89 protein-coding genes and 1 riboswitch (2 of these 90 cut by a window edge) are annotated in these 115,343 nt (G+C 49.0%); of the genes, 21 read left to right on the plus strand and 68 right to left on the minus strand.

Going from position 1 to position 115,343, the window contains the following annotated elements:
- From upp to DC345_RS09685, 15 genes are all read right to left on the minus strand, one after another.
- Positions 1-230: the beginning of a uracil phosphoribosyltransferase gene (gene upp, locus DC345_RS09615; protein WP_053782842.1), read on the minus strand. 400 nt of this gene lie to the left of the window's left edge; 230 of the gene's 630 nt are visible here — the first part of the coding sequence; the start codon lies at positions 228-230; its stop codon lies off the left edge, out of view.
- A 428-nt stretch (positions 231-658) separates the two neighbouring features.
- Positions 659-1,906, minus strand: coding sequence for a serine hydroxymethyltransferase (locus DC345_RS09620; protein ID WP_181586540.1), 1,248 nt, complete (start codon positions 1,904-1,906; stop codon positions 659-661).
- Positions 1,907-2,178: 272 nt separating this feature from the next.
- Complete coding sequence (locus DC345_RS09625; RefSeq protein ID WP_113052906.1) at positions 2,179-2,772, minus strand: TIGR01440 family protein; 594 nt, start codon at positions 2,770-2,772, stop codon at positions 2,179-2,181.
- A 139-nt stretch (positions 2,773-2,911) separates the two neighbouring features.
- A riboswitch (ZMP/ZTP riboswitch) is annotated at positions 2,912-2,993 on the minus strand.
- Positions 2,994-3,108: 115 nt separating this feature from the next.
- Positions 3,109-3,681 (minus strand): low molecular weight protein arginine phosphatase, encoded by a 573-nt coding sequence (locus DC345_RS09630; RefSeq protein WP_113052907.1) that lies wholly within the window; start codon positions 3,679-3,681, stop codon positions 3,109-3,111.
- Between the two features lie 127 nt (positions 3,682-3,808).
- Positions 3,809-4,369, minus strand: coding sequence for a manganese efflux pump MntP (locus tag DC345_RS09635; protein ID WP_113052908.1), 561 nt, complete (start codon positions 4,367-4,369; stop codon positions 3,809-3,811).
- Positions 4,370-4,541: 172 nt separating this feature from the next.
- Complete coding sequence (locus tag DC345_RS09640) at positions 4,542-5,690, minus strand: L-threonylcarbamoyladenylate synthase (RefSeq protein WP_258530599.1); 1,149 nt, start codon at positions 5,688-5,690, stop codon at positions 4,542-4,544.
- Between the two features lie 284 nt (positions 5,691-5,974).
- Complete coding sequence (gene spoIIR / locus DC345_RS09645) at positions 5,975-6,637, minus strand: stage II sporulation protein R (RefSeq protein ID WP_113052910.1); 663 nt, start codon at positions 6,635-6,637, stop codon at positions 5,975-5,977.
- Positions 6,638-6,937: 300 nt separating this feature from the next.
- Complete coding sequence (locus DC345_RS09650) at positions 6,938-8,497, minus strand: glycosyl hydrolase family 18 protein (RefSeq protein WP_258530600.1); 1,560 nt, start codon at positions 8,495-8,497, stop codon at positions 6,938-6,940.
- A gap of 757 nt (positions 8,498-9,254) precedes the next feature.
- A complete protein-coding gene (locus tag DC345_RS09655) occupies positions 9,255-10,475 on the minus strand; it encodes an FtsW/RodA/SpoVE family cell cycle protein (RefSeq protein ID WP_113052911.1) in 1,221 nt (406 codons plus the stop codon).
- A gap of 211 nt (positions 10,476-10,686) precedes the next feature.
- Positions 10,687-11,907, minus strand: a complete 1,221-nt coding sequence (locus tag DC345_RS09660; protein WP_113052912.1) for an FtsW/RodA/SpoVE family cell cycle protein — start codon at positions 11,905-11,907, stop codon at positions 10,687-10,689.
- Positions 11,908-11,992: 85 nt separating this feature from the next.
- Positions 11,993-12,877, minus strand: coding sequence for a peptide chain release factor N(5)-glutamine methyltransferase (prmC, locus tag DC345_RS09665; protein WP_113053329.1), 885 nt, complete (start codon positions 12,875-12,877; stop codon positions 11,993-11,995).
- Positions 12,878-12,902: 25 nt separating this feature from the next.
- Positions 12,903-13,970, minus strand: coding sequence for a peptide chain release factor 1 (prfA, locus tag DC345_RS09670; protein WP_063566965.1), 1,068 nt, complete (start codon positions 13,968-13,970; stop codon positions 12,903-12,905).
- A 390-nt stretch (positions 13,971-14,360) separates the two neighbouring features.
- A complete protein-coding gene (locus DC345_RS09675) occupies positions 14,361-14,960 on the minus strand; it encodes an SUKH-4 family immunity protein (protein WP_181586542.1) in 600 nt (199 codons plus the stop codon).
- Between the two features lie 221 nt (positions 14,961-15,181).
- Positions 15,182-16,282, minus strand: a complete 1,101-nt coding sequence (gene ychF / locus DC345_RS09680) for a redox-regulated ATPase YchF (protein WP_113052914.1) — start codon at positions 16,280-16,282, stop codon at positions 15,182-15,184.
- 192 nt (positions 16,283-16,474) lie between these two features.
- Entirely contained in the window at positions 16,475-16,945 is a 471-nt protein-coding gene (locus tag DC345_RS09685; protein ID WP_113052915.1) for a GNAT family N-acetyltransferase, read from the minus strand.
- A 166-nt stretch (positions 16,946-17,111) separates the two neighbouring features.
- Here DC345_RS09685 and DC345_RS09690 point away from each other — a divergent pair, with 166 nt between their 5' ends.
- Positions 17,112-17,543: a hypothetical protein gene (locus DC345_RS09690; RefSeq protein ID WP_113052916.1), complete on the plus strand. Its 432-nt coding sequence runs from the start codon at positions 17,112-17,114 to the stop codon at positions 17,541-17,543.
- Between the two features lie 301 nt (positions 17,544-17,844).
- Here DC345_RS09690 and fni read toward each other — a convergent pair whose 3' ends face one another.
- The 9 genes from fni to DC345_RS09735 form a co-directional block, all read right to left on the minus strand.
- Complete coding sequence (fni, locus tag DC345_RS09695) at positions 17,845-18,912, minus strand: type 2 isopentenyl-diphosphate Delta-isomerase (protein ID WP_113052917.1); 1,068 nt, start codon at positions 18,910-18,912, stop codon at positions 17,845-17,847.
- Between the two features lie 334 nt (positions 18,913-19,246).
- Positions 19,247-20,728, minus strand: a complete 1,482-nt coding sequence (locus tag DC345_RS09700) for a phytoene desaturase family protein (RefSeq protein ID WP_113052918.1) — start codon at positions 20,726-20,728, stop codon at positions 19,247-19,249.
- A complete protein-coding gene (locus tag DC345_RS09705) occupies positions 20,725-21,873 on the minus strand; it encodes a glycosyltransferase family 2 protein (RefSeq protein WP_113052919.1) in 1,149 nt (382 codons plus the stop codon). The genes DC345_RS09700 and DC345_RS09705 overlap by 4 nt, the downstream gene beginning before the upstream one ends.
- 2 nt (positions 21,874-21,875) lie before the next feature.
- Entirely contained in the window at positions 21,876-22,634 is a 759-nt protein-coding gene (locus DC345_RS09710; RefSeq protein WP_113052920.1) for a lysophospholipid acyltransferase family protein, read from the minus strand.
- On the minus strand, positions 22,603-23,370 hold the full coding sequence (locus DC345_RS09715; RefSeq protein ID WP_113052921.1) for a carotenoid biosynthesis protein: 768 nt from the start codon (positions 23,368-23,370) through the stop codon (positions 22,603-22,605). Before DC345_RS09715 ends, DC345_RS09710 begins: the two co-directional genes overlap by 32 nt.
- On the minus strand, positions 23,370-24,242 hold the full coding sequence (locus DC345_RS09720; RefSeq protein WP_113052922.1) for a phytoene/squalene synthase family protein: 873 nt from the start codon (positions 24,240-24,242) through the stop codon (positions 23,370-23,372). Before DC345_RS09720 ends, DC345_RS09715 begins: the two co-directional genes overlap by 1 nt.
- Positions 24,239-25,702, minus strand: a complete 1,464-nt coding sequence (locus tag DC345_RS09725) for a phytoene desaturase family protein (RefSeq protein WP_113052923.1) — start codon at positions 25,700-25,702, stop codon at positions 24,239-24,241. The genes DC345_RS09720 and DC345_RS09725 overlap by 4 nt, the downstream gene beginning before the upstream one ends.
- Positions 25,699-27,249: a phytoene desaturase family protein gene (locus DC345_RS09730; RefSeq protein WP_113052924.1), complete on the minus strand. Its 1,551-nt coding sequence runs from the start codon at positions 27,247-27,249 to the stop codon at positions 25,699-25,701. Before DC345_RS09730 ends, DC345_RS09725 begins: the two co-directional genes overlap by 4 nt.
- A 290-nt stretch (positions 27,250-27,539) precedes the next feature.
- Positions 27,540-28,658, minus strand: coding sequence for a MerR family transcriptional regulator (locus tag DC345_RS09735; RefSeq protein ID WP_258530601.1), 1,119 nt, complete (start codon positions 28,656-28,658; stop codon positions 27,540-27,542).
- 45 nt (positions 28,659-28,703) lie between these two features.
- Here DC345_RS09735 and DC345_RS09740 point away from each other — a divergent pair, with 45 nt between their 5' ends.
- From DC345_RS09740 to DC345_RS09775, 8 genes are all read left to right on the plus strand, one after another.
- Positions 28,704-30,179, plus strand: a complete 1,476-nt coding sequence (locus DC345_RS09740) for a phospholipase D family protein (protein WP_258530602.1) — start codon at positions 28,704-28,706, stop codon at positions 30,177-30,179.
- Positions 30,180-30,304: 125 nt separating this feature from the next.
- The gene (locus DC345_RS09745) at positions 30,305-30,928 is read left to right on the plus strand and encodes a TetR/AcrR family transcriptional regulator (protein WP_113052925.1); all 624 of its coding nucleotides are present in this window, start codon (positions 30,305-30,307) and stop codon (positions 30,926-30,928) included.
- Entirely contained in the window at positions 30,925-31,266 is a 342-nt protein-coding gene (locus DC345_RS09750) for a DMT family transporter (protein WP_024632750.1), read from the plus strand. The genes DC345_RS09745 and DC345_RS09750 overlap by 4 nt, the downstream gene beginning before the upstream one ends.
- On the plus strand, positions 31,266-31,580 hold the full coding sequence (locus DC345_RS09755; protein WP_113052926.1) for a DMT family transporter: 315 nt from the start codon (positions 31,266-31,268) through the stop codon (positions 31,578-31,580). Before DC345_RS09750 ends, DC345_RS09755 begins: the two co-directional genes overlap by 1 nt.
- 132 nt (positions 31,581-31,712) lie before the next feature.
- Positions 31,713-31,844, plus strand: coding sequence for a hypothetical protein (locus DC345_RS32110; protein ID WP_258530603.1), 132 nt, complete (start codon positions 31,713-31,715; stop codon positions 31,842-31,844).
- 303 nt (positions 31,845-32,147) lie between these two features.
- Positions 32,148-33,077: a TetR/AcrR family transcriptional regulator gene (locus DC345_RS09765; RefSeq protein WP_181586543.1), complete on the plus strand. Its 930-nt coding sequence runs from the start codon at positions 32,148-32,150 to the stop codon at positions 33,075-33,077.
- Between the two features lie 40 nt (positions 33,078-33,117).
- A complete protein-coding gene (locus tag DC345_RS09770; RefSeq protein WP_113052929.1) occupies positions 33,118-36,336 on the plus strand; it encodes an efflux RND transporter permease subunit in 3,219 nt (1,072 codons plus the stop codon).
- A gap of 373 nt (positions 36,337-36,709) precedes the next feature.
- Entirely contained in the window at positions 36,710-38,398 is a 1,689-nt protein-coding gene (locus DC345_RS09775) for a PucR family transcriptional regulator (protein ID WP_258530604.1), read from the plus strand.
- A 4-nt stretch (positions 38,399-38,402) separates the two neighbouring features.
- On the opposite strand, the gene DC345_RS09780 is transcribed toward DC345_RS09775, so the two are convergent.
- From DC345_RS09780 to DC345_RS09830, 11 genes are all read right to left on the minus strand, one after another.
- Entirely contained in the window at positions 38,403-38,630 is a 228-nt protein-coding gene (locus DC345_RS09780; protein ID WP_076287563.1) for a hypothetical protein, read from the minus strand.
- Positions 38,631-38,635: 5 nt separating this feature from the next.
- On the minus strand, positions 38,636-40,075 hold the full coding sequence (hydA, locus tag DC345_RS09785) for a dihydropyrimidinase (RefSeq protein ID WP_113052930.1): 1,440 nt from the start codon (positions 40,073-40,075) through the stop codon (positions 38,636-38,638).
- Positions 40,072-41,367, minus strand: a complete 1,296-nt coding sequence (gene preA, locus DC345_RS09790) for an NAD-dependent dihydropyrimidine dehydrogenase subunit PreA (protein ID WP_113052931.1) — start codon at positions 41,365-41,367, stop codon at positions 40,072-40,074. The genes hydA and preA overlap by 4 nt, the downstream gene beginning before the upstream one ends.
- Before the next feature lie 103 nt (positions 41,368-41,470).
- On the minus strand, positions 41,471-42,838 hold the full coding sequence (locus DC345_RS09795) for an NAD(P)-dependent oxidoreductase (RefSeq protein WP_113053333.1): 1,368 nt from the start codon (positions 42,836-42,838) through the stop codon (positions 41,471-41,473).
- Between the two features lie 60 nt (positions 42,839-42,898).
- Positions 42,899-43,780: a nitrilase-related carbon-nitrogen hydrolase gene (locus DC345_RS09800; protein ID WP_113052932.1), complete on the minus strand. Its 882-nt coding sequence runs from the start codon at positions 43,778-43,780 to the stop codon at positions 42,899-42,901.
- Positions 43,781-43,825: 45 nt separating this feature from the next.
- A complete protein-coding gene (locus DC345_RS09805; protein ID WP_113052933.1) occupies positions 43,826-45,106 on the minus strand; it encodes a M20 family metallo-hydrolase in 1,281 nt (426 codons plus the stop codon).
- A gap of 78 nt (positions 45,107-45,184) precedes the next feature.
- The gene (locus tag DC345_RS09810; protein WP_113052934.1) at positions 45,185-46,558 is read right to left on the minus strand and encodes an aspartate aminotransferase family protein; all 1,374 of its coding nucleotides are present in this window, start codon (positions 46,556-46,558) and stop codon (positions 45,185-45,187) included.
- Between the two features lie 164 nt (positions 46,559-46,722).
- Complete coding sequence (locus tag DC345_RS09815) at positions 46,723-47,787, minus strand: ABC transporter substrate-binding protein (RefSeq protein WP_113052935.1); 1,065 nt, start codon at positions 47,785-47,787, stop codon at positions 46,723-46,725.
- Positions 47,788-47,886: 99 nt separating this feature from the next.
- A complete protein-coding gene (locus tag DC345_RS09820) occupies positions 47,887-48,837 on the minus strand; it encodes an ABC transporter permease (RefSeq protein WP_258530605.1) in 951 nt (316 codons plus the stop codon).
- Positions 48,834-49,658 carry an ABC transporter permease gene (locus DC345_RS09825; protein ID WP_309304323.1) on the minus strand — a complete coding sequence of 275 codons (825 nt, stop codon included), beginning with the start codon at positions 49,656-49,658 and terminating at the stop codon, positions 48,834-48,836. The genes DC345_RS09820 and DC345_RS09825 overlap by 4 nt, the downstream gene beginning before the upstream one ends.
- A complete protein-coding gene (locus tag DC345_RS09830; RefSeq protein WP_258530606.1) occupies positions 49,627-50,442 on the minus strand; it encodes an ABC transporter ATP-binding protein in 816 nt (271 codons plus the stop codon). The genes DC345_RS09825 and DC345_RS09830 overlap by 32 nt, the downstream gene beginning before the upstream one ends.
- Before the next feature lie 599 nt (positions 50,443-51,041).
- Between DC345_RS09830 and DC345_RS09835 the strand changes: the two genes are divergently transcribed.
- The 3 genes from DC345_RS09835 (at position 51,042) to DC345_RS32335 (ending at position 55,491) form a co-directional block, all read left to right on the plus strand.
- Positions 51,042-53,210: a methyl-accepting chemotaxis protein gene (locus tag DC345_RS09835; RefSeq protein WP_309304324.1), complete on the plus strand. Its 2,169-nt coding sequence runs from the start codon at positions 51,042-51,044 to the stop codon at positions 53,208-53,210.
- Between the two features lie 119 nt (positions 53,211-53,329).
- The gene (moaA, locus tag DC345_RS09840) at positions 53,330-54,331 is read left to right on the plus strand and encodes a GTP 3',8-cyclase MoaA (RefSeq protein WP_113052939.1); all 1,002 of its coding nucleotides are present in this window, start codon (positions 53,330-53,332) and stop codon (positions 54,329-54,331) included.
- A gap of 323 nt (positions 54,332-54,654) precedes the next feature.
- Entirely contained in the window at positions 54,655-55,491 is an 837-nt protein-coding gene (locus DC345_RS32335) for a methyl-accepting chemotaxis protein (protein ID WP_113052940.1), read from the plus strand.
- An 87-nt stretch (positions 55,492-55,578) separates the two neighbouring features.
- Here the strand turns inward: DC345_RS32335 and DC345_RS09850 are convergent, their stop codons facing one another.
- A complete protein-coding gene (locus DC345_RS09850; protein WP_113052941.1) occupies positions 55,579-56,187 on the minus strand; it encodes a LysE/ArgO family amino acid transporter in 609 nt (202 codons plus the stop codon).
- A gap of 157 nt (positions 56,188-56,344) precedes the next feature.
- On the opposite strand from DC345_RS09850, the gene DC345_RS09855 reads away from it, so the two are divergent.
- On the plus strand, positions 56,345-57,832 hold the full coding sequence (locus tag DC345_RS09855; protein WP_113052942.1) for an aminotransferase-like domain-containing protein: 1,488 nt from the start codon (positions 56,345-56,347) through the stop codon (positions 57,830-57,832).
- A 113-nt stretch (positions 57,833-57,945) separates the two neighbouring features.
- Here DC345_RS09855 and DC345_RS09860 read toward each other — a convergent pair whose 3' ends face one another.
- The 6 genes from DC345_RS09860 to DC345_RS09885 all read right to left on the minus strand — a co-directional run bounded on the left by DC345_RS09860 (position 57,946) and on the right by DC345_RS09885 (position 66,179).
- On the minus strand, positions 57,946-58,773 hold the full coding sequence (locus DC345_RS09860; RefSeq protein ID WP_076287550.1) for a carbohydrate ABC transporter permease: 828 nt from the start codon (positions 58,771-58,773) through the stop codon (positions 57,946-57,948).
- Entirely contained in the window at positions 58,770-59,654 is an 885-nt protein-coding gene (locus DC345_RS09865) for a carbohydrate ABC transporter permease (RefSeq protein ID WP_064641854.1), read from the minus strand. The genes DC345_RS09860 and DC345_RS09865 overlap by 4 nt, the downstream gene beginning before the upstream one ends.
- A gap of 78 nt (positions 59,655-59,732) precedes the next feature.
- Positions 59,733-61,013: an ABC transporter substrate-binding protein gene (locus tag DC345_RS09870; protein ID WP_113052943.1), complete on the minus strand. Its 1,281-nt coding sequence runs from the start codon at positions 61,011-61,013 to the stop codon at positions 59,733-59,735.
- A 144-nt stretch (positions 61,014-61,157) separates the two neighbouring features.
- Positions 61,158-62,258 (minus strand): response regulator, encoded by a 1,101-nt coding sequence (locus tag DC345_RS09875; protein ID WP_113052944.1) that lies wholly within the window; start codon positions 62,256-62,258, stop codon positions 61,158-61,160.
- Positions 62,255-64,045 (minus strand): sensor histidine kinase, encoded by a 1,791-nt coding sequence (locus DC345_RS09880; RefSeq protein WP_113052945.1) that lies wholly within the window; start codon positions 64,043-64,045, stop codon positions 62,255-62,257. The genes DC345_RS09875 and DC345_RS09880 overlap by 4 nt, the downstream gene beginning before the upstream one ends.
- Before the next feature lie 130 nt (positions 64,046-64,175).
- Positions 64,176-66,179: a beta-galactosidase gene (locus tag DC345_RS09885; protein ID WP_113052946.1), complete on the minus strand. Its 2,004-nt coding sequence runs from the start codon at positions 66,177-66,179 to the stop codon at positions 64,176-64,178.
- 246 nt (positions 66,180-66,425) lie between these two features.
- Here DC345_RS09885 and DC345_RS09890 point away from each other — a divergent pair, with 246 nt between their 5' ends.
- Positions 66,426-67,400: an AraC family transcriptional regulator gene (locus DC345_RS09890; RefSeq protein ID WP_113052947.1), complete on the plus strand. Its 975-nt coding sequence runs from the start codon at positions 66,426-66,428 to the stop codon at positions 67,398-67,400.
- A 30-nt stretch (positions 67,401-67,430) separates the two neighbouring features.
- Here the strand turns inward: DC345_RS09890 and mobA are convergent, their stop codons facing one another.
- The gene (gene mobA, locus DC345_RS09895) at positions 67,431-68,039 is read right to left on the minus strand and encodes a molybdenum cofactor guanylyltransferase (RefSeq protein WP_258530634.1); all 609 of its coding nucleotides are present in this window, start codon (positions 68,037-68,039) and stop codon (positions 67,431-67,433) included.
- An 81-nt stretch (positions 68,040-68,120) separates the two neighbouring features.
- Here mobA and DC345_RS09900 point away from each other — a divergent pair, with 81 nt between their 5' ends.
- Positions 68,121-69,362 carry an MFS transporter gene (locus tag DC345_RS09900; RefSeq protein WP_397333654.1) on the plus strand — a complete coding sequence of 414 codons (1,242 nt, stop codon included), beginning with the start codon at positions 68,121-68,123 and terminating at the stop codon, positions 69,360-69,362.
- A 393-nt stretch (positions 69,363-69,755) separates the two neighbouring features.
- Here the strand turns inward: DC345_RS09900 and DC345_RS09905 are convergent, their stop codons facing one another.
- Positions 69,756-71,489, minus strand: coding sequence for a glutamine--tRNA ligase/YqeY domain fusion protein (locus DC345_RS09905; RefSeq protein WP_113053336.1), 1,734 nt, complete (start codon positions 71,487-71,489; stop codon positions 69,756-69,758).
- Positions 71,490-71,679: 190 nt separating this feature from the next.
- Here DC345_RS09905 and DC345_RS09910 point away from each other — a divergent pair, with 190 nt between their 5' ends.
- The gene (locus DC345_RS09910; protein WP_090808970.1) at positions 71,680-71,937 is read left to right on the plus strand and encodes a DUF2164 domain-containing protein; all 258 of its coding nucleotides are present in this window, start codon (positions 71,680-71,682) and stop codon (positions 71,935-71,937) included.
- Between the two features lie 31 nt (positions 71,938-71,968).
- Positions 71,969-72,517: a GNAT family N-acetyltransferase gene (locus tag DC345_RS09915; protein ID WP_076287542.1), complete on the plus strand. Its 549-nt coding sequence runs from the start codon at positions 71,969-71,971 to the stop codon at positions 72,515-72,517.
- Positions 72,518-72,696: 179 nt separating this feature from the next.
- On the opposite strand, the gene DC345_RS09920 is transcribed toward DC345_RS09915, so the two are convergent.
- Together DC345_RS09920 and DC345_RS09925 are read right to left on the minus strand one after the other, a co-directional pair.
- Positions 72,697-73,485: an SDR family oxidoreductase gene (locus tag DC345_RS09920; protein ID WP_113052949.1), complete on the minus strand. Its 789-nt coding sequence runs from the start codon at positions 73,483-73,485 to the stop codon at positions 72,697-72,699.
- Between the two features lie 24 nt (positions 73,486-73,509).
- On the minus strand, positions 73,510-74,013 hold the full coding sequence (locus DC345_RS09925) for a GNAT family N-acetyltransferase (RefSeq protein WP_113052950.1): 504 nt from the start codon (positions 74,011-74,013) through the stop codon (positions 73,510-73,512).
- Positions 74,014-74,251: 238 nt separating this feature from the next.
- On the opposite strand from DC345_RS09925, the gene DC345_RS09930 reads away from it, so the two are divergent.
- The gene (locus DC345_RS09930; RefSeq protein WP_113052951.1) at positions 74,252-75,415 is read left to right on the plus strand and encodes a methyltransferase domain-containing protein; all 1,164 of its coding nucleotides are present in this window, start codon (positions 74,252-74,254) and stop codon (positions 75,413-75,415) included.
- 126 nt (positions 75,416-75,541) lie between these two features.
- On the opposite strand, the gene DC345_RS09935 is transcribed toward DC345_RS09930, so the two are convergent.
- Complete coding sequence (locus DC345_RS09935; protein ID WP_113052952.1) at positions 75,542-78,943, minus strand: GH36-type glycosyl hydrolase domain-containing protein; 3,402 nt, start codon at positions 78,941-78,943, stop codon at positions 75,542-75,544.
- Between the two features lie 189 nt (positions 78,944-79,132).
- Positions 79,133-80,149 (minus strand): LacI family DNA-binding transcriptional regulator, encoded by a 1,017-nt coding sequence (locus DC345_RS09940; RefSeq protein ID WP_113052953.1) that lies wholly within the window; start codon positions 80,147-80,149, stop codon positions 79,133-79,135.
- A gap of 457 nt (positions 80,150-80,606) precedes the next feature.
- Here DC345_RS09940 and DC345_RS09945 point away from each other — a divergent pair, with 457 nt between their 5' ends.
- The 3 genes from DC345_RS09945 (at position 80,607) to DC345_RS09955 (ending at position 85,149) form a co-directional block, all read left to right on the plus strand.
- A complete protein-coding gene (locus DC345_RS09945; protein ID WP_113052954.1) occupies positions 80,607-82,256 on the plus strand; it encodes an ABC transporter substrate-binding protein in 1,650 nt (549 codons plus the stop codon).
- Between the two features lie 95 nt (positions 82,257-82,351).
- Positions 82,352-83,359, plus strand: a complete 1,008-nt coding sequence (locus DC345_RS09950; protein ID WP_113052955.1) for an ABC transporter substrate-binding protein — start codon at positions 82,352-82,354, stop codon at positions 83,357-83,359.
- A gap of 77 nt (positions 83,360-83,436) precedes the next feature.
- Positions 83,437-85,149, plus strand: coding sequence for an ABC transporter ATP-binding protein (locus tag DC345_RS09955; protein WP_113052956.1), 1,713 nt, complete (start codon positions 83,437-83,439; stop codon positions 85,147-85,149).
- Between the two features lie 145 nt (positions 85,150-85,294).
- Here the strand turns inward: DC345_RS09955 and DC345_RS09960 are convergent, their stop codons facing one another.
- The 20 genes from DC345_RS09960 to DC345_RS10055 all read right to left on the minus strand — a co-directional run.
- Positions 85,295-86,584 carry an ABC transporter substrate-binding protein gene (locus DC345_RS09960; protein ID WP_113052957.1) on the minus strand — a complete coding sequence of 430 codons (1,290 nt, stop codon included), beginning with the start codon at positions 86,582-86,584 and terminating at the stop codon, positions 85,295-85,297.
- The gene (locus tag DC345_RS09965) at positions 86,572-88,344 is read right to left on the minus strand and encodes a sensor histidine kinase (protein ID WP_258530607.1); all 1,773 of its coding nucleotides are present in this window, start codon (positions 88,342-88,344) and stop codon (positions 86,572-86,574) included. Before DC345_RS09965 ends, DC345_RS09960 begins: the two co-directional genes overlap by 13 nt.
- Positions 88,345-88,436: 92 nt before the next feature.
- Positions 88,437-90,086 (minus strand): type 2 periplasmic-binding domain-containing protein, encoded by a 1,650-nt coding sequence (locus DC345_RS09970; protein ID WP_113052958.1) that lies wholly within the window; start codon positions 90,084-90,086, stop codon positions 88,437-88,439.
- Positions 90,087-90,113: 27 nt separating this feature from the next.
- The gene (locus tag DC345_RS09975; protein ID WP_113052959.1) at positions 90,114-90,983 is read right to left on the minus strand and encodes a carbohydrate ABC transporter permease; all 870 of its coding nucleotides are present in this window, start codon (positions 90,981-90,983) and stop codon (positions 90,114-90,116) included.
- Positions 90,984-90,998: 15 nt separating this feature from the next.
- Entirely contained in the window at positions 90,999-91,964 is a 966-nt protein-coding gene (locus tag DC345_RS09980) for an ABC transporter permease (RefSeq protein WP_076287528.1), read from the minus strand.
- 226 nt (positions 91,965-92,190) lie between these two features.
- The gene (locus tag DC345_RS09985; protein WP_113052960.1) at positions 92,191-93,738 is read right to left on the minus strand and encodes a response regulator; all 1,548 of its coding nucleotides are present in this window, start codon (positions 93,736-93,738) and stop codon (positions 92,191-92,193) included.
- Between the two features lie 268 nt (positions 93,739-94,006).
- The gene (locus DC345_RS09990; RefSeq protein ID WP_113052961.1) at positions 94,007-94,921 is read right to left on the minus strand and encodes a class I SAM-dependent methyltransferase; all 915 of its coding nucleotides are present in this window, start codon (positions 94,919-94,921) and stop codon (positions 94,007-94,009) included.
- A 209-nt stretch (positions 94,922-95,130) separates the two neighbouring features.
- Positions 95,131-96,354 carry an MFS transporter gene (locus DC345_RS09995; protein ID WP_113053338.1) on the minus strand — a complete coding sequence of 408 codons (1,224 nt, stop codon included), beginning with the start codon at positions 96,352-96,354 and terminating at the stop codon, positions 95,131-95,133.
- Positions 96,355-96,548: 194 nt separating this feature from the next.
- Positions 96,549-98,612: a molybdopterin-containing oxidoreductase family protein gene (locus tag DC345_RS10000; protein ID WP_113052962.1), complete on the minus strand. Its 2,064-nt coding sequence runs from the start codon at positions 98,610-98,612 to the stop codon at positions 96,549-96,551.
- Positions 98,613-99,090: 478 nt separating this feature from the next.
- Positions 99,091-99,945, minus strand: coding sequence for a formate/nitrite transporter family protein (locus tag DC345_RS10005; protein ID WP_113052963.1), 855 nt, complete (start codon positions 99,943-99,945; stop codon positions 99,091-99,093).
- 217 nt (positions 99,946-100,162) lie between these two features.
- Positions 100,163-101,524 carry an FAD-dependent oxidoreductase gene (locus tag DC345_RS10010; protein ID WP_113052964.1) on the minus strand — a complete coding sequence of 454 codons (1,362 nt, stop codon included), beginning with the start codon at positions 101,522-101,524 and terminating at the stop codon, positions 100,163-100,165.
- Between the two features lie 370 nt (positions 101,525-101,894).
- Complete coding sequence (locus tag DC345_RS10015; RefSeq protein WP_076287522.1) at positions 101,895-102,377, minus strand: glutathione peroxidase; 483 nt, start codon at positions 102,375-102,377, stop codon at positions 101,895-101,897.
- Between the two features lie 188 nt (positions 102,378-102,565).
- Complete coding sequence (locus DC345_RS10020; protein WP_181586544.1) at positions 102,566-103,378, minus strand: ferric iron reductase; 813 nt, start codon at positions 103,376-103,378, stop codon at positions 102,566-102,568.
- A gap of 90 nt (positions 103,379-103,468) precedes the next feature.
- Complete coding sequence (locus DC345_RS10025) at positions 103,469-104,356, minus strand: ABC transporter ATP-binding protein (RefSeq protein ID WP_113052966.1); 888 nt, start codon at positions 104,354-104,356, stop codon at positions 103,469-103,471.
- A 433-nt stretch (positions 104,357-104,789) separates the two neighbouring features.
- On the minus strand, positions 104,790-107,957 hold the full coding sequence (locus DC345_RS10030) for a GAP1-N2 domain-containing protein (protein WP_146752122.1): 3,168 nt from the start codon (positions 107,955-107,957) through the stop codon (positions 104,790-104,792).
- A complete protein-coding gene (locus DC345_RS10035; RefSeq protein ID WP_024632789.1) occupies positions 107,957-109,216 on the minus strand; it encodes a TRAFAC clade GTPase domain-containing protein in 1,260 nt (419 codons plus the stop codon). The genes DC345_RS10030 and DC345_RS10035 overlap by 1 nt, the downstream gene beginning before the upstream one ends.
- 44 nt (positions 109,217-109,260) lie before the next feature.
- The gene (locus tag DC345_RS10040) at positions 109,261-109,908 is read right to left on the minus strand and encodes a beta-mannanase (RefSeq protein ID WP_113052968.1); all 648 of its coding nucleotides are present in this window, start codon (positions 109,906-109,908) and stop codon (positions 109,261-109,263) included.
- A gap of 20 nt (positions 109,909-109,928) precedes the next feature.
- A complete protein-coding gene (locus DC345_RS10045) occupies positions 109,929-111,212 on the minus strand; it encodes a vWA domain-containing protein (RefSeq protein WP_113052969.1) in 1,284 nt (427 codons plus the stop codon).
- 148 nt (positions 111,213-111,360) lie between these two features.
- Positions 111,361-113,892, minus strand: coding sequence for a transcription initiation factor TFIID (locus DC345_RS10050; protein ID WP_113052970.1), 2,532 nt, complete (start codon positions 113,890-113,892; stop codon positions 111,361-111,363).
- A gap of 1 nt (position 113,893) precedes the next feature.
- A protein-coding gene (locus tag DC345_RS10055; RefSeq protein WP_113052971.1) for a tubulin-like doman-containing protein crosses the window boundary here: on the minus strand, positions 113,894-115,343 show its end. Its footprint extends 1,940 nt past the window's final position; the window shows 1,450 of its 3,390 coding nt (coding positions 1,941-3,390); the start codon falls outside the window, past its right edge; it ends in the stop codon at positions 113,894-113,896.

Raw genomic sequence — 115,343 nt, forward strand, 5'->3', positions numbered from 1 at the left:
ATCGGAACCAGCCCAAGCATGCGTCCAGAAATTACTTTTCCTTGTGTTTCAGCTACTGGTGTCTGTACATCAATAGTCTCCAGCTCAACATCTCTTGTAATCTCATAAGCCATCAGTGTTGCCACTTCATCCACCAATTCACGAAAATCTTTCGTATTCGTACGCATGTCGCGTATAAACGTCAGTTTGTGTTGAATCAAAGGGTGATCACATATTACTAATTTTCCCATCTAATTTGTCCCTCCGGTATGTTCTTCATGTTCAGCATTACCAAATATGCCTAATCATCATTCATAGGCCCCGATAAATCCTGTATATTATATCATCACCTACACCGAATTACACCATCAAAGGGCACTCAATCATTACAGAAAACCGAATCCTATAAAAATAGGACCGGAAAAATGAGTCTTCCGGTCCTTTTTGCTCTCGCTGTTATGTCAGTTGAATGTTAAAAAATGTGTAAACACTATGAAGCTCCGCAAATCGAACGACCTTCTGATCGCTGTTATCCCCAGAATTCTTTTAATCCATTAATAAATGGTGGAATTCCGGTGATAAAGGCGAGCGCTACGCTTCTTCAGGTTCTTTCGGTTTGCTCCGTCTGCATGTTTACATGAAGAACATCTCAAATACAAACACCATGAGCAAGTTTTTTTTAGTATTTAAGGTCTGTGTAGAGTGGGAATTTGTCGGTAAGCGCCGTTACTTCAGCACGGGCTTCGTCCAATTTAGCTGCATCTTTAGGGTTTTTCAATGTTTTGGCAATGATCTTACCAATAGCTACCATCGCTTCTTCATTCATACCACGGGAAGTTGCTGCAGGTGTACCGATACGGATACCGCTCGTTACAAATGGGCTGGTTGGATCAAACGGAATTGCATTTTTGTTCACGGTAATGCCGATGGAATCAAGTACATGCTCGGCTTCTTTACCTGTGATATTCACGCTGCGTGTGTCGATCAGCATCAAGTGGTTGTCTGTACCACCGGATACGATGTTCAATCCTTCAGCGATCAATGTTTCAGCCAGAACCTGTGCGTTTTTCACGACATTCTCTGCATACGTTTTGAACGAAGGTTGCAATGCTTCACCGAATGCTACCGCTTTGGAAGCAATCACGTGCATCAAAGGTCCACCTTGGGAACCCGGGAATACCGCTTTATCAATCGCTGCTGCCCAAGCTTTGCGGCACAGAATCATACCACCACGAGGTCCACGCAGCGTTTTGTGTGTAGTTGTCGTTACGAAATGCGCATGTGGAACCGGGCTTGGATGCAAACCAGCAGCAACCAGTCCTGCGATGTGAGCCATATCCACCATGAACAAAGCGCCTACATCATTGGCGATGGAAGCCAGCTTTTCAAAATCAATGGTACGCGGATATGCACTTGCACCTGCAACGATCATACGAGGGCGATGTTTAAATGCCGCTTTGCGCACTTCATCATAATCAATCAGGAATGTATCTTCTTGTACACCGTATGCCACGAAATTGTACAGCAAACCGGAAGCGTTAACCGGGCTACCATGTGTGAGGTGTCCGCCATGTGCAAGGTTCATACCCAGAACGGTATCACCTGGTTTCAGAGCCGCAAGGTATACTGCCATGTTCGCTTGTGCACCGGAGTGAGGTTGAACATTCACATGTTCTGCTCCAAACAATTCTTTGGCACGATCACGCGCGATATCTTCTACGATATCAACATGCTCACAACCACCGTAGTAACGTTTGCCCGGATATCCTTCAGCGTACTTGTTGGTAAGTACAGATCCCATTGCCTCGATAACCGCTTCGCTTACGATGTTCTCAGACGCGATCAGCTCAATGTTGTTTTGTTGACGTTTCAGTTCAAGATTCATCGCTTCCAGTACTGCCGGGTCATTCTTGCGCAATTGTTCCATGATTAAATTCCTCCCAGGTATAAGTGAAGTTATAAAGCGAAACTACAGTGGTTACACTCCTGACTTCGATTGCATCACCATCTTCCGATCGCTGTTATCCCCAGATTTTTCTGAACTCCCTTATAATAAGGGGGAAATCATGGGGATAGCGTATGCTTCCGATGTAGCTTTCCTTCGGAAAGCTTTCAGGCGAACGCTTCGCTTCTTCAGATTGGTGTTGCACTCTCCGTTTTCGTGTAAAGTCTAATTTGGCTTTATATAGGTTGAAGATATCAGTCACAAAATGTCGAATCTGGTTGCTCTTCCATACGATACACTGCACGCTCGCCGCCAATCAACTTTGGACGAGTCAACGCTGTAGTTACACGGGCATCACCGATGTAGCGGAGTCCTGTGCGGAAGGGTACTGCCACACGCCGCAAGTGCATGCCAATCATCGTCTCCCCAATATCCAGTCCCGCATGGGCCTGCACATGTTCAGCCAGGCATGGATCGGTCAGTGAGCGATACGCTGCGGATGCCATGGAACCGCCTGCTTTGGGCACAGGTACTGCACCCACTTCAGTCAATCCAAGCCGTGTAAGCAGAGAACGCTCCATAACCAGTGCACGGTTCAGGTGCTCACAGCATTGGAATACAACATCAAAACCAAACTCCTGCTGCACCTCACGTATACCCGCAAGAAGCTGCTGCGCTACTTCAACCGCACCGCTTGTACCAATCCGTTTGCCTGCAACTTCACTTGTACTTGTACCGATCACAACGATCTGTCCAGTTCCAAGCTGTCCGGCAAGCGCCAGTTCACGCAGAATGGATGCGGTCTGTTCATGCAATCCGGGTTGTTCCGAATCTAACTCAATAGTCATCCTATCGCCTCCCGATAAAATCATGCCCGGCTTCCTCTTGGCTGCCCTTGGTATTCTTGCATGGCATTTCAGGTACTATTATAGCGAATAATCAGATGAAAGACGAAAAAAAGAGCAGTCTGCGGGTAACGCAGAATTGCTCTTTTGCCCAGGCGACCGGCCGTTTGTTCCGGTGCTCCATCGTGGTTATGTCCACTTCGTCGCCAGTTACACCGGATCCCTGTTTTCCCATCCATCATAAAACAACCTGCGTTTAAAATCAACGGGTAATTTACATCCCGTGTACGTTTTTTATATCGTAATCCACCGGTAGCTCGTATGATTAAACGAATCCAATTAACCCAGCTTGTCCAAAAGTCTGTCGAGCGCGGTCCGAATCTCTGCCGCAGCTATGTTGTAATCATCGCGACTGCCGCCAAACGGGTCGGAAATATCAAAGCTCGGAATCCGCTGTCTGATCTCGATTGCCCGTTCACGTTCAGATGCCAAAATCTCCTGACCTAGCGCACGTTTCATCTCCAATGTCGCAAACAGGCTGTCCAGTTCCTGAAGATCATTCAGGACTTGTTCGTCATTTTCCACATACTCTTTCAAGGTATAGGTCTTGTGTACAGAGTCGGGAAAAACCTGCATGACATGCTGTTTATGACTGCGTGTCAACGTGAGAATCAGATCGGCCCAACCGACCAAGTTGGAGCTAAGGAGCGTCGAATGAGGTGGTCCATCAACGTTGTGATCCCTTAATACGGCCTCCGCATGACGGGAAATCGGCATGCCCGTTGTTGCGGCTACACCTGCGGAACGAACATCCACCTGAATGCCCCGCTCAGACGCCAGTTTACGTAAAAGTCCCTCCGCCATGGGGCTGCGACATGTATTCCCTGTACATACAAACAAAATATGTTTCATTGTGGTTAGCCTCCCCATTTTGCAAATGTTGTCGAATCATGTTTGAAACACCATCTGAACCAATGATGAATCTCATAACTATATATTGAAGACTGCACTAGGCTGTAATCATGGTTAACGTCGTTTTTTAAAATATAAACAAAAGTCCAAAAGCGAGCAAGATCGCTCCGCCAACCGCTTCCCCGTAATCGCCCATATTTTGGCTCACACGCCGTCCCAACAACAGACCCATAACGGACATTATTCCACCACAGACACCAAAAGCCAGTACTGTTAACACCAAGTCACTGCTGAACATGCCGAGCGAGACTCCAACGGAAAACGAATCCACACTGACACTTAGTGAGAATAGAATCACACCGAGCAGAGATCGATGATCCACCAGTTTGGTGTCTCCCTCCCGGAAAGCGTTCAAAATCATATGGGCGCCGAGCAGGACCAGCAGACCGCCAGCTGCATACGTCGTAATGTCACCAAGCAGGGAACTGACGTATTTGCCCGTATACATACCGATGAGCGGCATGATGATGTGAAACAGGGCCGTTACGGTACTGATTCGCAATACGTCTCTCAGACGAATACCCTTCATGCCAATCCCGATGCCGAGTGAGAACGCGTCGAGTCCGAGAGCGACGGCCATAATCAAAATGGTTACCAACTGCCCTACATGGGCAGACACATCCCACATCCCCATACCCCCAAGTCACGTAAAGGTTCTTGTACACCATATGCGGACAAGAACATAAACATGACCTGAGAAGACTTTTTGCATTGCTGGCATTCAAAGAATGAATGGCTGTCGTGGCTGGAGGGCAGGTGCCAGAGGGAAATATTCATAACGATATTATGGAAAAAGGGAGCTATCGGTCACCGACCTGAATGAGTCGGTGACCTGCCGCCTTGAGCAGCCGGTTCATAACGGCTGCTCCCAGCCCTTCGCGCGAGCAGGCTTCAGCCACAATATATGTGGCCCCCTGCTCATCGCAGCTGCGCAGCGCGGCGTACAGCCGGCGCGCTGCTTCTTCCAGCTCGCTGGCTTCGCCCAGCGAGAACACGGCATCGGCGCGGTACTGCTCCGCGTGCTCGGCGAACGCCAGCACCGCGGTGCGCTCCCCGCGCTGCGCCGCCTCTGCGAGGGCGGCGCTGATCCAGGCCGCCACCGCTGCGGGCGGCCCCTCCACCACGCACAACGCACCTGTGGGCGCGTAGTGCGTGTACTTCATGCCCGGCGAGCGCGGCGCCGGGCTGTCATCGCCACCGGGCCCCTCGGCGAGCAGCGCCGGGTCCGTGGCGACACGGGCGGCAACGGCGGACAATTGTTCCGCCGTAATGCCGCCAGGGCGCAGGATGGTGACGGTACCGTCGTCACCGACCTGCACCACCGTGGACTCGACGCCCACCCCGGTGGGGCCGCCGTCCACGATGCCGCCGATGCGGCCTGCCAGATCCTCGCGCACATGTGCGGCGAGGGTCGGGCTTGGCCGCCCGGAGCGGTTGGCGCTTGGCGCGGCGACTGGGCATTCCGCCGCCGCGATCAACTGCAAGGCCACCGGATGATCCGGCATCCGCACGGCCACCGTGTCCAAACCGGCGGTAACCCGCGGGGATACCGCCCCTGGCCTAACCGGCAGCACAAGCGTAAGCGGCCCTGGCCAGAAGGCCGCCATCAGGGCCTCCGCTGTGCCATTCACTTCCGTGACCAGTGAATCCAACTGGTCACGCTGTGCAATATGAACAATCAGCGGATTGTCCGAAGGCCGCCCCTTGGCTGCAAATACAGCTTCCACCGCAGCTGTACTGCGAGCATCTGCACCCAGACCGTATACCGTCTCGGTTGGGAAGGCCACGGTTTGTCCTTGACGAAGACAGGCTGCGGCATCCTCCAAGTCAGCGAGCGCCTGCTTATACACACTTTCTTTTGCCACATTATCCGTGTTCTCATCGGTTACCAGTACATTGACATCCCACATACTCGTAACCATTTCCTCTGTATTTTCACCGTTCTCCATACCTTTCATGGTAGACTGATGCAATTGCTCGTTCTCTCTCGTCATATATCCATCATTCCTAAACTTCAGTAAGGTAGTTAATGCAAGTCATCCCGCTTCCGAGATGCTTTCTTCGCTTATGTTTTCTGATTACTGTAATTATAACATATCTGCTCTGCCCAAGGATGCGGTCTGAATCTTACCAGCGATTAACATCACATAGTCTTTGACTCGAACCCATAATAAAACAAAAGGGCACTTCCGTGAATCGAAGTCCCCTGATAAAGCTTATATCTAGCACCATATTATGCAAACAATCCCGATACCCAATCCCATAATTTGACCGCCATATCCCACAGGAAGAAACGAGCTTCCGGTGTAGCTGCCTGCACAGATGCTTGTTCGTCGCCAGGCTCAGCAGCTGCTGACGCTGTTGCTGTTGAAGGCTTCGCCAGTGCGTCACCTGTTCCTGCATCAATGAAACATAATGGTGGAAACAACACACACCACCAGTTTTGCCCTTCACCTTTACCCAGTGTTATCCGCACTGCTTCATAATCTCCAGCAGGATATACGGTACCGCCATATAATTTGGTTGGAAACGGAACCACTCCAAGTTCCACCTGATATGAATAGGTTAACCCACGATTGGCAAGCTCTTCTCCTACACGGTCCTCGATTTCAGATAGATGCTGACGAATGACCCCACGCGCTTCATCCAGACTTTGCGGATTCTCCAGTTCGGTTACCCACTCATTCATTTGGGCAACGACGGCGTCACGAATCTCGCGTTTGACCAACTGATCTCCTGCTGCATCCGAGTTCGCGAGAATACGCAAGCGAATGGATTGTTCCGGAATCGCTGTGGCCGCCACAGCTGCATCCGTTTTCTGACCTTCCCACATCATAATTATCATCATAAGACATACAATTATTAGTCCAATTTGTTTCACGATTTTTCTGCTCATTCCGTTCTCCCCCTCGGCTCCCGTGATCATGATCCCTGTAACTCTCTCATGTCTATCAGTATGCCCGGAAGAGACAGAAGTAAACCTGCTAGATTACAAATCTACTAAAATTTTAATAGGCGGGTAATACTTCAAACGAAAGGACTATTATCCCCTTCATGAAACTGACGAAAAGCAAAGAAGCGCCTGCCTATGGAACACTTGTCGGCTGGCACTTCCTTGATAAATCTAAAACGCTAACCTACCCTTATTGTTCCAATTAGCATGCTGCATAAACGCCCTTGCTTCTCGGCTTCTCGGTTATTTATTCACCCGGAAAGCTTCCCAAGCCCCGCCAACCGAATTGCGGCTCGCTACAAGCTTACCGCCGTTATTCAGATCACAGGTCACATACAGGTTATTGGCGAGAGCCTGCAACGCGATTGTTCCATCACCCAAATCTACACGATTGAACTTCTCCCATTGCTGAATGGTTGTGGCTTTTGCGATCAGGGCACCACCCAGATTAACATCTGCCGTGACATATTTATTATTGATTTTGGACTTGAGGGATACCGTCCCATCGGCGTTCGTGATCCATTCAAAAAGCTCCCAGTCTCCAGCCGTCGTCCGATTGGCGACAAGCTGGTCATTGCCTTGATTCTCGGCAGAGACGATTTGCTGATTGGCTTGAGCAACCAGATAGTTGTACCCACTTGGATTCGGAGGCTGCACCGTGCCCCCACCCATAACCTCTGAATATACGGCCTGAAGCAGCGCACCTGAACGGTCATTGCTGTACTCCCAGAACATGATGCCACCCAGATTGCTGTTTTTCACATATTGCACCTTCAGGCTGAGCGATTGTGGGTCATCATAGGAGATAAAGGTATTCCCATTAAACAGATAAGGAGCTTGGGCACTGCTGTCCCAGTACCGTGTATATCCGTTTTTATTCAAATATTGGCTGACAATAGTGTTGTAGTCGGGTTCAAAACCACCGGAACCAGGCCTGTCCAGACCATTGTTCGAATTCTGAACACCAGTCCAGGCCCGGCCATAAAAGGCTCCGCCAATGACCAGCTTGTTCGCGGGAACACCGCTATTTTTGAACAGATTAACCGCAGACGTTACACTAATATCTCTTCCGGACAGATTCGTATGATGACCTGTAGTTGCATCCCAGGTTCCATGAAAATCGTAAGTCATCAGATTGATCCAATCGAGCAGAGGCGTGATATTATTGATTTCCACACCGTTCAGATAACTGCTGCTCGCTCCGGCAGCAATGGTCAGCAGATATTGTTTGCCATTAATCTGTCCTTGAGCATTCAACTTCTCACGAACCTTCGAGAGCAGTTGTGTGAAGTTTTGTTTATCCTGCGGCCGTGCAGTTGTACCCGCAGCAGGGTTGGTCGGATATTCCCAATCCAGATCAACGCCATCCAGATTATTGGAGGTTACCAACTGCACAATGCTGTCCGCAAATGTTGTGCGTGAGGCGTCCGTTAGCGCAGCGTCTGAAAAACCGTTAGCTCCCCAACCACCAACAGACAATAACACCTTCAGGTCTGGGTTTCTGGATTTCAGTCCAACCATCAGTTGCAGTTTGGTACGATCTGAGTTTGTAATTGTTGCTTTGCCGTTGGATATGAGAGCGAAGGAATAATTGATATGAGAGAGCTGTTCTGCCTTGATATCATTCGCGGTCCAGTTGGCCCAACCAGCCACATAAGCAATAATTTTCTTTGGAAGAGGAGCTGCGTCAGCTTGTTTCGCTGGTCCGATGGCAAAAGTTGAAACGGTTAGTGCAAAAGATAAAAACAAGAGCATGAACACCTTTACAAATGAAGGGATCGTACCAACTCGATTTAGGTTCATCACATAACTCTCCTTTGGGGTTTTAATTTTGGAATTCAGCAGCAGCCTCACATTTTGGTTAGCAGGAGGATCACGCCCTGTACTCCCTACTGCTTGTCTCGTTAATGCTGCTGAAAGACTATGTTTGTTAATCCACATCGCCTTTTCACCCTTTCTGTTTCAATCAAACTCGAATTTAAGGAAGCGTTTACAATAAAATGTAATCGATTTCATTTATAGGAAAAGAAATCTGGGCCGCTGAAATTCATGGATGGAATAAATAGATTCGCAGAAAAAAGTAGGATAACTCAAAAAGGATCATAGTACGTTGAGCTGAAGGACAATGGGATATCAGAGGATCTTGGAAGCTGAACAATTTTGATAATCTAGGGAAGAGTACACCAGCGAATTACGGTTACTTTCATCATTGGCATGACTGGGTGTATGGATGAGGAGTAGGTATATAACCCACAATTTCAAAGTATTGATTAATGTCTAACGTGTAGAGTGTAAGTAGGCGGGTAAGTTACTGATATAATCTAGTTAAAATTAGGATAATACAGAATTGAAATATTTGTCAATAAAAATTAAATTTGTAATTCTTCCGAAGTTGAACATGTACACACCCTTAAAACAAAAAAAAGATCTTCACCTGACTGCTGCAGGCAAAGATCAGACTAGCACACAAATCATCTACTGCTCCATAACCTACTTCAACACCCTTCTGAATGGGAAGATGCATGTCCCTGACAGAGTTGAATCATACCAAAGTTTAAGATTACGCTGTTGTCTTTTCCTTTTTGACCATACTCCATAAACGTTCCAGCAAGGTAGGTCGTTGTTCTCCCATAAGAAGCTCATCCTCGTCTTCCTGACCATACAATTTAATGCTCATCACCAGCCCGATACATGCCATATTAATGAGCAACGAGGTGCCTCCATAGCTGATAAACGGCAGCGTAATGCCCGTAAGCGGCATCAGCCCGAGGAAAGCGCCAATATTTTCAAACACCTGATATAACAGCATGCCGATAATACCCACAATCACAACAGGTCCTGCCCGGTCTCTACAGTGTAAAGCGATTAACACCATGCGATGAATGAGGATAAAATACAGTAAGAGCAGCACAGAACCGCCTACAAAACCAAACTCCTCGGCAATAACCACAAAAATGGAATCCGAATATGTATACGGTACACGCCCCGATTGAACGGATGTGCCTTGCATGTAACCTTTGCCTGTTATACCTCCCGAGCCTATGGCAAGACCCGCATTTTTTGTATGCCAGGAGGCCTTCGACGTTGCTTTATCCGGTACAAGCCAGGGGTCAATCCGCTCGGCCCAGTGCTCCCGGTTCGCCTTTTCCAGAAAGGTGAAAATCTCATCGTGATACGACGTATATGCTTTGACGAATCCAAAAAAGGTGATGCCCACAATAACAAGCGCAATTAATGCATGAGACCACTTGATATTCCCTATCCATAACACAGCGACCAGAATCACGATGTATCCGAGAGCGTTGCCCAGGTCATTCTGAATCATTACGAGTGCAAAAGGAACGAACGTCCATAAACCAATGGGCACGATGTCTTTCCAGAAACGAAGCGTAGAATTTTTTCTTTTGACCAATACATGCGCCAGAAACAGAATTAATATCATTTTAAACAATTCTGCCGGTTGAAAAGAAAGATAATCATTAATCTTTATCCAGCCATTCGCATTATTGATCGTGCCCCCTATAAAATTAACAAGAATCAACAGGACAATCCCGAACCCGTAAATATAAAATGCATATTGAATATACAGTTTATAATTGACTAATCCAATACCAATGAGGGCTACGAATCCAATCCCGTAAAACTGCAAGGTTTTGATATGATGATTGCCCAATTTTGGATCGGACTGAATCGCACTGTACACCGTAAATACACTCATGACCATAAGCAGCAGCAACACAAACAGAATAACCCCGTCCATCTTCTTCAGCATTCTCAGCATGTTCCTACGAATCCTCCTGAGGCTCAATAACCCAATAATTATTTCCAGAAGTCTTTAATATTACCATTGTATAGAATTGGAAGACAAATTGGAAATCCGCCAAACAAAACAACAAAAAACCTGAAACCCACAGATCATCTTGCTCCGATCTGTTGATTTCAGGGTTGGCTTATATCGTATTCACTTGCAAAGAATCTGCCCAGGGTCAAAACTATTGCTCCTGCTGTGTTGATTTGCGTCTAAATAGTTTCAATACCAGTTCCGTAATGCTTGGCTGTTCTGCGGAACCGAGAATATCCTCGTTCTCTTCTGTATGCACTTTGATACTCATCACAAGTCCCATACTAAGCATGTTGAGAACAAGCGAGGTTCCCCCGAAACTGATAAACGGCAGTGTAATGCCTGTCAGCGGCATGAGACCAATGAACGGACCAATGTTGACAAAGATCTGGTAGAGCAGCATCGCTATAATACCGACAATCAGATATGGCCCTGCCCTGTCCTTACATTCCAGTGCAATCAGCACCAGCCTGTGAATCAAGATAAAGTAGAGCAGCAGCAGCACCGATGCCCCAACAAAACCAAATTCTTCACCAATCTGCACAAAGATCGAGTCCGCGTAGGCCAGCGGCACCCGATTCGACTGAATCGTGGTACCTTCCATGTATCCTTTACCGCTAATCCCTCCAGAACCTATAGCCAACTTGGCATTGTAGGTCTGCCAGAGCACGTCCCTTGACGTCTGATCCGGCACAAGCCAGGGGTCGAAACGATCTGCCCAGTGAGAGCGACCAATGTCCTTCAGAAACTTTACAATTTCATCATGATAATGAATGTAGGCTTGTGTCCCACCGATCAAAGCGGCCACCGCTATGACAAAACCGATCAGGGCATGCGTAAATTTGATATTGCCTATCCAGAGAAGCCCTACCAGGATAACGACATAACTCAACGCATTCCCCAAGTCATTTTGAAGCAAGACGAGCAGCAACGGGGGAAGCACACAGAGTGAGATCGGGATGACATCTCGTCCAAAAAACAACGGCCTGTTTTTCTTCCTGGCCAGAAGCGCTGACAGGAAAACAATCAGACATAGTTTGAACAACTCGGCAGGCTGCAAGCTGAGGCCAAATATGGATAACCATCCTTGAGCCCCGTAGTACTCCTGACCGATAAACATGACCAGGATAAGCAAAATCATGCCTACCGCGTAAATGTATAGATAATTTTTAATAATCACTTTGTAGTTGATCATGGACATCCCGAAAAAAACGATAAAACCTATAATGTAAAATATTACGGCTCTTTTGGGGAAGGCTTCCCATTTCGGTCTGCCGAAGGTAGTACTGTAGATCGACAAGATACTAATGACCATCAGAATGAGCAATATAAAAACAATCGAATAGTCTATTTTTTTGAATTTATGCAGCATGTAGTTATGTTCCTCCAAGCATTCAGCAATCTTCGGTATATCTCATTGTAGAGGATTTCACGGCAAAAAGAAAACCCGCAGAACCTTACATTTTCGTCACCTGTTCCGAAGTACGAACACCCAGTACATGCCGTTCAATGCCTGCAAGGTCCGGCACGACGATAATTTCCGGCCAATATCCGGCTGATTCAAGCAGGGCTGCGATGTCCCCGGCCTGTCCCTGCCCCAGCTCAAAACCGATGATCTGCGGCGGTGCAGGCAGCAGCGCCAACTGCTCCAGCATGATGCGGTACGGCCCCAGTCCATCCGGGCCGCCGTCCAGTGCCGTGCGCGGCTCATGATCGCGCACCTCAGGCTGCAACCCGGCGATATCTGCCGCCGGGATGTAAGGCGGGTTGGACACCAGGATGTCCACCCGTGCCCCGGCGAACGGGGCCAGCAGATCGCCTTCACGGAAGTCGATCTGTACCCCGTTCGCGGCCGCGTTCCGCGCGGCCACTTGCAGGGCAGCCGCCGAGATATCTCCGGCGCCTACCTGCCAGTGCGGGCGCTGCGAAGCCATCGTCACTGCGATGGCGCCGCTGCCCGTGCCAATGTCGACGGCGAGCGGAGCGCCGCCGGGAAACACGCGGTCGGCTTCGCGGAGCACAGCCTCGACCAGCAGCTCGGTCTCCGGCCGCGGAATCAGCACGGCCGGCGTGACCTCGAACGGCAGCCCGTAGAATTCCTGGCTGCCGATAATGTACTGCGCCGGCTCACCCGCAGCCTTGCGCGTGACGGCGTCTTCCCAGCGGCTGCGAAGCTCGCTGGGAAAGGGCTCCGGCTGCATCATATAGTACGCGGCCCCTTCGCGGCCGAGTACATGTTCCAGCAGCAGCCGGGCATTGTTGTGCGGCTCATACACGCCGCACTTCTCCAAAAAAGAGGAAGCCTCCACGAAGGCTTCCCGACAACTCTGTTCCGGCGTCATGACAAACTGCGCGCGGGTCACAGCATTATTCTCCTCTATCCATCATATCCGTCTGCTCGGCAATCGTCAGCGCAGACACGATATCAGCAATCTCACCATTCATGATTTGATCCAGCTTGTGCATCGTCAAACCGATCCGGTGATCCGTAACACGGCTTTGTGGGAAATTATAAGTACGAATCCGCTCACTGCGGTCGCCTGTACCCACTTTGCTCTTCCGTTCACTCGAAATTTTCGCTTCTTCTTCCTGACGCATCATATCGAAGATACGCGTACGCAGAACTTGCAATGCTTTTTCTTTATTCGAGTTCTGGGATTTACCATCCTGACAAGTAGCCACAATTCCCGTTGGAACGTGAGTTACCCGTACAGCCGATTTCGTGGTATTAACCGATTGTCCACCGGCACCACTGGAACAGAACGTATCTACACGGATATCTTTATCATGGATTTCGATATCGAAATCTTCGGCTTCAGGCATAACTGCTACTGTGGAAGTAGACGTATGAATTCGGCCGCCCGATTCCGTTGTAGGAATACGTTGCACACGGTGTGCGCCACTTTCATATTTCATTTTGCTGTAAGCGCCGCGTCCATTAATGAGGAATACAACCTCTTTGAATCCGCCCAGATCATTGGTGTTAACGTCCATCAGTTCGACGCGCCAGCCTTGGGTATCGGCATAACGTGTATACATCCGATAGAGATCCGCTGCAAACAGCGCCGCTTCATCCCCACCAGCTGCACCGCGAATTTCAACGATGACGTTTTTATCATCATTCGGGTCTTTGGGCAGCATGAGAACACGAATCAGATCGTCCAGTTCTTTCTGGCGAGTGCTCAGTTCATCAATTTCCATTTTGACCATTTCACGCATCTCGTCATCCAGCTTCTCGCCCTGCATTTCTTTGGCAGCTTCGAGATCCTGGCTCACTTGTTTGTACTCATTGTACGCCTCATAGGTAGGCTGCAAATCCGATTGCTCTTTGGAATACTCCCGCAGCTTCTTGTTGTCACTCGCTACATCCGGGTCACACAGCAGCTCGCTGAGTTTCTCGTAACGGTCGGCTAACGCCTGTAATTTATCAAACATGTATAGTCACCTCACGCGTTATTTTCGTTCCAGCATTTCAACATTCATTCGATTCCGATAGGCATTCATTCATTCATTCATGCATCATCAGATCATTTATATTTCACAAGGCACGGGGTTCTCAGAAATCCCTGACCGTAACATTCATTTTATGATCGACGTATAACATCGCTACAACGTCATCAAATCCTTTACTTTTAAGTTATATAAAAGAAATCGCGTACCCGGTATCAACCCGCTTCAACTCATTAAGCCGAGCGTGAAATTCAACATAGGTATACGACTCTTAATTATAGCATATTCTTATGTTTCTGAATAGCAACTGTTTGCGGATCCTGCATCCAAATTTTGATTTACTTATTCTAAGCAACCAAATTAATTTGCAAAGGACTATAAGAGCTCATCCTCCAGCTGCTCAAGCACAACACTCCACCACGCCTCCTCATTCAAGACACTCATTGGGTCCTTTTCCGCAAACGAGAAACGGAGCTGCTTTAGCACTTGTTCCCTCGCGGATTGAGAAGAAGATTGTTGTGGAGGCATAATCTCACCCCGCCGAAAAGCAGCCAGCTTCGCCTGTGCTTGCTCGAGCGTCATCATAGTTGGCTCGCAGCTCTCCGAATTCTCATTAATAAATGCAGCACACCTTTGCAAAAACTCGATAAATAGGCTCAGATTGGAGTTAATCAGGCTGTACTGTCCCGTTTGCACATCCACCCTGTAGAGCGTACCCACGTCCGTCTCGAGTCCCAATATAGCTGACGTCTCCTCATACTCATAGCCAATAGGAAGTAACGTTTTCCGATCATCCAGAGTCCGTATTAGGCCTTGTTCTGTCAGAGGTTTAAAATGTATACCGAACAAATCCTCATCATTCAAGCGGAACTGTGGCAAGCCGAATCTCAATAACAGTTCCTCCGTCTCCTCTGGCAAACGAGCTGTTTGCACAAGCGTTTGGTTATATCGAACGTACTTCGACTGTTTCTCCAAACTTGCCACCTCCCATGAGTCTCCTTCCTTTTATTATATCCAGAGCGAGTAAACAATCCAGTAGGATGTACAGGAGATACAGACAATTTTATTGTTGGATACCTTAGGCTTTTTGAAGAATATTCTGCGATATGTAAAAAGCCCTGCCATCTTCAAAAGAAGACGACAGAGCTGCTATACTCGTATATTCAAGTATGTTTTCTTATCTGGATTATCGATAATTAAACGTTGAAGCGGAAGTGCATAACATCGCCGTCGTTGACAACATACTCTTTACCTTCAAGACGAAGTTGTCCACGTTCTTTGGCACCGTTCATGGAGCCGGCAGCAACCAGATCGTCGTAGGAAACAACCTCTGCACGGATGAATCCGCGCTCGAAGTCGGTGTGAATGACACCCGCTGCGCCCGGTGCTTTGGTACCCTTACGGATTGTCCAAGCACGAACTTCCTGTACGCCTGCTGTGAAGTACGTGTACAGACCCAGCAATTTGTAAGCAGCTTTGATCAACAGGTTCAGACCGGAATCCTCGATACCGAGCTCTTCCAGGAACATTTGTTTATCTTCGCCTTCAAGCTCCGAGATCTCTTCTTCAACCTTCGCACTGATCGGTACCACTTCTGCATTTTCAGCAGCTGCGAATTCTCTTACTTTTTGCACATAAGCATTGTTCGCCACATCACCGATTTCGTCCTCAGCTACATTGGCTGCGTACAAAACAGGCTTCAGGGTAAGCAAGTGCAGATCGCGCACGATCAGACGCTCTTCATCTGTAAGCTCCATGCTGCGTGCTGGCTTGTCTTCGTACAGAACTGCCTTCACTTTCTCCAGTACTTCCACTTCCTGAGCAGCTGACTTGTTGCCGCCCTTCATGTTTTTCTTGGAGCGATCGATTTTTTTCTCGACACTCTCGATGTCGGCCAGGATCAACTCCAGATTAATCGTTTGGATGTCGCTTACCGGATCAATTTTGCCATCGACGTGTGTGATGTTCTCGTCTACAAAGCAGCGTACCACGTGTACAATTGCGTCTACTTCACGAATGTGGGCAAGGAACTTGTTACCAAGACCTTCGCCTTTGCTCGCACCGCGAACAAGACCTGCAATATCTACAAATTCAAACGCCGTTGGTACCGTTTTTTTCGGTACAACGAGTTCTGTCAATTTGTACAAACGCTCATCCGGTACTTCAACGATCCCCACGTTCGGGTCAATCGTACAGAACGGATAGTTTGCCGATTCGGCACCAGCTTGTGTAATTGCGTTAAACAGTGTGGATTTACCAACGTTAGGCAGGCCCACGATTCCAGCTTTCAAAGCCATGTATATGACAACTCCTCATTGATTACTTGTTCGGTATGGATAATCCTATACATTATATATGACAAACCCCAAGGCATCAAGGAACTTCGCCAATTCGACCAGAGTACTATCCACTTCCCGAAATCCCCGGTTACTGCGGATGATTCGTTTTGCGTAGATCATACGTTTGACTTAGATTATCCGTGTTTAGGTTTACCCTTTGATTTCCTTGTACATGGTTAGATCGGTTACCTCATACCCCATCTTGCGATACAGGCTGCTTGCCCGCACATTATGTCCAAACACATGCAGACCAATGCGATCTACGCCAAGACTCAAGGCTTCCCTTTCAAGTGCCTCCATCGTCTCTGTACCATAACCCTTGCCCCGATAGGCTTCTTCGACCACAATATCCAGCAAAAAAGCGTCTTTGCCACGGCGGTTATCCGTAATGTTAAACCAGATATAACCCACATTCCCGTCCACGGCATGTACCAGATTATAGAGGTAAGCACCCGGTGTATTCAGCCCTTCAGGCAAATATTTGTCGTAGGATGCCTCCGCAAGTCCCTGCGCCTCTTCCGCAGCCCAAGTACCCGCCTCCACTTTCTCTTCTGCAAAATCTTTAATCGAGCGAACACGGAAACTTGCATATTCTTCTTGATTCATTGGGATCAGTTCCATTGGTTTCCCTCCTAGTTCGAGTGTTCTATGTATGATCTTTTTGCACTCTATAGTATTGTATCTTTTTATACCATGGTCTGCATGGTGCAATTCCAGCCAAGTAATATACAACTTTTGGTTACCTCACTCTGTTTATATGTATATGAAAGAAAGGAGCAGACTACTTGTGAATACGCGTCGTCCCTTTTCAAAAAGGAAAATAATCATCCTATCTGCACTGATTCTCTTCATTGGATTAGTTATTTCTATGGGTTACCAGGCGTTGGAACCCTTTAGACATTTAAGGATTACGATTTATAATCAGTCCGACTATGATCTTTCAAATATCACAGCACGCGTGAGTAGCGGCATTGACTCGTCCAAGACAAACAATGAGGGTAAGATATACACCTTCAAGAAAGGTGTACCCAGGGGTGAACAAGTGAAGTTCGCTCCACAGCTGCGACTCTCCGGAGAAGGATCCATCTATCTGGAGTTTACGGACAGCCGTGGTGAAACCTATAACAAGACGGTTTGCGGTTATACCGAATACTTGTCTGGCAACTCCTATGTGACGGTAACCAACGAAAAGATAACCGTGAAAGAAGAATGTATGTAGCCCTTCTCTCTCTCGTCAAACAAAAAAAAGAGGCTCCCCAATACGCCAAGACCTGACGGGGTGCCTCTAATACGTTATAGCTATCAACTTGTAACGAATCACACACGTGCTATTAGATCCTAATTGCACAGATTCAGCGGGGTAACGAACCACAGACGCTTTATTCCTTCATTTCGCATGTCCCACCATACGTTTTACAGGAATAGCATGTCTACGGTTCGTTAGCCTATTCATCCCAAGCAAATTCACATAATAAGGTGCATCCGGTTCGTTAGCTCAGCTCACATATACAAATTCAAATTTATCGCCGCTCCATCAGACGTGGCGTCTGTTTCAAATCCGCAATCCGGCCTGTGCCAATGCCAAACATGACCGTACGCAGCTCGAATTCAACCTGCTCCAACCGCTCATTCAGCGCATCATCGGAAGCGACTGCGGATTCGAGCAAAGATCGGCCGAACCCGGCCAGATCTGCACCGAGCGCAAGGGCTTTGGCCGCATCAACGCCTGTGTACAGTCCACCGCTCCCAATCAAGGCACCCGCAGGATTTACCGCTCTGACTTCCTGAATACACTCCGCTGTCGGAATGCCCCAGTCTGCAAAAGCTTCTGCTGCTGCACGACGTACCGGATTCGAATTCCGGAACTTCTCGACCTGCACCCAGCTCGTGCCGCCTGCTCCAGCCACATCGATAAAAGCCACACCTGCTTCGTACAATCGCTGTGCTGTTACTCCATCAATACCAAAACCCACTTCTTTTACGCCAACAGGCACATCCAATTGCTGACACAAATCCTCGATTCGATGAAGTAATCCGCTAAAATCCGTATTTCCTTCGGGCTGGAAAATCTCCTGCAAGCTGTTTAAATGCAGCACCAGCATATCTGCGCCAGCAATCTCAACTGCCCGCTGGAAATCAGCAGTGTTGAAGCCGTAATTCAGCTGAACCGCGCCAAGGTTCGCAATGACCGGAATATCCGGTGCCCAGCGCCGCACATCAAAGGTCGTTGCCAGCTCGGGCTGTTCCACGGCAGCCCGGATCGATCCTACGCCGAGTGCCCAGCCTCGGGCGTTCGCCACACGGGCAAGCCGCTCATTGATGGCGCCCGTCGTTTTGCTTCCACCCGTCATCGAACTGATGAGCAGGGGTGTGCGCACCTTTTTTCCAATAAACGAAGTCTCCAGACGTACCTCTTCAAAATTCAATTCAGGTAACGGGTTATGACGAAAAGCATACCGCTCCATTCCGCTGGTTACCCCTTCTCCTGCCACATTCTCTTCAAGACAGAGGCGCACATGCTCCAGTTTCCGTTCCCCCGTAGCCACCTCGGGAAGCAGCCGTTTGCCGGCTCGCTCTTGTTCATTCATGATGAGACCTCCTTATGTGAGAATAGTGCTGATGGACAGGATCAGTTGCCAGTTCCGGTTAAGTTCCGTTCAGGAATTTGCCCAATGCAGCAGAGAAATTCTCGGAAATATTAATTCTTATTATGTAACGTTAAAACGGTATGATTTGGATCTATATTATAAATGATATTCACACTCAATGCGTCAACTCTACCAGTATAACGTTCCGGCCCAGCAATGGAAAGGTTGCCCCGAAACCCAACAATAATTTGAATTTCGGGGTTCAACTTATATTTCCTACTCAGATATTTGGAGGTTGGATCAGTCATTCTGTTATACGAATTCGTTCTATAACTTACGTGACGATTTCCGATGCAAGCTGCGCTCCAACAAGCTGCCCGGATAACGTCACAATCGGCGTTCCGCCGCCCGGATGCGTCGTTCCGCCCACGTACCACAGCCCTTGCACATCCTTGCTTTTGTTGCCGGGACGCATGAAGGTCTGCTTCACGGAGTTGGACGAGATGCCGTAGATCGACCCTTGATGGGCGAGTGTATCCCGTTCTATATGTTGAGGTGTGTACCGGATCAGCACATCCGACTGCTTCAATCCCGTAATGCCCCGCTCGGCCAGCTTCTCCAACACCAATTCACCGTATCGGTCCATCTGCTCATCCCAATGCCAGGAGTCCGACAAATACGGAGCATTCACCAGAATGAACAGATTGCTGGCTCCCGCTGGAGCCATACCCGCTTCCGAATAACCGGAATAACAGATGTAGATCGTGGGATCGGCAGGCATTTTTCGTTCACGGAAAATATGGTCAAACTCCGGTTCATACCGCTCTGGGAAAAAGACGGTATGGTGCAGCAGGGATTCATACTGTCTCCGCACACCAGCCAGTGTCACGAATCCCGAAATCGACGGCTCATACTTGCGAATTCGCTCATCGCTCATCTGTTTGCGATATTCTGGCGCGAGCAGTAGCCGATTGACGCTCAGCACATCTCCATTGGCAACGATCTGATCGGCTTCCCGGAAGCCCTGATCCGTATCCACACCTGCCACTTTACCATGTCTGACAACAATTTGCCGGACATCGGTGCCGGTAACAATCTGCACCCCTTTTTCCTGTGCAAGCCGTGTCATTGCTTCTATTAGTTGATAGGTTCCACCCTTGACGCCATATATGCCCTCTTCTGCTTCCACATGACCCATCATGGCAAAGATTGAAGGCGCCTGATATGGGGATGATCCAACATAGGTCGCGTACCGACCGAACATCGCGAGGGTATGAGGGTGATGGAAATAAGAACGCAGCAGCTTATCCAACTTCACTATAGGCCTTACCCGCAGCAGACTGCGCAGCATTCGAAGATTATATTTATCCTTGGGCGACAACAGCAGCTTTCCAAGAAAATGACGATTGGCTTCCGCATACAGCGCAGCAGACTCATCCATAAATGCATCATAACGAGCTGCATCTTCCGGGCTGTAGGAAGCAATCTGCTCCTTCATCCTCTCTCGATTGCCCGACAGATCAACTACGGTCCCATCTGCAAAACTATTACGTGTACGTGGTTCCAGCTCATATAACTGAACGTAATCCTCCATCACTACACCTGCGTGATCGAAGACGGAACGAAAGCTTGCGGGCATCGTGATCGTACTTGGTCCCCGGTCAAAATGATATCCATCTTGCTCGATCTGCTGCAGCTTTCCACCAACCCGCTCCTGCCGCTCCAGAATGGTGACCCGTACGCCCTGTGAAGCTAGTCGAATGGCGCACGATAGCCCTCCAAATCCTGCACCGATAATAATGACGTTCCCCTTCAACTGTACCGCCTACCTTTCCATACATACCCCTTGCCGGAACGACCTGCCTGCCAGGAAGCTATGCCGATCGCAATGACACAGGCCATACTAATCGGTTGCAGGAAAGCAAGCCACCAGGGCTGTCCTCCAGCGTGATCCGATACCCTTTTGATTGCCATTCCGAGCACGGTTCCCGTAAGACCATAGATGATGGACGTAGCATTGCCCGTCAACAAACCGATAACCAGACCGAGTGGAGGCACAATATACATCAGTGTATACATCAGCATCGTGCCTAACAGCAGCACATCTTTGCGCCCCATGCCTTCGTACATATTTTTCTTATACCCATTCCACACTTCTGCACCATTCTGGTACATTCGTGTATTCGTCACATCATGAACATCGGCCAACATAACGGGATGTCCCGCACGCTTAACCGCCTTCGCCAGACTCATGTCATCGACTAGATCAGCCTGGATTGCAGCATGTCCACCCGAGGCCTTATAACTGGAACGGTGAATGAGCAAAAACGCCCCTGTAGCGGCTACAAACATCGGATTAGATGATCTGCGTATCATAAAAATGGGGAGATGGCTGATGATGGTGAATTTCATCATGGGTACAACGAGCTTTTCCATCCAGGTCTTCGTCACCTGATAGGGGAATCCTGTTACGAGACCGCCGCCCTGCTCACACCCCGCAGCAATGGTCTGCCGTATGGCTGCAGGTTCCAAGCGCACATCGGCATCCACGAACATAAACCATTCACCCTTGGCCTCCTGCACCAGTCGGTGACAGGCATGAGATTTCCCCATCCAACCTGCGGGAAGCTCCACACCATGCAGCAGCCGCACACGTGGATCATGATCGGCAATCGACTGAACTATGGCTGCGGTCTCATCTTCCGAACGATCATCCAGCACCAGTACTTCCATCTGGAATCCGGTTGTATCGCTGGAAAGAACACTTTTCAGACATCCTTGAATGTGCAGTTTCTCGTTGCGGGCAGGAATCAACACAGAGACCAGAATATCCTTTTCTTTCAATTTATCTGTGTTGAAAGAACGCACTTTAGGCAGACAGGAGACATTCCATATTGCAAACATCAACTGTACGCCCAATACACAAGTCAGTATGATCCAACCTATTTCAGATGCACTCATCGCTAACGGTTCACCCGCTTTCGCGCCGCATCGTATTTTTCACTCGTAGAACGCACGTGACGGATCAGTGGAAAAGCGCCCGGTAAACCGCCCTGCCCAATGCGTACCAGTTCTGATTTGTGGTCATTCAACTGCTGCTCCAGCACCCTGCTCAAACTGGTCGCAATCTCTTCGCTCTTCCTTGTCTTCCAATCTTGTATCACAGGCGCACCCACCTGCATCGATATTTCCGGCAAATCATGCTGCACCATGCCATGACACAAAGTCACAGGTACAGCTACGGCGCGTGGGGAGCGGCGAAGCAATAAACCAATGCCTGGACGAAACTCGATTGGCCTGGCATCCTGATGCAGAATTTCCCCTTGGGGAAAGATCCAGACCCTTTTGCCGGAGTGAAGCAGCTCAGTTGTATATTGCAAGGAGGTTCGTATGCTGGATGCATTCTCCTTGTTGATTGAATACGCGCCAAGTTTACGGAAAAAGGCATATTGTCGCAGCTGCTCTTCTTCCATCATGACATAATGATCGCCTCGGGAAGTCTGCTGTGATGCATGATAGAGCAGTAGACCATCCCACCAGGAGCTGTGGTTCATGAAATAGATGACCGGTTGATCCGGTTCCATGGGTGAACCCGTATTCGGTAACAGCGGGTCCAATGAACCTGATAGAGTAAACGAGCGAAAACGTCTCCGCAGCAAATAATAATGATTGTATAAGGAAAAAATCCGGTTAAACGGTTTTGATTTTACGGCGCGAATCATATAGCCAGCTCCCCTCAGCAAGAAGCACACCTACAATAGCAATGATGAAGCTGCCCGTAATTCCTTCTTTGAGAGCTAACAACCCAAACAAAAGAATAAACAGCTGATACAACCATTTCGCACGCAGCAATGAGCTTCGATCTGAAGGCATTGCCGGAAGAAACATGGAGAGGAACGCTCCCATTACAAACCAGCTTATGTAATTGGTCCAGGGCACACCGTAGAATCCGCCCGGAGCTTGCCATTGCCAGAATCCTCTGGCATGCGCAACCGGGTCCAGCACCAAGTCAAGCACGATGGCCCAAAATCCAGTCTTCACTGCCCGGAAAAGCTTGCCGGTCCAGGTCGAACCACAGCCACTGAGCAAAGCCGAGTTACCAACGACCGCAATCCAGGCGAAGCCTAATGTAACAGGTACACTGAACAGGTGGATTCCGAAGAAGTCCGAATACGAATACTCGCCAAAGGGCCAGTGTGTATGCACGCCGACCCATTCTACCCCCATGCCACCCAGCCATATAATAAAGGAAACCAGCCAGAGTTCAGGTTTCATCCAGATGACTGACTGGTCGGACAACCCTGTCCGTTTCCGTCCTTGATATATCAGATCCAGCACATACAGTGCATAGAAGATTAGAAACAATCCGTTGGAGAAGGAAAGTACATCCGGAACACCGATCGTCAGCATCAGTACCGCTCCGATAATATACCACGCCCAGTACAGGCCCTGAACCATCAGGATACCGCCGTGCGGGAGGCTTGGTAAGCCAACATTGGATAACGTTTCACAATGGCACCCAGCATCTCCAGTTTCAGTTCATCACTAACAAATGCACGCTTCGTATACACATCATAGTCGTTGCGCTCGACCGCATGAAGAATAGTCGAATAAAAGGCTGCTGCCAGCTCAATCGCAAATGCACTTTCGGTTGGGTACGTATCCAGACGGTCCATACCGATACGGAACCAGCCCAGCGCAGCTGCTTTTAATTCATGAATAATGGCCATAAACCTTTCGTCAACAACACCATTGGCCCAATCCTGTTCGGAATATCCATGCTTCTCCATCAACTCCAGCGGAACATAGCGGCGGGCTCTTGCCCGGTCTTCGCCCACATCACGGATAATATTGACGATCTGCATACCTTTGCCCAGTGCAATGCCATTCATCGCAACGTCTGTACCGTCATCATCCCGCAATACAGGCAACAGCATCTCGCCTACGGTTCCGGCAACCAGATAACAATACTGCTCCAGTTCCTCCATCGTTGTATAATGCGTGACTTTAAGATCGGTTAATTGTCCGTCCATTTGACGGAAGAAAGGCCCCTTGTCCAAATGAGGGAAGCTTATAAACAGCCATCGTAATGCCGGCCAGATAAAATGTCCTTCCGCTTCTTCCAGTTGATTGAACAGATTGCGGATGTCATGAATCGTATAAGGCGATTGCTCCGGCTCATCCACACTGTCATCGATCATGCGGCAAAAGGCATAGATAACATACACGGCCTCGCGCCGTGGGCTGGGCAGACCTCGGAAGGCTTGATAAAAAGATGACGAGCCCTTTTGCATTAATTCCTCACACTTGTTCAAAATCGCTTCATTCATGTTTCCATCTCCTTCGTCAGTAAATTCACTGCCATCCGTGCACTCTGCATCACTATCGGAACCCCGCCTCCCGGATGTACAGAAGCTCCAGCCGCATACAGTCCCCGGATTGCCGGAAACGGCTTCGGTTGCGGACGATATACACCTGATTGAAACAGCACAGGTGCGATGCCAAAGCTGCCGCCGCCATACAGACCGTCACGCTCAGCGTCGGCGGGAGTACGTAATTTTTGCCACTTGATCGCTTCACGGAGTCCCGGAAATGCGCGTTGTTCCGCTTCTTCCAGTACACGCTCTGCCAGCGCCTCGCTCTCCCGAGGCCAGTCGACACCATCGGCATCCGGCACAGGAATGAGGAAGTACAACACACTCTGGCCTGGCGGAGCTGCCGTCTCATCCAATGCGGCCGGATTGAATACATAAAAAGAGGACTTCGCCGGAATGCGGCGCTGATCGAACACTTCCCGCAAACTACCGTCCAGACTTGGAGGCAGGAAAAACTGATGCGTTGTTGCATCATCCCACGTTTTGTCTACACCCGCATAAATCAACACACATCCCGATGAGGGGCGATATGCCTTTCGCTTCCGTGAAGCATTAGGCGTCTGACCAAGCAGACCCGACAGATGGGGGAAATCTCCATTGTAGATAACTGCATCCACATTTTCTGCGCCTGCGGGGGTTTCTATACCTTCGCATACACCATTTTTAATATTCAGTCCCGTCACTTCGGTGTTTAAAACGATGCGACCACCACGTGATATCAGTTCCTGTTCCAATATGGCAGGTAATGCCGCATAGCCACCTTTCACCATCCAGATACCGTATTCATGTTCTGCATAAGGAAGCAGGGAATAAATACCCGGCGTACCGAAAGGAGATCCTCCAATATAGAGACTTTGCAGCGAATATGCATCCAATAGTTCCTCATGCTGAAAATAATCGCCTACAGCCTTCCGTACACTTTTGTGCGCGCGTAATCGGCCCATCAAGGACATCAGAGACGGAGTGAAGAAGTCCCTTTTTCGCGGAAAAGCCCGTTCCAGAAAAGCAGCCCGTCCCGCCGGAAAGAGCGTGTCCATATCTTTCATAAATTTCGAAAATCCCTGACTTTCTCCAGGGAAGAGACGTTCAATCTCTTCGGCCTGCTGTTCACGTGCCGTCATCTTGGTCATCACACGACCGCTGCTATAATGCACCCTGTACAATGGATCACAACGCAGCAGCTCAATCTTCGAACGATCCACCCCCGCTTCCTCCAAAATGCCAAGCAGCATCTCAGGCAGAAGTACGATGGTCGGGCCTTGATCGATCCGATAGTCCCCTTCCTGTTCGTAGCCGATACGACCACCAACTCTGGAACCCCGTTCATATACGGTTACATCCCAACCCTGTCGATTCAGCAGCAACGCTGCAGTCAGTCCGCCAATACCTGCACCTACGATGGCTGCCCGTTTCATGAATGGCCTCCTGCTTCCGCCGTTTTCACATACGAGGATGGTTTCGAGCGCTTGCGAGCATCCTCTTCCTGGATCAGTTTCACGCTGATTCGAGCTGATTCAAAGATGGTTGGCAATCCACTGCCCGGATGCGTTCCGCCACCCACCAGCCACAACCTTTTCAACTCTTCAAACTGGTTATGCGGCCGCAGATACATCATCTGCCCAAGATTATGAGCCATATTAAATGTTGCTCCGCGGTACACGTCGAGTTCATTTTGCCAATCCAGCGGTGTAAACATCATGGATTCTTCAATACGACTGCGGATGTCTGACAACTCACGAATCGATTCCAACCGCTTCATCATCGCCTCCCGCACATTCTCCCGTTCGACCTCCCAATCGATGTCTCCGGTAAGGTTCGGCGTAGGCATGAGAACATATAATGCAGATTTCCCTTCCGGTGCGAGCGTCGAATCGAGTCTGGAAGGGTTATGAATATAGAGGGACGGATCCGCAGACAGCACTTTATGCTTCGTAATTTCGTCGACGTTCAGTCGATAGTCCTCGGGAAAATAGATGGAATGATGCGGTAAATCCACTTCACCGTCCACACCCAGATACAGCATGGCTGTGGAGCAAGAGAATTTTTTACGCTTCATTTTCTCCGGTGTATATTTCTTAAGTACGCCTGGTTCAAACAGATGGTTCACGGCATGCGCAAAGTCCGCATTAACAACGACATGATCTGCTTCAATGCGTTCGCCATTTTCTAGCAATACGCCTTCTGCACGACCATTGCGAACAATGACCTGTTTGACCGGACAGGATGTATGTATTCGTCCTCCATATTCTTCAACGACATCAGCCATGGCTTGAAATACGCGATTGACACCGCCAGTAGGATGAAACAAACCATAGTTGTGCTCAATGAACGACAGAATCGTAAACGTACCCGGACAATCCCATGCAGACATGCCAAGGTATTTGGATTGAAACGTGAATGCCCAGCGCAAGCGCTCATCCGTGAAATAGCGGGACAGAATGCCATAGACCGTATTGTTAATATCGAGTTTTGGCAAAGCTGTCATGGCATCTCTTCGCAAATAATCTGCCAGCTTGCCGAAAGGTCTGCGCAGCAAAGGCATAACTTTGCCAAACTTCACTTCCTCTTCCTGCATGAATCGAAGGTAATTGTCCTCGTTGCCGGGGAAAAGCTCCTTGATCTGTGCGGCTGTATCTTCACGGTTACGGGAAGGTGTAAACACCTTGTCGCCAAAATTTAGGGCATACAGCGGAGTCAGCTCTTTCATCTCCACATAGTCGGATAATTGGCGTCCCACAACATCGAACATCTCTTCAATCAACTGCGGCATCATCAAAAACGTTGCACCCCGGTCGAACCGATATTCGCCCAGCTCCAGTCTGGAAGAACGTCCCCCGATGACTGGCTGTTTCTCATATACATCTACTTCGTACCCCTGGCCGGACAATAACATCGCTGCTGCAAGTCCACCCGGACCTGCACCAATGACTGCTGCACGTTTACGCTGCTGATTCGGTATCATGCCACTCACCTTTCCTATGTTAAGAACTATCTCTAGTACTATAGTCTCTAACCTATTATTAAACCGGCCTTGAACTGTTCAAGCGGGTAAACGCAAAAACATTATACAAATGTAGTACAAATATTATACGACCTATTAAATCAAAAAATGACCCGCTGGTCAAATTCTCTATTAAGATATTTTGGAAAGCAAAAAAAACACCCTTCGCGCTCTTGCGTCAAAGGATGTCCTGTATACCTAAAGCTATACATATTATTTTATAAATACATTCTCAAAAAGACACGAATCAGTTATCTTCGCCCAGGCGATGGTTCAACAAAATACTCACGTTCCATCCACGATTGCCAATCCGCTGAATTTCCGGGCATAATCCACTGCGGGTAACGTGCATTCTCTGCACGCTCATAGCCCTTCCCTCCAAGTACAAAGCGCATATCAGGGAACTCATCCAAAATTCGTCCTATGAGTTGATCACACCGTTCAAGCAGTTCTGAACTGGTAACCGAAAGACAAACTAACCGAATTTTCTGCTCCCGGATAATTGGATAAATTCCTTCTTCGGGTGTGTCGGCTCCGAGATAGAGCACTTCAGCACCATTTTTACGCATAAACAGGGAGAACAACAATAAGCCTACCTGATGATGCTCCCCTTCCGGGCACAAGGCTAGAACTTTGGGCAGATGCGGATAGATCGGGAACAGATGGAAAAACTGATAAAAGCGCTGTGAAATCAATTGAGTCATAAAATGCTCTTGAGCGACCGAGGCCCTACCCTGCTCCCACGCATCCCCAACACGAACGAGAATAGGCACCAGCACATGATAAAACATGGAATCATATCCGTACATGGTGAAGCCAAAATCAATCAAACCATTGGCCCGTTCGCCCTGAAAGTTGTATAACGAGTCGTAGATCTGATCGGCTATACGTACATATGCTTCTTCCATCGTGGGTACTGGTGGGGTAAATGACGTAGGCACTGCAGCAGCTTCCTGTGATCTGGTTTTGTTCACCTTCAGCATGCGTACTGCTTCCGAAATATTGGTCTGGTGCTGCTCCACCTGCTCTTTTAACCAGCGCAGATCTGCAACATTCTCTTCCGTGTACAAGCGATAACCCGATTCCGTCCGCTCAGGGGTGACCGCACTGTACCGATTCTCCCAAGCCCGGAGCGTTACCGTCGGAATACCCAGCATGGCAGCGACTTGTTTGATGGAATACACCTTATTACCTACTTTCTTTCCTGAAATAGCCGGACTTTCATAGGTTAAACGAATCCTTATCCCGTCCTTGTCAGGTATATGAAAATCCGAACATTCCACAAAAATAATACACTCATTATACACAACGCTCATATGCATGTCGATTGAATCGATCGAATTGGTTTTGCACTGCGTCAATGTTGTCATCCGGGTGGTAATAGAAGTCAGCAAGTTCAGAAAGGGGAGTTATTGTTGTTTTCTTATCGCCGCCAGACATCAGACCGCAAGTCTTCACGCGGCAAATTTCCATACATACGAACATGTCTCGTATTACTGGTCCTATGGCTCATCGCCGTCATGCTCTACCAGACCTATAAACCTTTACCAGGCGGCGTTTCCTATGAAAGTCCTGAATACCGTGTGGATCAGGTGCAATTTCTGCATGATCTGACTTATCCCTCTGCTGACGGACAGATGGAGCATGAACAGCAGATCTTCCAGCGCATGCAACAGATCGTTGAAGACGCGGAACAGTTCGTCGTCGTTGATATGTTCTTATTCAATAACTACCAGCACAAAGGTCAGCAATTCCCACCCATAAGCACAGAGTTCACAGAAACACTGGTTGCCAAAAAGCTTCAGAAACCGGATATGGTTATCTGGTTCATTACCGATGAAGTGAACACCAACTACAACTCTGCACCCAACCCGTTACTGGAACAGATGAGACAGGCCGGGATTCACGTGGTCATTACAGATGTGGACCCTTTACGCGATTCCACTCCCGTGTACTCCGCGGTCTGGCGAACCTTCTTCCAATGGTTTGGTCAATCCGGGAAGGGATGGATTCCGAACCTGATGGCAACCGACGGACCGGATGTCACAGTACGTTCCTACCTTAAGTTGCTCAATGTAAAAGCAAATCATCGTAAAGTGGTGGTCAGTGAGAAGACGGCTATTGTGTCCTCAGGCAACATTCATGATGCCAGTGCCTACCATTCAAACATCGCTTTTGAAATAACCGGACCGATCATCGGAGATATCCTTGAGTCGGAACAGGCTGTGCTGAATTTCTCAGGCGGGGGAAAACTTCCTTCCTATACAGTTCCCTCCACAGATCCGAATAAGGGCGATTTGCGAATTCGTTATCTAACCGAGGGCAAAGTGAATGAGGCAGTGCTCCATGAGATCAATCAATCGTCAAAAGGTGACACCTTGTGGATGGGCATGTTCTACATCGCTTCCCCCAAAGTATTGGACGCCCTGCTCGAAGCCTCGAAACGGGGAACCGAGATTAGGCTTGTACTCGACCCGAACGAAAATGCTTTTGGTCAGGAGAAAACTGGCATTCCCAATCGTCCTGTAGCTGCCGAGTTACATGATAAATCGGATGGCAAAATCCAAATTCGCTGGTATAACACAACCAAGGAACAATATCATACCAAGATGATGTACATCGCCAAAGCCACCGGGGATCATATCGTTCTTGGAGGATCGACCAACTTCACCCCCAGAAACATGAATGATTATAATCTGGAAAATGACCTCTGGGTTGCTGCCCCACCAGACAACTCATTCACTCATGATGTCGCGAATTATTTTGACCGGATATGGAATAATGAAGATGCCGAGTTCACACTGAACCTGGATGAATTCCAAGAAAAGACTACATTTTTGAAAGAAATCGTATATAAGCTGCAGCTGATTTTGGGATTAACGACCTTCTAATTGAAGATGAAATCTCAAGCATAAACCCGCCTGTACACTAACGTGCAGGCGTTTTTTGTGCCTTGACAGGGAATGTAAAATGTGAAAATATAGGTTACCTAACGACCGTTAGGAAGGTGATAATGATGACAGCACATTCGATTCGAGATGCAGCCCTGTTCCATTTTGCAAGAGATGGATATGAAGGAGCTTCCTTAAGAGCTATCGCTGACGAAGTCGGGATTAAAAAACCGTCCATATATGCACATTTTAGCGGCAAGGATGACCTGTTTTTGCAAACCCTTGCGCATGCGTTTAAGGATGTTCAGCGTCGAACGCTGGAATATTTTCGTGATCACGCCGATCTGCCACTGGAACAAAGGTTGAAGGGTTTGCTGATATGGTTTGAGCAGGAGTATAACTGTAATGCCTCTGCCCGCTTTATGTTGCGTATGTGTTACTTCCCGCCACTTTCGCTATATAGCGAAGTGATGGATCTAGTTTATCCGTTTCTGGACGGTATGGAACGGTCACTGACACGACTGCTGCAAAGGGCGACGCGCAAGGGGGAACTACAGGCTGTTCCAGCAGAACAAGCTGCGATTACTTATATGACTTTTCTCGATGGCATCACGGTTGAGATTATTTATGGAAGTTCACGTCGATACCGAAGACGGATTGAAGCTTCCTGGCCAGTCTACTGGCATGGCATTCATCATCTGAAACAAGAGGCACAGCCCGTTGTGCTGAAAGGAGATTCATCATCATGAACCGCAACTGGTTATATGTATTTATCGGGGGACTCATTGAGATTGTATGGGTTAGTGGGCTGAAACACGCCTCCAATGTGTGGGAGTGGGCTTTGACGGCCCTAGCCATCATCCTCAGCTTTGGATTAATTATCGCCGCTTCCAAAAGATTGCCTGTGGGTACGGTATATGCCGTATTTACGGGGATTGGTACAGCAGGTACGGTACTGACCGAAATGCTGCTATTTGGTGAAGCATTCTCACTCGCCAAAGTTTTGCTAATCGGTCTTTTGCTATGTGGTGTGGTCGGACTGAAACTGGTCACGGATCAACAATCGGCAAAAGGAGGTGAAGCATAATGGCTTGGATGGCAATTGTGGGTGCAGGCATATGTGAAATTTTTGGCGTCATCGGCATTAATGGTGCTTCTTCCCGGAAGGGCTGGCCGTATATCGTGCTCATGCTTGTATCGTTCGTAGTCAGCTTCTCCCTCTTATCCTATGCGATGACTTCCATTCCCATGGGTACCGCGTATGCGGTGTGGACTGGAATTGGTACGGTGGGCAGCACGCTAACAGGTATGTTCCTGTTCGGTGAGCGGAAGGAGGCCAAGCGGCTGCTGTTTATTGCCATGATTTTGGTGGCGGCGATTGGATTGAAACTGATTACGTAAATACCTTCATTACAATTTTTATAATATTTAATTATTAATAAAGACGACTTCGTTCAGGAAGTCGTCTTTTTGGGATATGATATAAAAGGAAACCTCCTCACACTCTGTTACGTAAGAAAGGATGTCGTGATGATGAAGAAATTGTTCGCGCGCATGGGTTCTTTTACCGGTTACATCTTTCTGATCGCTGTGGGAGCCTTTTATTTGTTTGCTCTTGTAGCCATCATCCTTCTAGCCGTTTACGTCTTTAAGGGCGGAGCCTGAAATAGATTATTTTGGACTCATCCTACTCAGCTTGCTCGCCCTAACTAGCCTGAGTACTCATGATTATCATACATACTGCAAGGAACATTCGTCGCTCATTACTTTATATAGTCTTTATGGTGTCTAGATGACGTAGAAAAATGCTCCATCCTCCTTATATTGCGCCTCTTATTTTTCCATTTTTCTCCCATTTGAATTCCGTTGTCTTTATCGTTTATACTTGGTTTGACCCTAAAGTCAATTCAAGAACTCGTAAGTTCCGCAGGTGAGGTGACTGTATCGTTAATGAACCCTATCCATGAAATGAATGAGAAGAAAAAGCTCATTATTACCACAGCACTCAAGCTGTTCTCAGCCAAAGGCAGTGCTGCCACCTCCATGCAGGAGATTGCAGAAATATGTGGGATGTCGAAAGGCAGCCTCTACCTCATGTTCAAATCCAAAGAGGAATTAGAGGCCAGTACGATGGAATACTGCATATTCACGCTCATGGACGAAATGTCCCAGATTGAACATGAAGCTGGGCTCACTTCGAGAGAACGTCTGCACAAACAGATTGAAACACTGCTTGTACATGTATCCGAGCTGAAAGAATTTCTACGTGTGCAAATGCGCAGCATGATGATGGACGAAGAGCAGCATCGCAAGGAAAAGTGCAAACCGCATAACAAGGACCTGGAGATCCGTACCCTGCACTGGTTTAAGGACAAACTGGAGGATCTGTACGGACCGGAGATTGAACCTTATACCATAGACCTTATTTTGCTCACGCATGGTCTGTTCCTCTCCTACGTCAAAATCTGGTTTACGGAAATGCCTTCCCTTACCGTATCCAAGATGGCAAGCAAGATGCTGCAAACGATCGATTATGCAGCCCGCGGATTGCTCGATCAACGCCCCGCCCCTCTGGTTCCTTTGGAACATTGGCCAGCATGGAGCAGCGATTCAGATACAGAATCCACAATGATGCGTCATCCCATTCATATCATCAAACAAATGAAGGATATCATCACTTCTGATATGCCTCCAGGGCAATTGCGCAATGACGCGATGGAGACCATTGCCATCCTGAGACAGGAAATGATGGAATTCACACCGCGACGTGCCATTATTCTGGGCATGATGCGCAATCTGGATCACATTCCTGTCATCCAGCCATTGCACTCCGAGCTTCAGCACATTATGGATGCCATGTATAGCCGGTTCATCCAGGCTGACTCGTCACAACAATAAAGAAATACAGGGAGAAACAGAGAGGAGAAGAAATCATCGTATGAAAGGAATTATTAATTTTTCACTGAACAACAAGTTTGCGATCTGGATTCTGACCATCATCGTTTCCTTCGCCGGTTTGTACAGCGGACTGACGATGAAACAGGAGACCATTCCAAACATCAATGTGCCATTCTTGAGTGTTACAGCCATTGATCCAGGGGCAGCTCCAGAGGGTATTGTCGAGGATGTCACCAAACCACTCGAACAGACCTTAAGAAATGTAGAGGGAATTAAGACACTCACCTCCACTTCCATGGAGAACGCCTCTTCCATCACCCTCGAATTTGATTATGGTACCGATCTGGATAACGCTACCGCTGCGGTACGCGAAGCACTGAATGAGGTGCAGTTGCCGGATGGTGTACAGAAACCAACCATTTCCAAGTTCAGCATCAACTCCTTCCCGGTTGTCTCGCTCAGCTTGTCTGACAAGGACGGCGGCGATCTGGAACAATTGACTCGACTGGTTGAAACGGATATCCAGCCTGCACTAGAAGATATTGACGGTGTAGCTCAAGTCCAAGTTTCCGGCCAATATGTTAAGGAAGTTCAACTGAAGTTTGACCAGAAAAAAATGAAAGAACTCGGTTTGACTGAAGATACAGTCAACGGCATCGTTCAAGGCTCTTCTGTCCGTGTACCACTCGGACTGTTCGAACTGGACAAAGCGCAGAAAGCTGTCGTTGTTGATGGCAATATCATCGATCTGGATGATTTGAAAAATCTCGCCATTCCGGTTGTACCAAGCGGTGCAGGAGCAGGCAGTGGTTCAGCCACAGCACCACAAGGGGCCGGTGCACAAGCTGGTGGGGCAGCTCAAGGCTCTGCACAAGGTTCTGACCAGGCTGCAGGACAAGCCGCTGGCGGAAATGCCAGCGTGGGCAGCACTTCAGGTGCCGCTAACGCACCTGGAATTCCAACGGTTAAATTAAGCGAGATCGCCAAAATTGAAGTCATTGGTCAGGCGGAATCCATTTCCCGGACAGACGGTAAGGAATCCATCGGGATCTCCATCGTTAAGTCCAATGATGCCAATACAGTTGATGTCGTGAAGGCGGTTAAAGACAAGGCGGAAGAGTTGCAGACGCAGTTCAAAAACGCTGAGTTGACTGTTTTGCTCGACCAAGGTAAACCTATCCAGGACTCCGTAAACACGATGTTGTTCAAAGCGATGTTTGGTGCTTTGTTCGCCATTCTGATCATTCTGTTGTTCCTGCGTGATATTCGTTCCACCATTATTTCTATTATCTCTATCCCGCTCTCCTTGCTCATTGCATTGACAGCACTGAATATGATGGACATTACGCTGAACATGATGACCCTCGGTGCCATGACGGTCGCGATTGGACGGGTTGTCGATGACTCCATCGTTGTTATCGAGAATATCTATCGCAGACTGACACTCAAGGGAGAGAAACTTAAAGGCCGTGATTTGATCCGGGAAGCTACCCGGGAAATGTTCATTCCGATCCTCTCTTCCACCATCGTAACCATTGCGGTATTCCTGCCGCTGGCACTCGTGAGTGGTATGGTCGGTGAGCTATTTATGCCATTTGCCCTGACGATGGTATTCGCTTTGCTGGCATCCCTGATTGTGGCTGTTACGATTGTACCGATGCTGGCACATACATTGTTCCGCAAAGGTCTGAAGAACAAGAAGAATCATGAGGAAAAACCGGGCAAGATGGCAGAAGGTTACAAACGACTCTTGAACTGGACATTGTCACACAAACTCATCACCGTTGGCGCTGCTGTATTGCTGCTCGTCGGCAGTTTGTTCCTGTATCCGTTCATCGGTGCAAGTTTCTTGCCGGAACAACAGGATAAATATGTGACGATTACGTACAGTCCGGAAACTGGAGCTTTGCGTGAAGATGTAGAAAAAGAAGCACTTGTAGCCGAGAAATGGTTGCTTACGCAACCAGGTCTGGAGAAAATGCAGTATTCTATCGGCGGCAGCAATCCGCTGAGCAGCATGGGTGGAGGCAGCTCCAACTCTGCTCTCTTCTATATCGAATATAACGAAGATACGAAAGACTTTACAAAAGTGAAAGAACAGCTTGTGGAAGGTCTGAAGAAAGAAGTTACTGTAGGAACCTGGAATGAGCTTGACATGTCCGGGGGTCTGGGAGGCAGCAGCTTGAGCCTTTCCATCTATGGTGACAATGTAGATCAGATCAAACCTGTCTCTGATGAAATTCTGAAACTGGTTGAAGCAGATACCGAATCTTTTGAAAAAGCCGACACCACGCTCTCCGATACCTACGGGCAATACACACTCGTCGCGGATCAGGAGAAACTGAGCTCGCTGGGTCTGACCGCTGGCCAACTGGCCATGACGCTCAGCCCTGCACGTGAACGTCCTGTGCTCACGGAAGTGGATATCGACAACAAAACGTATAAAGTCTATGTAGAGACTGACAAAAAGACATTTACCAGCATTGCTGATATTGAAAATGAAAAAGTCACTTCACCACTCGGCATCGAAGTACCAATCAAAGATGTCGCGAAAGTGGAAGAAGGCACTTCACCGAACTCCATCATGCGTATTGATGGCAAAGTCGTTGTACAGGTGTCAGCCAACATTTTGGCTTCCGATGTGCAAAAAGCGTCATCAAACTTGCAGGCGAACATCGACAAACTGGATCTGCCTGATGGCGTTGAAGTGAAGTTTGGCGGTACGACCGAACAGATTAATGACACGTTTACCCAACTTGGTCTGGCCATGCTGGCAGCCATTGCGATTGTGTACTTTGTGCTTGTCGTTACATTCGGCGGTGGACTGGCGCCATTTGCCATCCTGTTCTCCCTGCCATTTACCATCATTGGTATTATGGTTGGCCTGTTCGTAGCGGGCGGTACGCTTGACGTATCTGCCATGATGGGTGGACTGATGCTGATCGGGATCGTGGTCACCAACGCCATCGTTCTGATCGACCGTGTTATTCACAAGGAAAAAGAGGGAATGCCTACTCGTGAAGCCTTGCTGGAAGCCGGAGCAACGCGTCTGCGTCCGATTCTGATGACAGCTCTGGCTACCATTGGTGCCTTGCTGCCACTGGTGACAGGACTTGAAGAAAGCGCAGGGATCATCTCGAAAGGTCTTGGAATTACCGTAATCGGCGGTCTGATCAGCTCCACGCTGCTGACTCTGGTTATCGTGCCAATCGTGTATGAGTTCCTGATGAAGTTCAAAAAGAAAAGAATTGAAGATTAATCGACACCTGCTGTTGATCGAATTCATCATCACTCCGAATTAAGATAAGCTTCTAACATAGAACACCCCTTAGCCCACATTAGAATGGTTTGTACATTCTGATCTCCGGCTAAGGGGTGTTTTACATTTAGATATGATCTCTTAGCATCGATTATAGAAACATCCAGATGTTAGATAGAGCTACATAGGAATAATCCATTTTGTTTTATTTCATAAAAGGAAGAGATCATTTTGTGAAATAAAACAAATGAACGTGAGATTTCAGCTCATCTACTGTAAACGGACTTATAATCAAAACAAACGCTCTTCAGAAGCCCGACTTACAAAACGGGTATGTAAAACTGCATGTATTTGTGGGAAGGACGGTGGTTGTGTGGGGGAAACGACGCTGCATATTCAGATGAGAGACATGCTGAAACGTCCGGTGTTCCGCAAGGCTGAGGTGCTCGCCAGTGAACGGGCCTTGGAGCGATATGTGCGTTGGGTGCATATCATGGAGGTTACCGAGGTAGGCAATTTGCTGAATGGCGGGGAACTGGTGCTAACAACCGGCATTGGCTGGCAGGATGATGAAAAGCAGGGACTGTCTTTCATGCGCCAGTTAATTGCTCGTGGAGCTGCGGGACTCTGCATCGAACTCGGGGCTCACACCAAGTCCCAGCTTGAATCCATGAAGGAACTTGCAGCAGAAGAGGATTTTCCACTGATCTGGTTTCACGAACAAGTACGTTATATTGATATTACACAGGACCTGCATTTCGCTCTGATTCGCAGCCACCAGCGTATGCTTGTCGAGCTCGACAGCCTTACCACCTCGTTCAACCAACTTCTTTTGAATGGAGACGGTGTACAACCACTGCTCCGACTATTGTCTCGAACAACGGGTTACCCTGTAGTGTTATATCCACTGGATGGCGAAGCGAGTGCCGTTCCCTACTGCCCACCAGACCAACTGGAGATGCGTCGGCAGGAGTGGTTCACACGTGGTGGTCATTTGGACAATGGAGATCATCTGGGAGATCATTTCGTGCACAGAAATCATTCGGTGCCTTCACTGGGTGCACTCACCCTGCCTGTTCAGGCACTTGATTATGTATTTGCCGAACTGGTGCTCATGCTCAACAAGATGCCGGACCACGATCAGGAGCTGCATAACAGTCCCTCTGATGAGTTCATCATCCAGGCACTGGAACGTTGTGCAGCCGCCATTGCTCAGGACTGGATGCGTACCAAATACATGGAGGAAAAGCGACGCTACAAGGAAGATATGTGGGTCATTGACTGGCTTAACGGACATCATTCTGTGAAAGAAATCCATGAATATGTATCTGCCGCCAACGCCCAGCTTGCTTCTGGAATAGGTACCGTCATTTTGTTCGATAGCAATCCCAACTACACAGACAGTCTCAAGCTACAGAAACTGTTAATTCAACGCAATATCGTTGCCCGTTCCGTGTTCTCACGGGAAGGATTCGCCCTGTACAGCACGGTTTTAAACCACCAGATCATTCTGATTATCCTTGACCCTTTGCCAGGATCTCAGCGGAAAAGCAGTCTTTGGCGCTGCATTGAACAGTTGCAGCAGCATGAACAGGAACAGACCCACCGCCTCTTCTCAGGTCTGTTCGGCATCGGTCACAGCTGTGCTGATCTATCACGTCTGAAAGACAGCCTTGAGGCAGCCAAGGATACCCTGCGCATTCAGAAGGACATCGGTGTGATGCAGCAGCCCTTTTACAGCAATCTCCACTGTTACCGCATTATTTCCAGCATGAAGCAGAGCGGTAGTCTGGATGATTTCATTGAGGAATATCTCGGGCCGATCATTCGTTATGATGCCGAAAAAGGCGGCCAGTTGTTACGTACGCTTAAACAATATTTTATTCTATGCTGCTCCAAGCAGAAGACGGCCACGGCTTTATTTATCGTCCGACAGACGTTATATCACAGATTGCATAAAATTGAGACACTCCTGGGTGATGACTATACCCTCCCCGAGAAACGCGTCGCCATCGAACTTGCCATCTATGCATATGAATACGTTCATGGACCACTCGCGTGACCTTCTACGCTCCTTTTTGCTCCTGAAGCTGCCTGATCAGGATATGACTGAACCACTTCCGCCCAGACGCCGTACCCACATATTGCTCCTGTTTTTCTCCGGGAAGGTCGGGGTGCCCCCACACGACATGAGCACCCTCCAGATGTTCCCGAACGGCATAAATGCGATAACCCTGCGCCACCATTCGTTCAATCGCTATCTTTTCCGCTTCAAATACTTCATGGTCAGACATCAGCTTCACCCTCCATTTACTGCCGTCACAGGCTGTCTTACAGGTAATGGTGCACCGGCATCATATTTATCACGCTTCACATACTGACCCGCGCCTGCCACTCCGGCAAACTGCCGATCCCGAATCACATATTCCCCGCGGCATAGCACCGTCACCGGACATCCCTGAACCTGCATGCCCTCAAAGGCGCTATAGTCCACATTCATATGGTGGGTAACTGCCGAAATCACCCTTGAGATCGACGGGTCAAAAATAACGATATCCGCATCCGTCCCCACTGCAAGGGTCCCTTTCTGCGGGAATAACCCAAATAACTTGCTTGCCCGTGTAGAGCATAAATCCACCCACTGATTTAGCGAAATCCGTCCCTTCATTACCCCTTCAGAATATAAAATGCTTAGCCGATCCTCAATGACAGGCCCGCCATTCGGGATTTTGCTGAAGTCATCCCGTCCCAGATCCTTCTGTCCCTTGAAGTTAAACGAACAATGATCCGAGCCAATCGTCTGCAATTGACCGCTCTTGAGTGCATTCCACAGCACTTCCTGATGGGGGGCTTCACGCAGCGGTGGCGACCAGACATACTTCGCACCTTCAAAATCCGGTTGATCCATCTTCGATTGATCCAGAGTTAAATACTGCGGACAGGTCTCGCCCCAGATTCGATAACCCATGTCTCGCATACGCGCAATCTGCTCCACGGCTTCAGCACAGGTGACGTGCACCACGTACAGCTGTGAATCGGCAAGTGCCGCCAAACGGGCCGCACGCCCTGTAGCCTCTCCTTCCAACATGGAAGGTCGGGTAAGTGCATGGTGGATCGGCTCGGTTCTACCATCAGCCAACGCCTGCCGGACCAGCAGATCAATAACATCGCCGTTCTCGGCATGTACCATGACGAGTGCGCCGTACTCCTTGGCCTTTTGCAGCGTCTGAAAGAGAATGCCGTCATCGGCCTGGAACTGATTTTTATATGCCATGAACACCTTGAAGGAAGAGACACCCTCTTCTTCTATGATCTGCGGCAGTTCTTCCAGCACCTGATCATTCATCTCGCCAATCATCAAATGAAACCCGTAATCAATAGCGGCTTTGCCCTCAGCTTTGGCATGCCATTCCTGAAGGGATTCCAGCAAAGGTCGGCCTTTTTGCGTCAAACAGAAATCAATGACCGTCGTTGTGCCGCCGAAGGCAGCAGCTGCGGTACCCGTTGCAAAATCATCCGCCGTCACCGTTCCACCGAACGGCATATCCAGATGCGTATGCGGATCAATCCCGCCAGGGATGACATAACAGCCAGACGCATCCACAACCTCCGTTCGTTCATCCGGCGCAAGTCCCATGCCAATCTGCACGATCTTGCCGTTTTCAATGCAGATATCCGCTTCAAATGTATCCGACGCTGTGACCAATATTCCATTACGAATCAATTTGCGGGTAGTCATGATATCGCCTCCTTGGTCGATTGATCTCTGGTCGATTGCAGCAGGGCAATCGCAGACTGACGGTCATTCCAGGTTAACGGTTCCTGTTCATGTGCGATCTCTACCATCTCAATTGCACCGTCCACCGGACAGACAATTGAGCACAGATTACATCCGACGCAATCTTCCTCAACGACCTCCAAATACGAGCCAGAGGGGTCAGACAACATATCAATACATTGATGCGAGGTGTCCTCGCAGGCGATATGACATTTGTTGCAGTTGATACAGACATCGCGGTTGATGCGGGCTACCACTTTATAATTCAGATCGAGATTGCCCCAATCCGAATAACGCGGAACCGTTTGGCCAATCAATTCAGATACACTTCGCAGACCTTTCTCATCCAAATAATCGTTCAAGCCATCGATCATGTCCTCCACGATACGGAAGCCATGATGCATGGCTGCGGTACATACCTGGACCCCCGTCGCGCCCATAAGTAAAAATTCTGCGGTATCCCGCCAATCGGATATGCCTCCGATACCGGAGATTGGCACACCAACTGCCGGATTGCGCGCACACTCGGCAACCATGTTCAGCGCAATCGGCTTCACAGCCGGACCGCAGTAGCCGCCATGTGCCCCTTTGCCACCTACATGCGGCACGGTATTCCAGGAATCGAGATCCACACCCGCCAGGGAGTTGATCGTATTAATCAGGGAAATCGCATCCGCACCGCCACGCACGGCCGCCAGGGCAGTCGCCGTAATATCGGTGATATTAGGCGTTAGTTTCACAATGACCGGCGTGGTCGCCACTTCCTTCACCCACATCGTCTGCAATTCGACCAGGTCCGGCTGCTGACCCGACGCAGCCCCCATGCCACGCTCGGCCATGCCGTGCGGACAACCAAAGTTCAGCTCCAGCCCGTCTACGCCGACAGCTTCAACTTTCTTCACAATCTCATGCCACTTCTCCCGTTTCGGTTCCACCATGAGTGAAGCAACCACTGCCCGATCCGGGAAACGCCTCTTGGTCTCGGCAATTTCCCGCAGATTCACCTCGAGCGGACGGTCGGATATTAACTCAATATTGTTAAAACCCGCGACGCGCTGCCCGCCAAAATGAACGGCTGCAAAACGCGAAGAGGTATTAATGATTGGCTCGCCCAACGTCTTCCAGACGGCACCACCCCAACCTGCTTCAAAGGCGCGCTGAACCTGGTATCCGGTATTGGTCGGCGGCGCCGAGGCCAGCCAGAATGGATTGGGTGATCGAATACCTGCCAGATTAATGGATAAGTCAGCCATAACGATCCCTCCTTGGTGTGGTTTGAATTCACAATGGTGTTTGTTTGGACTTTATACGTTATACAAGAGCCTCGCGTATTTACCGTCCAGAATTCTGCTTCCCTCACGCCGTCTCTTCCACCTGTCCAGGCAAAGCCTTCATCACCGATGCAGCCGCCAGTTTGCCTTGCTGAGCTGCGGAGACCACCATCGCTTCACCCTGCCCCTGTCCGAAGATAACATCGCCTGCCGCATAAATCTGCGGATGTGAAGTACGGTACGTATGTGCTTCCACTTCAACAACGCCCCAGTGATGACGCAGGCCAAATGCCTCTATTAATGGCAGCAAACGGTTCTGTCCAATGGCCCGAACAACGGTATCACATTCAAGCATGAACTCCGATCCCTCAACTGGCACAGGCAGTGCCCGACCACCTCCAGGTGGAGTAACCAGCTTCATTTTCACACACTCTATAGCTTGGACTCGCCCATTCTCGTCTCCAATAATGCGCTTCGGCATAGTGAACCAGCGAAATTCCACACCTTCCTGCTTCGCAAATGTATATTCAAAGGCATAAGCTGTCATCTGGCTCTCCCCGCGTCGATAAAGCATCTGCACACGCTCTGCCCCCAGGCGTACCGAACAGGTCGCTGCATCCACCGCCGTATTGCCTGCACCAATAATGGCTACCTTCAGACCGTTCAGTGCCGGGGGCACACCCTGCTTCGTGGATTCCACCAGCTCAATGGCATCATAGACACCTTCCAGCGTCTCTCCTTCAATGCCAAGCATCGGTACCGCCCCCATCCCGCAGGCCAGAATAACGGCTTCGTGCTGCTCCAATAACTCTTCAGCGGATACATCCACCCCAATACGCACACCGTAACGGATCTGCACACCCAGTGCCTGCACCTGCTCGACTTCCCACAAAGCTACCGATTCGGGCAAACGAAAGGACACGATACCATACGTGTTCAGCCCGCCGCCTTTCGCTTTGGCTTCATAGATCGTCACCTCATACCCTGCACGCCCCAACTCTCTCGCCGCAGACAATCCCGCTGGCCCTGCTCCTACAACTGCAACACTTCTTCCGTTGGCAGGCGCTGCCTTGAATAACGGTTCATTCTTTGTCCGTGCCCAGTCTGTTGCATATCGCTGCAAATCACCGATCCGAATCGGCTTGGATGACTCGTTCAGTACACAAGCGCCTTCACACAGTTCCTCTGTCGGGCAGACCCGTGCACAGCTAGCACCAACCGGGTTGGCTTCCATAATGGTCCGAGCCGAACCTTTGAGGTGACCCGTCGAGATTTTTTTGATAAACGAAGGAATATTAATGTCGGTTGGACACGCCTTGATACAGGGTGCATCATAACAGTACAGACAGCGGTTCGATTCCTCCATCGCTTCCTTGCCCGTCATTGCAGGCTTCATTTCGGTAAAACGACTCTCCCATCCGTAATCGGACAACGTTGCTCCTGCGCTGTTCATCATGTCTTACACCTCCAAGGTTGATCTCTGTTATCCCCAAATTTTCATTCCAGGCCACTGCTACAGGTTAACGAGATGTTCGTAGGTCTCAGGCCGTCGATCGCGGTAAAATTGCCACACATTGCGTACTTCCCGAATCAACTCCGTATCCATCTCGCCAATGATAACCTCATCCTGATCCCTGCTGCCCATGGCCACCATCCTGCCTCGCGGGTCCACCAGATACGACTGACCATAAAATTCACCCATATTCCATGGCGATTCCACTCCCACTCGGTTGATGGCAGCCACATAATAGCCATTAGCCACCGCATGAGCAGGCTGCTCCAGCTTCCACAAATATTCCGATGTTCCGGCTACCGTTGCAGAAGGGTTGAATACAATCTCCGCACCAGCCAGCCCAAGCAGCCGTGCTCCCTCCGGAAAATGACGATCATAACAGATATACACGCCCACTCTCGCGTAGGCTGTATCAAATACCGGGTACCCCAGGTTGCCGGGCCTGAAATAATATTTTTCCCAGAATCCATTCGTGCCTTCGCCCGCTTCCACATGAGGAATATGATGTTTGCGGTATTTCCCCAGGTAGGATCCATCTGCATCAATAACCGCAGCCGTATTGTAATACGAAGCGATTCCTTCTACCTCGTATACAGGCAAAATGATCACCACCCCAAGCTCCTTCGCGAGCTCCTGAAATCGCCCGGTCGTTGGCCCTTCCGGAACCTGCTCGGCAGATGCATACCACTTGGGACTTTGTTCCGTGCAGAAGTACGGCCCGTAGAACACCTCCTGCAATCCAATAATCTGTGCTCCCTGAGCAGCCGCTTCACGCACCAGCGCAATGTGTTTCTGAATAGCGGCCTCCTTATGCACTTCAACTGGGGCCGACCCCTCAACCTCGTGTGAAGCCTGAATCAATCCGATGCTGATTTTGCCCATAATGTCACATCGCCTCCTTCGGAAATGGTTTGATATGAACAGCCTTTACACGTCAGTCCCGTTACTCGAAATTTCCGGTATGCACATCTGCCTGATCGTGCGGTACAACACTTCTGTACCGAGAGCAATGTCCTCGGACGAAGAATACTCACTTGGATGATGGCTGATCCCATCCTTGCTGCGAACAAAGATCATGCCATAGTTACACACATAAGAAAGGGCCAGCGCATCATGGAACGGTCCACTCATCAACTCCGGTAATGGCAGGCCGATCTCTTCGGCAGACGAGCGAATGGCATTCTTGATTCGTTCTGCACAATATCGCGGCTCACTGTTGGTATCTTCGGTCAAGGAGTAGGTCAGGCCATATTTCGAGCTGACGTCATCCAAGAGGCTCATTAACCTTCCTTCAAGCCGATTTCTACGCTCCATCTCCATATCTCGCAAATCAACCGTAAAGCTGACCTCTTCGGGGATGATGTTGCGTGAGTCAGGGAAGACACGGAGGCTCCCCACGGTCCCTACTGTCGGAGCTTCCGGTTCTTCTCTGACCATATCGTCAAAAGCGGCAATGACTTTAGCGCTGCCCACCAGCGCATCATTACGCATCCCCATCGGTACAGAACCAGCATGCCCCGCCATGCCTTTCATCGTCACCGTGAGCCACAGCGGGCCCGAGATGCCAGTCACCAGGCCTACCGGAGAGTCCAGCGATTCCAGAACAGGTCCTTGCTCAATATGCAGCTCCAGATAACTGCCAATGGAACCTGCCGGATAGATCGCTTCGGCGAATTGTTCGGGTACACAACCAAAGGCCTCAAGCGCCTCCCGCCGAGTAACCCCATTTTTATCCTGGCGCTCTAATTCACCTTCTTCCAGTTGTCCGGTTATGCCGCGTGAGCCAAATAAACCTTTGTTAAAACGCGAACCCTCTTCATCGCAAAAGGCAATGACCTCTATGGGCATCCGAGGGCGAATGCCTTGTTCCATCAGACACTGCACAGCTTCCAGCGCACCAAGGACGCCGATGGCACCATCATACCGACCGCCATACGGCTGGGAATCAATATGTGAACCGATCATGAGGATCGGCAAGGACGAATCTGTACCTTCAAGGCGACCAATCAGATTGCCAAACGGATCAAGGCGAGTCATAAGTCCGGCCTCTTCCATCCACAGTCGAACCTGAATAATGCCCTCCATGTCTTCTTGAGTCAATGCGAGTCGGCAGACACCCGTCTCCACAATTCGGCCAATACGGGACAACTGTTCAATTCGCTCATCCAGACGCAGCTGATTGATGATTTTCCCGGTGGTGGTCTGCATCCTCCCTCGCCTCCTTACCCATATTTACAAGTACGATATAAATAGAGATCCCACTAGATTAGCGCCTCTCCTCCATCACTACCCAGCATCCAAACTACGGAGTGCAGTCAACAAACTGCCAGCGATCAGATCCAATTCTTCCTCGGTGGTGACAAACGGCGGAGAGATGGTCAAAATATTCGCAAATCCCGGTACCGTATCGCCGTTCTTGCCAATCAGAATGCCGTCCTTTTTGCAGCTTGCCAGCACTTTCATGACCTTATCCGCATGAGCAGGCGAACCATCGGCTTCAATCAGCTCCACCCCACAGGCGAAGCCAAATGTTCGGATATCTCCGACCACCGATAACTCCAGCAGCGGCTCCAGCTTATCCCGAAGCAGGTATCCAAGTTCATCGGCACGGCTAACCAGATTCTCTCGTTCCAGAATTTCGAGATTCGCCAGTGCCACGCGGCAGGATACAGGATTGCCCCCGAACGTATTCACATGACGAAAGTGTGAGTTGGTTCCGGGTTCTCTGAACGTTTCATACAGATCCGCTCGAACGGCAGTCGCCGATAATGGAGCGTACGCACTCGTCATGCCCTTTGCCATCGTGACGATATCGGGCTGCACGCCATAATTCTGATGACCGAATTTTTGCCCGGAGCGTCCAAATCCGCAGATGACCTCATCCACAATGAACAGCACCCCATAACGCTCACAAATCTCCTGCACGGTACGCATATACTCTGGAGGAGGGACAATCATGCCGCCCCCTGTAATGACCGGCTCCATAATAACCGCAGCTACCGTCTCCGGCCCTTCCCAGCGAATAACCTCTTCATAGATGGTGGCGCATTCCATTCCGCACCCATCCTTGTTTCGTCCAAATGGACAGCGGTAGCAATAAGGAGGCGGTACATGAGAGAAGCCTACACCCAGCGGCTCGTATTTGATTTTGCGGGCGGCTTGCCCCGTAGCGCCCAGTGCGCCCATGGAGTTACCGTGATAGGCACGGTGACGGGAGATGAATTTGTGCCGAGTAGGCTCACCATTCTGATGGTGATACTGACGGGCTATTTTGAAAGCCACCTCATTCGCATCTGAACCCGAGTTGGAGAAGAATATTCGATATTCCCCTTCCAACCAGTCATTCAGCTTCTCCGCAAGCAAAATCGCCGGTTCGTGACTCTGGGTCATGGGCACGTAAGCGAGTGCTTTCATCTGTTCGTAGGCACTTCTCGCAATCTCCTCACGGCCATGGCCCACATTCACACACCACAGTCCAGACATCGCATCCAGATAATGTGTACCATCCTGATCGGTGATCCAACTACCCTCCCCACTTACCGCAATCATCGGATGATCGTTATGAGGCGAGATGTGATGCCATACGTATTTGCGATCCTTCTCCAGCCATTCTTCCTTCGTACCACCAAGCGGCTGTGGCTGCTGATCAACTGAACTCATTCGTCATCCTCCTCTCCAAGCTGAACCTATGGACTTTACACTTGACCGCTCCGATTGCAGTACCATCTTCCGATGAAGCTTTCTTCCTGAAAGCTTTTAGGCGCACGCTTCGCTTCTTCAAATTGTTCTGAACTCTTTGTTCTTGTGTAAATGTTCGTCCACGCTTATTTCACCGCTTCTTCATAGATGCTTTTCTCCAGTGCTTCATCCAGATTGGCGGCTTTCTTGATCAAGCCATACTTCAGGGCAATATCCGCAGTTCGGGTAAACGATTCATCCACAAAACTGCCCACCTGTTTCTCAGTAAATCCTTCCGGGCGAATCAGCTTCGCAATCTCTTCAAGCATGGTCACCTGATGTTCGCGGGTCGTGCTGCCGTCCGTCACATTCTTCATCACGATATCCACCGTTTCATTCTGATTGTCGATGGCGTAGTTCCAGCCCTTCAGAACGGCACGGGTCACTTTCACCGCGAGCTCTTTATTACTGTCCACCCAATCCTTCTTGGCAATCAGCGTATCCTCCAGCATCCCAACACCGGCATCTTCAATATTGAACACATCCAGATCAGACTCTTTCGTTCCGCTTTCCAGTACCACGTGATATTCGTTATAGATCGTTGCCGTCGCCACATCTACCTGATCATTGAAAAACTGATCCATTGTGAATCCCTGCTTCACCAGTTCAATATCCTTCTTTGGATCAAGGCCGTTCTTCTCCATAAAAGCGAGAACCTGAAACTGCTGGCTACCGAACCATGTGCTCACTTTCTTGCCTTTCATCTGGGCCGGATCGGTAATACCTGCGGACTTCTTGGCAATCAATCGATAACTGCTCTTCTGCGAAATCTGGGCGAGGGAGACCAGCGGAAGACCGTTATCCCGACTGACCAGCAAACTGTCTACCCCAGTGATGCCCACATCGGCTGCGCCGTTGACCACCTGCTGTTCGATCACGATATCCGGGCCACCCGGAATAATCTCCGCATCAATACCTTCATCTGCAAAAAAACCTTTCTCTTTAGCCGCATATATCCCGGCGAACTGAGCCTGAGGCACCCATTTGAGCTGAATCTTCACTTTGGTTAAGGGCTGATCTGACCCTGCCGCTCCCTCCGAGATGTCAGCGGCAGGGGTGACGGACGGCTCTGATTTCGCAGAGCATGCTCCCAGCATCGCAACGACCAACAGTACCAACACCAGAAAACCCGGTTTTAACGTTTTGTACATATACAGAACAACCCCCTGTTTATATAAGGATTTTCAATCAGGTACTGTGAAGCCCTGCTTCACGAGTCAATCAATCTGTGGTTGGCACCTTGATGGGCTTTACGGATCGGTACGTGCATGATTCCACGGGATCAGCCGTTTCTCGGCCAGAACGACGGCCTCATACAACACAATACCGAGCACGGCAGCGATAACAATACAGGACCAGGCAAGTGGCATGTTTGCCAGTCGGATCTGATCCGAGAGCAAGTAACCCAGCCCCTGGGAGGCGATGAAAAATTCACCCACAATGGCGCCAATAATGCTGGTCGACATATTAATTTTCAGACCTGCGAAGAGGGAAGGCATTGCATGTGGCCAGCGCAGCTTCACGAAAACCTGCAACCTACTGGCGGCAAGACCACCCATCAGATCACTGTATTGCGGCTGAATCGAGGTCAAGCCCTTGAATAAACTGACAGCCATGGCAGCCATCGTAATTACAGCCACAACGGCAATTCGGGACCAGATACCATCCCCAAACCAGTTGTTCATAATCGGGGCCAGCGCAACAATCGGAACGGCGTTCAGTGCTGACATCACGGCAACCGCCGCCCTGCCGCTCGTCGGGAAAAAGGATGCACCCGCAGCGGCCAAGGCTCCCAGCAAGGAGCCGAGCAGAAAACCACCCAACATCTCGGTTCCGCTATACATCGCGTATCGGAAAAGCATCTCTGCGTTTTCCCTGATGGACGCTGCAATCGCTGACGGAACAGGCAATTGGTAACTTTCAAGCGAGAATAACTGATGGAACAATCGAAGCTGCCACAGGGTAAGAAATAAGGCTCCGGCAAGCCACGGCAGTAGGCGCAGTCCAATTGATCTTTTGCGAACACCACTACCCAGCCGCCTCTGTCCGGCTTGTCCCTGATGTCCATCGATATCCGTACTTGAAGGGGATGTCACCCTAACCGAATCCGCGATAGACTCCCCAATAGATACCGTACCTGAGACAGCTGCCGTCGCACCCTCCTCACCTTTGCGGCTTACCACCACACTTTCATTCATCATGCAGCACGCCCTCCCTTGCCCCTGAATTCGGGCTGCCATGGGGTTAGCCAGCGCTCAGCAAGGCTGATGGCAAGATACGAGATGAGTCCAATGCCAATGCTGAGCATGATGGTCGCCCAGAACATGCCAATTTGGGCACTGCCATAATACAAGGAACTGACCATCAGTACACCAAGTCCATCCGGGGCTCCCATTAGCTCCACCACAATGGAAGAGGTGACTGCAAGTGGAGCAGCTATTTTCATACCGGAAAACAGACCGGGCAGCGCTGAGGGCAGCAGACATTTGATATAACGCGCAGGCAGGGAAGCTCCACAGGAACGCATAAGCTCCAGATGCTCCGGTGCTGCACTTTTTAATCCTTTGAGTGTGTGGATGATAATCGGGAAGAACGTAACGTAAGCCGCCATTATAATTCGGGCCCACTCGGCGTTATGGATGATGCCATAGACAATGGGCGCAAGACCGATTACGGGCACCATCTGGGAAGAGATGACATACGGAGATAAGGTGCGTTCCACCCAAGCCGCCACACTCATGAGCAGGGCCAACAGCAGACCCAACACGGTCCCACCGGCAAAACCGATCGCTGCATTCCCAAACGTTACGGCCCCCTGTTCAGCCAATGTGCCTGAGTACCGAAACAGGGCTGCGAGAACCTCATGGAGATAAGGAAGACGGGATGCTGCTTGCTGGGGTGACATGAACAAGTGGAGAATCCAGGCGATACCTTCCCACAGGAGCAATACGGACAAAATCCAGATCACTACCCAGGAGCGAAAACCCAGCTTATTGGTGTGCAGGAACATGGATTGGATCACGCTCCTCATAGAAACAATTGCGGATGGTGGTCATCATGCGGTAAAAGGCTTCGGTTTCCCTCAGCTCTCGGTCCCGCTCAGCTGGCAGGTTGACGGAATGAATGGAGTGCACCTGACCAGGGTGTGCGGAGAGGACGATGATTCGATCAGATAGAAATACGGCTTCGGGGATACTGTGTGTAACAAAAAGGAATGTCTTGCCTGTAGATCGCTTAATATCAAGCAGCTCCAGCTGCAGCTTCTCCTTCGTGAATTCATCCAGTGCGGAAAAAGGTTCATCCATAAGCAGCAATGGCGGATCAAGCGCGAGTGCACGTGCAATGGAAACACGCTGCTGCATGCCCCCACTGAGCTGCCATGGATAATGGTCAGCAAAACGGGTCAGCCCGACCATTTCAAGCAGTTCACCACTCATGCGGCGGCACTCCTTCCGGCTTGTGCCGAGCAGTTCCAGTGGAAGCTCTACATTGTGGCGCACCGTGCGCCAATCAAACAGAGCTGGAGTCTGGAACACGATACCGAACTGGCGCTGCAACCGCGCCCGCTCCGGTTCTTCTCCGGCAACACGGATGCTGCCTGTCGTTGGTTGGAGCAAATCGGCTACGAGTCGCAGCAGGGTGGACTTGCCACACCCCGAGGGGCCAAGCAGAGAGACAAATTCATTGGAATGGATTTGAAATGAAACATCGGACAAAGCGGTAACTTGTTGTGCTCCACTGCCAAATACAACGGACACATGATTCAGTTCAATATGGCAGGTGTCGGGGACGATGATAGAGGACATAGGCATTCTCCTTTTCGCGGGAAGCTCGCAATCTTTTCACACCAAGGCTGAATGGAAGGTTTATATACACGAACGCAACAGGTTTTGCTTGTTAGGTAATACTATATATCTTTGGGCCGGAATTACATTATACAGACTGTTTTGAGTATGGGCCTGTTCATGTTACACAGTGTAAAATGATACCAATTCTCAGTCCTAAACATGTCAATGTCCTTGTATGTTATCTAACATCTGCTTCACTCACACAGAACTCTTGTAATATTCAAATAAAGGCGCATAATCATTTGTATTTATTGATTAAATATTCGGAAAATATGACATATACCCTCGTATTCTTGGTGATTTTCTTGTATAAACATTGATAACAGCATTTTCGCAAAATGCTCATATAGAAGGACGTGAAATCTCGCCCCGATACGGTGTCTGGTTCTGGGATCATGAAGGCGGTGTCATTGATTCCCGTCCACCACCCATAGTGGCTGGATAATCGCGTTTCCGAACAGTCTCGCAAAAGATTTTCAAAATCAGAAATCGGGGTGGTCCGTATGTTTGATTGGCTGGGATGGAGAAAAGGGTGGCCGCTGTGGCGGTCGTATCGGTTGAATGCAAATATTAAGCAAGATGTAGAAGAAATATTTGAGGGGATCGCCGAGACCCGGCGGCAGCTTTTGATGGATTGGGCCGAAGAGCAGTGGAATCATCTGGATCGATTGCTTCAGCAAATACGGACCGTTCATCCGCAGGGTGTACTGCAAAGTACGGAAGATGTACAAGGATTGGAGGTATGGTTCGCAGCAAGTTATGTACGCGCTACGGATAGTACTGAGCTTTTTATGCTGAACGAGCAAAACCAGGTTGTATTTTCTACATATAAGAAACATATTGGACAAGTCTACGAAGATGGAAATGATTTGATAGGACCAGGATTGAGGCATACCCAAGCGGATATCAACGGACAAAAGTGTCTGTTTGGACCTTATTCTGATCCGCTCACACTAGAAATTGGACCACGTTCTTCCACTTTTCACGATGATGTAACCTTGATTTTTATCGAACCCATCATGGAAAACGGCCGTTACATCGGTTCCCTGTGCAGTCGCGTGCCTAATGATGTATTGGGCGATCTGATCCAACGTGAATCAGGCCACATCTACCCCGATTCCGGGGATAATTATCTTTTTATGGCTGAATCAAGACTGCGGCCCACGCTTCAACCCGGGACTGCCCTGTCCCGCAGCCGCTTCGAGGATCTTACATTCACTCATGGGGAGAATCTGAAAGACGGCGTAACCACCGAATGGGGCGTTGTATCTGTTAAAGAACATACCGAATTGGAACTGATGTTTACCGATCCTTCCACCAACGAACTGCATCCTGGTGTAGCGAATACCATTCGCAATGGCTCCAATCTGTTTGTGGCTTTTCCGGGTTATTCAGACTATCGTCATATATCAGTTATTGGTAAAGGCATCACGTTCCAACTTCCCCACTGTCCGGATCTGTGGGGCATGATGTGTGAAGGTGATCTGGAGGAAGTGTATCGGATACGCAGCATTGGCTGGCGCCAATTCAAGCAGCACAGCTTGTACATCCTGTTGTCGGGCATTGCGGGAGCGGCACTTGTATATGCGCTGACTGGAAGTGCATGGAGCGCAGCAGCTATCGCTACCTTTAATATCATCTATGGATTCCTGACTGCAAGCCAGCTGCAACGAAAACATGTTCAACGGGTCCATGAGGATTTACGCCGCATTAGCCGATTTATTCGAATTAACGCCGAAGGCAAAGGGGATCTGACCCAGCGTCTGGATACGTCGGCTTTTGCCCAGGATGAATCAGGTGAGCTGGCGAAATGGATTAATAATATGATCGACTCTCTTGAAGGAATTATGCTCAAGGTACAGCTTGCCACCGTGGATGTGATGAACAACCAGCACCAGATGCGGGCGTCAACGGAAACTACACATGGAACAACCGAACGTGTAAATCTCAAACTCGGCTCCATGATTCAGGGGATACGCAAGCAGCTAGAGGACCTGGATCAGGCCAAAGTAGCCGCCGACGAAATGCGCCTCACCTTACAGCAGCTTGAAGTGTCCGCCACAGAGCAGATTGACGTTGCGCGTCAGGAAGTGGAGCGTATCGGAGACAAAATGACTCAGATTTCTGGAGCAGTGTCCGACACCAACCATACGATTCTATCTTTTATGTCGACCATGCAGGACATCTACCGTGCACTTGCTGTCATTGATGAAATTTCGGCACAAACCAACCTGCTCGCACTGAATGCTTCCATAGAAGCAGCCCATGTTGGCGAACACGGACGTGGATTTGCCGTCGTTGCCGGTGAAATCCGCAAACTTGCCGAACTATCCCGTTCCTCCACGGAAGATATTCATCAGATTCTGGATAATATCTCTGTAGCGGCAGGAGCAGCCTCACAATCCATCAAGGAAGGCGATCAGGTGCTGGCTGAAGGCACCACCCTTGTTCAGGCTGCTTCGCGTTTGCTCCAAAGTGCGACGGCTGAAGAGCCCCAAAGAACACAGGTTGTAGATCAGGTCGTGGTATTGATGGAGAATATCGCAGCCATCAGCCACAAAAACCGTTCCACGTCTTCGGAGGTGGAAGCTGAGATGGTCGAGCTTATTAACGACATGCTGCACGTTCAGCATTCATCGCACAATGTAGAAGCCATCACGGTCTTCTTGCAACAGCTTGTCGGACAATTTCAACTGACCCCTTCCGATAAAAACGTAATTATCTGACGTCATCATTGACGCGGATTGGAGAAATAGCTAAAATTTGATGCAACTGTTGGTTTAGATATTGTCGGTTCATCTCATATAGAAGCTTTCCAATCTGAATCAATGAAAGGGTGGTCTGCATGGAAATGCTCCAGGATTCTTTTGGCAGAATACATGACTACATCCGTATTTCTGTTACGGACCGCTGTAATTTGCGTTGTGTGTACTGTATGCCCGAAGAAGGCATGGAATTTGCCCCGCATGACCAAATTATGAGCTACGAGGAAATCGCACAGGTGCTCAAAGTGCTGGCTCCAATGGGAATGCGCAAAGTCCGTCTGACCGGAGGCGAGCCTCTGGTACGGAAAGATCTGCATCAACTCGTAAGTATGATCTCGGCCATTGACGGGATTGAAGATATTGCGTTAACTACCAATGCATTGTTGCTGGACAAACAGGCCCAGGCCCTGAAAGATGCTGGACTGAACCGGATTAATATTAGTCTGGATTCCCTGCAGGCGAGCCGGTTCTCCATGATTACTCGCGGCGGGGATGTAAATAAGGTGCTAAAAGGCATTGAAGCCGCCACGGCAGTTGGACTTGCTCCGATCAAGCTGAATGTCGTCTTAATGAAGGGCATCAATGATGATGAGATCAAAGATTTCATTGCCATGACCATAGATCAGCCATTACATGTGCGCTTCATTGAATATATGCCGATTGGGCAGGCTTCAGATTCATGGCGCAAATCGTATTTGCCGCTGGAAGCAGTCACGGACGTATGCGCGGAGGCTGGCTGGACGGTGGAAAATACGACAGGTCCGGCAGGTAATGGTCCATCACGAAACATGAAGATTGCCGGTTCACAAGGGACATTCGGATTGATCCATCCGGTCAGTGATCACTTCTGTGATAACTGCAACCGACTCCGCCTGACAGCAGACGGGCATATCAAAGCTTGTCTGTACTGGTCGGATGAATACAATGTTCGCCGCTTCGTAGATGCCCCCGATGCTATGGCAGCTCTCTTCCTCAAGGCCCTTGGCACCAAACCGAAGAATCACGAAATGGCGCTGGCCCTAGAGCAAAAAATGCAAAGTCATACACCGACGGTACGACGGATGTCCCAGATTGGTGGTTAGAAAAGCGTGATCCGGCGGGTAACACATCCATATGTATGTGCATCAGCGCAGGCAGATATAACAAATGTACGCACCCGATATACTTCACAAAATACAGCCATTATCAATGTACTAAAAGCTGCTGAGGTCAGATGATCCTCAGCAGCTTTTTTTTCATATATTTTTCTTTTGTCTAACCTTTTTGATCCATTTTCCTGATTCCAAAATTAAAATAAAATTATTCTGCCATTTGCCCTATTTAGGCCTTCAAGAATCCAGCAATTCTGACGATGAATATACAATACATCACGATAATACGCACACATATATAGGAGTTGATCCAATTGAATATTGTTGAAGCACTTGTTGCAGCAAGCCCGTATTTTAAAATCATGCTCAAGGAAAATGATTTGATGATTACTGTTACCGATATGGAACAGTTCCGGTATTACGTTCGGAGCGAAGATTTGGATCTCGGTATCAAGGCTGGAGATCCGATCTCGCTTGAAGATCCTACACTACGCCGGGCACTTATCCATGGTGAGACTTCAGCCAATCGTATTGAAGCGCATCATTACGGGACTCCCATTAACTCTGCGGCTACCCCGCTTCGAGATGAAGCAGGCCAGATCGTAGGCGCATTGGCCATTGGATTTTCACTCAAAAACGAGGAAAAACTGGAGCACTTCACCGACTTGATCGGAGAAATCAGCGGTAAGTTAACCGATATGGTTCAGACTGTAGCTGCTCAGTCTCAGCAACTGACCGCTTCATCTTCACAGATTTTGGACAACACACGGATGGCGGTGCAAAACTCCAGTGAAGTCACCAAAGTGGCTTCATTTATTCGTGAAATTTCGGAGCAGACGAACCTGCTAGGCCTGAATGCTGCCATTGAGGCAGCTCGAGCAGGAGAAGCAGGCGCTGGCTTTGGCGTTGTTGCTACCGAAGTACGCAAATTATCCACCGGAACCAAAGAAGCTACAGTGAACATTGAACAGTCTTTGAAGGAAGTACAGCATTCCATTCGTCAGATGGAAGAGGAGATTACATCCATCGCCCAATCCAGCAACCAGCAGGCCGAACTCGTCACCGAGTTCAGCGAGGTGATTGATCAACTGAACAACGCATCTCAGGATCTCAAAGCTTTCATTGAATCCATGCTATTGAAGGCAGAATAATATAGAGTACTCATTTGGCGCATTAAGTATATGGCCAGCATATAAACAATCCCCACACGTTTAATGTGAGGGGATTCTTTTCTATTTTTACGAGAGGATCAGCTTCCACAACATCATGCACGCCATTCCGACCATGACTACAGCGGACAACCGATTAAAGAAAACACTGACCCGGCCTGTACGATCTGTTCTACCTACCAGCCTGCCAGCACCTGCCAGTCCCAGAAACCATACCCATGATACCACTGCCGCCGTTATTGCAAAATAAAAGCGTGCCACCCCTTCGTATTGAAGTGAACTGGTGCCGATTACGGCTACCGTGTCCAGCAAGGCATGCGGGTTAAGCAAGGAAACGGAAGCAGCAAAGGCGATCTGTCTTCCCGCAGACAGTACTGCTGCTGAACTGTTCGCAGGCCCGGATGACCTCCATATGCTCCATGCCATATAGAGCAAAAACACACTCCCTCCTGCATACAATACATTCGCCAGAAGCGGCCATTGCAGCAAAATGAGGGACACCCCTCCGACGGCTGCTCCAATCAACAACGTATCACTGAGTCCTGCGGTTACTATAGCTGGCAGCGCCCGTGCATAACTTCGCTGAGTCATGCCCTGATTAAAAATAAACACATTTTGTACACCAAGTGGCAAAATCAGACCAAACGCCAGCACCACCGCGTGAATAATTACACCCATCGTTCATCCCCCTTAGATATGTCTCCATAGTAGTAGAGATAACGTCAGGCGTAACCAACCACTTGGATGGCATCGGACCCAACCAAATGATATAGTGTTCAAAATAAGAGAACACGTAAATCCCATCACTCATTCTATAAGGGAGGCAAATCTACCCATGAATCGTTCCGATTCTCGACAAGGGGGCAGCTGGAAGCCGGACCCCTCCCATTCCCTACCTCTGTACCGACAGATTGAAGTCTATATCAGCGAGAAAATTACAGCCGGGGAATGGACCGCAGGATATCGGCTTCCTTCCCAACGAACATTGGCTCAATCCATGGGTGTGAACCGCAGCACGCTGGTCACTGCACTGGAAAATCTGGCCGCAGCAGGCATGATTGAAGGCAGACATGGAGGCGGAACATATGTCTGTGGCTCTGGCTGGCATGCGCTGGCTCACGGAGCCCTGCCCAACTGGGAAGAAGCCATCGAAGAAGGCTGGTATTATCCCAATCTGCCAGAGGTACAGCAGATTAACCGGGCCGAGTTCCAGCCAGGCATCATCAGGCTTGGTACAGGTGAGCTTGCCCCTGAACTGATGCCCCAGGAGGCTTTTAACGACATCCTCCTTGCTCTATCCAGTCATTCTCGTACACTAAACTACCTCGAACCTCAGGGTAGTCTGGAGCTCCGTCAGGCTTTGTCCGTTTACTTGCAAGCAAGTGGCATCCAAGCCTCCCCTGACTCCATTCTGATCGTATCCGGCTCTCTCCAGGCACTGCACCTTATCTCGGTCGGGCTTCTGCCCCGCGGATCGGCGGTCCTGCTGGAGAAACCATCTTATCTGTACTCCATTCATGCATTCCAATCCGCCGGATTGAAAATGAGCGGCATTCCGATGGATGCCGAAGGATTACACACTCCGCGTCTGGAAGATGCCGTACAGAATAATGCAAACAGGGACAGCATCTCGCTGCTCTACACGATTCCGAGCTTCCACAACCCTACCGGCTCCGTCATGAGTGACAGCCGCCGGGAAGAACTGCTCGCCACAGCACGGAACACCGGCATCTCCATATTGGAAGATGCCGCCTACAGCGACCTGTGGCTGGACAAGCCCCCGCCGCCATCGCTGAAGGCGCGTGATAAAGATGGACGGGTGCTGCATATGGGCACCTTGTCCAAGGCGGTCAGCCCCGGCCTGCGCCTCGGCTGGCTGGTTGGGCCGGAGCCGGTCATCCGTCGCCTCGCAGACATCAAGATGCAGACGGATTATGGCACCAGCTCCCTCGCTCAGGAGGCTGCAGCACTCTGGTTTGCCGATGGATACCATGAGCAGCATATGGATCGCCTGCGGCCAGAACTGCGCAGACGCAGAGACTTTATGCTAGATCTTCTGCAACGCGATTTCAGTGAACTCGCCGAGTGGAGCGTACCTGCCGGAGGATTTTATATCTGGCTCCGATTTACCGCCAGTCCTCTATCCATTCGCGAACTGTTCCATGCCTGTCTGGAGAAACATGTGCTGATCCATCCGGGGTATCTCTATGACCGTCTGGATGCAGAGCACATTCGTCTGTCCTATGCCTATGCTTCAACGGATGAGATGGAGCGTGGTCTTCACTTGCTGGCACAGGCAGTCAAAAAGCTGATGACATCATGAAATGAAAAACCGCCTTGATCGGAAGGAATGAATGACATCCCTCAGATCAAAGCGGTTCTTTTGAGTTTTTGTATTAATAAGACAGAAACATCTAGATCGCAAGCAGGTTTTCCTTACCCTTTTACCGCCCCTTCTGCAATGCCCTCCATGATGAACTTTTGGAAGAACGCATAGATGAGAACTACTGGAATCGCGGTAAGTACAAGGGAGGACAAAATCAACGGCCATTCCTTATTGTACTCGCCAAACAGCATGTTCGTGGACAGAATTAGTGTATAGCGATTCACATCCGTCAGCATGAGCAGCGGCAGCAGGAAGTCGTTCCAGATCCACAGGAAGTCCAAGATGGCGATGGTGACCGTAATTGGCAGCAACAATGGGAAGATAATCTGAAAGAACGTCTGGAACTCATTACATCCATCCATCTGTGCCGACTCTTCCAATTCACGCGGGATGGACTTAACAAACCCGTGATAGAGGAAGATGGCCATGTTTACACCAAGTCCAATATAGATGAGGGCCAATCCGTATGTGCTTCCTTGGACGTGAAGTCCTTTGGCAACCCGTGTCAGCGGAATCATGATCGAGTGAAAAGGAACGAGCATGGATGCCACGAACAGGAAGAAGATCAGGTTGCTCAATCTGCCTGAAGTACGCGACAGCTTGTATCCGGCCAATGAAGCGCAGAATACGATACCGCCAATCCCCAGGAAGGATACAATCGCCGAGTTCAAAGAGCTGCCCAGCAGGTTGATTTTGTGAAATGCATCCGAGTAGTTTTCCCAATGAAATGTCGTTGGGAGAGCTATAAAGGACTGGAACATTTCGCCTTGTGTTTTGAATGAGTTCACAATCGCCATGTAGATAGGCAGCATTGCGACGAGGGAGCCCAGCACCAGCAGCAGTCGAATCAGGTAGCTGTTAATTCGTTGCATCCTCATGCTTCCACCTCTTTCTTCTTCATCACCGTAATCTGAATTAGCGTGAAGATGAGCACGATGACGAATAACACAACCGACTTGGCACTGGCATATCCGTATCTAAAATTGTTGGAGAATGCCTCTTCATAGATATTCATCGTAATGACCTGAGTGGCTCTGCCTGGACCGCCACCTGTCAGACCGTACACAACTTCAAATACTTTGAAGGCACCGTTCAGTGTCAGGAAGAAACAGATTGTTACGGCATGCGTAATCATCGGCAATACGACATTACGCAGTACCTGGAACGCGTTGGCCCCATCAATAACAGCCGCTTCCTTCAGACTCTTCGGCACACCCTGGAGTGCAGCCAGATAGATGATCATCATATATCCCACACCATTCCAGAGCGATACGATCAGGATGGAGTAGAATGAAAATTTCGGATCACCCAGCCACTGTTGGTCCAAGAAGGAGACCGCCAACTTCTCGGCCAGCTGCGGCAGCACCTGAGAGAAGATGAATGTCCACATAAAGGCGCTGATGATTGTACTGATCATGTTCGGCATGAAAAACAGGGTCCGGAATAACCCCTTGCTGCGCGTCCGTGTCTCAATAAACACGGCGAGCAGCAAGGCAATTCCATTTTGCAGAATCAGCATAAACACCACATATTTTAACGTGAACCACAGGGAATTCAGAAAGTCGGGATCTTCCTTGAACAGCTCCACGAAGTTCCCCAGACCGATAAAACTGTAATCCCGGTTCAGACCATTCCAGTCCGTCAAGCTGTAGAACAAGCCACTAAATGTGGGATACAGCAGGAAAATGGCATAGATGACAAAGGCAGGCGCAGTGAACGCTAGCAGCGACAGATACTTCTTGAATACATTCGTAGCCATTGGTTCTCCCCCTTTTCACTATAAGCAGACTCGCGGAAACGGGGGAACGAAGACCGTTCTGCCAGCCGTTTCATCTGCTTACTTGTTGACTTTGTTGTAGGATTTCCACGCCTTGTCGAGCGCATCAATCACCTGCTGCTGATCCAGTTGTCCGGAGTAGTAACCTTGCAGCGCTTTGCCTGATTCATCCTTAACGGCTTGAGGAATGGATGGATCTTGATACGCTTTGCCTTCATTAACATATTTCAGGGCATCGTCTACCCAAGGGAAACTTTTGAAGTCATGAATTTTGGCAACCGGATTGAATTTTAGTGCTTCATAGAATGCACTTGAATCCTTGTCATCGAGAACATAGTTCACGAAATCGAGTGCCACTTCCTTGTTTTTGCTGGATGAAGATACGGCCAGTGAAGTCGATGTACTCAGGTTGATTTTGGTATCATCCGGGTTGTCATTGATTGGCAGTGGAGCTACGCCAAAGTTGATATCCGGATTGGATTTCAGAATGGTTTCTGCAAACCAAGGTCCTTGAATCCACATGGCTGCTTTGCCCGTTGCAAAGGCTGCTGAACCATCATCGCCGCCCACTTCAAGTGCTTTCTCCGTACCATTGGCATTGACGAGATCGAAGATGTCGAACAAGGCTTTCATATCTGAGAAGGAACCTTGATCCTGATTCATCTTATCCAAGAAGTCTTTATGTTCTGACTGAGTCAGTGCACCTACAGTAAGTGGCAGGAACAGTTGTGGAATCCATGCCTCTTTGTAGGACAGTTCAAACGGTGTGATGTTGGCTGCTTTCAGCTTTTCCACGACCGCTTTCATTTCCGTCAAAGTGGTAGGTACCTCTAGCCCCTGTTCTTTGAAAATATCCTTATTGTACAGGTATCCCCAAGATAACGTTTCCAAAGGAACGGCCACGACTTTACCCGACGCATCCGTTACTGAAGGCTTAACGGAATCCAGTAATTTATCGACAAAAGGTTGACCCGAGAGGTCTTCCAGATAACCCGCTTTGCTGAACGGTGGAATTTCATTGACCGCATGAAGTGCGAACACATCCGGTGCATCATTGGAGGCAAGTCGTGTTTTCAGAATCTGCGGCGCATTATCTGCTGGCGGCATCTCCAGTTGTACGTTGACTTCAATATTCTTTTCGGCTTTCTCCTTGGCTTTGAACTGTTCTATATATTTATCGTAATGTTCTTTCAGCCGCGGCTGTGCAATGAATACTTTGAGGGACACCGTACTGCCCGATGCAGTTCCCTCTTCCTTACCATCCGTACCCGCATTGGAACCGCAGCCTGCGAGCAGAACACTCACAAGTACCGCACTTGCTACGCTTTTCCATACTTTCATCTCTTATGACCTCCCGGTGTAACTGGTTTGTCTTTCATAGGATCATTATATATCACGAAATGAAAGCGCTTCATTGGACATTATTAGACTCGTTTATTGGATTATTTTAAACCTTAATCCAATAGTAAACTCTCTGTGAATGAATTATTTAGGGCTGTTACCTGATATTCGAGGTTGTCCCTTTCTCATCTCTCCAGGCGAAACCCCGAAGTGTTTCTTGAACACCCGGTAAAAGTACGATACATCCTCATAACCCGTCATCTCGGCAATATGTTTGAATGGAATCTGATCATCGAGCACCCATTCTTTGGCTCTTGCCATGCGTAATTGGACAATATAGTCGGTCACATTCACGCCGTATTCTTTTTTGAACACCTTGCTGAGATATTCTTTGCTGACAAAAAAGATCTGGGCAAGCTGCTCCAGCGTAATCATCTCCATGCAATGCTGCTCGATGTATTGCTTCACCTCATCCAAGTTCAGCTTGTTTTTGAATTTGCGCTGCGCAATCAGCTGCTCCAACGAAGTATAATAAGGCGCTGATATCCAGTTCACTGCCGATGTGATGGACGCCAGAGCAGTTGGCGGCGGGAGTACAGCTGCTACAGGTTGCTCGCATAAGCCGTTGGAAACACACAGCTCGCCCAATAGCGTCTGCAGTTCGTATGCGATCCGCCCCAGCTGCTGCGGTCTTCGGATATCACTGGTATCAAGTCTGTGCTCCAACTGCCCGAACAGCTCATGCAATCCCTGAACGTTCAAGTCGTTAAAACGTAAGCGCGCCTGCTGCTGAAACAACGAGAATTCGCCAGAAAAAACCGATGGATAAGGTTCCCAGGACTCCGGCCCGGACTCGGTCTTTTCCAATTCACGTTTACACTTGGCCAGAACGTTATTCAATTCATCGGGATTTACCGGCTTGAGCAGATAATCGGCGGCACGGTGACGAATCGCATGTTTCGCATAATTGAAATCATCATATCCACTAACCACAATCACTTTGATATGCGGATATTGTGCACTTAGCGTCTGGAGCAGTTCTACCCCGTCTTTACCCGGCATACGCATGTCTGTAATGATAATATGGGGCTGATGCTGCTCGACCAACCGGATCGCCTCTCCGCCATCCTCTGCCTCACCTGCTACCACCATGCCAAGCTCATCCCACGTGCCCAAATTGCGCAAAATATCTCTGTTCCATGGCTCGTCGTCCACTAATAGCACTCTATAATGATCCTTGTTCACGTGATCTCGCCTCCTGTATGGCAAGGAATTCGAACAGTGACACTGGTTCCCTGTCCTTCCCCACTCTCCATGTTCATACCGTATGCAGGCCCAAAGTGCATCACGATGCGTGATGCGGCATTGACCAGGCCGATGCTTGTCCCCGAGCTCCATACTCTGTCTCCTTGCTGGGACAGCTTGGACAATCTCGATTGCATCTCGGCCAACCTCTCTTGATCCATACGCACCCCATTATCGGAAATACGGATGGTTACCTCACGATCTAGTCGGACAACTTGAATGTTCAATTTCCATTCTCCCTGCTTTTTCTCCAAACCATGGACAAATGCATTCTCCACAATCGGTTGCAGGGACAGCTTGGGAATGTAGCAGTCACTCAGCCCGCCTTCAACCTCCAGTTTATATTCAAGTCTGCTGCCAAAACGCTGCTTCTGAATGAGCATATAATGCTCCAACTGGTCCAATTCGGACTGCAATGGCACGAGTCCATCCGGCGCTCTGACAATATAACGAAACATCTCACTTAATGCACGAATAACTTTATAACTGTCTGCCGGCTTCTGCGAGTACACCATACCTCCGATCATCTGCAGCGTATTTTGCAGAAAATGGGGGTGAATCTGAGACTGAAGCGCTTTGAGCTCGGCCGTCTGTTTCTCCAGATTCATGAGATAGTTATCCCGGATATGCTCTCGAATGCGGCTTGCCATACCATGCAGATTTTTCTCCAACAGGCCAATCTCATCCACTCGACCACTGCGCACCACTTCCTTGTCCTTGATCAACTGGATTCCCTTCATGGAATTCGCCAGTCTGACAATCGGCTTGGATGTTCGCCAAGCCACAAATGCTGCCAACAATACCGAAACTACGGTAGCCAGCCCACCCACAACAAGACCATATTTCATCGTTTCCATTGCACTCTCATTGATGACATGGGAAGGTACAATTTTGATCAGACGCATCCCTGACGGATCAATGGCATGATAGAATACATATTCCTTGGCTGTTCGAATGAAACCGGAACCATCCTTTGTAGCTGCAAGCTTTTCCAGTGCCTCTGCTGAAGGCTGTATCTCCTTGTTTGGCTGATAGACCGGACTTCCCGTACTATCCGCGATATACACCGCATAATCCCCCCGGCTGTCCAGCAATTCCAGCGTCTGATTGAATTCGGCCCACTTGACTTCCAGACTGATCGCGCCGATCTGCGCCTGATCCTCAAAACGGTTCATACTGCGGGTCATATGGAACTTCTCCGGATCATTCGGATCATTAATTATCGTAAAGTCCTTATGCTGCTTAAAAAGTTCATGGTATGCCGCAGGAATGTCCGGGACCGATCGAATTCGGCTTTCCATTGAGTTGAAGGTGAACAGCGTATCCAGTTCCTTCAGGTATAATTCCACGCCAAATACATAGTTACCAGCCGAATAATATACACTGTTCAGCATATTGAACACAGCCTTCTGCTCATCGAATCGACTGGCAGCGGGAGCATCCTGATTCAATGCCAAATACTGATGCAGCTCATCGCTGATCTGAATGGAATAAATGAGATTGTTCATCCTAGCGAATTGCTCACCCAAATAGATGGAGGCCCAATTCATATTCGCACGGTTGGTCTCCATGATCTCTTCTTCCATGGAAGAACGGGTATTTTCGGCTGCTACAACCGTCATGGCAATGACGGGCAGAATGGCCAGAAACGTCATGGTGAGGATTAATTTGTTGCGAATGCTGCGTTTGAACGGATCAGTAAGCTTCCGATATAATTCGGTAAACACGAGGCATCCACTCCTGAGCTATGAGCTAAAATAAGATAAACGCCCCAGCATGAAGCCGAGGGCGCTTTGGTCTTGGTATTCTTTTTATAATCATTGAAAACAGACTTGTCAATTCATTTATGATTTCCCATTATTGCTCAATAATGCAGAACCCCCATGGTTCAAGCACCATATTCTGCCCTCCGGTCACCGCTATTCCTGCCAGAAGTTCCGTTCCGTCTCCGTAGGCATTAACGAACGAAGTCGCCTGATCAGAGTAATTAAAGAAATACCGAATCGTCCTCCCTTGATCATTCACTCCGCTCTTCACGATGATTGGAAAAGCCAATTCCTGATCGGTTCCCCACAGCCCGGCTTCCTTCATGACACGCTCCAACACGTTGCGGATCACCGCGGAACTGGTATAACATCCAACGTACGTTGCTTTGCCCTTGCCATAGGTATTCTGGGTAATTGCCGCATATTCTCCCCAGTGAGGATGATCGTACCAGGCCAGCACTTCTGCCGTTGTTGGTGTGATCAGTTCCATCCAGGTGTGAATCTGATTCTGTTCCTCTCCAACCTCGAACGGATCATCTCGAAGCGACACATTTTTCGGCTCAACGAACAGGTTGTAACTGATGCCACAAGCCTCACTGATCAGTCCAGGCTGGCGGGTAGAGCGGACCTTAATATGCTCATTGGCGAATCCGCTCTTGAAGGAGTACACGACATGCCCACCATCCTGTACAAATTGGTTCAGCCTCTCAAGCAAGACATCGGAAGCCGCGTACAAAGCAGGCACAACGATCACATCATAGCCTTCATAACTCTCCACAGACGGATCAATCAGATCACAGCCCATGTTCATTTTGTATAATTCGTCATACATCCAGCGGATAACGTCGTTGTATTTTTTGTCACTCGTAAAGTTAAATCCGAACCACTTGATCGACGTCAACGCCTCATTGCTGAACAGCACGGCTACCCGATTCGTTTTCTTCAAATTCACCAGTTGCGGGCTAAGTCTGGCAAAATCCCGACCGATCGTTTTGGCCTCGTTGTACACCGGATTTGGTTCAAAATCATGACTCAGCAATCCTTTCCAATACGTCTCGAACGAATTATGCAAGGAGTGCCAGTGCCAATAGGCGACCATGTTTGCTCCGGAGGCCAGGTGGCTAAACGCCTGAAGGCGAAGCTGCCCCGGATAGGGAACCCAATGCCAGAAAGCCTGCGCTTCCGTCTCCAGTACAAGATAGTTCGATTGTTTGGTGGAACGTGCCACGTCACCGCCGAATGAAATCTCAATGCCGGTCAGATCATCCTGTGACGGATGGTAGATGTCCACACTGGTGATGTCAAAAGGTTTGGAAGCGGCAAAATGATCCACATCCCCCTGAATGCCGTACGAGTATCCACGCCAGTCGAAGTCAAAGTTTTGGGTGACAAACTGCCCCTCCTGTTTGTACTCATTTACAATTCCCACCTGCCACGCCAGAAAGTTGGTTACCAGTTGACGCTGGAATTTGGCAAATTCAGCTCCAAGACTGCCGTTGATTGTACCGACAACTGACGGGAAGTCTTCCCAGCTATTGATGCGGTTACTCCAGTAATCTAGCCCAAATTCCTTATTCAGATCATCCAATGAGCTGAACTTGTTACGCATATATTTGACGAATTGTAATTGTACGTTATCACCGGCAGTATTGTAATGCTTCGTTTCGTTATCCGTCTGATAGCCAATCACGGCAGGGTGTTGGCTGACACGGGAGATCAGCTTGCGAATGATGCGCTCCGCATAAAACAGGTACGTCGGATGTGTGATATCCATGATCTGCCGCGCCCCATATTTCCCTGTTCCCTGTGCCGTTGTTGCCAGAACATCCGGGTGTTCCTTGACCATCCATGTCGGAACAGCATACGTAGGGGTACCCACAATAACCTGAATGCTCGCCGCATGCATGGCATCCAGTACACGATCTACTGAGGAAAAGTCGAATACACCATTCTGTGGTTCATGCGTACTCCAGGTGGATTCCGCAATCCGCACCACGTTAATGCCTGCATCTTTCATCATCTGAATATCCTTGTCCAATCGCTCATAAGGCATATATTCGTCATAGTAGGCTACCCCGTACAATAACTTGTCCATGTTAAAATCCCCTTTTCATCCGGTAGTATGAAGCTCTTGGCATTTATACAAAATGGAATGACTCAATTGATAAATGATAACGTTTACATTATTATCTATTGAAGTACACTAAACACTTAGCTATCCGTCGAACGCTCTCCTGTTCTACGATTTTTAATGTTAGCGTTAAACTGATTATAATGAAGTATACTATGAGTGCCGATTGTACAAGGCGAGTTGTTTTTACCCTTTTCCGAGGTGAATGTCATGGATATCCGATCGCAGCTTCGAGAAATGCCACATCATACATTAGCTCACTGGCTGCCTATTATCGACTGTAACATTAAATTCTATGGAGCGCACAGCCAACAAGTTCCATACGGTTGGGCGATGCCGGAGGAATCCCATCCGGGCTTTGAAATTATGCTGATTATAAAGGGGACCCAGGAGAGTGTAATTCACGGGTATACCTATACGGTTGAGGAAGGTTCGATTCTGCTGATTCCACCCGGATTCAAACATACAAACCAATGTGTATCATCAGAGGGCATGACGTATTTCAGTGCTCATTTCAATGTGGATGATCCCGTATTCACCTTGAAGCTGATGTCACATCACAGTCGAATCTATGAGGCTGGCACCACAGATAACATGCAAATGCGCCCTGTCCTGGAGAACTGGATGAACATGATCCGAACATCGGAGGCATACACTTCCACAGACAAATTTATCATGCAGGCACGCATGTTTGAATTGTTTGCCCTGCTGTCCCAGGCGGCTGATCGTGAACCACTGCCTACCCGATCGGATGCATCGCCTAATGCTCCAGCTCCCGCAGCCATGCATTATGCAGGGGCCATCGCAGAAGCCATCAAACAGGCATTCCATACACAGCTCCGAATTAAAGAGGGCAATGTATCCACTGTCAAAGTGGAGCAGATCATATCCTCATTTGGCATCAGTCCGGGATATGGGCTGCAGATCTTCCGCAAGGTGTACGGACAATCTCCACGGTCCTACCTGTCCAGCCTGAAACTGCAGGAAGCCAAAGTGCTGATCGAACAGCCAAAGCTCTCTTTGGGGGAAATTGCATGGAAGCTGGGCTACACCCATCTGTCACACTTCAGTCGGCAATTCAAACGATGGACTGGCCAGAGTCCACTTCAATATCGCAACTCCGTTCAGGATCTATCCAATGAATCGGGTCCAGTGGACCAGAGTTGGGAGACCGAATCGGACTAAAAAGTATGAGATGATGAATGAAGTGATAGGTCAAGGGCCGTATGATCGGTTACGAATATGCTTATACTCTTCCGGAGTATTCATATTACTAAGTTGAATAGCCACATCATGGACGCCAGCGCTTTCCAGCTCATCCACATCGACATATCGGCAGCCGATCTCTTCAAGCCATTGGGTTACCTTCAGTCTGTTATCTATTAAGCGCTGCTCCAGTTCAGGGAGAACACGTCTATGATATGCACCTGCAAGCGGATGAACACGCCCTGCCAATCGTGGAACGATCGCATGATGCTCTTGACCTGATTCGGCGAGCCACTTCATGCCTTTGAAAAAGGATGGCTCTAGCAGCGGCATATCACAGGCGCAGATGAGGTTCCAGTCTGTCTCTGAGGCTTGCAGCGCGGCTTGCAGCCCTGCGAGCGGCCCTTTTCCGGGGTAATCATCCTGAACCCTGTCGTAGGGCAATGCGGTGTATGCAGCCGTGTTGTTTCCTGTGGAAAGGATAATGCGATGTACTGCTGGTGCCATCGCTTGAATGATCTGCTCCAGCACGCTGGAATCATTCCATTCCAATAATGCTTTGTTGAAGCCCATACGGCGGGATAAACCTCCTGCCAGTATAATACCTGTCCATTCCATCTTGCTCACGGTAACCCTCCTCGTTCAATAAACGTATTCTATACATTGAATACCCTTTCAACAAATGATACATTGAAGAATATGATTCTGAAAGGAATGGCTCTATTGGATAGATATGCACCCGGAAGAGGCAATCCCTCTTTGGTTTCGCTGAAACTATATAACTTTTTCATTTATGGAGCCATTTCAATCTTCGCCGGTTTTCTTCAGTTGTATTTGCAGGAAATCGGAATGACCAAATTGGAGATTGGCAGTCTCATGGCGATTGGTCCGTTTGTATCCTTGTTCGCTAATCCGTTCTGGGGCTTCTGGAGCGATAAATCACGCAATATTCGTATTATTCTGATGATGATGATGGGTGGCACCTTTGTGCTTGCTCAGGCCGTATTCTATGCGCCTACGTATGCCTGGATTTATGCAGCCATGATCTTTTTTTATTTTTTCCAAAGTCCGTTGTTTGCCCAAACCAACAGCCTAATTCTCGGTTATATCGATGGTACGAATCAGAAATTTGGTACGTTTCGGCTCTGGGGATCGCTGGGCTGGGCTCTAACCGCTGTGGCTGCCGGACCGCTGATTGACCGTCTGGGAGCAGGCAGTGTATCGATTGTCTTTGCCTTCATGATTGTCATTGCTTTTGTCTTTGCGTTGTTTCTACCCAGACAGCCGATCGCTTCAGATACACCTGTAGTGAGCTTTCGACGTTTTGGCAGGGTGATGTTCAATCCGTACTTTATGATCTTTATCGGGCTTGGGGTGCTCGTTTCCGTACCCAACGCCATGAACAGTACATTTATGTCATTATACATTGTGGAAATGGGTGGCGATAAACAGATGGTTGGCTGGGCCATCTTCACATCATCCATCCTTGAAGTGGGTGTATTCTTGCTCCTGGACCGTTTTCTCAAACGTAAAATGGGCATGCTTCTCTCATCGCTCATCCTGATCAGTCTGCTATTCGCCATCCGCTGGCAGCTCATGGCCTTAGCGAACAACCCGTTAGAGATTGTGTTCATTCAGCTCATGCACTCCATTACGTTCGGCGGGTATTTCTATGTAGGGACCCAACTGACGATGCTGTTCATTCCAAGGCCGTACCGTTCCTCTGGTCAGGCCGTGTATACGATGGCCTGGGGCGGCCTCTCTGGTGTCATTGCCGGTCTGTTCGGTGGCTGGCTGTTCCAGAGCTTTGGTGCTGAGGTCATGTATAACATCGGGGTATTCTTCTCCCTGATCGGTGCTGTTGGCTTTGCAATCATGTGGTTCTCAAATCGCCGCAATGGCTATCAGCCAACAGTGCTGACGGAAATGGGTGAAAGGTAATCTTTTGTTGAGGTTAGGTTGAACCTTTCAAGATTTACACTGGAGCACTATGAGGACAGAACAATCTTTCGATCGCTGTTATCCCCGGATTTTTTTGGATTCCCTTATTTAAAGGGTAAAATCCAGGGATAAAGGCGAACGCTACGCTTCTCCAGCTTTGTTCTGTCCTCTCCGTTATGGTGTAAATAACAAAGTTCAAATAATCAAACAAAAGATTAAGAATAGTAGTAATAAAGAGAAAAGCGTCTCCAATGGCTTATTGCCCTGGAGACGCCTTTTACGTGTATAGATTTAAGTTTATAGATTTAGGTTTACAGCTTAGGAATAAACCCTAGCTTGTAGCCTTAACCTTAAAGCTTTGACCTTTAACTTTGCCTACCTCTGTACTTCACCTTATGCTTTTGGCAGTTGGAACGAGCTCTTCAGGGATACGACCCGGTTAAATACCGGACGGCCTGGCTCGGAATGCTTCGGATCAACGCTGAAGTAACCGTGACGGAAGAACTGGAATTTATCCTGTGCTTTCGCTTCCTTCATCTCTTGCTCCACAAACCCTTGAACGACTTCAAGAGAGTTTGGATTCAATTGATCCAGGAACGTTTTCTCCGGCTGCTCTTCCACAACCTCAGCGCCTGCCACAGCCACTTCTGGCTCGGTATCGGCTTCCGGTGCTTCTGCGGAGATCAGAGGTTCATACAGACGGAATTCAGCAGGTACCGCTTGAGTCGCTTCTACCCAGTGGATTGTACCTTTAACTTTACGGCCAGTGAAACCACTGCCGCTCTTCGTTTCTACATCATAGGTACAATGGATTTCAGTTACATTGCCTTCTGCATCTTTAATCACATCGTTACATTTGATGAAATACGCATGTTTCAGACGAACTTCGTTACCAGGGAACAAACGGAAATATTTGTTCGGTGGATTTTCCATGAAATCGTCTTGTTCAATATAGATCTCACGGGAGAACGGAATTTGGCGATTGCCCATCTCCGGGTTCTCCACATTGTTCTCTGCTTCGAGCCATTCCACTTGCCCTTCAGGGTAGTTGGTAATGACCACTTTGAGCGGGTGCAGGACAGCCATCGTGCGCGGAGCTTTCAATTTCAGATCTTCACGTACAAAGTGCTCCAGCGTTTGCAGGTCGATGACGCCTTGGCTTTTGGAAATACCTGTTTCGAATACGAAATCACGAATCGCTTCCGGTGTATATCCCCGGCGGCGCAGACCCGAAATCGTTGGCATGCGCGGATCATCCCATCCATCCACATGGCCTTCATCCACGAGCAGTTTCAGCTTCCGTTTACTTGTCACCATTTGCGACAGGTTCAGGCGGCCAAACTCATATTGATGTGGTTGGTTCTCCATCTCACATTCGGCAATAACCCAATCATAGAATGGACGTTGATCCTCAAACTCCAGGGAGCAGAGGGAGTGGGTTACTCCTTCAATGGCATCTTCAAGTGGATGTGCGAATGCGTACATCGGATAGATGCACCATTTGTCACCCGTATTATGATGATGTGCATGAGCAATACGGTAAATGACCGGATCACGCAGGTTGATATTCGGTGAAGCCATATCAATCTTGGCACGCAGCACTTTCTCACCGTTCTGGAACTCGCCCGCACGCATCCGTGTGAACAGGTCCAGATTCTCTTCTACAGTGCGATCACGATATGGGCTGTTCTTGCCCGGCTCGGTGAGCGTTCCACGCATAGCACGGATTTCGTCGGCGCTTTGGTCGTCGATGTAAGCTTTGCCTTTTTGGATCAGCAAGACCGCGCGGCTGTACATTTCATCAAAATAATCAGAAGCAAAACGTTTCTCGCTCCACTCATATCCGAGCCATTTCACGTCTTCTTGAATTGATTGGACATACTCTACATCTTCCTTGACCGGATTCGTGTCATCGAAGCGCAGATTTGTTTTGCCGCCAAATTCGCCACCCAGTGCAAAGTTAATCCAGATCGCTTTGGCATGGCCGATATGCAGATAACCGTTCGGTTCCGGAGGAAAACGGGTAATGACTTCCTGGACTTTCCCTGACCGGAGATCTTCGGTAATAATATTTTTGATAAAGTTAGGTGGGGTTGTACGATTGTCCACAGGTATCAAACCTTTCATGAATTGATTGGAACTTTCAGCATTTACAATGCGTTTCATCTAAATATACCTTTAACGAGGGACGAGTTCAATAAATAACGGCACCAAAGTCATGACGGGCTGCACACAAGATAGGCCCAAAACCATTTTGACGGGTTCGCACGAATCATGTAGCATGATAGAAAAACAGAATTTAAGGGAGGGTTTCCCATTGAACGCGCTAAAACTGTCCAAAGAACAACAGGATGAAGCCATACGTACCATCCAGTCGTATTTCGAAGAGGAACGCGGCGAAGAACTGGGCGATCTGGCAGCTTGGGGTGTGCTGGATCTTTTCATGACCCAGTTGGCTCCCTTCATATATAATCAGGCACTGGGGGACGCCCGTACTACGGTGAACCAACGCATGGCCTCGATGGAAGAAGACCTGTTTGCATTGGAGCGTAAGCTACCGAAGAATTCCCGATAAACCATTATTTCAAAGAAAGAAGGTTGCACTCATGTTTACCTATTCATTGGATGAATATACCGAACTCCGTCCACTTGCCATGGAGCACACCAAACCGTTGTTCGAACTCACGGATCGCTCGCGGGATCAGTTGAGGCATTGGTTACCGTGGGTGGACAACGTAACCGAGATTGAGCATACTTCGAATTTTATCAGCAATGCATTGAAACAGGGCGCGGACAATGGCGGTTTCACCGCAGGTGTCTGGCTGAAAGGCGATCTTGCAGGCATCATTGGCTTCCACGAAATCAACTGGACCAACCGCTCGGTAAGCATCGGATACTGGCTTGGCAAAGGTTTTGAAGGTCAAGGCTTGATGACCAGCGCATGCCGCGTTCTGGTTGACTACGCTCTCGTCACCCTGGATCTGAACCGTGTCGAGATTCGTTCAGCAACCAACAACAAGCGGAGCCGGGCCATCCCTGAACGGCTAGGATTCGTCCTTGAAGGCGTTATTCGCCAGGCTGAGAAACTGCCTAAGGGCTATGTTAACCATGCGGTGTATGGCATGTTGCAGCATGAATGGGAACTTTTGCGCTAAATTAGACTTACATAATTCAAATGGTTGAAGGACTATTTCCTACGAAATATGTTCCTCATAATGGCATACATCAACGCTTAAAGCCCCTCCTACTCCACAACACGTGGAGAATAAGGAGGGGCTTATCTTATTTGCGCATTTATGCATCCATATAACTTCAAATCTCTATATCCGACTTCTTAGAGCGCACGTACCATGCCACCATCCACCACAAGGGATGTACCTGTAATGTACGTATTTGCTCCTGATAAGAGGAACACAACTGCTTTGGCAAACTCCTCGGGTTGACCATAACGTCCCAGTGGAATTTCCTTACGGAATTGTTCGGCAACCTCTTCCTCACTTATTCCGCTCTGCTCTGCACGCGCAGCGTCCAGTTCATGTATCCGATCCGTTCCAATTCTACCCGGTGCAACCGTATTGATCAGAATGCCGTATGGCGCGAGTTCCTGTGACAAGGTTTTGGCCAATCCGAACACACCCGTACGGAACGTATTGGACAGAATCAGGCCGGGGATCGGCTGCTTGACAGAAGTAGAGGCAATGTTCACGATATGTCCGCCGTACTCCTTCATGTAAGGAAGCGCACCACGAATCAGTCTGACATAGCTAAGTACATTTAATTCAAATGCGCGTTCCCAATCTTCATCGGTCAATGATTCGAATGTTCCTGAAGGCGGGCCACCTGAATTGTTCACCAAAATATCAATCTGCCCAAATTCTTCGCCTGTCTTGCGAATCAGGGCATCGATATCTCCCTTGCTTGTCACATCGGTTGCACAATATTCGATACGTCCGCCACCACCGAGCGCCAGCAGCTCCTGTTTCACCGCTGCGAGCTTCTCTTTGCTCCGGCTGGCGAGCATGACATCAGCGCCTTCTGCCGCCAATTGAGCGGCTACCGCTTTGCCCAGTCCTCGACTGGATGCAAGCACCAGTGCCTTTTTACCCCGAAGTCCCATGTCCATTGTTGTTCCTCCTTCTACTCTGTTCTATCCTTTGGGCTGGATGAAATAACTCATAAGAATATCGTCCACATATTTGCCTGCAATATAAAATTCCGACACCAGTCTGCCTTCCGTCACAAATCCGCACTGTGTATAAAAAGCAATCGCCCCTGGATTGCTGGATAACACCCGCAACCTAAGCTTGATGATGCCTTGTTCAAAGGCATGCTGCTTCATGGCATCCATCAGAGCTGTGGCAATGCCACAGCGCCGATCATGGGGATGAACAGCGATATTAATCTCGTATACATGGCGGTTCACAGGCATTCCTGTCGGCAGATAAAAGCCTACATAACCACATACCCGCTCTCCCTGAACGGCAATCAGCTGACTGCCTGGAGGACAATGCTGCAAATATTGTTGTCTGGATCGCCACTGAAACGGGGCCGGAGAGGTATGCTTATCCCATACCAATGCATCCAGTTCCATCAGTTGGGCAGCATCCTTGATCTCGGATGGCCGAATGGTATACGTATGGCTGATAAGCATAAAAATTCAACCTTTCGTGCAATAGTCGATAACCCTGCGCACAGCAGCGTTAGAAAAAATGTCTTATACCTTACTCATTTCAACATTTTGCAATTGAATACGATGCAAAATGCTCCTTTGCGTTATATTGTAGCATAGCCTCAGACTTGACTAAAATTTCACTCGGTGGAAAGAAATGAACACTTAACCTTGTCGTAACGTCATCGTTTATACTGAACTGATAAAGGAGGTGCACGTGATGAACATAAAAGAAGCCGCGGACAGACTCGGCATATCGGCGAGAGCCATTCGCTTCTATGAGGAAAAAGGACTGATCTCCCCCGTCAAACAGACAAGCAACGGATATCGTACATATACCGAGAATGACATCTGGCGGCTGCAGACCATTGCAGCCCTGCGCGAAATCGGGATGTCGCTTCAGGATATCACCCAAGCACTCGGAGAGATTGACCAGGGCAATCAGCAGCGGCTGGAAGAATATCTGGAGCTGCAGCAGGCGGTCATGTATGCCCAATGGGTTGAGCTAAAGCGCATGCTGGATACAACCCAGCGCATGATTGATCTCAACCGCCAGGACGGACCACTGGATGTCAGCCATCTGCATGATCTTGCAGATAGTTCGCGCCGCCTTAGGGAAGCTCGGCAGAACTGGCACGACCGCTGGAACTACGATATGCAAGCAGCCATCCACGATCAGCGCGTACAGGCGGCGAATGGTCGTCTGCCAGGACAAATTGCCTCAAATGTCAGCATTGAATCGGGACCTGGAGCCATACAGGCAATGGTTGAGTCGGATCGAGAAGGCAGGCCAGATCATAAAGGTGATCCGTTCAATATATATGACAACTATGACGAGGCGCTGGAGCAGACAGCAAGCTGGATATCTCCTGTGCCTGGCGAAAAAGGGCTTGATATCGGTACAGGCACGGGGAATCTGGCAGGCAAACTGTTAGAGCACGGCGCAGCGATGACCGCCATCGATCAATCTAGGGAGATGCTGCGTACATGCCGCACCAAATATCCAGAGATGCATGTGAAGCTTGGCAACTTTCTGGCGTTGCCTTTCGCCGACCAGTCCTTCGATTTTGTCGTATCCAGCTTCGCCTTCCATCATTTGAGCCCAGACCAGCAGCAGTTGGCGCTACAGGAAATGCAGCGAGTGTTAACTGCACGTGGACGGATCTGCCTGACAGACCTGATGTTTGCTGATGCATCTCACCGTCAGACGTATATCCAACAGGCTGAGGCAGCAGGTCATGAGGAACAGTTACAAACGATAAGGGAACGTCATTTCCCGCTGCTGGACGGCCTGTGCGGCTCGCTGGAGGACGCAGGCTACGTGACAAAGCATATACGCCATAATGCGCTTCTGCACACGTTGCTGGCCGTTCCATTGCGTTAGAATGATCATCGTATCGTAACAGAGGCCTCTAACCTACCAATAAATCTTCTCAAATAAAAAAAGGTCACCCTGCCTGTTAAGGAGGATGACCTTCCACTCTAGTGAAACATCGATCTTGTATTGAACTTACATATAAATTTCAACAATCGTGCGCTCCGAAGCATTACGCGCTTGTTTGAACTCATCCAGCGAGATACGAGCCCCACCTTGACGGTAGCGGTTTGCTGTTTGCTCGGTGCGGATGTCCTTGCCATTTACCGTTACACGGTTAACCGAACCTTCGTTCAGATGGTAGATAAAGGTTACCGGCTCTCCTGCATATTCGAACTCGAATTGCATTCCATTCAGTTCAGCCGGCAATACAGGGTCAATAACCAGATCTCCGCCTTCCTGACGAATGCCAAGTGCGTTCGAGATCAGTTGGTTCATGTAGATTCCAGGGCCGCTGGAGTAGATTCTCCATCCACCTTTCACCTGTACTGTTCCTTTGCGTAGTTGGTCAAAATGCTCCTGCGCCTCGTAGCGCGTATTGAACTTGCCGTCGGAACTACTGAAATACGCGTTCGCCTGACGAATCTCCGCATTAGGGACAACTTCGCCGATGCCAACCGGGTTAATCATGGCAAGACCATTCCACACCTGATCCGTCTTACCAAGCTTCGCCATCGCTTCAACGTAACGGATATGAGCGTGTACATACTGCAAACCGATCTCGCGACCGAAGTTGGACGCTTGCTCTGCACGTTTGAAGTGAGTGCTCACACCGCCTGCATATTGAGCTGGACGATTCATCAGACGTACCCCATCCGGGCACAGGAACTGTTCACGAATCAACGCATAATGCGATTCTGCCTGTTCTGCATTCAGCAATTCACCGATCATGCTGCGCGTCATCGGCAGAAGGCGATATTGAATGCCTGTCTCCGTATCTGTTGGGTGAAGCATCAGCTTCGCCTGATCCGCTTCTTCCATGTATACGAAACCTGGGATCACATCTGTACCCAGCATGTAACGATTAAAGTCTTCACGGATGCCTTGAGCCAGAACATCCAGTTCTTGCGCAAATCCAGCATCTTTATGTTGCAGCGCCTGTGCGAGAACATTTACGGACTGATAAGTCAAAGCAACGGTCCAGCTGCTCACCATATATTGTTTGAGCTGTGCATTGGCTGGCTGGAGTGTATCATCCCAGTCCCCATCACCGTAGGAAGACAGGAATGTATCGTGCAGGAAGTGTGAACGAATATATTCGATCTCTTTTTTCGCGTGATCCAATACAGTCGCTGTTTCTTCCGTGAACCCGAAGCTGTGCTTAACGGTATAAGGCACTTTCTCATCCAGAATCGCATAGTCACGAGTCGCTGTCAGGTAATCCGCCAGCACTTTCAGCGGCCATACGATGATGTCGCCATGACTCTCTTCCTGTTGAATCGCAAAGTATTTATCAAACATGAACCATTGCGGCCAGTTGCCATCATCCTCATATTGGTGGGTATATACCATTTTGATGATATCGCGAACCTGCTCATATTTTTGCGTTGCCATGAAGTATTCAACCGGACCTTGGCATACATCCCGAGTCCCCCATGCTGCGCCGCCGTACTGCTCCAATCCGTGAGGCACGGAGTAGTGAACCAACATGTTGTGTGTGTACCACCAAGCCAGTGCGTTCACTTTGAACAGATCTTCTGCACTTTGGCCTTCACCACGAGACAAACGGAAACCGTTCATTACACCTGCGAAGAATTCGCGGTACGCCTGAACTTCCTCTTCAAAAGTAAGACTGGAGCCTGCTACGACAGAACCTTCTGCTTTGTTAGCTTGACCTTCCAATAGGCCTTGTACCTTCAGTGTCCACTCTGCACTCTCTTCCAGACTAAGTGCAACCAGCGATGCAGATCCACTGCGGATGCCACTCGCCAGCAACGTTTCGTCCCCAACATTTACGGTCGCGCCATTCACCGACATGCGGTATTGCAGATCAGGATACGTGCCAGCACTAATCGCTTGCGGATCAGCCTTGAAGATCAGCGTGTTGCCATCTTGCGTCATATGCAGCGGATACTCGTATTCATTGACATTCATCGTAATTTGGTTGGTTACCAGATAGCGATATGCTTTGCCGCTTGTCGAGCGAACGTTCATGCTCACTTCAGTAGTGTGTGCACCTGTGTAGTTGGTCACGATAATGGTATCCGCTTCGGTTTTGTAGATCCAACGTACATAGTTGAAGCCAATCTCGAACAGGGAAGGCATCGTCAGCAGACGATATTGTCCATCCATTTCCACATAAATGCGTTGTCCAGCCGTCTTCGGCACGTTCAGTGCGTTGCGGGCATTACTGATCATTTTATTAAAATTGGTGTTACCAATAACGAGTTGTGAGTTGAAAATACCGTACATATACGATGTCGTCGTAATAACCTGCGCACCAAGCTGTACATTGCCACCACTCATCAGAATATGGCCGTGCGGACGCTCTACAAGCAATTCTTTCGCTTTCAGGACGATATGTTCATAGCTTCCCGTGAAGAAGGATAACAGTGAATCACCGCTACGCTCTTCCTGATGACGGTCAGGGAACAGATCATTAATCTCATCTTGTGTCAAATCAAGCGCAGCAAGCGGTTCACCCAAGAAGGATGACAGTTTCACCTGTTCCAACGTCTCGCCTTGCTGAGCAGTCAATGCTTGTACTTCGTTCCATGCTGCAGTCACTTCATCCCCGAATTCCAGTGCGGAGATTCCGGCAGGATGATCTGCTTTGGCCAGTCCGTAGAAGACTACTTGGGCTTCCCCGTCCAAGCTTACGCGCTCCGATTGCAAAGCTGTGTAGGCAAATTCATACTGGTACGTCTCATTTGCCAGTGTATTATGGCTCAGGCTCTCAGGCTGGTTCGTTTCCTTGTAGGACAGACCGAAGAATTGGAATCCGTCTGTAGAGTAACCAACTGCCTTAGTCAGAGAACCTTGTTGCATGTAAGGGAAAGCACCGCCCTGAGGCTGGTTTTGACGGGAACATACCACATATCCCTTCAATTCATCTTCGAATACCGTATGGTCAATATACTGCGACAGATACGCTTCATTGCTGCGTACTGCACCTGGATCAGCAAGACCTACATCTTGTCCATATACTACGTCAACGTTATGTTGTTGTCCTGTGAGCTTCACATCCCAGAACCAGACACCTTGCGTTGTGGCTGTAAACACAACCTGATAGCCAATGCCTTGTTCTTTGCCTTCAAGCTGTACGGTACCTTCCCAGATCAGTTGATTGCCGGAATTCGCTTTGCTTGTGATCACTTTGCTGTTCGAACGCACACCCAGCAGTGGGAACGAGCTGATTTTATCTCCCTCGTGTACACGCAGATACAGGTTATTCAAAGATCCATCGATCTGGTTGCTTAGTAATTGATTCAACATGGTCGTACCGGACTTGGCCTGGTACAGGTCCCCACTGTTCAAAAAGGTAAAGGATAAATCCCCGGCAGTCAGCCGGATTGGTTCATTAATCATCGTTGTCATACTATTCACTCCTTCAATTAGTATAAAATCGAAACGTTTCGATAAATCTGAAAAAGAATAGGGGTCCTTTGCGAAATGACCTTTTCTGGCCATTTCGGACGGTGATCCCCTTCATTCAACTCTCAATTCATAATTTCTAGCCATCATGAGCAACCATCAAGCCAGATTCCCCACCCATTGATTCACTACCTAGGCCGGCTGAATTCCTGACTCGACCTGTACCGATCGTACAGACTCGCGCTCCACTAGATCAATGGTTAACGTATACGATGGATTCACCGCTTCGCCGTTCAGCATCTGGAAGAGCAAATGCCCTGCCAATGAACCTGCTTCATGCTTGGGCTGCCGCACCGTTGTAAGCGGAGGATGAACATATTCGGACAGTTGAATATCATCAAATCCGATGACCGAAATGTCATTTGGTACCGAAATGCCGCTCTCTTCAAATGCTTTCAGTCCACCAATCGCCATTTCGTCATTCCCGTAAAATACAGCTGATGGAAGCTCGCCCTGCATAACCATCATCTTGGTTGCACTATATCCGCCCTCACGTACAAAATTACCGCTTAGACGCCATTTGGACTTCTCTTCAAGGCCAGCCTCCTGCATTGCTCGCAGATATCCTTGATAACGCAGAGCATTATCATAAGAATTGGATGGCCCGCTGATATAGGCGATGGTCTTATGCCCCTTCTGAATGAGGTGCCGTGTAGCCAGGTAGCCACCTTGCTCCCCGTCCACCAGCACGTTGACCAGATGGCTACTCGACAGCTGCCGATCCATCACAATGATAGGGAAACGTTCACCTGCAGATTCCACCAAGATATCATCATGGATGTTATGAGCCAGGATAATAGCGCCATCCACTCTTTTTTCCCGCAAGAAACGAACCGCTGTGGAGTCGCGCCCTCCCATTGAGCTGCATGCAATCAGATCATATCCGTTAGCCAGCGCTACGTCCTGTACGCTGCGAATCAATTCGGAGTAATACGGACCCGACAGATCTGTAAGAATCAACGCAATCGTGTTCGTCCGGCTCCGCTTCAGGTCCATGGCAAAGCCGTTTTTGCGATAATTCAGTTCCCGTGCTGCCGCCAGCACTTTCGCCTTGGTCTTGGCACTTACCTTGCTGTCCCCATTCAGTGCATAGGAAGCGGTCGAGAGCGCCACGCCTGCCAGCTTTGCCACATCCTTAATCGTTGCCATTCCACGTTCGCTCCTTCTAACTTTCTTGTTACCTATCATTTTATACTGTAAATGGTTGCAACAACCACTCATTCCTATGCATTATCCATTATAAATGGCATCAATTCTCATTTATCGAAACGTTTCGAAGTGTTTTCAAAAAAATTTGTCTTCACGTCTTTTAAGCATCACTGCTGAATCATATACCCTTTATATTGTACATATAGCTTGGTCGATTGACAACATTCCAATATTGGACAAGAGGAAGAATTCATTATAAATCACAATGAACACGCCTGTAAACCATAGATTGAAACGTTTCGACATTTTCATTATAGTCGGTGTTGATAGCGATTTCAACCTCTTTATCCATTTTTCACAGAAATATGTGAAGTGAATGATTCGAAGGGTCCACATTACACCTTTGTGGTATTATACTGCTTATTAGTCCAATCCTCTATAAGGAGTCCATTATGTTATGAGCAATCTGGATCTAAGCTTTCATAAATCATCTGTGAACAACCCCGGCCGCTTGCAGCAAATCACAACCGTGCCTCCCGCAATGTTCAAACTGTGTCATCTGGTGCAGCTCCATGATCGGGAAGCCTTCTCCAGTATCGATGAACTGTGGAGCAGCAAGCACGTTCTTTATGTCATCACCTCTGGTCAGGCAAGACTGATCAGTTCGAATGGTCAATTGATGGTAAATACCGGATCTGCTGTCGTTCGCCAAGCCGGAACCCTGCTTCAGCATGAAAGCAAGCGTGGTTCCCTTTCCCCGGTTCAAGGTATTGCAATGGCCTTTGATTTTGCAGATAACGAGCAAAGGCTCTGGCCGTTCGGACATCCTGTTCCCGTTACGAGCCGTCTTATTGCAGAGCTGATTTCCGAATTGGTTCAGTCCAGCTCGAAACGTGTTGAGTCGGGACCATTCAAACCTCATATGCTGTTTTATCAGCTTCTAGATATGTTGCGAGATCATGCTGTGCGTTTGGCTCATGAAGATCATTCCTGGCTGGACATTGTCCTCGTGCGTATCCATGAAAGAGTTACTCATTCTTTTACACGTGAGCAATTAGCGAAAGAGGTTAATGTGAGTCCAGAGCATTTTTCAAGAGAATTCAAGAAGTACACCGGACTTACGTTTGTGGAGTATGTTACCCGGTTAAGAATTCGAATTGCCCAGGAACACCTGCTGTTTGCCAATCCCACATTGCATGAGCTTGCGCAGTTGACGGGATACAGAGATACCTTTTATTTAAGTCGAAAATTTAAACAAACGGTAGGTTGTGCACCGACTCTCTATCGGAAAACGCCAAAAAAAATCGTAAGCCTTACATACAACTACACCGCTTCCTTGCTGGCACTGGGCCATATTCCTCATCTGGGTGCCGTTGCAGGATGGATGAAAAATAGACTTATTGAAAATGGACAAGACCAATTTGATCAGTGTTATGAGCATGATCTTATTAATCATCCGGATTTGATTTCAGACTCCCGTCCGGACGTCATTCTTGGATATGCACCTCATTCCGGCATGGATGAATTACGGCAGATTGCACCAACTATTTTGATGCCTTTTGAAGAACTTGACTGGCAGGAGCAACTCATTCATTTGGGACGCATCACAGGCCTGGAAGTCAAAGCTCGTGCGCTGCTAGACCAATATGATGCGCTTCAGCAAGAGGCCAATCGTACACTTGATCAGATCATGGGTGAACGTGGTTCAGCGGTATGTATATTCATGATTGGTGAGAGCGGAGCGTACATCTATGGACACGGATGGGGCAGAGCTTCTCATATTTTGTATCAATCGCTTGGCTTCGCCCCTCCTGCAAGAATGGAAAAGGATGGTCAACTGCTCACAGGTTACATCCATGTTCCGCTAAATGAAATTCATTTGTACGCTGCAGATCATATTTTTATTGACTATGCCAGGGAGCCATCGGAGCAAGATGCTGTGGACAAACTGTTCGCTCAGGAGGCCTGGAACAACCTGAGTGCGGTCCGAGAAGGGCAACTGTACGAGATTGAAGCGAATATGTTTTATGGATTCGACCCCATCTCGATTATGGAACAGTTACAGCACATCATGCACCAACTGACATCACATCTGTCCATGCATTAGTCATCATAGATGTCCATGTACAAATGTTACGTCATCCTCTATGTTAGTAATGAGAATAATAATCATTATTGATTATATACAGGGGGAACAATCATATGTTTACTGCAAAAAAACGCTTTTCCGGCTTGCTGCTTATGCTCGCCATCATCATGATCCTGGCTGCCTGTAACAGTGGTTCGGGTTCCGGCACAACGGAGCCAACAGCGGCGGGTTCGGAATCAACAACAGATTCAACCGAAACAAATACCGACTCTTCCGGTGCTACGCGGATCTATAAGTCATTAAGTGGGGATGTGGAAATTCCGGCTGAACCGAAACGGATTGTTACGGATATGTACGTAAGTGATCTGCTTACGCTGGGTATAAAGCCTGTTGGCGCTGTTCAATATTATCTGGAAAATCCATTTTATGCAGATCAGGTGGAGGGTGTAGAAAATATTGGTGATCGGGGTTCCGTATCCCTTGAGAAGGTCGTTGCGTTGGACCCGGATCTGATCATTACCTACTCAGATAAAGCTGAAGAAATTGAGAGCTATCAAAAAATCGCACCTACCGTGGTCATTCCCTACGGCACGTTCACCAATGTAGAGGATGAGATTCGGGGCTTCGGAGAACTCATGAACAAATCCGAAGAAGCCGAAGCCTGGCTGAAAACGTACGATGAACGTATTGAAGCCGCTCGCGCCAAAGTAAAAACTGTCATTAAACCGGAGGAAACCTTCTCCATCCTCGAAGTATCAGACAAGAGCTATTATGGCTATGGAGACAACTTTGGTCGCGGTGGACAAGCCGTTTATCGCGCTTTGCAGCTTGCACCACTCGAAATCACGAAGAAGGAACTGATGGGCGATACCCAATGGAAAGAGATTTCACGTGAAGTCGTTGGTGACTATGCAGGAGACCATATCTTCCTGACCGTAGGGGAGAACAATAAAAATTACCAAGGCGACTCCATCTGGCAATCACTCCCGGCTGTGAAAAACAATCAGGTGTACGAATTACAGGAAGATCGCTACTGGTACTTCGATCCGATTGCAATTCAGAGTCAGGCCGAAGAATTCGCCGATATGATCGTAGAACGTGCACAGCAAAATCGCAAATAACATATGAGAGATGCAAGTGTCTGGTCAGGCTAGGGAGCTTGTCCGGGCATTTGCGTTATATGGAGGAGGACTTACATATGCTTCGCCGTTTCATGGCCTATTATCGTCCTTATCGGGGACTCTTTATATTGGACTTCTCCTGTGCCATTCTGGCTGCACTGCTGGAGCTTGCGTTTCCCTTGGCTGTAAACAAAGTTGTCGATCAGCTGCTTCCCGCAGGCAACTGGTCCATGATTTTATCTGCCTGTGCCGGATTGCTGGGTATCTACCTGCTTAGTTCCTTTTTCCATTATGCAGTCACCTACTGGGGACATAAGCTCGGTATTAACATCGAATCCGATATGCGGCGGGAACTGTTCCAGCGTGTGCAGAAGCAATCCTTTCGCTTTTTCGATAACAACAAGACGGGGCACCTCGTCTCTCGCATGACCAACGATCTGATGGATATTGGTGAGATTGCGCATCATGGACCCGAGGATCTGTTCATTGCCCTTATGACGTTGGCGGGAGCCTTCGGCATCATGCTGGGTATCAACTGGCAACTGGCTGTCATGACCTTCATCATCGTACCGCTGATGATCTTCCTGTCCCTCTATTTCAGCCGCAAAATGTCCAAAGCGTTCAAGCGTATGTTTGCAGATATTGCAGACTATAACGCACGCGTAGAGAACAATGTGAGCGGAATTCGTGTAGTGCAGGCCTTTGCCAATGAAAAGCATGAAGTGAAACGTTTTGTCGAAAATAATGAACGCTTTCGCCTTACCAAATTAATCACCTACCGGATTATGGCGTGGAATTCCTCGCTCAGCTTCATTCTGATGAAATTTGTCTCACTGTTTGTACTGGTGTGCGGTACGTGGTTTGTCATTCAGGGCAGCATGACCTACGGAGAATTTATCGCCTTTGTCATGTTATCCAATGTATTTCTTGGACCGATTCAGCAAATCAATTCGGTCATCGAAACTTATCCCAAAGGCATCGCCGGATTCAAAAGATATCTGGAGCTGCTGGAGGCCGAGCCCGATGTGGATGATACACCACAAGCCAAACCCATCCCCCATGTGAAAGGCGACATCGCCTTCCATGATGTTTCTTTTGCTTATGGGGAACACAAACCGACCTTGGATCAGGTCAATCTGGAGATTCAGGCAGGACAAACAGTTGCGCTGGTTGGACCTTCGGGTGCAGGCAAATCTACGCTGTGCAGTCTTATTCCACGCTTTTACGATGTGGATGCGGGGCATATCTCTATTGATGGGATTCCGGTAAAGGATATGACACTGGAGTCACTGCGATCCCATATTGGGATTGTGCAGCAGGATATTTTCCTGTTTGATGGGTCGATCCGTGAAAATATTGCCTACGGCAAACTGGATGCACCTGATGAAGAAATCTGGCAAGCCATCCGCCGGGCCCAACTGGAAGAGCTGGTACAATCTCAACCGGAAGGACTGGATACTCTAATTGGTGAGCGGGGCGTCAAATTGTCTGGCGGACAAAAGCAACGTCTCTCCATCGCTCGCATGATTCTAAAAAATCCGCCGATCCTCATTCTGGATGAAGCAACCTCCGCACTTGATACCGAAACGGAAGCCGCCATTCAGTTGGCTTTATCCGAGCTGGCACAAGGACGTACAACGCTGATCATCGCCCATCGGCTGGCAACGATCAGACACGCCGATCGTATTGTGGTTGTGGAGAACGGCGGCGTAGCCGAGCAAGGCAGCCATGATGAACTTCTGGCGCGTCAGGGCTCGTATAGCCGATTGCATCAAGCCCAGTTTGGTTAAAGGTAGGCTTAAAAGTGAAACCAAGTGGTTTGTAGACTTAAACACATGGTCACGACAACAACAGAACAACCTTCCCTCTGTCCTAGAGTGAAGGTTGTTCTGTCATATGAGTGGCAAGTGTAACTAACGTTTAGTTCAATTTAGATCACTTTCCATTCAGAATGGCATTCGCCCGCTCACGGAATTCCTTCGCCGCCTGCTCCGGCGTAATTTTGCCAAACAGCAAAAGATCATACAACTCACGCAGCACCGCAGTAACCTCGGGTGCACCTACAGGATCAGGCGGGTCCATCTGGCTGCTATTATCCGCAACCCAATCCACGTAGTCAAACACCTGTGCCAGCTCCGGTTCAACCACCAGCTTCATTCGCTCTTTGACACTGGATGAGACGGGCACACCTCGCTCCCCTTTGAGCAGCAGATTGGCTTCCAAATCATTCACGAAAAAGCTGATGAACTTGGCAGCCTCCTCCTTATGTCTGGAATTGCCCGCCATGGAGAAAAACATGCCTGGCTTCAAAAACAAACCATCCTGGCTGTTTGGCCCAGGCATCGGTACAATCGATAACGGCTTGTCATAACGCTGAGCGGTACTGATAAATTGGTTGGAATACCCCCAGCTGAACAAAGCCTCTCCCAGATAGAACGGGTCGTTATCAGGCTGGCCAATATCTGATGTCCAGATATCCGGTGCAAAAATAAGCTTCTTCTGCGCCAGCTGCTGCATCCGCCCAAAATAATCGATAAACAGCCCATCATCCTCATACCCCAGCCTTGTGCCATCCTCGGCGTACAGCTTGGAACCATACTGTCTCAAGTAATACGCAAAAAACTGTTCCGGCGTGAAATACGTTCCCAGATAGATGCCTTTCCCGAGCAATTGCTCGCCCATCCGGTCAAAATCCGTCCATGTCCACGTATCCGTTGGCAATTCAATATCATTAGCCTTCAACACTTCCGGATCATAGATGCTGAGCATAGCGTTGACACCCAAACTGAGACCATAGGTTTTTCCATTCAGGCTACCACTCTCCAGCTGTTCCTTCTCCATATCTGTTGTGTCAATTAGCCCGCTCTGCATGTACGGCGTCATGTCTTCCAACAGCTGCAGCGAACTATACTGGGACAGATAGGAGATGTCCATCTGGATAATGTCGGGCAACGCATTGCCTGCTGCATGTGGGGCAAGTTTTCTCCAGTATTCGTTGAAGCTGCTATATTCGTATTCAATGTTCACATGCGGATTCAACTTCTCATACAAGTTGATAACGGCAATGGTGGCATTGTTACGAAAATCCCCGCCCCACCAAGCGATTCGCAGCGTTATCGGCTCTTCTTCCACAATCATGCCTGGCCTTTGATCCAACTGATTCACACAACCAGGAAGAGTCAGCATAAGACAGATCATGCCTATGGTTCGCATCAATCTTCCCATAGCCTCTCCTCCTTACCTGGTGATGGGGGTGGCAGCAGCACTGTTACTCTCGTTCCAAGCCCCGGCTCGCTCTCCAACAGAACATCATATTCTTCACCAAAAGCCAGACGCACCCGCTCCCTGATATTCAACAAACCAATACCTGTTCCTCGGGTTTTCACTTCACCACGCAGCACTTGTTCCACATATTCGGGCTCCATGCCGGGACCATGATCCTCCACGATAAGAGCCAGCCTGTCACCTGACATTTCAGCATACACTCGAATCAGACATGATCCAATCTGTGGTTCCAGGCCATATTGAATGGCATTTTCCAGTAGTGGCTGCAAGGTCAACTTAGGAATGGCACAATTCAGATAAAGAGTGGGTACATCCATACGAAAATCCAGCCGCTGCCGGAAACGGTAAGTTTGAATGGTGATGTAATGGTTTACGATCTGCAGCTCTTCTGCAAGGGTAATCATATTTTGCTTGAAGCTAATGGAGGAACGCAGTAAATAGCCAAGTGACAGCACCATACTGGAGATTTGCTCCTGCCTGTTCTTTTTGGCGAGCCAATGGATCGAATCCAGTGCATTATACAAAAAGTGGGGATTGATCTGCGCCTGCAACGCCTTGAACTCCGTTTCTTTAATGACCAGCTGACTTGCATAATTTTCTTTGATCAATGTATTAATATGTGTAATCATCAGTCGATACGTACGCTGTAGCAATCCAAGCTCATCCATGTGCTGATGTGTGGGAATAGTCAGATTGGCGTCCATGTTCTCCAGATCTCCATACTGGACCTCCTTCATCTGACTGATCAGCTGCCTGATTGGTCTCGTCAGACTGCGTGCAAACACCATTCCGAGCGCGAGAACAACCAGAATTGCGATAAGATAGACGACAATCAGTATATTTTTCAACCATATAATGCGTTCAAAAATCGCATCGTAAGAGGCCATATTATAGTAAACCCAGCCGGTGTAGGCGGATTTCTTCTGGGAAAGGAATATCGCCCTCCCATCCAGATTCTTGATCTCATATCCCCCACTGCCTGGAAGTGGATTCAGTCCGGCGGTCACCGCTTCCGGAAGCTGGCGATAAGGATAGACCACTTCACTTCCTGCTTTTAAAATAATGTCACTGTCCTGACTGTCCATACCTGCGTATTCCTCCACGAGACGTTCGATGTTAATACGCAAAAAGAGAATGCCTACCGGCTCCAGGGTCATCGGTTCATAGGATCGCACCTGACGCACCATGACCAGCATCGGATCATCATCATCCGGGTATAGCCAGCGCACTGCACCATTGGCCTGCTCCGCAGCTTCAATCATCCGATCATATTTTTCCCGGGATACCGTCAACGTCTCGCCATATTTATTCACCCTTCCTGTGGAATCAATTAGATGTACGGACTGCACATATCGTGCAGCCCCACTAATATGCTCCCATAGCCGATCCGTGATCTTCTTCCGTTCCATAAAGCTGGAATATGCGCTATCTTCAATCAACAGTGACTTCAAGGCCCTTTGAATCTGAGTATCGGAGATCATGTTTAGTGATAACGCTTCCAACTTCTGAAGTTCAACGTCCACGGTAGAGGAGGACAGGTTCAGAAGACGAGATGACTTGTCGAACAGCTGTTTGTCATAAACCGAGTACGTATAATACAAGGAACCAAACGCCAGGATGATGATAAACGCCATCATGAACATAATCATCAGAAACATTTTCATTTTGATGCTCAGTTTGCGGTAGGCTGTCATGATCATGATCCAAGCGCTCCTTTGACCTACGTGATACTACTAGATATATCATATCCCGAAAGGTTTTCCCAAAGTTTTAGCGCTTCATTCCTCGCGTATTATTTGGACTGATATCGGTCATAGGCCGCCTGATGAACCTCAATCGCCCGGTCAATGCCCATACTCTTGATCGTTTCGGCCATGGTGTCAAATTCGGAGATCGGCTTCTGTCCGCTAATGATGGCAGTCATCGTCTCATTTAAATACGTATTCACCTGGCTCATAATGGACGTACTTGTGCTTACCTCATCTGTTGACAAACGAATTGGCGGAAGCGTCAAGGCAGAGCTTGCTTTCATCCATTCCGCATTCGCTGCACGCTGTCCGTCGTCAAAAAGTAATGCATCCAGATAACGGCTATCCTGATTGATTGGACCGTCCATAATGGATAAAGCATAGGAAGCCAGTGCCTGGTCATAAGTCAGACCGTTCGGATTATTAATGATGGTATCTGAGAATTTGACACCGTCCCCATCGCGAACATAGCTGTCATTTTCGATACCGAAGTTGAACAGATCACTACCCTCTTCGCTATAGTTGTAGTCCATCCACTGCACAATATATTTCAGTTTATCTTCGTCTGCGGAAGCCGTAATAGCCTCACCATAACTCAACACTTTGGTGTCCATATTAAATGTCGCATAGGAAGTCCCATCCGGAGACACAGGCCACGGCACGCCGGTCACATTAAAGCTTGGATCTGTATCTCTCATCAGATTGAAATATTTACCCATACCGCTGAACACACCGCCCTGATACGCTCCTGCGAGATTGCTGGTGATCTTATAGTCGAATGCCTTGCCATCATTGGTCATAATCTCAGGATCAATTAGCCCTTCCTTGTACCACTTGGCCATCGTCTCCAGAAAGTCACGGTAGCCCGGCTGGATGGGTCCAAACTCCACCTTGTCTCCATTCATCTGGAAGCCACCAATTACGCCAAAAGCTGCAGCAAAATCATGGAGCTTGGTCAGGTTGCCCGGTCCCCAGTTTCCGGTGAATGGCAGCTCATCTGGCTTGCCATTGCCGTTAGGGTCCTGTTCCTTGAATGCCTTGAGGACCGTATACCACTCATCGATGTTGGTAGGTACCTTAAGGTTCAATTTATCGAGCCAATCCTGGCGGATAATTAAACCGGAGGTGGCATTCAGCTTCAAAGCATCCAGCTTGAGCAGCGGGAACATATAGATCGTACCATCGTCGAGAGCGATCTGCTTCTTCACATCTGGATCGGATTCAATAATTCGCTTCAGGTTCGGGGCATAACTATCGATCAGTTCGTTTAGACGAATGATACGACCGTCCTTGATCATTTTTTCCGGTCCACCAACGGCATCTGCCCAGTTATAATAAATGACATCCGGCAGCTCCTTCGTAGAGATCAACAGATTAAACTGGTCACGCTGTTGTCCAAGCGGAGGATGTGTGAACTTCACCTTGATACCCGTCAACTTCTCCTTCTCTTTGTAAGCCCCCATATCTCCAAAATTGTTCAAGGAAGCCGTCAGTTTGGCATCATTGGCGCGCCAATAGTCAATGGTAAAGGGCTCACTTGTAATCGGTAGCGGTATCTCAGTCAACGCCTGAACCGCAGGTTCTGTTGCTTCTGCTGGCTCTGCGTTGCCTGGTTCATTATCCCCCGTACAACCCGCCAGTAAAGACATGGTAAGTAGCGATGACAACAGGATGGACCCCATTCTTTTTTTCACGTAATTCGCCTCCATAGGATACATTTTTTATTGTTTCACAGCACCGATTAGAGCGCCCTGAACAAAATAACGTTGGATGAACGGATATACCAGCATAATCGGCAGCGTGGAGATAATGATGGTGGCATATTTGATGTTCTCCCCAATGGCAAAGCCGGTATCGGCTCCAGCGCCCATGGCCTCTGTACTGCTGCTGATCAGAATATCGCGCATAATAATCTGGATCGGATATAGCTCCTGACTTCGCAGGTAGAGCATCGGTCCGACATAATCATTCCAATGGTCCACCGCATAATACAGCATCATGACCGCCAGGATTGGCTTTGACAACGGCAGTACAATTCGGAACAGAATCAGAAAGTCATTGGCGCCATCAAGCTTCGCCGATTCGATCAGACTGATCGGAATACCCTCAAAGTTGGTTTTCATAATGAGGAAATAAAACGTACTGATGGCACCGGGAATAATAAGCGCGAAACGGGTATCCACCATCCCCAGATTTTGGATTAGCAGAAAAGTCGGAATCATACCCCCGCCGAAGAACATCGTGAACGTAATTAATTTCATCAGCGTTTTTCTGCCCATCAGATCACTGCGTGATAAGCCATAGGCTGCCAGCGAAGTCATGAGCAGATTGATGGCCGTGCCGACCACAACATAGAACAAGGTGTTCATATATCCGGTATAGATGCGAGTATCCTGAAATACCGACTTGTACGCTCCCAACTGGAAGCCTTCAGGAATGAGCATCAATGACCGGGAACGCAGCATTTGATCCGGATCACTAATTGAAGAATTGAAGACGTACAGCATCGGGTAAAAGCATAAAATCATGATCACCAAGAGCAGCAATGTATTGAATACATCAAAAAGTCGTTCCCCTATAGACTGTTTCATCGCTTCACCTTCCAATTACCAGAGACTGGTTGAGTTAAGCTTTCTGCTGATCGCATTCGCGATAATGAGCAGAGCGAAATTAATGACACCGTTAAATAGTCCGATGGCGGTTGAATACGTATAGTTCCCTTCCAAAATACCGGATCGATAAACAAAGGTGGAGATGACATCTGATGTTTCATAGGTTGGTGCCGTTTGCATCAGCAATATTTTCTGAAAATCAGCGTTCATGACTGCTCCCATCCGCAAAATCAACATGATCACAATCGTTGGCATGATGCCCGGCAGTGTAATATGTAGCAGCTGTCTCCAACGGCCTGCGCCATCAATTTTGGAAGCCTCATACAGCTGTGGATCAATCCCGCTGAGCGCTGCCAAAAAGATAATCGATGCCCAGCCCGCCCCCTGCCAGATGTTGGACAGGATGTACATCGGACGGAACATATCCTTCTCCGCCAGAAACATGATGGGTTGCAGGTCGAAAAAGTCACGAATGACGTTAAATAGCCCACCATCCAATGCGGAGAACGTTTTCAACATTCCGACCACGACGACAACCGAGATGAAATGTGGCATGTAACTAATCGTCTGCACCGTGCTTCTGAACCACTTTTTCCGTACTTCGTTCAGTAACAGGGCCAGGATGATTGGAGCCGGGAAACCAAACACAATGCTGTAAAAACTCAAAATCAGCGTGTTCTTGATCAGTCGCCAGAAATAATAACTTTCAAAAAACATGGTGAAATTGTCAAAACCAACCCATTCGCCTGCCAAGATTCCTTTGACCGGGCTGTAGGATTCCTGAAATGCCATCAGCAGCCCGTACATAGGCCCATAGCTGAAAATCAGATAATAGGCTACAACCGGAACGAGCATCAGATACACGTATCTGTTGCGGACAAGCTCCTTTTTCACTGAACTCCATTTGCCGGCTGGCTTCAACCGCCCAGGTTCAATCCCCCGGCTTCGATTCAGCTCCATCCACTCAACCTCCACTCTCGATGTTCATTCATAACATGACACCTCTAATGATAGAAGCGAGCGCCTTTTCTTCCCATGCTCATTTCCGTTAAATGGATGTTCAAAACCGAGTTCCGTCCGACAAAAAAAGACCCTGCTGCCGATGAAGGCAAACAGGGCGAGGTATGTAGATGAGGTACAAGTGAAATATGCCAGTGAGATATGTCCATGCGACAGTAAAGCTGTTCTAGGGCACTTTCTTGTACTCGGAAGGGGAGAAACCCGTGTATTTTTTGAACATTTTGCTAAAATACGGCCAATTGGAGCCAAAACCCGTCTGTTCGGCAAGCCAGGATACGGTACAGTTTCCGTCCTGCTCCAGCAGCTCCAATGCTCTTTGGATGCGGTAACTTAACACATAATTGGTGAATTTCTCACCTGTTACTTTTTTGAACATTTTACCAATGTAGTCCGGGTTCATATATATTTCTCCGGCGATGGACTGGAGCGTCAGTGTTTCGTCCCTATAGCGCTTCTCTACGATCTGCTTCACACTGCCCACCATCTGTGATTGTCTGGAGCGGTGTTGTTCGTAGCGGCGCAGCGTAATTTCCTTGGCAACGGCAAGCAGAAACTGTTGAAAGGAATACAACGTGCTGGATTCAATCATACCTGGCAACTGGTCCATATACCTTTTCATCTCGGTAGAACCGCTGAGCCGAATCATTTCCATAAATATTTGAATAAGATAGGACTTCGTTTGAGATATATCGTATCGCAAGTCAGCGAGCAGCTGAAACACTCTGTTCAACTCTGTTCCGGCTTCCTGCCAGTGTCCAGCCTTGATCGCCGTAGCCATCCGCTCTGGATCATATTCGAATTCAGGAAGAGTCCGCTCGCCTGGCGAGTAGACATCCCGCTCCATAATAAGACTGCCTTCACCGAGGTAAAAGCGGTAATTGAGATAGACTAGCGTCTGCATGTACAATTGCCGTGCCTGTGGAAGATCTCCTGGTTCGCTAAGAGCAATGGTGAGATCATCATGATAGTATCGGGTAAATGTGGCGCGGATCTCATCAATATTATGGAACAACTGCGGTTCAGACAACTTGTCCTCCATCATCAGTAACACATGACCTCCAACCGTGGTACTTAAGATCGAATTATGAAAAATATCCTCGGCGATGTTCTTGACCGCGAACAAGTGCAAATACTCATGATCTCCCTCAATCTCTACCAACAGCAACCGCACACGCTGATCCTGAAATTGTACATCGAACAGCTCTCCAAAATACTTCCATTCCTTGACCCCGTAAGTTCTGTTAGTGACCAGCTCCTTAAGAAAATACTCCTTGGCATGCGGTAACACACGCTCCAGATTATATTGTATCGACTGTACAAAACGCTCCTGATCCGTCCACTCCCGCTTCTCACTAACCAGTTCACCAATGGCCTGTACGAGATGCTCCTCACTGCAGGGCTTGAGCAGATAATGCTTCACGCCATACTGCATCGCTGTCTTCGCATATTCGAATTCCGTGAACCCTGTGAGCAGGATAAACGAGACATCTGGATACTTCTCCGCCACAGCTTCAACCAGCTGTAACCCATCCATTCCCGGCATGCGAATGTCCGAAATGATAATATCTGGACGCTGCTGTTCTATAAAAGATAACGCTTCCAATCCATCCTGCGCAATGCCGACCAGCTCTGTCCCCAATTGGGACCAGTTCACGACACTGGAGATCCCATCTGAGATGATAAATTCATCATCGACCAGCAATATTTTGTACATCGTCCCCCTCCTCCTGCCTTTAACCATATCCATTCTATTATATGAGCATTATGCACAAATGGAGGGCAGAACGTTGAATGACATGGGATTGAACTATAACAAGTCGGATTTCTGAACATGTGTATCACATGCGAAGTTATTGGCTACCGAATCATGGTCTATGTTGTTCTTGGTTCAAACCAAACAACCCCACCCTGCCACAGGGTGAAGTTTGTTTGCTGCTATGCAATTGCGGGCTATCTAGGTGACCCTATGTGCCCAGATCGATTTATTTTTTTACCGCGTGAATAAAATGTATCGTTTCAAATGCCATCAGATGATCGGTTCGATCCTGGAAAAACTGTTCCTGAATCGCCTCCGGATTCAGATGCTCATAAATTAGCAACCCTGCTTCATCAAGCAAGGCTTCCATCTCCGCATAGGCGTACCCGGATTTCATCGGCTCACCGCCAGCCGCAGCCATCTGGACCATATGGTCCACGCGATTATATATGCCCTTCGTTTCAAAAAGATGCTCGTCAGCGTAGTCAAAAACAATTGAACTGCCGGACGGTAGGTTCGTAAACAACACTCGCAACAGCCGGGACAGGTCTTCTTTGGTCCAGTAAAAAGAGACGCCAAGTAGACTCAAAAAGGACTTCTCCCCACTTAACTCTTCGTCCAATAACGTTGGAAGAGAATCCTTATTGGTTAAATCCATGGCCACAAAGCGCAGATTCAATGGAACAGGCTGTTTTAAGGATGCCAGCCGACTGAGCTTGAATTGCTGTGTTGGCGGGGCGTCCACCTCAATAATCCTCAGGCAATTCTTTAATTCCATATACCGCAGCGCAAACGTATCGAGACCGGCTCCAAGAATCACATATTGTGTGCTTCCCAGTGCCAGTTCATGAAGCAGCACCCTTTCACAATATGCAGCACGGGCCAAGGGGGTTGGAGCAAGCTGGGTCTGTACAATCCACCTCAGTATTTTATCCGGGTCGTCCTTGATCAGATGAGCCATGTCAGGGTTGAAAAAATGGATACCTTGAATCATATTCTCACGGATATCCGCAAACTCTTGAGGCGTGATAAGCTCTTTGGCTATATAATCATCGAAAATAAGAGGTGTATCGTATTGGCAGTGATAGGCTCGGCCAAAAGCCGAAATCAAGGATGTGATGCTGGACTCACTTTGCTTCATATTTCATCCTCCCGTACAAACAAAAATAAGATTCCCCCTGGCCAGGAGAACCTTAGTATATACGGAATATTTTAATATGTAAATTATAGCATAAAAACATTTTTTTGTCAATCTAAAATTACAGAATGCTCCGACAGATTAAGTGGCTTTCTTTGCCCATCCACTCCAATCTGTCCTCTGCCTCCCTCACACCACTCAGCTCGCAAAGGCTAAGCGTCCAATCCGTACTCCTTCACTTCACGGTTGCGGTTCAGCACTGCATGCAGTACAAAACCAAGCACCGCAATAACCGCCGTGCCAGTTGCCAGCCACGCTACAGGGATCAATCCCTGTTTGTCGTACATGACCCCCATTGCATACGGTCCGATAACCCGTCCGACCGCACCAACCCCACCGGATATCCCGATGTAGAAGGGTGCCGATCTCCCTGCGTGCTCTGAGATGAATGCCGGGGTAGCAGGTGAGATCAGCATTTCCCCAAAGGTAGCCAGTACCATCGCAAGCACCATCCCCGGATAGCTATACATGGAGATCATGACGATGTAAGCCATGCCATAGAACACGGCACTTGCAGTCATCTGAGCAGTCGATGTACGGGCCATCGTGCGCTTAACCCAGCTGGTAAAAGGTTGTCCTACAAAGATCAGCACCCCATTCAGGGTCCAGAGCAGACCGTACATTCTTTTCTCCATACCTTCGGAAATAATATACGGAGACACACCCGTATTCCATATGGAATTACCGAACAGCAGGAACAGCACACCCAGGCTCATAAACAGATATAATCTGGTGTTGCCCAGCAGCGCCCAGACGCCCGGCCCATCGGGAACCGTTTTGCGCTTGGTCAGATGTACTTCGCCCTGATCCGGTTCTGCCCGCGACAGATAATACCAGAAGAAAATCGCAAAGCCGGCGGAGGTCACCCCGTTCAGTACAAAGCTGAGGTGATAGGAAAAGTCAGCCAGAAAACCACTGAGCGCTGTACCAATTGCCACACCGATATTGTTGGCGACATAGATCACATTGAACAATTCCCCGCGTCGCTCCGCAAACCGGAAGCCAATAAAGGCTTGAATCGCTGGTAACGACAATGAACTGAACAAGCCAATCCAGCCCATGGCACATATAAATACAACCCAATACGCGCTAATCCACGGCAGAGCAAACAGCCCGACCGCATTTAACGCCAGCGATCCGATGATCAGCTTCTTGACGCCCACCCGGTGGTACAATGCACCGCCGAGCAGTTGCCCGAAGATACCTCCCAACGACTGGATCAGAATAACAAACCCCGCGTTCGCCATCGTGCGTCCAAGCTCGTCAAATACATACATCGTGGTCAGCGGCCACATCAAGGCACTACCTGTCGCATTGACCAAACTTGCCAGCAAAAATATTTTCACTTCTTTTGGATACGTATCCAGCCATCTCATCATGTTGTTTATTCTCCTTAGTACCTTCAAAAAGCATATTGCCATAAAAAATAGACCCTTGCCCTGACGGCATATAGCCAGAGCGAAGGCCACTTGAATTTAGAAATTTGAATTCTGAATCTTGCTCTTTATCATTCTGCTTACGATCTATCCATTGTTCATCTTACCTGAAAAGATCCGATCTGCAAGCACATTCATTGACGCTTCACTTCGACAGTGGCCGAGAAGAATGTTGCTCCGTTCCCCATGTCGGACAGACGATTGGACGTGAGCGAGTTCGCCCGCTGTTTCTTGCCATTACCATCCCACCATAAGCCTTGACTGATCACCGTTCCTGGCAGCATGGATTCACTCACCTTGGCAGTTAGTTCAATCCGGCCACGGTCGTTCCATACGACCACCGCATCCCCGTCTTCCACCTGTCTGCGGACGGCGTCCTCCGGGTGCATTTGCAACAATGGCATCTTCTCCAAACGTTGATGTTTGGCCGAATTGGCAAAGGTGGAATTCAGGAAATTATGATTTGGCGGCGACAAAAACATCAGCGGATAAACATCAGCAGGTCCAGCCGGTTTTTCCCCGTCATACCCCTCAACGAGAGCACTGTAAGTAGGCAACGGCGGCAATCCCTTCTGTGCCATCGTTTCCGAATACAGTTCAATTTTCCCCGAAGGCGTAGGCAGCTGATCCAAATAGGAGTCATGTGCAGACATATCCAGCTTGACGAAGTGATGCTGCTTCAGCCCCTCCAAGGTTACTCCGTTCATGTAGGGATTGCCCGTATCCTGAAGTGCTTCCTCGATCATCTGTTCCGGCGTCTCCCCGAAAATCTCCGGGTCATACCCCATCGCCTGTCCAAGCAAAGAGAACAATTCAACATTACTCTTGCTCTCACCCAAAGGCGCAATGACTGGCTCTTGCAAATGAACATACTGATGCCAGTAGGACGTATACAGATCGGTCGTTTCAAATGAAGACGTCGCAGGCAGCACAATATCCGCATATTTCGCCGTATCCGTCATGAACAGGTCATGAACAACCGTGAACAGATCCTCCCGTGCAAAACCTCGCTCCACCCGCTCGGTATCCGGTGCCACCACCAGTGGATTGCTGCAGTAGACCATCAACGCCCGGATCGGCTGCTCCGCTTCCAGCAGCGCTTCGCCAATCCGGTTCATATTCACCACACGTGGCTTCGGGTTCAGCCGCAGCTCTGGACGCTCCAGTGCATCGCTATTTGTACTCGCGTAGCTGTTGGTACGAATAGCGCCACCGCCGCGCTTCAGCCACTGCCCTGTAATCGCAGGTAGGCAGGCTACGCTGCGTACGTTCATACCGCCATTGTCGTGATGCTGGAGGCCATTGCCAATATGAATATGGGCTGCCTGTGCGTTGCCATACAGCTCAGCGAGCTTCACGATGTCCGCTTCCGGTACACCTGTAATACGTGCAACACGCTCAGGGGTGTAGCTGCTGACATGATCACGCAGTGCCTCATGGCCGACGGTATATTTTTGCATAAAAGCCTCATCCGTCAGGCCCTGCTCGAACAGCACATGCATTAATCCGAGTGCCAGTGCGCTGTCTGTACCCGGGTAAAGTGGAATGAACCAGTCCCCCCATTGGGCGGTCCGATTGCGATGGACATCAATAACGACGATTTGGGCGCCCTTTTTGCGGGCTTTCTCAGCCAGAACAACCTGATGCATATTCGTGCTGACGATGTTGCCTCCCCACACCAGAATGACATCCGCATGCTCCGTATCCTCGGGCAACGTTCCCCGGTTCGCACCCATCGTATATTTCCACCCGGTATTTCCCGCTGCATTACAGATGGTCTGTTCCAGCATGCTCGCACCTAGTGCATTAAAAAATCGACGGTCCATACCATCCACACCAAGAATGCCCATGTTTCCATAGAAGCTGTATGGCAGGATGCTCTCCGCTCCGTAGGTATCCGCCAGTGAACTGAATTTTGCTGTAATCTCGCCGATGGCTTCATCCCAACTGATTCGTTCGAACTGGCCTTCGCCCTTGGCTCCGATGCGTCGCATCGGATATCGCAGCCGCTCGGGGTGATACACCCGCTCCGTCATATTTCGGACTTTGTTACAGATGGCGCCTTTTGTAATCGGATGGTCCGGATTGCCCGCTACCTTCACGATCTTACCGCTCTCCTTATGAAGCAGTAGGCCGCAAGTATCCGGACAATCGAGCGGGCAAACCGCCGGAAATACGCCATTCTCCTGATCGATCATATACAAGTTCCTCCCCCTTCAAAGCTATCCTCATATCATATCTTCTTCATGGTAATCGCGTAAAGAGAACAGTCCCTTTTCACCGCCACAACCGCTCCAATTTTTTTCAAAAAAACTTTTCTCCCCTTGATTCAATCTCAAAATTCAGGGGTAAATTAAAAATAAGGCATTAGGCTAGTGTTTCCCCACTTCCTCCTCATGCCATATCATGGACCACTCCCGAAATTCGCCATGAACAGGTTTCGTTCCCCCGAACCTTGTCATGGCGAATTTATTTTGCGTAGAAATGTGTATATCAAAAAAAGCGATTCCCTCTCTTGTGGTCAAAGCCAGCACAGGACAGCCGCCGCCATGACTTGAACGAGATTAGAATCGCCAGTTCTGTTACTATTTTGTTTAACTTCTCTGTCTAACTTCGCACTCGTCTTTGCAGCTTACCGGGGTTGTAACGCTAACTCGGTTACTCGACAAAATGCCGCTACGCCTGCTTGCTCCACATCGGTCTGCCTTCCGTCTCCACAGGCTGGGCCACCGCCATGGCCACCTCAGGCTTCACTTCCGGCTCATGCTTGCGCAGGTACACCATCCAGTAGGCAGCCGCCACAAACAGCGCTCCTCCCGTCAGGTTGCCAAGCCATACCGGAATGAAATTCATGATGTATTGCCCCCACGAATAATGTCCTTCGAAGATCGCAGCAGGAATCAGGAACATGTTGGCGACAACGTGCTGGAATCCAATAGCCACAAAGGCCATCGTTGGGAACCAGATGCCCAGTACCTTGCCACTCATCGTATCCGATGCATAGGACAGCCATACTGCGAGAGCTACCAGCCAGTTACACCCGATCCCGGATATAAAAGCCTGAAGGAAGCTGTCGTCCAGCTTGTGTCCAGCCATATCGACGACTTTGGCCAAATAGGCACCCTCTGCCGTCAGACCAAGAACATGACCAAACGCATAGGCCACAAAAAGCGCCCCAAGGAAATTACCTATTGTTACTAAGATGAGATTCTTCAACATGCTGCCTGCGGACAGTTTGCGTGCAATCGTCGCAAGCGGGACGGCCATCATATTGCCTGTCAGCAGTTCCCCGCCGCCAATCAGCACCAATATTAAACCTACCGGGAACACTGCTGCACCAATCAGATTAACCATGCTGCCCCACTCGGCCGGAGCAGAAGCAATAACCCGAATATCCAGCAGAAATCCGAGTGCAATAAAAGCACCTGCCAGAAAACTGAGTATCAATACGGAGGACACCGGATTTTGAGCTTTCTTCATCCCCGTATGCGCCGTATATTGTGCAACCTCAAGAGGTGTTTTTGCTGCCATAACGATCCTCTCCTTCACAGTTCATGAACATCATAATTCAACTTGTTTGGTTGATAAGTTCATTGTATCGCGAAGGTTTCAAGAGGTTTGTTACTTTTATCACAAAGTCTGAAAACTACATTTTAATATTTCCATTGTATCTTAATTGATGTGCATAAAAAGCAAAAAAAGAACTACCGCATAATGAATGCGGCAGTTCTCAGATCTTTCGTTACGTTTATACCATCGCTGGTGTTTTTAATTCTACTGAAGGCAACGCCTGAAGACCAGCCGAGTTCAGGAAGTTCCACGGTTTGTTGTAGTGTGGCTGGAAGAAGAAGTCGATGAAGGCCAGCTCATCTACCGTCATGTTGTTCTGGATGCAGACAGAGATCGTATTGATCGACTGTGTCAGATCAGCCTGTGACATGACCTGCGCACCAACGATGCGGCGCGTAGCCTGTTCATAGATTACTTTAAGCAGCAGCTTCTCTGCCGTTGGCATGAACTCTGGACGGTAAGCATCTTCAAGCGTTACAGCCTCAACCACCAGGCCCTCATCCGCAGCAGATGTTTCCGTCAGGCCTGTACCTGCTATATTTTGCTCATAAATTTTAATACCTGATGTGCCTTGTGTACCCATGTACGGTGTCGTAGGACGAACCAGGTTCCGCGCTACGAGTGTACCCATCCGCACGGCGTTGGTGGCCAGTGGAATGTACGCAGCCTTGCCGGTTGGGTTGTAATGAATTGCACAGCTGTCTCCAGCAGCGAAGACGTCTTTTTGGCTGGTTTGCATATATTTATCCACGATGATTGCGCCGTTCGGCAGCATATCCACTTGGCCTTTGAGCAGCTCGGTATTTGGACGGAAACCAATGCACAGAATAACGAGGTCTGTATCGAACTCTCCTTTGGATGTAATGACCTTGTTCACTTTGCCATTCTCTCCGGTAAATTTCTGTACAGTTTGGCCCAGTGCCAGCTTGATGCCGTGTCCAGTCAACGTCTCTTCAATGGCATCCGTGAACTCGGGGTCGAGATATTTGTTCAAAATCCGGTCCACACTATCGATCAGCGTAACTTCCTTGCCGTTCATTTGGAAAGCCTCTACCAGCTCGATACCGATATATCCTGCTCCTACCACGGTAATGCGTTTGGCATGTTTGGCTTTCTCAATAATCGTGTTGGAATGGTTGTAGTTTTTGCAAAGTAAAATGTTGTCCATCTCGATGCCTTCCAGTTTCGGTACGACAGGCCATGAACCCGTGGTCACGATCAGCTTGTCGAAGGTATCTTCGAATTCTTCCCCAGTTTTCAAGTTTTTAGCCTGAAGTTTGTGACCCGCAGCATCTACTGACGTCACTTCATGAAGCATTTTGGTAACGACACCGAGCTCGGCCAGTTGGTTTGGCGAAGAATAGAACAGTCCGTCTGGATCTTTCACGACGCCACCTACATAAAGCGCAATGCCACATGATAAGAAGGAGATGTTGTCATTGCGCTCATACACTGTAATGGTAGCATCCGGGTACAATTTGGCGGTGTTAACGATGGCTGCGGTTCCTGCGTGTGTACATCCGATAACTGCGATTTTCATGATAAGGTTCCCCCTTGGAGTATATAATAAAAAAATTGAATATAACGTCATTGTGTTTGTGAAATTTTTCACTTCTAAGCGAACAATGCTTATGTGATTTATTTCACTTTGTACATTCATTATAATGTGATATTTTTCACATTGCAATAGGTTAATCAAAATAAATTTGTCGGATGTGGTTTTCTTTACGATCAGGCGAGTCATCGACTCATCTTCATTGACTTCAGTTTTCCCTGCTTATGGCTGGTTTATGCTCAAAATAAGTGTAGTAACTCCCGAGGAGACTCGTATATGGAGAGGATATTTCGCACTAAAAATTGTGTCAAAAAAAGCCTGTCCTCCAATCTGGAGGCAGGCTTCTTCGTTCATTTTATACGCCAAGCAGCTTTTCAATCTCTGCAGTCATGGCTTCAGGGGATTCTTTTGGTTCAACACGTCCTACAACTTCACCTTCACGATTCACGAGGAACTTGGTGAAATTCCATTGGATGCTATTGTCTTCGCCAACACCAGGTTGCTGCTCACGCAGATACTTGAACAATGGATGTGCATCTTCACCATTAACGTCGACCTTGGCAAACACGGGGAAATTAACGCCATAGTTGATTTGGCAGAAGGATTCTGCTTCCTCACTTGTACCTGGCTCCTGGCCGCCAAACTGGTTACAAGGGAAACCCAGTACAACCAAGCCTTGATCACGATAGCGATCATAGAGCTTCTGCAATTCACCGTATTGTGGAGTCAGTCCACACTTGCTGGCCGTATTGGCGATCACCAATACTTTGCCTTGATACAGATCGAGTGGTACTTCCTGATTTGCGGTCGTTACCGCCTGATACGAATATACGGACATGACTGATTCCTCCCATGAGTATGATGTAGGTTGGGCTGTTGTATGTACTGTACCTAATGACCATGCGGCACACAGCCTGTCTCTATATTATAGACCTGAGGCGGTCAATTACCAAATCTGTGATTAAACCCTGCTCAAGTTCATATCGAAAAACTTCGTTCATCGACATGGACATATTCCCTTCCCTTTTAGCCTGACTTCGCCGCCACAATAGCATCATAGCGCTCTTGCCGCTCTGCCTTGGTCAGTTTGGGACAACTGTAACAATAGTTCTGACCGCCATACACCTGATGGTGCAAGCAGCAGACTGGCTTCATCAGCATGGTTTCTCCAGGTTGATGCGGATTATCAATTTCCACCGGTTTGAAGGTTAGCAGATTCCTTTTCAACCCCAGAATCTCTGGAGACATCGCGATTACATGCTCATACCCTTGTATAACCGCTTCACGTTCCGTCTCCGTGATATTCATCTGTAACGCTGTCGTTTTGAACCATCTCAGCATGGATGCGAGTTGTGCCCACATCTGACCTGGGTTTGCTCCACCAGCAACAGCCACGCCTTCAATCATTGGACGCAGCTGGTCACCGTAATATGCTGTTAATACATCATTACGCCAGGAGGATGGAACGACTTGTGATCCGCCCATCAGATTCGGATGTGATTGCTCGGTTGCATTGTTCAGTTGAAATCCAATCGCCGGACGGCCATCCTTTACCTCCAGCTGCATATTTATGTTCTCCAAAGACAGATCCAGATAGGTGTCACATAATGCCGTCATGTAGTGAACCCCCATCATCAGGCCACGAACCGAATGCATGAAATAAACAGCCGCTGAGCGAATAGAATCGGCCCGAAGATGCTCATTATAAGTTTCCAGCATAAGCTTGGCTTGCTCCGGATGTCTTAATGCTGACAAAGGCATGCTAAAGATCGGTTCATCGAACGCAGCGGTGGTTATTCGTCCATATTGCTGTAACCAGGTGTAGTTGATTTCTCCCATTCCTGTAGACCTCCTAGAATGCGAATGAGCCGCGTGCATAACGCACAGCGGCTTCATTCTATAGTTTAGGACCACATATGGCCCGTTTCATTAACTTCCTGTCGCGTGACGAACGCGTTGCTCTGTCAGTCCCCCAGCATGAACCATTGCACTGTTCATGACCATTTGTTCTGGAGGTGCAGATTGCTGACGTTCACCCGCAAGGGCGTAAGGCAAGCAGAGCGGTACACCGGAACGTGGATCAATCACGATATCAGCTTCGATGTTAAATACTTCGCGAAGCACATCGGAGTTCATAACCTCTACAGGTGAACCTGTAGCGATGGCTTTACCTTTTTTAATACCAATCATGTGATGCGCATAACGGGAAGCATGGTTCAGGTCATGCACTACCATAACGATTGTACGGTTTGCTGTGGCATTCAATTGTTCCAGCAATTGCAGTACTTCAAGCTGGTGAGCCATATCCAGGAACGTTGTTGGCTCGTCCAGGAACAGAATGTCTGTCTCTTGTGCAAGAGCCATGGCAATCCAGGCACGTTGACGCTGTCCACCAGACAGTTGATCGATTGGACGATCGTGGAACTCCGTCATGCCTGTCACTTCGATAGCCCATTCAATCATGCGTTTGTCTTCAGCACGCATCGAACCAAAACCTTTTTGATAAGGGAACCGTCCGTAGGACACCAGTTCGGTTACGGTAAGTCCTTCAGGGGCTGTTGGATTTTGTGGCAAAATCGCAAGCTGCTTGGCTACTTCACGCGTGGACTGCTTATGGATGGACTTCCCGTCGAGCAATACACTACCTGCTTTTGGATTCATGATCCGTGCCATTGTTTTCAGGATGGTAGACTTCCCTGAACCATTGGCTCCAACAAGTGCTGTGATTTTTCCTTGGGGAATTTGAATATTCAGATCTTCAACAATCAGTCTTTCCTCATAAGCGATATCCAGCTTGGACGTCTCCAGACGAAACATGCGATCATCCCTCTCTCATTTATCCCGGTTATGTATTCCGGCTATGACAACGAAAACGAAATTTTAATTCAGCGTATTTCCGGCGCAACAAGATCTTATACTCTAAAGATACTGATAATCATTATCATTTGTCAACACCAAATACCAAATTCCTTGATGGTTGGGAACTATTTTTGAAGTGTTTTACTAGAAATCGGTCAGATTGTCCGCACTTTATGTGAGAGCTTTTCTCATCGTGTACGTGCATTTCATCGCTTGGCGTTGGCCGAACCTGCCCAGCATCTTAATAATGTGTCTGAATTGTGAAAAATAGACCTGTATTGATTCATTTCGTAAATGTCCTACCCATCACTTGTGCAAAACAAAAATACAGCCCCTTCGAAATTCATCGAGGTGGCTGTATTCACATTTATAACATATTCAATAATTCGGCTTAGAGCTTCGGTTCCAAGACCAGGTTGATCACGGTCGTTCCACTCTGAACACTCACGATGTCCTTTAGATCAAAATCGGCCGGAAGCTCCACTTGGTGCCCATAAGGATAGAGACGGTCTGCTTCGGCAACCGTCAGGTTCTCCACAGAAGATGAATCTGCTCCTGTAGACTGAGGCGAATCTGAAGAAGTACCGTCTGCATCTCCCTGTGCTGTGCCTTCATCCGTAGTGTCAGATGTTGTACCCGTACCTGTCGCTGTGCTCCCTGCTGCCGGATCTGAAGTGTTTCCCTCCGATGAGGCTGAGTCTGCCCCTTGCTCGGCTTCTCCGCTCTGCTGAGTGTCGTTCGCAGTATCGGTAGAAGAACCTGCAGAGCTTCCTTCAGGCGTACCCTCTGAGCTGTTTCCAGCTGTACCTTCCCCATCCGGCTCCTCATTTCGGTTGAAACTCTCCCATTCACCCTCAGCATGGAGCTGCTGTGTAGTACCATCTTTCAAGTTCCATTGGAGAGTATTCGTTTGCAAAGCGTTGCTGTCCGTTTCATTTCTGTAACGGATCACCAACTGGGCAGGCGTCTGTGTACCATCGTCCGCTTCGGACGCCGGAACGAGATAGGCGATCTGTTCAGCGAGCTCCACCTCAGGTTCAGCGGGAACAGCCGGCTCCTGAGTCGGTGGAGGTGAGGCGGCAGGTGTCTCCGCCTTATCCCCTATCAAGGCATACGTGCCTCCAGCTATACCTAGGATCAGGATGACAATGACCGATCCTAGAAAAAGGTTCTTCCTTTTACCTGTCAGCATGCGCACCAGCGGGGAAGCCAACTCTGTTTTGGCGCGGTCGTAGGCCGGCTTCATCGTCTTGCTTGCTCTGGCATAATAAGGTTTGAAAGCTGACTTTGACTTAAAAGCTTCGCGGTCATGGGCCTTGAAATAGGCCACGATTGCATCCGAGTATCCCTTATGCGCATGGGAACCACGAATAAACAAGCGTTGATTCCCCGACCACTCCATGAATTGATATAACACTTCTGTACGTCCTGAACTACTGTAGATAAATTCAATAAGACCTGGATAATCGAGCCTGTTGCTGCTACTGCCACCGCGATAGAAAGCCAGCGGCAGGGCTTCAAATGCAGCCGTATCTGGGCGATCGCGAAGCTCTCCAGCAAGCCAGCGACGCGACCAGCGCTGGAGCTCATTACGTTCGGCCAAAGAGAGGGATTCCAGTTCCTCTTCGTCACGCCCCTCACCGCTAAGCCATGCTCTCGCTGCCAGCATCATGTTTGTACGCGCAGATACATCTGAGCCCTGGCGAGCAGCCCAGTCCCGAACCTCGTTTCCGTGCAACAAAATATCAATGCTTAACAGTTGTTCACGGTTAACCCGCTCCAGATCGAGATCCTGGATCATAAACAAGTTAATAACGTAAGCCAGCTTATCTGCGAGCCGGGTTAAATCCTCCTGATACGCTGGTGGTTGGACAGCGGACCCAGGTCCACCTTTCCGGTTAGTGCGAACTGAAGCTCCAGACTGCCCAATTCGGGCGGTAATCCCCGTGTCTAGGGAGCCTGGAACTGGTAAACGATCCAATACACTGACCCGCTTAAGTGCCTCATTGGCAGACTGAACAGGGTTGGGTGCAGAACACAAACGTTCACGCAGCTCCGTTCCTGTCCGTTCCAGCAAGAAACTATTGTGGATGGCAGACGGGTGAGATGTAATCCATCTCTGGATCACTTCCACAACGTCGGCAGCTGATTCTGTGCGTTTCAACTGATTATCCAGATAGGGCTCGAACAACAGCTTGGTCAGTGATTCGTTCGCCAGCACTTTGTCGAAGAAAGCATGGCTTAACAGGCTGTCCCGATCCAGCAAGCCATAAAGTTCCTGCACAGCACGCATACGTTTCTGCGAACGGGCGTTATTAACGCCATAGATGAAATAATCCACGATTCGGGACTGTACGACTGGCGCAGCGACCCGGAAATACTCCCCGATGCGTGCTGCAACCGATTCTTCAGGTACATTCTCCCGTTTGACGCTGTCCAGCTCACGACTGAGCAACGTCAGGAACAACTCGTTCAAGCGAGAACGTTGTTGCGCTCCGCCTTCCGGTTTCAAGTAGGTGAGCAATCCACTCAGGACATCGCTTTTGTTATCCAGGTACAACTCTTCCATCCCCTGCTCCAGGCGATAGAACATAGAAAGTTCCCCGTATGCTTCAATGGAGAGCTCCCGTCCAGGTTCCATTCCTGACAGCATCTCATCCGCAAAAGCATAAAATGAATCGGCTGCCGCAGGTTCATGCAGCAAGGACCAGGCGAATTCCGCATAAGGAAGCTTCGCCACAGATGCATCTGCATGGGTAACTCTGCCCGATACCAGATCAAAGGTAAAATCCTTCTCCGTGTTCCGATCTTTCGGACGCAGCGTGCCCCGCTCCACAAACTGGAGGTGAATGCCTTTCTTCGCCTGCGGCTCCTTCGCAAACGTCATAAAGCCGAGCTGCCGCCGGAACGCATAAGGCAGCGCCGCATATAACAAACGCAGCAGTCCCTTGGCTCCGGCTGTAACTTCCTCAGCTGGCACGTCCAGCGCAATATATACCTTTCGGCGTGTCGCTATAGCCTGCATAACGGCGTAAAGCAGCCGCTTGAATACCACTTCGTTCATTTTCAAAGCGGCAAGGGTTTGATCTGGAGAGCCTTGTCCAACACCAGCTGCTCGTGGCAATTCATGAAGCGATGGCAGCACTGTACCTTGTTCGATGTCATAGGACGTGGCGAACACAGCATCCAGCCAGCCGCCTTGCTTCATCTGCTCTTCCGAGCGTTCAGGAGACAAGACATAGTTATGAGCGAAAAAGGCGCTGCGCAGCCCGGTGAAATCGGCCGATTGGTACACATTTTGCCCAAGAATCATCTCCCCGCTCTCCAGATGCAGCAAGTGAATGGATGGGGGGAACTTCGTCTCATCCTTCTCACTCCGCCCCGTCAGCTCCGCTGGAGCGTCATAAACGCAGTAGGGATGAAGCACTTTTTTGATAAAAGAAGGGTCCAGTCCCGGCGATGCGGCAACCGTATCGAACCCCTCCGTTGTGCGAAACACCCCGCGCCGCTCTCGAGTATACAGCTGTTGTTCAATTGGCGGGGTTATGGAAGAACGCATCATCCCACTCTCCCCTCAATGTACTTCAGCTTGTACAGCAGCCAGAGGAATGGCTCATCGACACGGATTGGGCTGACCACACCTTGCAGCTTCATATCCACCGGATTACTTCCCAGCGCAGACACCGCAAAGTAAGCCGTATCCTTAAAGTACACATCCATCGTGCCTTTAAACGGACGGTCCACCTTCTCGATAAAACGTCGGATCTCCCCGTCGATATTTTCGAATTCGGTCAGGTCAAACCAGTCGCGGTGCACCATGTTGCGGAACACATTACTGTTGGATTTGATATAATCGCCCTCTTCGTCCTTGAGGGAATGCAGCATGTCGCTTTTGGTGAGTACAACGGCTGTCGGAATATTCGTCTTGGCTTTGTCCTGGTATGCAATAAAGTCACCGAACATCGTTAACACCACATCACGCGGCTCATCGTATCTTGGCGTCCACTCGCCCGGCTCGTTGCCAAGGTTGATACGGATTTTGTCCCGAATGGAACGAATCTGAAGCGGGTCCACCATGAACAGAATGCCTGCCGAGTTCTTGATATGCTGCCCGTGAAGTCCCAGATAATCCTGCTCCACCATACCTTCACCAGCGACGTCAAAGAACACCAGTGTCAGCGGAGCTTTATCTTCATCCTTGAATACAAATTGGAAAATAAACGGCTCCTGCAGTTTCTCCTTCTGCGTTGAATCCAGCAAATCACCCCGCTCGAATAGCGGTTCTTCATAATCGGCACGGAACCGGCGGCTAATCTCCGCATTCAGCGGCATGCAGGCCGCATCAAAATGATCGGCTGTGTAATGCTGCAATGTATGAATCAATGAAGTCATGTAGACGGATTTACCCACCTGGGATGCTCCAATAATGGAAATGATATTGCTTGGTGCCTTGCCTGCTGTGACAGGCAGCTCGTTATGACACTGTGGACACAGCCGACGCCGTGTAACGACACCGTAACGATCGTTCAGTCCCATCACAATGTTATCCGAATAGATGCGATGTTCCTCAGGTACATCATGCGGAGCCAGCACGGCCTCCATATCAAACACCGTATCCAGTCCAAACCGTTCGCGATATCGATTCAGCTTCGCATCTTCCCCAAGTGCGTAGTCCTCATCGTCATCGCGATGATGTGCAGCCCGGAACACAACCTCCTCTGGTGAAAACTTGCTGAAACAATACGGACATACGATATCGTAAAACAACGGCCGCTCTTCCGGCTGCTGTCTCTTCAAAAACCGACTAAAAAAGCTCATAGCCACTCCCCTCCCCTGATCAGTTAGACAAAAAGCCCAACCATCTAGTCTGATATAAGCCTATAGGCGGCTCCATACTTTGGTCCGTCCGTGAAGAACAGCCTCACGTAATCGTCCTTGGCGACCTCGACGGGTGGCATCTCATTTCTCCCTGGAGCAAAATCACTCACAAAAGGGTACACCGTGCCATCTTCCTTATTCAACGGAACCCCGCCTTGCTTGCGAACATAACAGAGCGCCTCCTTCGGAACAGGTGCTTCCGTTGTGACGGTCATCAATACACTTTTTCGCTTCTGAAAAAAACCGCTCTTGTATCGGATCGAAAAGCGAATATCCGCCTTGCCTGCACTGGCAACTACCGTGTTGTCTCCATCATGCTGACGCACCAGAACCGGCCCGTCTTCCTGCATTTGACACACATACACCGTGTACCGAATGGCACCAAAACCCGTGATTCGATCCGTATATCCATTGCTCGCCTTATATTCTTCTTTCGTATATAACTTCAGCTTGCCCTGTGCAGTCTGTTCCCCGGTACGATCATCACCCATCATATCGAGCTCCAGCCGTTCAACATATACAGCTTCCACGCTCTCTGGCCAGAGCCAGCGAAGTGTACACTGGCTCTCATCCACTGCAAGTGTCAGTCTGCGAATCAGGGGCGCTGAAGGGTCTGCATCCGTAAAACGCATCTATCGCCTACCTCCAGACGTCAAAATCCTTTGCTGCGCGAATCTCTTGCCCGCTGACCGAATCCTTCCACCGAATTGGTTCCTCCACCAGCATCGCGGCGTCCACGCGTCTTCCGCGGTGTATTCTCCTTGATCGGAATGATCCAGCTGAACAGGGTTAACACACCAGATAATATGAGCATCGCTCCGAATCTTACAAATGTATCACCAACCGATGATCCGTCCAGACCCCATTCGAGCAGAAGTCCTGCCAATAAACCAGATACGGCACCACCAATTCCGAAACTGAGTGCGAGATGACGATTATCAAATACAAGTCCGAGCGACACTCCCAGTGCGACACCAATCAACAGTAAAGCAGCCACTCGGAAAATAGCCAGATACGTACTGTGCTCCATCATGCCTGTACGCTCGGTCACCAGCGTTCGTTCATCAATCGTATCGTAAATTTGCTGGAATGCCAGATTAAGTCCCCCGGAATCTGGCACATCATAGTACATACCGCCTGTCTGCTGTGCGATATGACGCAGCAAGTCGGTTCCGGAAGGGTCTACCAGACTCAAACCTACCGTATTGACGGCAATCTGTTCATTCGCATACTCAGACAAAATGCCGGATGTGTCTGCATCACTGAATCCATCGGATAACAGGATCGCTACCGTTCCGCGTTTCGGGTCCTGTTTGCCCTTAATCTGCTCCATCGCTTCCCGCAGCACTGCATCGAAATTAGTTCCGCCCGAGGTCGTAACGATGCCGTCAATTTTGCTGTACACCTCATTTTTGGCAGCTTCGCTGTCCAACGGGGTGAACGGCTGTAGCAGCTCGGGTTGATCATCAAAGGTAATCACTGCCACCTGTTTATCGCTTTCCATTTGGCTAATCAGTGTTTTGGCCGCTTCAAAGCGACCGTTATCCGGATCTGTCTCACTCATGCTGCCCGAGTTATCGATCATCAGCACGATATCCTTGACTTGCTTCACACCGCCCGGATTAATCTGATAGAGCAATTGCAGGGCAAGTCCGACGACAAACAACAGCGCCAGCGTTGCCGGAACCAGCAGTTTCCAGGAAAGTCCCAGATATCGCAGCTTCCAGGAAGCTCCGTTCAGCTTTGGCGAGATCATCTCTGCCAGTAAACAGAATAATCCCACGCTAAGCGCCAACACGCCAAAGTATAATCCCATCAGCAATAGACGGGGCATTTCCCCGAGCCACTGACGCAGCATGATTTCTCCAGCCGCAAAGCCCACAGCTCCGCCAATCAGGCTGAACAGGACCAGGAGAAGATTGATTTTTCGCTGCATGTTTGCATGCATCCTTTCCAAACCAGCCGATGAACGGCTGAATTAATACAAGATGGGTTGATGAAAAATGAACGCTTAATGTACTGGACGGAAACAGATGGATCGATCTGTACCTCCCTTCCGTCCATATAAGATACAGCCTTATGTTTTAACGCATGGGTGACAGCTTCTCGGCCAGATCGGAGGGATGGAGCTCATAACCATTCTCCGTATACGAATCGTAATACACCCGACCATTGCGATACACCATCAGGTCTTCCAGATGGAAGCCCCCCATCAGATTCAGCTTCTCCACACCACTGCTTCGTTCTTCGTACACCACACCCAGCTTATAGATCCGTGACGTTTCTTCTGCATGCGCCGCATAGTCCATGAAGGCACTATGGTGATCACCAAAGAAATATTTTTCTTCATAACGATGCTCCTGCGTATAGTCGAATACCCTTACCCGAACGACAGCCTGTTCTTCCAGTGTACGATACAATCGGCGGAACAAATCATCACGAGTCAGTACATTTTTGTCGCCATAGGTAATTGTAACATTCGCCCGTAATAGCAATTCTTCTTCGAAAGGTACCCGGAGCGGTTCTGCTGTAAGCAGCATAACATGGCATACCTCCATTAGGCGTTGCAGGAGCCGTTCGTTTCCTTCTGTGGCAAGACGGTTCATATCCCCCATATAGCGGTCCTCAAACCAGACATCCCGTCCACGCTTTGCCTCCAAATCTGCAATCAGCGTTTCCGTCACTTTGCCATAGTACTCCATTACGTTCTGACCGATATATTCATCTGCAGCTGCTATGCTCTCTACCGCTGTCTCGCGCAAAACACGTTCCAACGCTGCCAGGGTTTCCGTTACATTCCGGCTGAACGTATGCAGTTGTTCCAGCTCTGTGTCGTAAACACGAAGCAGCTGCAATTCATTCTCCAGGCGCAGCAATTCAACTTTGGGCACATACACGCGTTCCAGCAAACAATCGATCAGGTTGCGCACGTTCTGTTTGTCACGGAACAACGCCCGTTTAAACGACTGATCCTCTACCCGCTCCTGCTGACGCTGCTCAAGCAAGGCACGTGCGGATTCAAGCTGCACCGATTTATCACGAATCAGTCCAAGCAAAGCCTCACGCACGCTGCCGAACCCGCTGTCACTCCAGGCAGCCCACTGAAAATAGCCAACCTCAGGATGCTCCTTGCGCGATCGCTCAGCTTTACGACGAAGGGAGTCTTCCGTGCTGCGCTGACGTACTCGTTCCTCGGCAAGACGAACCACGTTATCACGGAAGTACGCCTCTGCCCCCTGCCCGAACAGCGCTCTCTCCGCTTCACGCAGCGAGAGCGGCTTCAGATCGGAGAAGCTGACGTTATGCGTCATAATGCCGCTCATGCCGCTCACCAGATCCTCATCGGGAAGAATTCCTTCCACTTTACGTTCTACCGAAGCCCCGTCCAGTCCCAAAAAGGCGAGCTTGTCCTTGATGCTCCATTCGGGTTCCTGCCGCATCCGTTCAAGCAAATAACGATACAGATGATACAACACCGCGAGTGCAATGGGTTTGTTCGGCCGTCTAATCTCGGCAAAACCTGCACTGGCATACCCATGCTGATCCGAGGTCGTACGAATGTTATTTTTGAACGACGTATTGTTATACGTGTTGGCCCCTGTGCTTGAGACGGAACCAGAGCTGTCGGCATCCTGCTTCCGGTTCTTGAGCAGACAGATTCGGCAGATGATCTCGGCGTTTTCCATCCACCCACCGGGTACGCCGGTCCCCCGCTCATTCTTGTCTGACAAAATATATACGAGATCAAATAACGGAGAAGCAGGATGCGTAACCGGAATGGAGATACCGTCCTCCGTAACAAGCAGATTGCCACTGAACGTATAGTCCAGCCCCTGCATGTAATCCAGTTCCCGCAGAAAAGCGAGTCCCGCCGCGCTTGCATAGCCGAAGGAATCGACCTGCTCCATCTCGCTGACCAGCACATGCAAATCGGTCTGTACCGACTTGAAGGATTGAGCCAGTATCGTTTCGGTCAGCTTGGTAAGCTCCGGCAACAATACATTCAATGGATCATCTGCTCTGGTCACAACGGTCACGTAGATTCGATCGAACGATGAATATAGGCGTCCGTATTCGGCAATACGATTACTCACCCGCCGCAAGGTACGATTCAGACCAAAGAGTGCCTGATCTGAATCGTGGAAACTGCGATGCACGTCCTTGCGAAGCGTTTTGGAAGGTCGATCCGTCTGTATGGTGGACAAGGGAAGCACGTGACGGGTCACCTGACCATCATCAGAAGTGCTACCATTCCTTGCATCACTCAAGCCGTTAACACCTGCATATCCTGAATGAGCACCATCGATGTAATGGTCATGCTTCGTTTGCACGGCATCATGGTCACGATGACGGGCATCTTCCTGATTTTCCGTTCCAATCTGTACATAGACTACGCCTTCTCCGTTATCCCACTTCAGCCGGTTGATTTCCTGGACAGCAGACACTGCCGGAGCGACCTGGTCACCCACGAACAGGAACAACGCGGGGTAATGGATGCTGCTGCGACCATCACCCAGGCTGCCTTGACGCTCCTGCTCTGTTGCATACTGTGCTGCATACTTCTCCAGATTGCGCTTCAGAGCATTGTTTGAGCTGAACTCCATCCCGGCCGCCATCTTACTTCAGCCTTCTGCGAATGTCATTCAGTTTCGATGACATCGTTCTGTAGAACTGGTAGATGTCTTCCCCGTTTGCCAGTTCCACTCGCTCGTATTCCAGACGATCACGGGATTCCATGAACAATGCAGCCAGATCATCCAGCTTCGTAAGCAGTGGCGTGATATCTTCGGAAGCGGTCAGGTCATTATCACGGCGGGAAGCTTTGCGCAGCAACGTGCTGCGATCCTTCTCTGCCAGTCCACGGAAGTTGCCAAACACTTCATATTCGGCAAAGTTGCGGCTCTTCATCAGATTCGCAAACGGCTCCCATGCGTCTTCTTCCGGATCACGGTCATAGACGTACAGCGCACCCTTCTTCACGATGGTGTCCGTGTATAGTGCTTCGATGAAGCGGTCATACCACTGCTCCTCGTCCTGATGCTGGGCGAGAATGCCTTCCAGCTCGGTGACTTTGGCCGAAATGGCGTTCATCTTCGCCAGTTCTTCTCGTACCCGCGCGATCAGCTGCGGGGAACGCACCAGGTTTTCTTTGGCCAAATCTTCATTAATACTTCCGAAAATGTCCTTCACCGACACCCGTGGCAATCCTTCGGTTTGCAGGCGTTTCAATTCCATGACTGCCCGTTTCACTTCACCCAGATTCGGCGTAGTGGACGTCAGGCGCATGTCGTAGGCACCCAGCTTCGCAGACAGGTCAAACGGTTCCGTTGTCACAATTGCATAGCGGTTGCTTGTATTCTCATCAATGGATTTGGCTGTCACAATATGGTATCCAAGCGCCTGCTCAAATTCGGTACGTACACGGGCATTGTACTGCTTCACCCGGGCGTTCTCGTACACATCTCCCCATGACTTTTCTGGAATTGGCGACGGCAGATAGGTCCAGTTATTCTTCTCGGTTTGCACCAGATGGCGTCCGATGCCTTCTTTGTCCAAAATAGTTCGTTCATAACTTTCCTCATATACTTTGAGCGGTGTGTACACAAACAGTGGCACCCCGTTGCGAGTGTTCAGCCAGAAGATCCGGTTGCGCACTTCACTTTCCTTGACGGTAAAATGAGATTTGCCCACCGCATTGTTCTGATAGTTGCGAATCCCTCTCAGAATGCCCGGCGCCTGTGCAGGCACCGATACGAATCCCCAGGATGGGAAATGCAGACTGCCTGTGCTGTTGCTCAGATTGAACACCGGAACTGCCTCATCATCCAGTTTGCCTGCAATGAAGCGTTCCACGAATTTCTCGACCGACTCATCCTGTCCATATTTGATCACCAGGAAGTCCTCCATCGAGCGGGTAATCAGATCGCCGAATTTCTCGGTCAGGAAATCAGAGATGGAGCTGACAATATCGATCTCGTTTTCTTTCACCCACTGGCTCGAGTTCTCCAACAATTCACGCGAGAAGTCGCGGATCAGGTCATCCGTATCGCGTTTGTCCAGCAGTCCA

This window comes from Paenibacillus taichungensis (assembly GCF_003287275.1).
GTDB lineage: Bacteria > Bacillota > Bacilli > Paenibacillales > Paenibacillaceae > Paenibacillus > Paenibacillus taichungensis_A.

Coding starts and splice junctions, on each gene's coding strand:
- DC345_RS09765 (WP_181586543.1), top strand. CDS start 32,148: ATGAATGAGAAGAAAAAGCTCATTATTACCACAGCACTCAAGCTGTTC.
- DC345_RS10020 (WP_181586544.1), bottom strand. CDS start 103,378: ATGGGAGAAATCAACTACACCTGGTTACAGCAATATGGACGAATAACC.
- DC345_RS10015 (WP_076287522.1), bottom strand. CDS start 102,377: ATGTCCGTATATTCGTATCAGGCGGTAACGACCGCAAATCAGGAAGTA.
- DC345_RS09855 (WP_113052942.1), top strand. CDS start 56,345: ATGAATCGTTCCGATTCTCGACAAGGGGGCAGCTGGAAGCCGGACCCC.
- DC345_RS09795 (WP_113053333.1), bottom strand. CDS start 42,838: ATGAACAGCGCAGGAGCAACGTTGTCCGATTACGGATGGGAGAGTCGT.
- DC345_RS09955 (WP_113052956.1), top strand. CDS start 83,437: ATGCTTCGCCGTTTCATGGCCTATTATCGTCCTTATCGGGGACTCTTT.
- DC345_RS09980 (WP_076287528.1), bottom strand. CDS start 91,964: ATGGAGCTGAATCGAAGCCGGGGGATTGAACCTGGGCGGTTGAAGCCA.
- DC345_RS09885 (WP_113052946.1), bottom strand. CDS start 66,179: ATGGACAAGTTATTGTACGGGGTAGCCTACTATGACGAATATATGCCT.
- DC345_RS09685 (WP_113052915.1), bottom strand. CDS start 16,945: ATGGAACTGATCCCAATGAATCAAGAAGAATATGCAAGTTTCCGTGTT.
- DC345_RS09890 (WP_113052947.1), top strand. CDS start 66,426: ATGGATATCCGATCGCAGCTTCGAGAAATGCCACATCATACATTAGCT.
- DC345_RS32110 (WP_258530603.1), top strand. CDS start 31,713: ATGAAGAAATTGTTCGCGCGCATGGGTTCTTTTACCGGTTACATCTTT.
- DC345_RS09625 (WP_113052906.1), bottom strand. CDS start 2,772: ATGACTATTGAGTTAGATTCGGAACAACCCGGATTGCATGAACAGACC.
- preA (WP_113052931.1), bottom strand. CDS start 41,367: ATGGCTGACTTATCCATTAATCTGGCAGGTATTCGATCACCCAATCCA.
- DC345_RS09920 (WP_113052949.1), bottom strand. CDS start 73,485: ATGGACATGGGACTTCGGGGTAAAAAGGCACTGGTGCTTGCATCCAGT.
- DC345_RS09755 (WP_113052926.1), top strand. CDS start 31,266: ATGGCTTGGATGGCAATTGTGGGTGCAGGCATATGTGAAATTTTTGGC.
- DC345_RS09965 (WP_258530607.1), bottom strand. CDS start 88,344: ATGATCATGACAGCCTACCGCAAACTGAGCATCAAAATGAAAATGTTT.
- DC345_RS09720 (WP_113052922.1), bottom strand. CDS start 24,242: ATGAATGAAGCGATTTTGAACAAGTGTGAGGAATTAATGCAAAAGGGC.
- DC345_RS09710 (WP_113052920.1), bottom strand. CDS start 22,634: ATGATTCGCGCCGTAAAATCAAAACCGTTTAACCGGATTTTTTCCTTA.
- DC345_RS10030 (WP_146752122.1), bottom strand. CDS start 107,957: ATGCGTTCTTCCATAACCCCGCCAATTGAACAACAGCTGTATACTCGA.
- prmC (WP_113053329.1), bottom strand. CDS start 12,877: ATGACGCCGGAACAGAGTTGTCGGGAAGCCTTCGTGGAGGCTTCCTCT.
- DC345_RS09650 (WP_258530600.1), bottom strand. CDS start 8,497: ATGAACCTAAATCGAGTTGGTACGATCCCTTCATTTGTAAAGGTGTTC.
- DC345_RS09945 (WP_113052954.1), top strand. CDS start 80,607: ATGAGCAATCTGGATCTAAGCTTTCATAAATCATCTGTGAACAACCCC.
- DC345_RS09805 (WP_113052933.1), bottom strand. CDS start 45,106: ATGCAGACCACCACCGGGAAAATCATCAATCAGCTGCGTCTGGATGAG.
- DC345_RS09735 (WP_258530601.1), bottom strand. CDS start 28,658: ATGACAACATTGACGCAGTGCAAAACCAATTCGATCGATTCAATCGAC.
- DC345_RS09915 (WP_076287542.1), top strand. CDS start 71,969: ATGTTTACCTATTCATTGGATGAATATACCGAACTCCGTCCACTTGCC.
- DC345_RS09830 (WP_258530606.1), bottom strand. CDS start 50,442: ATGTCCTCTATCATCGTCCCCGACACCTGCCATATTGAACTGAATCAT.
- DC345_RS09800 (WP_113052932.1), bottom strand. CDS start 43,780: ATGGGCAAAATCAGCATCGGATTGATTCAGGCTTCACACGAGGTTGAG.
- DC345_RS09815 (WP_113052935.1), bottom strand. CDS start 47,787: ATGTACAAAACGTTAAAACCGGGTTTTCTGGTGTTGGTACTGTTGGTC.
- DC345_RS09810 (WP_113052934.1), bottom strand. CDS start 46,558: ATGAGTTCAGTTGATCAGCAGCCACAGCCGCTTGGTGGTACGAAGGAA.
- DC345_RS10025 (WP_113052966.1), bottom strand. CDS start 104,356: ATGTTTCGTCTGGAGACGTCCAAGCTGGATATCGCTTATGAGGAAAGA.
- hydA (WP_113052930.1), bottom strand. CDS start 40,075: ATGACTACCCGCAAATTGATTCGTAATGGAATATTGGTCACAGCGTCG.
- DC345_RS10000 (WP_113052962.1), bottom strand. CDS start 98,612: ATGATCGATCAGGAGAATGGCGTATTTCCGGCGGTTTGCCCGCTCGAT.
- DC345_RS09925 (WP_113052950.1), bottom strand. CDS start 74,013: ATGCTTATCAGCCATACGTATACCATTCGGCCATCCGAGATCAAGGAT.
- DC345_RS09935 (WP_113052952.1), bottom strand. CDS start 78,943: ATGACAACGATGATTAATGAACCAATCCGGCTGACTGCCGGGGATTTA.
- spoIIR (WP_113052910.1), bottom strand. CDS start 6,637: ATGAGCAGAAAAATCGTGAAACAAATTGGACTAATAATTGTATGTCTT.
- DC345_RS09730 (WP_113052924.1), bottom strand. CDS start 27,249: ATGATACCGAATCAGCAGCGTAAACGTGCAGCAGTCATTGGTGCAGGT.
- ychF (WP_113052914.1), bottom strand. CDS start 16,282: ATGGCTTTGAAAGCTGGAATCGTGGGCCTGCCTAACGTTGGTAAATCC.
- DC345_RS09725 (WP_113052923.1), bottom strand. CDS start 25,702: ATGAAACGGGCAGCCATCGTAGGTGCAGGTATTGGCGGACTGACTGCA.
- DC345_RS09715 (WP_113052921.1), bottom strand. CDS start 23,370: ATGGTTCAGGGCCTGTACTGGGCGTGGTATATTATCGGAGCGGTACTG.
- DC345_RS09905 (WP_113053336.1), bottom strand. CDS start 71,489: ATGAAAGGTTTGATACCTGTGGACAATCGTACAACCCCACCTAACTTT.
- DC345_RS09820 (WP_258530605.1), bottom strand. CDS start 48,837: ATGATGAATGAAAGTGTGGTGGTAAGCCGCAAAGGTGAGGAGGGTGCG.
- DC345_RS09930 (WP_113052951.1), top strand. CDS start 74,252: ATGAACATAAAAGAAGCCGCGGACAGACTCGGCATATCGGCGAGAGCC.
- DC345_RS09660 (WP_113052912.1), bottom strand. CDS start 11,907: ATGCTGCATAAATTCAAAAAAATAGACTATTCGATTGTTTTTATATTG.
- DC345_RS10005 (WP_113052963.1), bottom strand. CDS start 99,945: ATGGCAGCAAAAACACCTCTTGAGGTTGCACAATATACGGCGCATACG.
- mobA (WP_258530634.1), bottom strand. CDS start 68,039: ATGGAATGGACAGGTATTATACTGGCAGGAGGTTTATCCCGCCGTATG.
- DC345_RS09780 (WP_076287563.1), bottom strand. CDS start 38,630: ATGTCTGACCATGAAGTATTTGAAGCGGAAAAGATAGCGATTGAACGA.
- DC345_RS10010 (WP_113052964.1), bottom strand. CDS start 101,524: ATGAAAATCGCAGTTATCGGATGTACACACGCAGGAACCGCAGCCATC.
- DC345_RS10045 (WP_113052969.1), bottom strand. CDS start 111,212: ATGCAGCGAAAAATCAATCTTCTCCTGGTCCTGTTCAGCCTGATTGGC.
- DC345_RS10050 (WP_113052970.1), bottom strand. CDS start 113,892: ATGGCGGCCGGGATGGAGTTCAGCTCAAACAATGCTCTGAAGCGCAAT.
- prfA (WP_063566965.1), bottom strand. CDS start 13,970: ATGTTTGATAAATTACAGGCGTTAGCCGACCGTTACGAGAAACTCAGC.
- DC345_RS09975 (WP_113052959.1), bottom strand. CDS start 90,983: ATGAAACAGTCTATAGGGGAACGACTTTTTGATGTATTCAATACATTG.
- DC345_RS09995 (WP_113053338.1), bottom strand. CDS start 96,354: ATGAGATGGCTGGATACGTATCCAAAAGAAGTGAAAATATTTTTGCTG.
- DC345_RS09620 (WP_181586540.1), bottom strand. CDS start 1,906: ATGGAACAATTGCGCAAGAATGACCCGGCAGTACTGGAAGCGATGAAT.
- DC345_RS09745 (WP_113052925.1), top strand. CDS start 30,305: ATGACAGCACATTCGATTCGAGATGCAGCCCTGTTCCATTTTGCAAGA.
- DC345_RS09770 (WP_113052929.1), top strand. CDS start 33,118: ATGAAAGGAATTATTAATTTTTCACTGAACAACAAGTTTGCGATCTGG.
- moaA (WP_113052939.1), top strand. CDS start 53,330: ATGGAAATGCTCCAGGATTCTTTTGGCAGAATACATGACTACATCCGT.
- DC345_RS09630 (WP_113052907.1), bottom strand. CDS start 3,681: ATGAAACATATTTTGTTTGTATGTACAGGGAATACATGTCGCAGCCCC.
- DC345_RS09750 (WP_024632750.1), top strand. CDS start 30,925: ATGAACCGCAACTGGTTATATGTATTTATCGGGGGACTCATTGAGATT.
- DC345_RS09640 (WP_258530599.1), bottom strand. CDS start 5,690: ATGGAGAACGGTGAAAATACAGAGGAAATGGTTACGAGTATGTGGGAT.
- DC345_RS09865 (WP_064641854.1), bottom strand. CDS start 59,654: ATGGCTACGAATGTATTCAAGAAGTATCTGTCGCTGCTAGCGTTCACT.
- DC345_RS09655 (WP_113052911.1), bottom strand. CDS start 10,475: ATGCTGAGAATGCTGAAGAAGATGGACGGGGTTATTCTGTTTGTGTTG.
- DC345_RS09635 (WP_113052908.1), bottom strand. CDS start 4,369: ATGTGGGATGTGTCTGCCCATGTAGGGCAGTTGGTAACCATTTTGATT.
- DC345_RS09985 (WP_113052960.1), bottom strand. CDS start 93,738: ATGTACAAAATATTGCTGGTCGATGATGAATTTATCATCTCAGATGGG.
- DC345_RS09900 (WP_397333654.1), top strand. CDS start 68,121: ATGATTCTGAAAGGAATGGCTCTATTGGATAGATATGCACCCGGAAGA.
- DC345_RS10035 (WP_024632789.1), bottom strand. CDS start 109,216: ATGAGCTTTTTTAGTCGGTTTTTGAAGAGACAGCAGCCGGAAGAGCGG.
- DC345_RS09960 (WP_113052957.1), bottom strand. CDS start 86,584: ATGGGAAGATTGATGCGAACCATAGGCATGATCTGTCTTATGCTGACT.
- DC345_RS09850 (WP_113052941.1), bottom strand. CDS start 56,187: ATGGGTGTAATTATTCACGCGGTGGTGCTGGCGTTTGGTCTGATTTTG.
- fni (WP_113052917.1), bottom strand. CDS start 18,912: ATGAATGAACAAGAGCGAGCCGGCAAACGGCTGCTTCCCGAGGTGGCT.
- DC345_RS09940 (WP_113052953.1), bottom strand. CDS start 80,149: ATGGCAACGATTAAGGATGTGGCAAAGCTGGCAGGCGTGGCGCTCTCG.
- DC345_RS10040 (WP_113052968.1), bottom strand. CDS start 109,908: ATGCGTTTTACGGATGCAGACCCTTCAGCGCCCCTGATTCGCAGACTG.
- DC345_RS09990 (WP_113052961.1), bottom strand. CDS start 94,921: ATGAAGCAAAGTGAGTCCAGCATCACATCCTTGATTTCGGCTTTTGGC.
- DC345_RS09860 (WP_076287550.1), bottom strand. CDS start 58,773: ATGAGGATGCAACGAATTAACAGCTACCTGATTCGACTGCTGCTGGTG.
- DC345_RS09870 (WP_113052943.1), bottom strand. CDS start 61,013: ATGAAAGTATGGAAAAGCGTAGCAAGTGCGGTACTTGTGAGTGTTCTG.
- DC345_RS09705 (WP_113052919.1), bottom strand. CDS start 21,873: ATGAGTGCATCTGAAATAGGTTGGATCATACTGACTTGTGTATTGGGC.
- DC345_RS09950 (WP_113052955.1), top strand. CDS start 82,352: ATGTTTACTGCAAAAAAACGCTTTTCCGGCTTGCTGCTTATGCTCGCC.